Annotated in this window: 106 protein-coding genes, 2 tRNA genes and 2 pseudogenes (1 of these 110 only partly in view); 55 read left to right on the top strand and 55 right to left on the bottom strand. The window is 65.9% G+C overall.

All coding sequences use genetic code 11. From position 1 onward, the window contains the following. Window positions 1–9 precede the first annotated feature (9 nt). The 4 genes from pyrF to JN280_RS05395 all read left to right on the top strand — a co-directional run bounded on the left by pyrF (window position 10) and on the right by JN280_RS05395 (window position 3,606). On the top strand, window positions 10–708 hold the full coding sequence (gene pyrF, locus JN280_RS05410; RefSeq protein ID WP_202310541.1) for an orotidine-5'-phosphate decarboxylase: 699 nt from the start codon (window positions 10–12) through the stop codon (window positions 706–708). Between the two features lie 26 nt (window positions 709–734). Beyond that, window positions 735–1,028, top strand: a complete 294-nt coding sequence (locus tag JN280_RS05405) for a DUF1330 domain-containing protein (protein WP_202310538.1) — start codon at window positions 735–737, stop codon at window positions 1,026–1,028. Between the two features lie 307 nt (window positions 1,029–1,335). Next, window positions 1,336–2,616 carry a polyhydroxyalkanoate depolymerase gene (locus JN280_RS05400; RefSeq protein WP_202310536.1) on the top strand — a complete coding sequence of 427 codons (1,281 nt, stop codon included), beginning with the start codon at window positions 1,336–1,338 and terminating at the stop codon, window positions 2,614–2,616. A 372-nt stretch (window positions 2,617–2,988) separates the two neighbouring features. Next, the gene (locus JN280_RS05395) at window positions 2,989–3,606 is read left to right on the top strand and encodes a transglutaminase-like cysteine peptidase (protein ID WP_202310534.1); all 618 of its coding nucleotides are present in this window, start codon (window positions 2,989–2,991) and stop codon (window positions 3,604–3,606) included. Window positions 3,607–3,872: 266 nt separating this feature from the next. Here the strand turns inward: JN280_RS05395 and JN280_RS05390 are convergent, their stop codons facing one another. The 4 genes from JN280_RS05390 to JN280_RS40245 all read right to left on the bottom strand — a co-directional run bounded on the left by JN280_RS05390 (window position 3,873) and on the right by JN280_RS40245 (window position 7,449). After that, entirely contained in the window at window positions 3,873–4,370 is a 498-nt protein-coding gene (locus JN280_RS05390) for a type II toxin-antitoxin system VapC family toxin (RefSeq protein ID WP_202310533.1), read from the bottom strand. Next, window positions 4,367–5,089 carry a hypothetical protein gene (locus JN280_RS05385; protein ID WP_202310532.1) on the bottom strand — a complete coding sequence of 241 codons (723 nt, stop codon included), beginning with the start codon at window positions 5,087–5,089 and terminating at the stop codon, window positions 4,367–4,369. Before JN280_RS05385 ends, JN280_RS05390 begins: the two co-directional genes overlap by 4 nt. 499 nt (window positions 5,090–5,588) lie before the next feature. Next, window positions 5,589–7,121 (bottom strand): YifB family Mg chelatase-like AAA ATPase, encoded by a 1,533-nt coding sequence (locus JN280_RS05380; protein ID WP_202310531.1) that lies wholly within the window; start codon window positions 7,119–7,121, stop codon window positions 5,589–5,591. Continuing rightward, entirely contained in the window at window positions 7,009–7,449 is a 441-nt protein-coding gene (locus tag JN280_RS40245) for a magnesium chelatase domain-containing protein (protein ID WP_446720839.1), read from the bottom strand. Before JN280_RS40245 ends, JN280_RS05380 begins: the two co-directional genes overlap by 113 nt. Between JN280_RS40245 and JN280_RS40240 the strand changes: the two genes are divergently transcribed. After that, window positions 7,375–7,602, top strand: a complete 228-nt coding sequence (locus tag JN280_RS40240; protein WP_210387843.1) for a hypothetical protein — start codon at window positions 7,375–7,377, stop codon at window positions 7,600–7,602. The two genes, JN280_RS40245 and JN280_RS40240, sit on opposite strands and share 75 nt — an antisense overlap. 83 nt (window positions 7,603–7,685) lie before the next feature. On the opposite strand, the gene gshB is transcribed toward JN280_RS40240, so the two are convergent. The 4 genes from gshB to JN280_RS05355 form a co-directional block, all read right to left on the bottom strand. Beyond that, window positions 7,686–8,624, bottom strand: a complete 939-nt coding sequence (gene gshB / locus JN280_RS05370; protein ID WP_202310530.1) for a glutathione synthase — start codon at window positions 8,622–8,624, stop codon at window positions 7,686–7,688. Window positions 8,625–8,747: 123 nt separating this feature from the next. Beyond that, window positions 8,748–9,098, bottom strand: a complete 351-nt coding sequence (locus JN280_RS05365; RefSeq protein WP_202310529.1) for an EamA family transporter — start codon at window positions 9,096–9,098, stop codon at window positions 8,748–8,750. Window positions 9,099–9,102: 4 nt separating this feature from the next. After that, a complete protein-coding gene (locus JN280_RS05360; protein ID WP_202310528.1) occupies window positions 9,103–9,804 on the bottom strand; it encodes a class I SAM-dependent methyltransferase in 702 nt (233 codons plus the stop codon). Between the two features lie 24 nt (window positions 9,805–9,828). Next, complete coding sequence (locus JN280_RS05355) at window positions 9,829–10,815, bottom strand: glycosyltransferase (protein ID WP_202310527.1); 987 nt, start codon at window positions 10,813–10,815, stop codon at window positions 9,829–9,831. Window positions 10,816–11,003: 188 nt separating this feature from the next. Here JN280_RS05355 and JN280_RS05350 point away from each other — a divergent pair, with 188 nt between their 5' ends. The 6 genes from JN280_RS05350 to JN280_RS05325 all read left to right on the top strand — a co-directional run bounded on the left by JN280_RS05350 (window position 11,004) and on the right by JN280_RS05325 (window position 17,656). Beyond that, window positions 11,004–12,749, top strand: coding sequence for a GtrA family protein (locus JN280_RS05350; protein WP_202310526.1), 1,746 nt, complete (start codon window positions 11,004–11,006; stop codon window positions 12,747–12,749). 91 nt (window positions 12,750–12,840) lie between these two features. Continuing rightward, window positions 12,841–14,190, top strand: a complete 1,350-nt coding sequence (locus JN280_RS05345; protein WP_202310525.1) for a putative bifunctional diguanylate cyclase/phosphodiesterase — start codon at window positions 12,841–12,843, stop codon at window positions 14,188–14,190. A 123-nt stretch (window positions 14,191–14,313) separates the two neighbouring features. Then, the gene (locus tag JN280_RS05340; RefSeq protein ID WP_202310523.1) at window positions 14,314–15,081 is read left to right on the top strand and encodes an SDR family NAD(P)-dependent oxidoreductase; all 768 of its coding nucleotides are present in this window, start codon (window positions 14,314–14,316) and stop codon (window positions 15,079–15,081) included. Next, window positions 15,081–15,719, top strand: a complete 639-nt coding sequence (locus tag JN280_RS05335) for a 2-dehydro-3-deoxy-6-phosphogalactonate aldolase (protein WP_202310521.1) — start codon at window positions 15,081–15,083, stop codon at window positions 15,717–15,719. The genes JN280_RS05340 and JN280_RS05335 overlap by 1 nt, the downstream gene beginning before the upstream one ends. Continuing rightward, window positions 15,716–16,585 (top strand): SMP-30/gluconolactonase/LRE family protein, encoded by an 870-nt coding sequence (locus JN280_RS05330; RefSeq protein ID WP_202310519.1) that lies wholly within the window; start codon window positions 15,716–15,718, stop codon window positions 16,583–16,585. The genes JN280_RS05335 and JN280_RS05330 overlap by 4 nt, the downstream gene beginning before the upstream one ends. Window positions 16,586–16,666: 81 nt before the next feature. After that, the gene (locus JN280_RS05325) at window positions 16,667–17,656 is read left to right on the top strand and encodes a D-alanine:D-lactate ligase-like protein (RefSeq protein WP_446720838.1); all 990 of its coding nucleotides are present in this window, start codon (window positions 16,667–16,669) and stop codon (window positions 17,654–17,656) included. Window positions 17,657–17,836: 180 nt separating this feature from the next. Here the strand turns inward: JN280_RS05325 and JN280_RS05320 are convergent, their stop codons facing one another. Beyond that, window positions 17,837–18,193, bottom strand: coding sequence for a septal ring lytic transglycosylase RlpA family protein (locus JN280_RS05320; protein WP_202310517.1), 357 nt, complete (start codon window positions 18,191–18,193; stop codon window positions 17,837–17,839). A 685-nt stretch (window positions 18,194–18,878) separates the two neighbouring features. On the opposite strand from JN280_RS05320, the gene JN280_RS05315 reads away from it, so the two are divergent. Together JN280_RS05315 and JN280_RS05310 are read left to right on the top strand one after the other, a co-directional pair. Beyond that, on the top strand, window positions 18,879–19,136 hold the full coding sequence (locus tag JN280_RS05315) for a type II toxin-antitoxin system RelE family toxin (RefSeq protein ID WP_202310515.1): 258 nt from the start codon (window positions 18,879–18,881) through the stop codon (window positions 19,134–19,136). A 9-nt stretch (window positions 19,137–19,145) separates the two neighbouring features. Next, window positions 19,146–19,517 (top strand): helix-turn-helix domain-containing protein, encoded by a 372-nt coding sequence (locus JN280_RS05310; RefSeq protein ID WP_202310514.1) that lies wholly within the window; start codon window positions 19,146–19,148, stop codon window positions 19,515–19,517. 225 nt (window positions 19,518–19,742) lie between these two features. Here JN280_RS05310 and JN280_RS05305 read toward each other — a convergent pair whose 3' ends face one another. The 11 genes from JN280_RS05305 to JN280_RS05255 all read right to left on the bottom strand — a co-directional run bounded on the left by JN280_RS05305 (window position 19,743) and on the right by JN280_RS05255 (window position 31,511). Next, entirely contained in the window at window positions 19,743–21,044 is a 1,302-nt protein-coding gene (locus JN280_RS05305; RefSeq protein WP_202310513.1) for an ISNCY family transposase, read from the bottom strand. Between the two features lie 278 nt (window positions 21,045–21,322). Further along, window positions 21,323–21,407 (bottom strand) — tRNA-Leu (locus JN280_RS05300). A gap of 187 nt (window positions 21,408–21,594) precedes the next feature. Then, window positions 21,595–22,212 carry a 2,3-bisphosphoglycerate-dependent phosphoglycerate mutase gene (locus JN280_RS05295; RefSeq protein ID WP_202310512.1) on the bottom strand — a complete coding sequence of 206 codons (618 nt, stop codon included), beginning with the start codon at window positions 22,210–22,212 and terminating at the stop codon, window positions 21,595–21,597. A 36-nt stretch (window positions 22,213–22,248) separates the two neighbouring features. Then, the gene (dapB, locus tag JN280_RS05290; protein WP_202310511.1) at window positions 22,249–23,061 is read right to left on the bottom strand and encodes a 4-hydroxy-tetrahydrodipicolinate reductase; all 813 of its coding nucleotides are present in this window, start codon (window positions 23,059–23,061) and stop codon (window positions 22,249–22,251) included. 22 nt (window positions 23,062–23,083) lie between these two features. Further along, the gene (locus JN280_RS05285) at window positions 23,084–24,901 is read right to left on the bottom strand and encodes an ABC transporter ATP-binding protein (protein WP_202310509.1); all 1,818 of its coding nucleotides are present in this window, start codon (window positions 24,899–24,901) and stop codon (window positions 23,084–23,086) included. A gap of 430 nt (window positions 24,902–25,331) precedes the next feature. Next, complete coding sequence (locus tag JN280_RS05280; protein ID WP_202310507.1) at window positions 25,332–26,357, bottom strand: glucokinase; 1,026 nt, start codon at window positions 26,355–26,357, stop codon at window positions 25,332–25,334. Further along, window positions 26,344–26,751: a methylglyoxal synthase gene (locus tag JN280_RS05275; protein WP_202310505.1), complete on the bottom strand. Its 408-nt coding sequence runs from the start codon at window positions 26,749–26,751 to the stop codon at window positions 26,344–26,346. Before JN280_RS05275 ends, JN280_RS05280 begins: the two co-directional genes overlap by 14 nt. A 752-nt stretch (window positions 26,752–27,503) precedes the next feature. Then, complete coding sequence (gene mepA / locus JN280_RS05270; RefSeq protein ID WP_446720837.1) at window positions 27,504–28,517, bottom strand: penicillin-insensitive murein endopeptidase; 1,014 nt, start codon at window positions 28,515–28,517, stop codon at window positions 27,504–27,506. Window positions 28,518–28,742: 225 nt separating this feature from the next. After that, a complete protein-coding gene (locus JN280_RS05265; protein ID WP_202310501.1) occupies window positions 28,743–29,657 on the bottom strand; it encodes an SDR family oxidoreductase in 915 nt (304 codons plus the stop codon). Further along, on the bottom strand, window positions 29,654–30,838 hold the full coding sequence (gene queG / locus JN280_RS05260) for a tRNA epoxyqueuosine(34) reductase QueG (protein WP_202310499.1): 1,185 nt from the start codon (window positions 30,836–30,838) through the stop codon (window positions 29,654–29,656). The genes JN280_RS05265 and queG overlap by 4 nt, the downstream gene beginning before the upstream one ends. Then, a complete protein-coding gene (locus JN280_RS05255) occupies window positions 30,819–31,511 on the bottom strand; it encodes a glutathione S-transferase family protein (protein WP_202310497.1) in 693 nt (230 codons plus the stop codon). The genes queG and JN280_RS05255 overlap by 20 nt, the downstream gene beginning before the upstream one ends. A 377-nt stretch (window positions 31,512–31,888) precedes the next feature. On the opposite strand from JN280_RS05255, the gene JN280_RS05250 reads away from it, so the two are divergent. After that, entirely contained in the window at window positions 31,889–32,695 is an 807-nt protein-coding gene (locus JN280_RS05250) for an undecaprenyl-diphosphate phosphatase (protein ID WP_202310495.1), read from the top strand. Between the two features lie 317 nt (window positions 32,696–33,012). Here JN280_RS05250 and JN280_RS05245 read toward each other — a convergent pair whose 3' ends face one another. The 4 genes from JN280_RS05245 to JN280_RS05230 form a co-directional block, all read right to left on the bottom strand. Further along, a complete protein-coding gene (locus tag JN280_RS05245; protein WP_202310493.1) occupies window positions 33,013–33,435 on the bottom strand; it encodes a YciI family protein in 423 nt (140 codons plus the stop codon). Between the two features lie 337 nt (window positions 33,436–33,772). Next, window positions 33,773–34,750: a complex I NDUFA9 subunit family protein gene (locus JN280_RS05240; protein WP_202310491.1), complete on the bottom strand. Its 978-nt coding sequence runs from the start codon at window positions 34,748–34,750 to the stop codon at window positions 33,773–33,775. A 139-nt stretch (window positions 34,751–34,889) separates the two neighbouring features. After that, window positions 34,890–35,798, bottom strand: a complete 909-nt coding sequence (locus JN280_RS05235; RefSeq protein WP_244743009.1) for a fatty acid desaturase family protein — start codon at window positions 35,796–35,798, stop codon at window positions 34,890–34,892. 15 nt (window positions 35,799–35,813) lie between these two features. Continuing rightward, a complete protein-coding gene (locus JN280_RS05230; protein ID WP_202310489.1) occupies window positions 35,814–37,385 on the bottom strand; it encodes a 5-guanidino-2-oxopentanoate decarboxylase in 1,572 nt (523 codons plus the stop codon). 213 nt (window positions 37,386–37,598) lie between these two features. Here JN280_RS05230 and JN280_RS05225 point away from each other — a divergent pair, with 213 nt between their 5' ends. Beyond that, the gene (locus JN280_RS05225; RefSeq protein ID WP_202310487.1) at window positions 37,599–38,591 is read left to right on the top strand and encodes a sugar-binding transcriptional regulator; all 993 of its coding nucleotides are present in this window, start codon (window positions 37,599–37,601) and stop codon (window positions 38,589–38,591) included. Between the two features lie 187 nt (window positions 38,592–38,778). Here JN280_RS05225 and JN280_RS05220 read toward each other — a convergent pair whose 3' ends face one another. Continuing rightward, on the bottom strand, window positions 38,779–40,209 hold the full coding sequence (locus tag JN280_RS05220; RefSeq protein ID WP_202309432.1) for an IS1182 family transposase: 1,431 nt from the start codon (window positions 40,207–40,209) through the stop codon (window positions 38,779–38,781). Between the two features lie 332 nt (window positions 40,210–40,541). On the opposite strand from JN280_RS05220, the gene deoC reads away from it, so the two are divergent. The 3 genes from deoC to JN280_RS05205 all read left to right on the top strand — a co-directional run bounded on the left by deoC (window position 40,542) and on the right by JN280_RS05205 (window position 45,284). Continuing rightward, on the top strand, window positions 40,542–41,537 hold the full coding sequence (deoC, locus tag JN280_RS05215) for a deoxyribose-phosphate aldolase (RefSeq protein WP_202310485.1): 996 nt from the start codon (window positions 40,542–40,544) through the stop codon (window positions 41,535–41,537). 65 nt (window positions 41,538–41,602) lie between these two features. Further along, window positions 41,603–44,017, top strand: coding sequence for an aldehyde dehydrogenase family protein (locus JN280_RS05210; protein ID WP_202310483.1), 2,415 nt, complete (start codon window positions 41,603–41,605; stop codon window positions 44,015–44,017). 316 nt (window positions 44,018–44,333) lie between these two features. Then, entirely contained in the window at window positions 44,334–45,284 is a 951-nt protein-coding gene (locus JN280_RS05205; RefSeq protein WP_202304435.1) for an IS110 family transposase, read from the top strand. Between the two features lie 252 nt (window positions 45,285–45,536). On the opposite strand, the gene JN280_RS05200 is transcribed toward JN280_RS05205, so the two are convergent. After that, window positions 45,537–46,052, bottom strand: a complete 516-nt coding sequence (locus JN280_RS05200; RefSeq protein ID WP_244743005.1) for a MarR family winged helix-turn-helix transcriptional regulator — start codon at window positions 46,050–46,052, stop codon at window positions 45,537–45,539. A 291-nt stretch (window positions 46,053–46,343) separates the two neighbouring features. Between JN280_RS05200 and JN280_RS05195 the strand changes: the two genes are divergently transcribed. From JN280_RS05195 to JN280_RS05160, 8 genes are all read left to right on the top strand, one after another. Beyond that, complete coding sequence (locus tag JN280_RS05195; protein ID WP_202310482.1) at window positions 46,344–47,363, top strand: ABC transporter substrate-binding protein; 1,020 nt, start codon at window positions 46,344–46,346, stop codon at window positions 47,361–47,363. A 223-nt stretch (window positions 47,364–47,586) separates the two neighbouring features. Beyond that, window positions 47,587–48,669, top strand: coding sequence for an ABC transporter ATP-binding protein (locus JN280_RS05190; RefSeq protein WP_202310480.1), 1,083 nt, complete (start codon window positions 47,587–47,589; stop codon window positions 48,667–48,669). Beyond that, window positions 48,666–49,532 (top strand): ABC transporter permease, encoded by an 867-nt coding sequence (locus tag JN280_RS05185; RefSeq protein ID WP_202310478.1) that lies wholly within the window; start codon window positions 48,666–48,668, stop codon window positions 49,530–49,532. The genes JN280_RS05190 and JN280_RS05185 overlap by 4 nt, the downstream gene beginning before the upstream one ends. After that, window positions 49,529–50,317 (top strand): ABC transporter permease, encoded by a 789-nt coding sequence (locus JN280_RS05180; RefSeq protein WP_202310476.1) that lies wholly within the window; start codon window positions 49,529–49,531, stop codon window positions 50,315–50,317. The genes JN280_RS05185 and JN280_RS05180 overlap by 4 nt, the downstream gene beginning before the upstream one ends. Before the next feature lie 13 nt (window positions 50,318–50,330). Continuing rightward, complete coding sequence (locus tag JN280_RS05175; RefSeq protein WP_202310474.1) at window positions 50,331–51,149, top strand: polysaccharide deacetylase family protein; 819 nt, start codon at window positions 50,331–50,333, stop codon at window positions 51,147–51,149. Then, complete coding sequence (locus tag JN280_RS05170) at window positions 51,146–51,895, top strand: SDR family NAD(P)-dependent oxidoreductase (RefSeq protein ID WP_202310472.1); 750 nt, start codon at window positions 51,146–51,148, stop codon at window positions 51,893–51,895. The genes JN280_RS05175 and JN280_RS05170 overlap by 4 nt, the downstream gene beginning before the upstream one ends. A 460-nt stretch (window positions 51,896–52,355) precedes the next feature. Further along, complete coding sequence (locus JN280_RS05165) at window positions 52,356–53,111, top strand: SDR family NAD(P)-dependent oxidoreductase (RefSeq protein ID WP_202310470.1); 756 nt, start codon at window positions 52,356–52,358, stop codon at window positions 53,109–53,111. A gap of 823 nt (window positions 53,112–53,934) precedes the next feature. Then, window positions 53,935–55,329 carry an amidase gene (locus JN280_RS05160; RefSeq protein ID WP_202310468.1) on the top strand — a complete coding sequence of 465 codons (1,395 nt, stop codon included), beginning with the start codon at window positions 53,935–53,937 and terminating at the stop codon, window positions 55,327–55,329. Window positions 55,330–55,679: 350 nt separating this feature from the next. On the opposite strand, the gene JN280_RS05155 is transcribed toward JN280_RS05160, so the two are convergent. From JN280_RS05155 to dctP, 6 genes are read right to left on the bottom strand one after another with little or no spacing between them, the layout of a single operon-like run. Continuing rightward, window positions 55,680–56,552 carry a hypothetical protein gene (locus tag JN280_RS05155; RefSeq protein ID WP_244743002.1) on the bottom strand — a complete coding sequence of 291 codons (873 nt, stop codon included), beginning with the start codon at window positions 56,550–56,552 and terminating at the stop codon, window positions 55,680–55,682. Window positions 56,553–56,596: 44 nt separating this feature from the next. Beyond that, entirely contained in the window at window positions 56,597–57,313 is a 717-nt protein-coding gene (locus JN280_RS05150; RefSeq protein WP_202310466.1) for an SDR family oxidoreductase, read from the bottom strand. Beyond that, entirely contained in the window at window positions 57,310–58,230 is a 921-nt protein-coding gene (locus JN280_RS05145; RefSeq protein ID WP_202310464.1) for an NAD(P)-dependent oxidoreductase, read from the bottom strand. Before JN280_RS05145 ends, JN280_RS05150 begins: the two co-directional genes overlap by 4 nt. Window positions 58,231–58,247: 17 nt before the next feature. Further along, on the bottom strand, window positions 58,248–59,561 hold the full coding sequence (locus JN280_RS05140) for a TRAP transporter large permease (protein WP_202310462.1): 1,314 nt from the start codon (window positions 59,559–59,561) through the stop codon (window positions 58,248–58,250). Then, the gene (locus tag JN280_RS05135; RefSeq protein WP_202310460.1) at window positions 59,554–60,081 is read right to left on the bottom strand and encodes a TRAP transporter small permease subunit; all 528 of its coding nucleotides are present in this window, start codon (window positions 60,079–60,081) and stop codon (window positions 59,554–59,556) included. Before JN280_RS05135 ends, JN280_RS05140 begins: the two co-directional genes overlap by 8 nt. A 58-nt stretch (window positions 60,082–60,139) precedes the next feature. Then, window positions 60,140–61,156 carry a TRAP transporter substrate-binding protein DctP gene (dctP, locus tag JN280_RS05130; protein ID WP_202310458.1) on the bottom strand — a complete coding sequence of 339 codons (1,017 nt, stop codon included), beginning with the start codon at window positions 61,154–61,156 and terminating at the stop codon, window positions 60,140–60,142. A 140-nt stretch (window positions 61,157–61,296) separates the two neighbouring features. On the opposite strand from dctP, the gene JN280_RS05125 reads away from it, so the two are divergent. The 4 genes from JN280_RS05125 to JN280_RS05110 all read left to right on the top strand — a co-directional run bounded on the left by JN280_RS05125 (window position 61,297) and on the right by JN280_RS05110 (window position 64,921). Next, entirely contained in the window at window positions 61,297–62,097 is an 801-nt protein-coding gene (locus tag JN280_RS05125) for an N-acyl homoserine lactonase family protein (protein ID WP_202310456.1), read from the top strand. Between the two features lie 70 nt (window positions 62,098–62,167). Then, on the top strand, window positions 62,168–63,352 hold the full coding sequence (locus tag JN280_RS05120) for a serine hydrolase domain-containing protein (protein WP_202310454.1): 1,185 nt from the start codon (window positions 62,168–62,170) through the stop codon (window positions 63,350–63,352). A gap of 2 nt (window positions 63,353–63,354) precedes the next feature. Next, window positions 63,355–64,143 carry an SDR family NAD(P)-dependent oxidoreductase gene (locus JN280_RS05115; RefSeq protein WP_202310452.1) on the top strand — a complete coding sequence of 263 codons (789 nt, stop codon included), beginning with the start codon at window positions 63,355–63,357 and terminating at the stop codon, window positions 64,141–64,143. Window positions 64,144–64,165: 22 nt separating this feature from the next. Then, window positions 64,166–64,921 (top strand): SDR family NAD(P)-dependent oxidoreductase, encoded by a 756-nt coding sequence (locus JN280_RS05110; protein ID WP_202310450.1) that lies wholly within the window; start codon window positions 64,166–64,168, stop codon window positions 64,919–64,921. Window positions 64,922–64,957: 36 nt separating this feature from the next. Here JN280_RS05110 and JN280_RS05105 read toward each other — a convergent pair whose 3' ends face one another. Continuing rightward, a complete protein-coding gene (locus JN280_RS05105; protein WP_202310448.1) occupies window positions 64,958–65,653 on the bottom strand; it encodes a GntR family transcriptional regulator in 696 nt (231 codons plus the stop codon). A gap of 129 nt (window positions 65,654–65,782) precedes the next feature. On the opposite strand from JN280_RS05105, the gene JN280_RS05100 reads away from it, so the two are divergent. From JN280_RS05100 to JN280_RS05080, 6 genes are all read left to right on the top strand, one after another. Then, on the top strand, window positions 65,783–66,199 hold the full coding sequence (locus JN280_RS05100) for a carboxymuconolactone decarboxylase family protein (RefSeq protein WP_202310447.1): 417 nt from the start codon (window positions 65,783–65,785) through the stop codon (window positions 66,197–66,199). Between the two features lie 380 nt (window positions 66,200–66,579). Further along, the gene (locus JN280_RS40235; RefSeq protein ID WP_446720813.1) at window positions 66,580–66,738 is read left to right on the top strand and encodes a hypothetical protein; all 159 of its coding nucleotides are present in this window, start codon (window positions 66,580–66,582) and stop codon (window positions 66,736–66,738) included. Between the two features lie 258 nt (window positions 66,739–66,996). After that, entirely contained in the window at window positions 66,997–67,314 is a 318-nt protein-coding gene (locus JN280_RS40230; protein ID WP_446720812.1) for an SMP-30/gluconolactonase/LRE family protein, read from the top strand. Window positions 67,315–67,453: 139 nt separating this feature from the next. Continuing rightward, on the top strand, window positions 67,454–67,711 hold the full coding sequence (locus JN280_RS05090; protein WP_202310445.1) for a hypothetical protein: 258 nt from the start codon (window positions 67,454–67,456) through the stop codon (window positions 67,709–67,711). A gap of 582 nt (window positions 67,712–68,293) precedes the next feature. Continuing rightward, entirely contained in the window at window positions 68,294–68,488 is a 195-nt protein-coding gene (locus JN280_RS05085; RefSeq protein WP_202310443.1) for a type II toxin-antitoxin system VapB family antitoxin, read from the top strand. After that, the gene (locus JN280_RS05080) at window positions 68,485–68,868 is read left to right on the top strand and encodes a type II toxin-antitoxin system VapC family toxin (protein WP_202310441.1); all 384 of its coding nucleotides are present in this window, start codon (window positions 68,485–68,487) and stop codon (window positions 68,866–68,868) included. Before JN280_RS05085 ends, JN280_RS05080 begins: the two co-directional genes overlap by 4 nt. Before the next feature lie 4 nt (window positions 68,869–68,872). Here JN280_RS05080 and JN280_RS05075 read toward each other — a convergent pair whose 3' ends face one another. Next, window positions 68,873–69,721 carry a dimethylarginine dimethylaminohydrolase family protein gene (locus JN280_RS05075; protein ID WP_202314554.1) on the bottom strand — a complete coding sequence of 283 codons (849 nt, stop codon included), beginning with the start codon at window positions 69,719–69,721 and terminating at the stop codon, window positions 68,873–68,875. Between the two features lie 220 nt (window positions 69,722–69,941). Here JN280_RS05075 and JN280_RS05070 point away from each other — a divergent pair, with 220 nt between their 5' ends. The 5 genes from JN280_RS05070 (at window position 69,942) to JN280_RS05050 (ending at window position 75,388) form a co-directional block, all read left to right on the top strand. Then, window positions 69,942–70,754 carry an ABC transporter ATP-binding protein gene (locus JN280_RS05070; protein WP_202310439.1) on the top strand — a complete coding sequence of 271 codons (813 nt, stop codon included), beginning with the start codon at window positions 69,942–69,944 and terminating at the stop codon, window positions 70,752–70,754. Between the two features lie 30 nt (window positions 70,755–70,784). After that, a complete protein-coding gene (locus tag JN280_RS05065) occupies window positions 70,785–71,564 on the top strand; it encodes a transporter substrate-binding domain-containing protein (RefSeq protein WP_202310437.1) in 780 nt (259 codons plus the stop codon). Window positions 71,565–71,702: 138 nt separating this feature from the next. Further along, window positions 71,703–72,428 carry an ABC transporter permease gene (locus JN280_RS05060; protein WP_202310435.1) on the top strand — a complete coding sequence of 242 codons (726 nt, stop codon included), beginning with the start codon at window positions 71,703–71,705 and terminating at the stop codon, window positions 72,426–72,428. Between the two features lie 2 nt (window positions 72,429–72,430). Further along, the gene (locus JN280_RS05055; RefSeq protein WP_202310433.1) at window positions 72,431–73,237 is read left to right on the top strand and encodes an ABC transporter permease; all 807 of its coding nucleotides are present in this window, start codon (window positions 72,431–72,433) and stop codon (window positions 73,235–73,237) included. A gap of 1,137 nt (window positions 73,238–74,374) precedes the next feature. Further along, window positions 74,375–75,388: an Ldh family oxidoreductase gene (locus tag JN280_RS05050; protein WP_202310431.1), complete on the top strand. Its 1,014-nt coding sequence runs from the start codon at window positions 74,375–74,377 to the stop codon at window positions 75,386–75,388. A 5-nt stretch (window positions 75,389–75,393) separates the two neighbouring features. Here the strand turns inward: JN280_RS05050 and JN280_RS05045 are convergent, their stop codons facing one another. After that, a complete protein-coding gene (locus tag JN280_RS05045) occupies window positions 75,394–77,451 on the bottom strand; it encodes a putative bifunctional diguanylate cyclase/phosphodiesterase (protein WP_202310429.1) in 2,058 nt (685 codons plus the stop codon). 644 nt (window positions 77,452–78,095) lie between these two features. Here JN280_RS05045 and JN280_RS05040 point away from each other — a divergent pair. Then, the gene (locus tag JN280_RS05040) at window positions 78,096–78,551 is read left to right on the top strand and encodes a DoxX family protein (protein WP_202310427.1); all 456 of its coding nucleotides are present in this window, start codon (window positions 78,096–78,098) and stop codon (window positions 78,549–78,551) included. A 92-nt stretch (window positions 78,552–78,643) separates the two neighbouring features. Here JN280_RS05040 and JN280_RS05035 read toward each other — a convergent pair whose 3' ends face one another. From JN280_RS05035 to JN280_RS04985, 11 genes are all read right to left on the bottom strand, one after another. Then, a complete protein-coding gene (locus tag JN280_RS05035; protein ID WP_202310425.1) occupies window positions 78,644–79,738 on the bottom strand; it encodes a DUF2855 family protein in 1,095 nt (364 codons plus the stop codon). Window positions 79,739–79,829: 91 nt separating this feature from the next. After that, on the bottom strand, window positions 79,830–80,297 hold the full coding sequence (locus tag JN280_RS05030; protein WP_202310423.1) for a hypothetical protein: 468 nt from the start codon (window positions 80,295–80,297) through the stop codon (window positions 79,830–79,832). 7 nt (window positions 80,298–80,304) lie between these two features. Beyond that, window positions 80,305–81,903 carry a GMC family oxidoreductase gene (locus JN280_RS05025; protein WP_202310421.1) on the bottom strand — a complete coding sequence of 533 codons (1,599 nt, stop codon included), beginning with the start codon at window positions 81,901–81,903 and terminating at the stop codon, window positions 80,305–80,307. A gap of 38 nt (window positions 81,904–81,941) precedes the next feature. After that, window positions 81,942–83,168 carry a mandelate racemase/muconate lactonizing enzyme family protein gene (locus JN280_RS05020; RefSeq protein WP_202310419.1) on the bottom strand — a complete coding sequence of 409 codons (1,227 nt, stop codon included), beginning with the start codon at window positions 83,166–83,168 and terminating at the stop codon, window positions 81,942–81,944. A 105-nt stretch (window positions 83,169–83,273) separates the two neighbouring features. Further along, window positions 83,274–84,707: an aldehyde dehydrogenase family protein gene (locus JN280_RS05015; RefSeq protein WP_202310417.1), complete on the bottom strand. Its 1,434-nt coding sequence runs from the start codon at window positions 84,705–84,707 to the stop codon at window positions 83,274–83,276. Between the two features lie 31 nt (window positions 84,708–84,738). Continuing rightward, a complete protein-coding gene (locus JN280_RS05010; protein ID WP_202310415.1) occupies window positions 84,739–85,797 on the bottom strand; it encodes an ABC transporter ATP-binding protein in 1,059 nt (352 codons plus the stop codon). Window positions 85,798–85,849: 52 nt separating this feature from the next. Then, complete coding sequence (locus tag JN280_RS05005; RefSeq protein WP_202310413.1) at window positions 85,850–86,533, bottom strand: GntR family transcriptional regulator; 684 nt, start codon at window positions 86,531–86,533, stop codon at window positions 85,850–85,852. Between the two features lie 46 nt (window positions 86,534–86,579). Beyond that, complete coding sequence (locus JN280_RS05000) at window positions 86,580–87,434, bottom strand: carbohydrate ABC transporter permease (RefSeq protein ID WP_202310411.1); 855 nt, start codon at window positions 87,432–87,434, stop codon at window positions 86,580–86,582. Beyond that, window positions 87,431–88,357 carry a carbohydrate ABC transporter permease gene (locus tag JN280_RS04995; RefSeq protein ID WP_244742999.1) on the bottom strand — a complete coding sequence of 309 codons (927 nt, stop codon included), beginning with the start codon at window positions 88,355–88,357 and terminating at the stop codon, window positions 87,431–87,433. The genes JN280_RS05000 and JN280_RS04995 overlap by 4 nt, the downstream gene beginning before the upstream one ends. 23 nt (window positions 88,358–88,380) lie before the next feature. Beyond that, window positions 88,381–89,742, bottom strand: coding sequence for an ABC transporter substrate-binding protein (locus tag JN280_RS04990; protein WP_244742995.1), 1,362 nt, complete (start codon window positions 89,740–89,742; stop codon window positions 88,381–88,383). A gap of 359 nt (window positions 89,743–90,101) precedes the next feature. After that, complete coding sequence (locus JN280_RS04985; RefSeq protein WP_202310409.1) at window positions 90,102–91,046, bottom strand: LysR family transcriptional regulator; 945 nt, start codon at window positions 91,044–91,046, stop codon at window positions 90,102–90,104. A gap of 98 nt (window positions 91,047–91,144) precedes the next feature. Between JN280_RS04985 and JN280_RS04980 the strand changes: the two genes are divergently transcribed. From JN280_RS04980 to JN280_RS04970, 3 genes and pseudogenes are all read left to right on the top strand, one after another. Next, a complete protein-coding gene (locus tag JN280_RS04980) occupies window positions 91,145–92,032 on the top strand; it encodes an NmrA/HSCARG family protein (RefSeq protein WP_202310407.1) in 888 nt (295 codons plus the stop codon). 142 nt (window positions 92,033–92,174) lie between these two features. Next, window positions 92,175–92,555: pseudogene (locus JN280_RS39305) on the top strand (IS1634 family transposase); the annotation flags it as partial. A gap of 206 nt (window positions 92,556–92,761) precedes the next feature. Continuing rightward, the gene (locus tag JN280_RS04970; RefSeq protein ID WP_202310403.1) at window positions 92,762–93,352 is read left to right on the top strand and encodes an HXXEE domain-containing protein; all 591 of its coding nucleotides are present in this window, start codon (window positions 92,762–92,764) and stop codon (window positions 93,350–93,352) included. A 474-nt stretch (window positions 93,353–93,826) separates the two neighbouring features. On the opposite strand, the gene rpsA is transcribed toward JN280_RS04970, so the two are convergent. The 3 genes from rpsA to aroA form a co-directional block, all read right to left on the bottom strand. Continuing rightward, window positions 93,827–95,518, bottom strand: coding sequence for a 30S ribosomal protein S1 (rpsA, locus tag JN280_RS04965; RefSeq protein ID WP_202310401.1), 1,692 nt, complete (start codon window positions 95,516–95,518; stop codon window positions 93,827–93,829). A gap of 202 nt (window positions 95,519–95,720) precedes the next feature. Next, window positions 95,721–96,383 carry a (d)CMP kinase gene (gene cmk / locus JN280_RS04960; protein ID WP_202310399.1) on the bottom strand — a complete coding sequence of 221 codons (663 nt, stop codon included), beginning with the start codon at window positions 96,381–96,383 and terminating at the stop codon, window positions 95,721–95,723. Between the two features lie 5 nt (window positions 96,384–96,388). Beyond that, entirely contained in the window at window positions 96,389–97,747 is a 1,359-nt protein-coding gene (aroA, locus tag JN280_RS04955) for a 3-phosphoshikimate 1-carboxyvinyltransferase (RefSeq protein ID WP_202310397.1), read from the bottom strand. A gap of 216 nt (window positions 97,748–97,963) precedes the next feature. Here aroA and JN280_RS04950 point away from each other — a divergent pair, with 216 nt between their 5' ends. The 4 genes from JN280_RS04950 (at window position 97,964) to JN280_RS04935 (ending at window position 100,868) form a co-directional block, all read left to right on the top strand. Further along, window positions 97,964–98,347, top strand: a complete 384-nt coding sequence (locus tag JN280_RS04950; protein ID WP_202310395.1) for a TIGR02300 family protein — start codon at window positions 97,964–97,966, stop codon at window positions 98,345–98,347. 176 nt (window positions 98,348–98,523) lie between these two features. Next, window positions 98,524–98,599: transfer RNA gene (locus JN280_RS04945), tRNA-Ala, on the top strand. 643 nt (window positions 98,600–99,242) lie between these two features. Continuing rightward, complete coding sequence (locus JN280_RS04940; RefSeq protein ID WP_202310393.1) at window positions 99,243–99,464, top strand: hypothetical protein; 222 nt, start codon at window positions 99,243–99,245, stop codon at window positions 99,462–99,464. Between the two features lie 537 nt (window positions 99,465–100,001). Beyond that, window positions 100,002–100,868 carry a DUF2189 domain-containing protein gene (locus tag JN280_RS04935; protein ID WP_202310391.1) on the top strand — a complete coding sequence of 289 codons (867 nt, stop codon included), beginning with the start codon at window positions 100,002–100,004 and terminating at the stop codon, window positions 100,866–100,868. 198 nt (window positions 100,869–101,066) lie between these two features. On the opposite strand, the pseudogene JN280_RS39300 reads toward JN280_RS04935, so the two are convergent. Then, window positions 101,067–102,503 (bottom strand): annotated as a pseudogene (locus JN280_RS39300) (amidase). Next, window positions 102,500–103,141 (bottom strand): helix-turn-helix domain-containing protein, encoded by a 642-nt coding sequence (locus JN280_RS04920; RefSeq protein WP_202310387.1) that lies wholly within the window; start codon window positions 103,139–103,141, stop codon window positions 102,500–102,502. Before JN280_RS04920 ends, JN280_RS39300 begins: the two are co-directional and overlap by 4 nt. Window positions 103,142–103,243: 102 nt before the next feature. Here JN280_RS04920 and JN280_RS04915 point away from each other — a divergent pair, with 102 nt between their 5' ends. The 6 genes from JN280_RS04915 (at window position 103,244) to JN280_RS04890 (ending at window position 109,712) form a co-directional block, all read left to right on the top strand. Next, window positions 103,244–104,566, top strand: a complete 1,323-nt coding sequence (locus JN280_RS04915) for a TRAP transporter large permease (protein WP_202310385.1) — start codon at window positions 103,244–103,246, stop codon at window positions 104,564–104,566. A 38-nt stretch (window positions 104,567–104,604) separates the two neighbouring features. After that, the gene (locus tag JN280_RS04910; RefSeq protein WP_202310383.1) at window positions 104,605–105,600 is read left to right on the top strand and encodes a TRAP transporter substrate-binding protein; all 996 of its coding nucleotides are present in this window, start codon (window positions 104,605–104,607) and stop codon (window positions 105,598–105,600) included. Further along, entirely contained in the window at window positions 105,597–106,139 is a 543-nt protein-coding gene (locus tag JN280_RS04905) for a TRAP transporter small permease (protein WP_202310381.1), read from the top strand. The genes JN280_RS04910 and JN280_RS04905 overlap by 4 nt, the downstream gene beginning before the upstream one ends. Further along, window positions 106,120–107,061 carry an ornithine cyclodeaminase family protein gene (locus tag JN280_RS04900; protein ID WP_202310379.1) on the top strand — a complete coding sequence of 314 codons (942 nt, stop codon included), beginning with the start codon at window positions 106,120–106,122 and terminating at the stop codon, window positions 107,059–107,061. The genes JN280_RS04905 and JN280_RS04900 overlap by 20 nt, the downstream gene beginning before the upstream one ends. 357 nt (window positions 107,062–107,418) lie before the next feature. Continuing rightward, window positions 107,419–108,702 carry an aspartate aminotransferase family protein gene (locus JN280_RS04895; protein WP_202310377.1) on the top strand — a complete coding sequence of 428 codons (1,284 nt, stop codon included), beginning with the start codon at window positions 107,419–107,421 and terminating at the stop codon, window positions 108,700–108,702. Then, window positions 108,699–109,712: a phosphotransferase gene (locus JN280_RS04890; protein ID WP_244742991.1), complete on the top strand. Its 1,014-nt coding sequence runs from the start codon at window positions 108,699–108,701 to the stop codon at window positions 109,710–109,712. Before JN280_RS04895 ends, JN280_RS04890 begins: the two co-directional genes overlap by 4 nt. A 23-nt stretch (window positions 109,713–109,735) precedes the next feature. On the opposite strand, the gene JN280_RS04885 is transcribed toward JN280_RS04890, so the two are convergent. The 4 genes in view from JN280_RS04885 to ctaD are tightly spaced (at most 11 nt apart) and all read right to left on the bottom strand, a layout consistent with a single transcriptional unit that may run on beyond the window. Next, window positions 109,736–110,110 carry a cytochrome C oxidase subunit IV family protein gene (locus tag JN280_RS04885; RefSeq protein ID WP_202310375.1) on the bottom strand — a complete coding sequence of 125 codons (375 nt, stop codon included), beginning with the start codon at window positions 110,108–110,110 and terminating at the stop codon, window positions 109,736–109,738. Window positions 110,111–110,119: 9 nt separating this feature from the next. Further along, complete coding sequence (locus JN280_RS04880) at window positions 110,120–110,830, bottom strand: heme-copper oxidase subunit III family protein (RefSeq protein WP_202310373.1); 711 nt, start codon at window positions 110,828–110,830, stop codon at window positions 110,120–110,122. An 11-nt stretch (window positions 110,831–110,841) separates the two neighbouring features. Further along, window positions 110,842–111,540 carry a cytochrome c oxidase subunit 3 gene (locus JN280_RS04875; protein WP_202310371.1) on the bottom strand — a complete coding sequence of 233 codons (699 nt, stop codon included), beginning with the start codon at window positions 111,538–111,540 and terminating at the stop codon, window positions 110,842–110,844. Then, window positions 111,537–111,797 carry the end of a cytochrome c oxidase subunit I gene (ctaD, locus tag JN280_RS04870; protein WP_202310369.1) on the bottom strand. It continues 1,518 nt past the right edge of the window, so only the last 261 of its 1,779 coding nucleotides appear in the window; its start codon lies beyond the right edge, outside the window; its stop codon occupies window positions 111,537–111,539. Before ctaD ends, JN280_RS04875 begins: the two co-directional genes overlap by 4 nt.

The raw sequence follows: 111,797 nt of genomic DNA, 5'->3' as shown, positions 1-111,797 counted from the left end.
GAGTGGACGATGCAGCCAGACACCATGCGTGACCGTCTGATCGTGGGGCTCGACCTGCCGACCGTCGCCGAGGCGGAGAAGGTGGTGCGCGAGCTCGAGGGTGTCGTTTCCTTCTACAAGATCGGCTACCAGCTCGCTTTCGCCGGCGGGCTCGACTTCGCCCGCGAACTGGCGAGCGGCGGCACCAGGGTCTTTCTCGACATGAAACTGCTCGACATCGACAACACGGTGGCCAAGGGCGTGGAGAACATCGTGCGCATGGGCGTGTCGATGCTGACCCTGCATGCCTATCCCAAGGCGATGCGGGCCTCGGCCGAAGCGGCGAAGGGAAGCGGCCTCTGCCTGCTCGCCGTGACCGTGCTCACCTCGATGGACGAGCAGGACCTGAACGATGCCGGTTACGAATATGATCCGCACACGCTCGTGCTGAGAAGGTCCGAGCAGGCCGTCCTGGCCGGCATGGGCGGCGTCGTCTGTTCGGCCGGGGAGGCATCCGCTGTGCGTCGTATCGTCGGGCCCGACATGGCCGTCGTCACCCCCGGCATCCGTCCGGCCGGCAGCGCGGCCGGCGACCAGAAGCGGGTAATGACGCCGGCCGACGCGATCCGCGCCGGCGCCAGCCATCTGGTCGTCGCGCGGCCGATCATCGGCGCGGTTGACAGGAAGCAGGCGGCGCAGGCTATCCTCGCCGAAATGGCCGCTGCCTGAGCGCGGCCGACACAAGGGAGAAAGAGATGGCCAAGGCTTATTGGATCGCCCATGTCGATGTCCGCGATCCGGAGGGCTACAAAGACTATGTCGCAACCGCGAAACCTGCCTTCGAGAAATATGGGGCGAGGTTCCTGGCGCGCGGCGGTGCCTATGAGGCGATGGAAGGCCGCGGCCGGGGCCGCAACGTCGTGATCGAGTTTCCATCCTTCGAGGCGGCGAAGGAGTGTTACAACTCGCCCGAATACCAGGCCGCCAAGGCGATCCGCCAGCGGCATGCCGAAGCCGAGATGATCATCGTGGACGGCTACGAGAGCTAGGCCGGAGCAGGTCTCCCGAAAGCGCGAGCCGGTTTCGGGACAAATCCGATGTTCAAACTATGAGGCCGAGCGGCGGCACCGATGGCATCGGTGCAGCCGCCGCTCCAAAGGCCCTGCCGTTTCCAGGGCACCCGATTCTGCCGCCATTCAAGAATGCATTCAGGTCCAAGGGTGGTACGGCCTTGGACCAAAGCATGACGTGACATTTCTGTGACTGTGTATTGCGTCGCAGCAATTCGGTGATAATTTTGTTGCATAACAATATGGATCGTGGACGCGATGTGTCGCGCACGGCTACGGAAACGGAATGTTCTATCAGCTCTACGAACTGAACCATGCGGCGATCCAGCCCTTCCGGGCCTATGCGGACGCCGTCAAGCTGTTCTACTCCAACCCGCTCAACCCGTTCTCGCACACGCCCTGGGGGCGTTCCGTCGCGGCCATGGCGGAACTTTTCGAGCGGACGACGCGCCGCTACGGCAAGCCGAGCTTCGATCTTCCGACGACGGTCGTTGACTGGAAGACCGTGCCCGTCTCCGAACGCATCGTCTGGTCGCGGCCTTTCTGCAACCTCATCCATTTCGAGCGCGCCTTGCCGGCCCGCCGCGAGAAGAAGGATCCCAAGCTGCTGATCGTCGCGCCGATGTCCGGCCACTATGCGACGCTGCTGCGCGGCACGGTCGAGGCCATGATGCCTCATGCCGAGGTCTACATCACCGACTGGGTCGATGCCCGCATGGTGCCTGTCTCCGAGGGGCGTTTCGACCTCGACGACTATATCGACTACGTCATCGACATGCTGCACGCGCTGGGCACCGACACCCATGTGATGGCCGTCTGCCAGCCTTCCGTGCCCGTGCTCGCGGCAGTGTCGGTCATGGAAGCGCGCGGCGACCGCTACGCGCCGTCGAGCATGACGCTGATGGGCGGCCCGATCGACACGCGCCGGAACCCGACCGCCGTCAATCTGCTGGCCGAGGAGAAGGGCATCGACTGGTTCCGCGACAATGTGATCATGCAGGCGCCCTGGCCCGATCCGGGCTTCGGCCGCTCCGTCTATCCGGGCTTCCTGCAGCTTTCGGGCTTCATGAGCATGAATCTCGATCGCCACATCATCGCTCACAAGGAATTCTTCCTGCACCTGGTCAAGAACGACGGGGACAGCGCGGAGAAGCACCGCGATTTCTATGACGAATATCTGGCGGTCATGGATCTGACGGCCGAATTTTATCTCCAGACCGTGGAGACGGTCTTCGTTCGCCACGATCTGCCGAAAGGCCGCATGCGCCATCGCGGCGAGCTGGTCGATCCCGGCGCGATCCGCAACGTCGCGCTGTTCACGGTCGAAGGCGAGAACGACGATATTTCGGGCGTCGGCCAGACGCAGGCTTCGCATGACCTCTGCGTCAACATTCCGGCCGACATGCGGGCGCACTATCTGCAGCCTGCCGTCGGCCACTATGGCGTGTTCAACGGTTCGCGCTTCCGCTCCGAGATCGTGCCGCGCATCGTCGACTTCATCACCAGCCACGGCCGGGAAAACCGCCCCGCGGTCAAGCCGCGCATCGTGCGCGTGGCGAAAGGCTGACAGCCTTTCGGCCGGTGCATCCTCACAGAGGATGCGCCGGCCTTCAACCTAACGATGCTTTTGGCCCGGCTGTCCATGCCGCGTGGAAGCGGCCGGTGAAGCTTTTTCCCGGTCGGCTCCTGCTGAAGGCCAAGCCTGGGCATCGCGCTCGATCAAGACCGCCACCTCCCGGAGGCTATGTTCCCAGGCGAAGGGTTGGCGTCTCTGCACGCCACGCGGGCGAAGCCCAGCCTTGCCTGTTGCAGAATCGTCGCGGTCGCGCCGCTACGGTAACCATACCGGCAATCGGCCCGCATCTCGGAATTGACAGGCCTCCCGAAACCCTTTTAACGTTTTATTAACGAATGTAACAGGGGTCGACGGGGTCGGGGCATGTTCTCTTCACCGAAGGGCGGAAGCGCGCTTGCGCGCACCGGAGTTGCAATGGGGCTCGTGGCCGGCCTTCTTTCGGCCGCCGCAGCGGTCGCCGCGCCGATGGCGACCGGAGGCCTGACCTCGCAGCCGATCGGGCATTTCGAATTCTGCAAGGCCAATCCGGCGGAGTGCGACATCCGCTTCCGGGACATTGGGCCGGAGCAGATGACCAACGCGCTGTGGCAGGAGATCGGCGACATCAACCTGTCGGTCAACAAATCAGTCAAACCGATGAACGACGTCGACCTCTACGGCAAGGACGAGGTCTGGGCCTATCCCGACGGTGCCGGCGACTGCGAGGACTATGTGCTCGAAAAGCGCCGCGAGCTCAACGCCAAGGGCATCTCGCTGTCGAACCTGCTCATCACGGTCGTGCGCAAGCCCGACGGCGAAGGCCATGCGGTGCTGACCGTCAGGACCGACAAGGGCGACTTCATCCTCGACAACCTGACCAACAAGGTCCGCCCCTGGGACGACACCGGCTACCGCTATCTCAAGCGCCAGTCGAGCGAGCACACCGGCCGCTGGGTCTCGATCCGCGAGGGCCAGACCACGATGGTGGGGGCTGTTCAGTAGGGGCGCGGCGTTCCAATATGGCAGCGTAGCTGGCCGCCGCACGATGGCGGGCGCAATCGATACGAGAGGTCCAGATTCAGACGCGCGGTCGGTGCTGGCCGAAATCGAAGTTGTAGGCGCCACAGCAGGTACAGCATCGGCCCCAATATGTGGCAACGGGACCAAAACCAAACGCCAAAGGCTGTGGCATCGCCGATGGAATCGGTGATGCCGCTCTATCTATTTGTTTGAGCACCGGATTTTCCCAAAATAATCGCTGCCGCGTATCACAGATTCAGATGACCTTGGGGGTCCTCAGGTGGCAATGGCAAATCGTCTACCAGGTTGACCAGAACGGCAGTTCCTTGCAGGTATTTCTCGAAGCCCCTGTCTGTCGTGTAGATCGCTCGAGCCCCACGGACTATTGCGGTAGCCGCTATCATTGCGTCATACTTCATCGCGACCTTCCAACCTGGCACACGTTGATCCGCGGGGACTTGGCTTTGCGCCAAGGCGATTCGCTCGCCTGTCTCGATCGCAATTACGGTGTCGAATTGTTGGACTGAGAACACTTTCAAACTGCGGACGGCCTCAACAATCTCTTCGACTCTGTCAGCCCTTCCCGCAACCAATTCAGCCAGAGCCGGGGCAGGGATTGTTATTTCTTCTTTGCTTTTCGATACCGTTTCAACGAAGTGCCTGACGCGATCCGACCGCCGATTAGTATCTTGCGTGCTAGTAGGGTCGATCATTAAGACGAGGAAATTCGTGTCGACGACAATCATGCGCTGCGCAACTCATCGACTGCACGCACAATTTCTTCGCCTGAGCCCGGCGGCACTATTTCCCGAAGGCGAGCCAATGCTTCGTCCAGTGTGGCGTCCTCTAGCACCTCGAAAGACGTTGCAGCCAAATGCTCGAGGTTCCACCTGCCATCCCCCTCACGCCTCCATCTTCCTTCGCCACTCATGCGTACACTGCGATGAAAGTGTTTGGCGAGATCCTGGGCTAGCTGAGAACCTATTGAAATCCTAGCAGTCAAATCACCATCGATTTCAAGGCCAACTCGTACCTGTTCCCCTCCGCCCTCTATCCGGATAAGACGACCTTGAACTGACGTGGGCTGGCTTACCGCTCGCAGGATCGCGACAGTCTTTGACTTGCCCGGGAACGCAATGACCTCGCCGCTCTTTGGTAGGGGCATTTCCGCCGTCCAACCGTCTTCGGCAAGGAATTCGTTGAGCTTCCTCCAGGGCGCGGCAGCGTCAGCATTCACGTCGCCCGACGCCGCTGAGCGGATGCGGGGAGAGATCAGCGGTACTTCTTCCAACGAGGCAAAGGCTACAATACTAACGCTCTTGTCCTCGATCCGACTAAAATGCACCGCATCCTGCGAACCCATCAAACGGGCCAATTCCGCCATGTACGTTGCAAGGCGCGACATTGGGATAGTGTCAGGCGTGGGGCCTATGATCCGGAAGGGATATTCGAAGAATTCGCTCATCACTTTCTCCGGCGATCCAGGCTCGACTCCGGTAGCAATTTGCCACGCCAAGGATAACGCCTGATTAAGGTGTTCGATGCACTCTTGCGCTGCCTGCGTCAATTCAACTCTACGACGTTCTTGTTCCCGAAGAATCGAGCCACCTCGCCCCGGACCGGTTGGCTGAATCTAGCGCTGTCGTTCGATGGGACCGGAGGTGGAACTTTCGGCTTCATAGGAACCCACCCACCCCATATGGATGCTGTATCGACCTGCACGCCGAGCATGGGTTTGACCAATCGATGATCTCGGTGGCGCCGCGAATGGCTTGCTAACCGCGTGACCTCGAGTCCAGCCGCTTCAGCGCAACGCTTCACGGTTAGCGCGGCCGGCTGCGCAACAAGCACTTCAGCTATGACGTCGTCGCCCCGGATGATGCGACAGAGGACCGAGAGAGTGTCCCGAGGAAAGTGGTCGAGATTCGTATAGATCACGTCGACCCTCGCTGACGATACCCACCTCACGCAGCTTGGGCCATCCGGTCGCCGATCACGCGATAGGAGATCGCTTCGGCCAGATGCAGGCGCCCGACGCTGTCGGTGCCGTCGAGATCGGCAAGCGTGCGCGCCACTTTGAGCACCCGATGATAGGCGCGGGCGGAAAAGCCCATCTTTTCGCTGGCGTCGCGCAGCAGAGCAAGGCCCGCCGCGTCGAGCGCGGCGATCTCCTCCACGAATGCGGTCGGGCAATGCGCGTTGGTGAGCGTCGATCCCAGGCCGAGCCGCTCGAAACGTTCGCGCTGCATCGCCCGGGCCCGCGCGACGCGTTCGGCCACCGTCGCGCTCGGCTCGGCTCGCCCCGGCCGGATCAGGTCGCTCGCCGAAACCGCGGGCACGTCGATCCTGAGGTCGATGCGGTCGAGCAGCGGGCCGGAGATGCGCGCCTGGTAGTCGCTCTGGCAGCGTGGACCCCGGGCGCAACGGTAGCCGGGTTCGCCGGCCATGCCGCAGCGGCACGGATTCATGGCGGCGACGAGCTGGATGCGCGCCGGATAGGTGACGCGGTGATTGGCCCGCGCGATCATGCATTCGCCGGCCTCGAGCGGCTGACGGAGCGAATCGAGCACGGCCGGCGAAAACTCCGGCAGCTCGTCGAGAAACAGCACGCCGTGATGCGAGAGCGAGACCTCGCCCGGCCTCGCCCTGACGCCGCCGCCCACCATGGCCGCCATCGAGGCCGAGTGATGCGGCGCGCGGAACGGCCGGCGGTCCGTCAGCTTGCCGCCCGCGATCTCGCCGGCGATGGAGGCGATCATGGAGACTTCGAGCAGTTCCTTCGGAGCGAGCGGCGGCAGGATCGAGGCCAGCCGCTGCGCCAGCATCGACTTGCCCGAGCCGGGCGGCCCGACCATGAGCAGATTGTGGGATCCGGCCGCTGCCACTTCGAGCGCCCGTTTGGCGCTCTCCTGGCCCTTGATGTCGGCGAGGTCGGGCAGGTCGCCGGCGGCGGCCTGCACGCTCGGCTCCGGCCGGGCGAGCACCTGGGTGCCGCGGAAATGGTTGGCTATGGCGATCAGGCTGCGCGGCGCCAATATGTCGATCTCGGCGCCGGCCCAGGCGGCTTCGGCGCCGGACGCGGCGGGGCAGATCAGCCCCTTGCCCTGGGCGTTGGCGCCGATGGCCGCGGGCAGCGCTCCGTTGACGGGCGCGATCGTTCCGTCGAGCGACAGCTCGCCGAGCACGAGATAGTCCGCCAGGGCGTCGCCCGGTACCGCGCCGAGCGCGGCCATAAGGCCGAGCGCGATCGGCAGGTCGTAGTGGCTGCCCTCCTTGGGCAGGTCTGCCGGCGCCAGATTGACGGTGACCTTCTTGGCCGGCATCGACAGGCCGGAGGCATGCAGCGCCGCCTGCACGCGTTCCCGGCTTTCGGCGACCGCCTTGTCAGGAAGGCCGACGATATGGATGTTCATCTTGCCCGGGGCGATCATCACCTGCACGTCCACGGGCAGCGCTTCGATGCCCTGGAATGCAACCGTTCGTACGCGTGAAACCATGTTTGCCCCTCTGCCCCCGGCCGGAAGCCGAAGGGATCGGCCCGACAAGGGCCCTGTATTGGAAGCAAGCATAGATTGCAGGAAGAAGCAAGAACATTTGAGGAACATCTGCCGGTCGACCAAGCCACTGCCCGACTGGTCGGAGGGGCGGCGGCCGGCCGTCAGTATGAAGTGCCACATCGGTCTGCTTGCGCTGGCCGGCCGGCGTCGGATTGACGGTGACCTTCCTGGCCGGCATCGACAGGCCGGAGGCATGCAGCGCCGCCTGCACGCGTTCCGGGCTTTCGGCGACCGCCTTGTCCGCGAGGCCGATGATATGGATGCTCATCTTTCCCCGGACGACCATCACCTGCACGGGCACTGCTTCACCCGTGAAACCATGCTTTCCCGCTCTGTTTCCGGCCGGAAGCCGAACGATCAGCCCGACATGGGCCTTTTATTAGAAACAAGCATAGATTGCAGGATAAAGCAAGAACATTAGAAGAACATATACATCAAACGGTTGATGTCCCACCCCGAAGGAGGGGGAACATTTCCGGATCGAAGCAGGGCCTCCGGGGGCTCTCAGCGTTTGGCTTCGACCGCGTCCCAGAACAAAGCGGCGACATCGGCGCCGCCGAATTTCCGGATCTCGCGCACCCCGGTCGGCGACGTCACGTTGATCTCGGTCATGTAGTCGCCGATCACGTCGATGCCGACCAGGATGAAGCCGCGCTCCTTCAGCGACGGGCCGATGCGGGCGCAGATCTCGCGCTCGCGCTCGGTCAGCTCGGTCTTCTCCGCGCGGCCGCCGACATGCATGTTGGAACGCGAATCGTGTTCGGCCGGCACGCGGTTGATCGCACCGACCGGCTCGCCGTCGATCAGGATGATGCGCTTGTCGCCGGCCCGCACCTCCTTGAGGTAGCGCTGCACGATGAAGGGCTCGCGAAACATCTGCGCGAACATCTCGAGCAGCGAGGCGAGGTTGCGATCGGCCTCGTGCAGATGGAAGATGCCGGCGCCGCCGTTGCCGTAGAGCGGCTTGACGATGATGTCGCCATAGTCCCTGCGGAAGGCGTCGACCTCGCGCGGATCCTTGGTGATCAGCGTCTCCGGCATCAGTTCCGGAAACTCGGTGACGAAGATCTTCTCGGGGCTGTTGCGCACCCAGGCCGGGTCGTTGACGACCAGCGTCTCGGGATGGATCCGCTCCAATATGTGGGTCGTGGTGATGTAGTTCATGTCGAATGGCGGGTCCTGCCGGAGCAGGATCACATCCATTTCGCTCAGATCGGTGCGCACGGGCTCGCCCAGCGTGAAATGGTCGCCCTTCACGTCGCGCACGCCGAGTTCCTCGATCCGCGCGATCACCTTGCCGTCGCGCATCGTGAGCCGGTCGGGCGTGTAGTGATAGAGCCTGTGGCCGCGCCGCTGCGCCTCCAGCGCGAGCGCGAAGCTGGTATCGCCGGCGATGCTGATCGTCGACACATGGTCCATCTGGATGGCGATACTGAGCGGCATGGATCGGCTCCGGCTTTCCTGTGGCCGGAGCGGATGCCCCGGCGTCGCGGCGGCACATGACGCCTGCGCCCCTGAGCTGTCAAGCAGGGGAACGAGCCGGGGCTCCCGGATGGCTCCGCCGCGTCAGCCGTTGACGACGAGGAGGCCGGCGATGATCAGGGCGGTGCCGATCATGTAGCGCAGGCTCAGCGTTTCGCCGAGCAGCGCCCAGGCGAGCAGGGGCACGGCGCAGAAGGTGAGCGCCATGAAGGGATAGGCGACGGTCAGGGGCACCGATTTCAGCACATGCACCCAGACGATCGTGCCGAAGCCGTAGATCGCAAAGGCGGCAAGCAGATAGGGATCGAGAAGGATGGCGAACAGGCCGCCCGCCGCGGCCCGGCCGCTCGTCAGCTTGAACAGGATCTGCCCCGCCGAAATCAGAAGCGGCGTCAGCACCAGTCCGGCCAGCACCGGAAGCGGCAACGCATTCACCTCGTCAGGCTCCCGGCCGATCCTCGCGATAGAAAATGTCCCGGCCGATATCGATGCAGACATGGCCCTCCGGGACCGGATGCATCGCGCGCAGGAAAGAATGCGCATAGGGAAAGAAGTTGAAATGCGGATTGAAGCTGTAGCGATATTCGCGCTCGCGCGGCACCACGATGATCAGGCGCCTGCGTGCGATGCGGCGAAGCTCGGCGATCGCCCGCCTGTAGTCCAGCACATGCTCGATCACATGGGTGCAGACGACGGTGTCGAAGGCCGCATCCTCGAAAGGCAGGCTTTCGATCCTGGCTGCGACATAGCCGATGCCGGGAAGCGCGGCTGCGTCGTCGATGACGAAGTCCACGCCGGTGAATTGCCCCTTGCCCTGACGCGCGTCGCGAATGCGCGCCAGCAGGACGCCGGTGCCACAGCCGACGTCGCAGACGCTGTCTCCGCTGAGCTCCGTCATGATCCGCCGGACGCATGCCTCGGAATTGTCCGTCCCGGCATGCACGCGCGGATGGTCGCGATAGAGCGCCTCATATTCGGCCGATGTCAGGAACGGCGCCCTTTCGCGGAATGCCGCCAGGCGCGTGATGTGCTCGCCCCAGGCGAGCTTGGCGACGGAGCGGAACAGCGCGGAATCGCGCAGGACGGGCGGCAGCACGTCCTCGATCACGAAGCGTAGCCGATTGGTGGTTTCCCGGTTCAAGATCGTTTTCCCTCTTCGCGGTCGTCAAGCTGCCCGGCGTCGTTCGATGTGGCGCCCTTCCCGCGCCGTGCCCGCGCGCAGGCGCGGTATGGCGAGATAGAAGCTGCGTTTCTGCTCGGCCCGCGCGCGCGACACCGAATCCAGGATGAGACCGGTCACCGCCATCAGCATGGACAAGACCACCAGCGCCATCGAGAGCACCCAGGTGGGCAGTCGGGGCACCAGCCCGGTTTCGGCATATTCGACCAGCACCGGCATCGCCAACGACACGCCGGCCACGAGGAACATGGCCGCGAACGCGCCGAAGAAGCGCAGCGGCTGCGTCTCCTTCAAGAGCATCGCGAACATCCAGAGTATCCTGGCGCCGTCCTTCCAGGTCGAGAGCTTGGAGGCCGAACCTTCGGCGCGGCGGCCGTAGTCGAGCGCGATCTCGCTCACCGGCAGCTTGAGCTGCGAGGCATGGACCGACATCTCGGTTTCGATCTCGAAACCGCCGGATACCGCCGGGAAGCTCTTCACGAAACGCCGGGTGAATGCCCGATAGCCGGAGAATATGTCGCTGAAGTCGCGGCCGAAGAGCTGCTTGTAGAGCCCGTTGAACAGCCGGTTGCCGATGGCGTGGCCGGCGCGGCCGGCATCGGCCGTCACCCCGCGCCGCGTTCCCACCACCATGTCGGAGCGTTCCGTGAGCAGCGTGTTGACGAGTTGCGGCGCGTCCTCCGGCGCATAGGTGCCGTCGCCATCCGCCATCAGATAGATATCGGCCTCGACGTCGGCGAACATGCGTCGCACGACATGGCCCTTGCCCTGGCGCGGTTCGCGCACCACGACTGCGCCGGCGGCGCGTGCCGCCAGGGCGCTCAGGTCGCGCGAGTTGTTGTCGTAGACATAGACCGTTGCAGCCGGCAGTGCCTCGCGGAAGCGCCGGACGACGTCGCCGATGGTGCGTTCCTCGTTGCAGCATGGAATGAGCACGGCAATGGCAAGCTCGTCCTGGGCCGAATGAAGCATGCTGCTCTCCGATTGGCGGCCGGCAACGTTTCCCCGCAATCTGCCGCTGCCGCCGCTTTACTATTTATTGAAGCCGTTAAGGCTAGGTTTAGGCCTCGGGAAAAGGGTTGGGGTTGCCGGCGAACATGGCGAGCGACGCGATCATGGGCAGGGCCGGATCCGTCCGGGCCGCGCCCTGGAGGACCGACATGGGGGCCGCGCTCGTGGCCGGCTTCGTCGTTCTTCTGGTATCGGCCGTTTCCGGGCTGCCGACCCTGTCGGACGCCGGAGGCGACAATGACAGCCTGCTGCGCCTGGTCCAGGTCCGCGACCTCGTCGCCGGTCAGAGCTGGTTCGACCTGCACCAGTACCGGATGGGCCTGGCGGGCGGCTTCGAGATGCACTGGTCGCGTCTCGTCGACGTCCCGGTCGCCGCGATCGTTGTCGTCGGCGCCCTGACCGGCAGCACGGCCGCCGGCGAGACCGCGGCACTGGTCCTGTGGCCGCTGCTTTTGTTCACGGTGGCCGTGTTCCTGATCCTGCGCTGCGCCCGTGCGGTCGGCGGCGACGAGGCGATGCTGCCGGCCCTCGTGCTTGGGGCCGCCGCGCTCCATTTCGGCGGACTGTTCGCGCCCGGCGCGATCGACCACCACAATGTGCAGATCGTGCTTTCGCTCGGCATGATCGCCGCGTTGCTCGGCGCCGATGAACGTGGCGGAGCGGCGGCAGGCGCCTGCGCCGCGCTCATGGTCGCCGTGGGCATGGAGACGATGCCCTACCTTGTGGCGGCCGGGGTTTTCCTGGGCGCAGGAGCGATCCTCGGAGGCGAAAGCGAACGAAGGTCGGCGATCGGTTTCGGCCTCGCCTTCGCCGCCGTCTGCGCCGCCGCCTTCGTCGGAACCGTCTCGCCGGGGGCCTGGGGCGCGGTCCGTTGCGACGCTCTGTCGATCGCCCATCTCGCCATCGCCGCACTGTCGGGAGCCGGGCTTGCCGCGGCCGCCGCCTTCACCGGCGGGCGGGTCCGCCGTGCCGCCGCGCTGCTCGCCCTTGCGGCAGTGGTCGCGGCGGTCGTGGTGGTCTTCTTTCCGCAATGCCTGGGCAGTCCCTATGCCGGCCTCGATCCCGATCTCGAGGCCTATTGGATGAGCATGATCAGCGAGGCTCAGCCATTGTGGACACTGATCCGGGACCAACCCGGGAAGGCGGTCAATCATTACGTCACCCCGATGCTGGCTCTGGCCGTGGTGGCCCTCGACCTGGCGCGTCGGGGCATGAGGCGCGGTCCGATGCTCATCGGTCTCCTCCTGCTCACGGCCGTGCTGGTGAGCATCTGGCAGGTGAGGGGGGCCATGTTCTCCGTCCCCTTCGCGGCCATCCCTCTCGCCGCCTGGGTCGGCTCGTGGCGACGGCGAGCGTCGCACACAGGAAAGGCCACCGACGCCCTGCGCATGGCCGCGGCCTGGCTCATCTCGCTGAACGTGGCCTGGACGATGGCTGCGGTGCTCGTATCCCTCGTTCCGCCGTTCTCGGGCGAAGCCGCGGCGTCGGCAGAAAAGGCGCGCAAATGCCGGGCCGGGAAGGACTACGACATGTTGGCGGCGCTGCCGCCCGGCGGCGTCCTGTCGGTCGCCAATCTCGGCGCGCCGATCCTGCGCTACACGCCGCACCGGGTGCTCGCCGGTCTTTATCACCGCAATGTCGAGGCGAATCTCGTGACCCTTTCCGCCTTCACCGGGACGGCGGACGGCGCCGAGGCCCTGGTCCGCGAACAGGGTCTTGCCTATGTCGTGCTCTGCCCCGGCGACGATGAAACGGCAGGGCTGGCCGAAAAGGCGCCGACGGGTTTCATCGCTTCGCTGCTGAGGGACGACCTGCCGCCCTGGCTCGAGCCTGTCGCGCCAGGAGACGAGCCCCCGCTGCGCATCTATCGTGTGCTGCCGCGCCCGGCGCGCTGACGCCCGGTCCGCCGGATGCCCCGGCGATACTTTTCCTAAACAGTTTGGCTCCATACTGGCGGAAAAGAATCGATAATGATGAGGGGGTCCGATGTATGCGCTGTATGGCGCCGGTCAGCTCGGGAGAGACAATGCCGATCTCGCTTTCACCGATCCGCTGACTGGCCTGGGCAATCACCGGCGTTTCATCGACAAGGTCGACCGCCTCATCAGCGATCGTGCCGACGATCCCGCACCCTTCGCCATCGGCATCCTCGATCTCGACGGCTTCAAGCCGATCAACGACCTGTTCGGGCATCGGGCCGGCGACGACATCCTGCTCCAGGTCGCCATGCGCCTGCGCGCGGCGATGGACGGCTCGTCTGTGGTGACCCGCGTCGGCGCCGACGAATTCGCCTTCCTCTATCCGCTGGTATTCAGCGAAGAGGCTGCCGGCGAGAAGGCGCGCATGCTGATCGAGATCCTGTCCGCGCCTTATGATGTGGGCGAGCGCACCGCGCGGCTGTCGGCCTCGGTCGGCTGCTCGCTGTTCCATTCCGGCGACGAGACGACCGAGCTTCTGCTGCACAAGGCCGAGACGGCGCTCTATCACGCCAAGCGCTCGGGCCGCGGCCGCGTCATGGTCTATACGCGCGAGATGGAGGAGGCGGCCAAGCGCGTCACGCGCATCGAGCAGGCCCTGCGCCGCGCGGTTTCGGCCGGCGAGGTCGAGCCCTATTTCCAGCCGATCGTCGACCTGAAGACCCGCCGCACCGTCGGTTTCGAGACACTGGCGCGCTGGAGCGATCGCGACCTCGGCCAGGTCTCGCCCGTCGTCTTCATCCCCATCGCCGAGGAGCGCGGCATCATCGGGCCGCTGTCTCAACTCGTCCTGCGCAAGGCGACGGAAGCGGCGCGCAACTGGCCTTCGGACCTGTTCCTTTCCTTCAATCTGTCGCCGTCCCAACTCGTCGACCAGAACACCGGACTGCATATATTGTCGATCCTCGATCGCACGGGTTTCGACCCGCGCCGGCTCGAGATCGAGATCACCGAGACCGGCCTGATGAGCGACCCGGCTTCCGCCGAAAAGATCGTCAGCGACCTCAGGCGCTGCGGCATCCGGGTGTCCCTCGACGATTTCGGCACCGGCCAGTCGTCGCTCGGACGCCTGCGCGAATTCCATTTCGACAAGCTCAAGATCGATCGCAGCTTCGTGTCGTCGATCCTCCAGGACCGTCCTTCCGAGCACATCATCCGAGCCATCCTGGCCATGTGCGAGGGCCTCGGCATGGATGTGGTGGCCGAAGGCATAGAAGAGGAGGCGCAGGCGCAAAGGCTGATCGCCTTCGGCTGCGCCGGCGGCCAGGGTTATCTGTTCGGGAAGCCGGCCGACAGGGACGACACGCTGACCTATCTGCGCAGGAACATCCTGGGGACCGTGCCGGCCGAGCCCGTGTGACCCCCCGGCCCAGGGCGGCATGTCCAGCCCTTTCTCCTGGCTGGCTGTTGACGCAGGTGCCGTCATGGCGGACAAACCGCGCTGTCCTCACGCGACCCGAGGGGAATGGAAGGAGCGGCCACGATGATGCCTTCGGCGAGGTTCCCCGATCTCGACGGCGCTTCGGTGCTGATTACCGGCGGCGCTACAGGCATCGGCGCGGCGCTGACGGAAGGTTTTGTCCGGCAGGGCTCGAAGGTCGCCTTCATCGACATCGCGGAAGCCGCGAGCGTTTCGCTCTGCGACCGGATCGAACGGGAAACGGGTCGGCGTCCTTTGTTCCTGAAGGCCGACCTGCGTGACGTCGAGGCGCTGCGCGCCGCCGTCGCCCGGGCGGCCGAGGCGCACGGCCCGGTCACCGTGCTGGTCAACAATGCGGCGCTCGACGACCGCCATGCGATCGAAGACGTCACCGTCGAGTTCTGGGACGCCAACCAGTCGATCAACCTGCGCCCGCATTTCTTCACCGCCCAGGCGGTCGCCCCGGGCATGAAGGCGGCCGGCAGGGGCTCCATCATCAATTTCACCTCGACCTCCTTCCTCATCAATCACCCTGATATGCCGTCCTACACCGCCGCCAAGGCGGGCATCATCGGCCTCACCAAGGGGCTGGCCGGGCGGCTCGGCAAGGACGGCATCCGCGTCAACGCGATCGCGCCGGGCTGGGTGATCACCGAGCGCCAGCAGAAGCTCTGGGTGACGGATGAAACCCTTGCGGCCCATGTCGCCAAGCAATGCCTCAACGAGGTCATGAAACCCGAAGATGTCGTGGGGCCTTGCCTGTTCCTGGCCTCGGACGCATCGCGCATGCTGACGGCCCAGACGCTGATCGTCGATGGAGGTTTCCTGTAATGACCGCGTCGTTCCCTCCGCTTCGCCGCAGCCTCGTGGCGATCCTGCGCGGCGTGCGGCCCGAAATGGCCGTCGCGGTCGGCCGGGCGGTGTTCGAGGCCGGCATCGAGGCGATCGAGGTGCCGCTCAACTCGCCCGATCCCTTCACGTCCATCGAAAATCTCGTGTTGGCCCTGCCCGGCTCCACCCTGGTCGGCGCGGGCACGGTGCTGGAGGCGGACCAGGTCGACCGGCTCCATGCCGTCGGCGGACGCCTGCTGGTCAGCCCCAACATCGACGTGGCGGTGATGGAGCGGGCCGGCCATCACGGTATGGTCACGATGCCGGGCGTCTTCACGCCGACCGAGGCATTGCTCGCCTTGCGGCTCGGCGCATCGGCGCTGAAATTCTTTCCGGCTGCGGCGCTTGGCCCGAAGGGCATTGCGGCGATCCGGGCTGTGCTGCCTTCCGACACGGTGGTCGGCGCGGTCGGCGGCGTCTCCGAGACGGATTTCGCCGACTATGCCGCGGTCGGGGTGAGGACCTTCGGCCTCGGCTCCAGCCTGTTCGCGCCGGATATGAATGTCGAAACTGTGCGTGCCCGCGCGGACGCGGCTGTTACGGCGTGGGACGAGATCTTCGGGGACGGCCGGCCATGAGCGCTTCCATCTTCTCGGAGACCGTCTGCCATCTGGGCGAGGGACCGAGCTACGACCCCGCCACGGACAGCCTGTTCTGGTTCGACATTCTCGGCCGCAAGCTGCTCGAAAAGCCGGTCTCCGACGGCGCCGAGCGGGTCCACGACCTGCCCGAGCTGGCGAGCGCCGTCGCCGGCGTCGATGGCGGGCGCCAACTCCTCGTCACCGAAACCGGCCTCTATCTCCGCGACCGCAAGTCGGGCGCGCTGATGCTCCACACGCCGCTCGAAGCCGACAATGCCGGCACGCGGTCGAACGACGCGCGCACCCATCCGTCCGGCACCTTCTGGATCGGCACCATGGGCAAGAAGGCGGAACCTCGGGCCGGCGCCATCTACTGGTTCCGCAAGGGCGAACTAAGGAAGATCGTCTCCGACGTGACGATCCCCAACGCCATATGTTTCGCGCCCGACGGGCGAACCGCCTATTTCACCGGCACGGTGAAGGGCGTGCTGTTCCGCGTCGACTGCGATCCCGAGACTGGGCTGCCGCGGGGCGAGCCGAAGATCTTCGCCGATTGCCGTGGCAGGGAAGGTGGGCCCGACGGTGCGGTGGTCGACACCGAGGGTGTGGTGTGGAACGCGCGCTGGGGCGCCGGCGCTGTCGATGCCTATTCGCCTGACGGCGCGCTGATCCGCACCGTCGCCGTTCCGGCCAGGCAGAGCTCCTGTCCGGCCTTTGTCGGGCCGCGGGCCGATCGCCTTGTCGTCACCTCGGCATGGGAAGGCATGGACGAGGCCGCGCGGGCGGCGGATCCGCATGCCGGCAAGACTTTCCTGCTGGACATTCCGGTGAAGGGGCGTTTCGAGCCGCCAGTGCTTTTGTAGGTCCGGGGGATCGCAGTGGCCGTGCCCGAACTCGTCCTGATCCACGAACCGGAGGAGGCGTGCCGGACCCGATTGGCAGCCATGGGCTTCGAGCCGGATCGCGCCACGGAGATCAGCTCCTATCTCGCCCAGTCGACCGACCTTGCGCTGGAGTTCGAAGACCTCGCCGGGGCCTGCGCCCGCCGCGGCATCGCCTTCAGCCCGGTCGAACTCGACCATGCCGCCGCCGTCCTGGCCGAGCCTCACGCGGATCGCCGAAGGCTGGTCTGGACGCTCACCGACGGCATCGCCTATTTCCGCGGCGGCGCGGGCCCGGTTCTCGCCCGGCTCCAGGGCCTGCCGACGATCGGCTCGGACGACACGCTGTTCGCGCTCTGCCAGGACAAGTTCCGCTCGGGCGCGGTGCTGAAGGCGCTCGGCCTGCCGGTGCCGGCGGCGGGGCTTGCCCGCGACGGAACCTGGATCGTGCCGCCGCCCGAGGCCGCGCAGGGTTATTTCGTGAAGCCGAACCGGCTCGGCTCAAAGATCGGCATCTGGGAGGATTCGCAAGCCCGGTCCAAGGCCCGGGCGCTCGATCTCAGCCGCCGCGTGTTCTCGGCCTACCGGGACGATGTCGTCGTCCAGCCCTATGTCACGGGCCGCAATGTGCGGGCGAGTTTCCTGGCCGTAAGGCCGGATGCCGGGCCGGAGGCGCTCGGCGTCTATTTCGTCGATTCCGGCGGCGACTTCCAGACCATGGCCGACAGCATGGCGCTCTATGGCGGAACGGGCGCGGTCGCGAAGGCGGATGGGCTTTGTGTCGAACCACAGCTCGTTCCCGTGGCCGACCTCCAGCCCGCAGCCGACCAGGCAATCCGCGGGATAGCCGCCAGGCTGATGGCGGGTCTCGGCCTGCGCGACGTCTTCTCAATCGACTTCAGGGTCGAGGCCGACGACACGGTCCATCTTATCGAGTTCGAAGTCTGCCCGGGCCTGCCCTGTTTCGATTTCCGCGCCTATTGCCGGCGCGAATGGGGCATGAGCCTGCCCGAAGCCATGGCCACCACGGCTGCGGCCCGCCTCACGGCTTGATATCAAGGGCACTCCTTGCAGATTGGGCGGGCGGCTGCGGCCGTCTGTCTTCTCCCCGTCCTTCACGGGGGTGAGCAGCCGGTTCGCGAAGCGAATTTGTCGTGGCTGTGGCGCGATGAGAGGCCAGCAAAAGCCGGGACACTACATCCACGCGACCTCGATCGCGGCGCGGAAGCGACGTCAGATGCGCTCCATGCAGACCGCCGTATGGCCGGCGCCGATGAACCCCAGCTTGCCGGCGGCGCCCTTGGAAAGATCGAGAACGCGGCCCTTGATGAAGGGCCCCCTGTCGTTCACCCGCACGACCACGCTCTTGCCGTTGCGCTTATTGGTCACCTTCAGCTTGGTGCCGAAGGGCAGGCTGCGATGCGCGGCCGTCATGGCGGAGGGGTTCATGCGTTCGCCCGACGCGGTCTTGGAAGTCAGCGCATACCACGAGGCGCGGCCGCACTGGGCGGAAGCTGGCATGGTCGAGGCAACAAAAAACACTCCGGTCGCCAGCGTTGCGCCGGCGACCGCGGCAAAGGTTTTCGACATGGTGTGTCGTCGCTCCGTTGGTTAACTGTCCGGAGCGGTAGAAACGAATTGAGGCAGCAAATGCGGCTTGAATCCGGCCAGAAAGTGGCGAAGCAACACGAATGGAATCGCCTGGTAACAGTACGTCAGGTCGTCAGTATTGCAGCGTGCGGATTCTGGCGAACGATGCCTCTGCTGGTCGAGGTCAAAGGCTTGCGAACGTATACTACGAGTTACTTATTCGAGTGATTCTATTCTTCGCATGGTAAATTGCCCGCAGGCAACGCCAAGTGTAATGGCGCCTGTTGGGCCTCGTCCTGGTTGCGGCCGGGAACGTTCCGTCTTCGGTTCCGCCGTCGCGGACCGACGGTTGCCAAGAGCAGTTCTTAACAAACGGTTACAATTGATGATGGAACCGTGGCTGCTGCCGGCGGCGCCAAAAGGTGCCGTCGCTCTATCCATGCGCGCAGGCCCGATATCTGCAACCCTGATTTTCTGATGCGCGTGTCTACAGGATGAAGTCGCCTGGGTGAGGGCGATGTGGCTCCTTGCGCTCGACGCGGCAGTTGGTACTCAGGCTGGCCTGACATTGCCCTACAGGATCGTCTGGTGCCGCTCGGCCTCCTGCACGTAGTTGGGAGGGCGTGTGCTTTGCTACACGCAAATCATGTCTTACAAATAGTTAACTGATAGCTATGATATGGTCATGAAGCAGATCACCTATAGCCGCGACGCCATCAAGTCCCTAGGCCGGATGCCGGCCGACACGGCCAAGCGCATCCGAGACAAGATCAACCAATATGCGGCAAACCCGGCGAGCCTCGCCAACAACGTTGTCATCATGGCAGGCGCGGGAAATGAAATCCGCCGGATGAGGGTCGGCGACTGGCGGGTGATCTTTTCGGAAACAAGCGAGGTTATCGCCATCATGAAGGTCGCGCCGCGTGGCGGCGTCTACGAATAGGAGTTAGCGATGGGAGCACAGATCATTACCACCCCCAATGGTGACCGGATGGTCATCATTCCCGAGGAGGAATTCATTGCCTTGCAGGAGGCTGCCGAGGACCAGGAGGATATTCGGGCGGTCGAGACCTTCCGCGGGCGCCTGGCGCGTGGCGAGGAAGAGCTTGTTCCTTCCGATGTTGCCGATCGGATCATCGACGGCGAGAACAAGGTCCGCGTTTGGCGCGAATATCGCAAGCTTTCGGCCCGTGAACTTGCCGAGAAGGCCGAGATCAGCGCTGCCTATCTATCTCAGATCGAAAGCGGGGCTCGCGACGGCAGCTTTGAGACGATCAAAAAAGTCGCCGCTGCGCTCGACATCGGCGTGGATGACTTGGCATGACGCGCAGGCACGGCCCTTTCATGCACCTATTCAAGCGACGGAGCGCGACCGCCGATGTCTTCTAGAGGGAACTGTTACCCGTAGGCGCAACCGCGCCCTGAAAACGAATAAAGCCTGTCGGTAGCTTTTCAAGTTGTCCGGTTTTTGTAGCACGTCACTTGTCCGCTTTGGGTTGACGGCGGATCCGGGTGAAAGCGGACGGACACCCGGGGCCGGGTTGGCGGATCAGGGCAGGCCGGGTTCGGCGCTGATGGCCGTGGGTGCCCTGTCCGGTGCGGCGCCGACCCCGTGTCGAGACGCGGTCAAGGCTGGCCGCCGCGCTGACGGCGGTGTCGGCCGCGGCGTTTCCAGGCCACGCCTTGACGGCGTCGAGCACGGGGGCAGCATGGGTGCAATCGGCTCGCCGATCTCCCGGCCTTGTGCATCATAACGGCCGATGCAGCGCGGTCCGTGGAAGATGGCGAGCCGGCCGTCCGGATACTGCCGAACCTTGACGGCGGCCCTGACGTAGTGGTGGCGCACGCGGCTGTCGGGCAGCTGCAGCCGCAGCCCGCCCCACCCGACCGTGTTGTCGCGGCCGACCACGCGCGCCTCCTCCACGCACAGGATCTCGGCCAATTGCGAAGCATCGGCGGCGACGAAGGCGCTGTCGGCGAGCTCCGGCGGCCGGGCGAAGCGGGCGTTGTGGGCCGGCACATAGACCGCGGCGAGGAACCGGTTGGCGGCCTCGATGTCGGTGATCCCGGCCAGCGTCAGCTCCTTGGGCAGACGGCCCTGCAAGGTGCCGAACATCCGCTCCGAGCGGCCCCGCGCCTCCGGCGAATAGGCCGGGATGTGCTCGATGCCGAGCCGCGCCAGCGCCCGGCCGACCTGCGTCAGCCGCTCCTTGTCGACCTTCTCGCCGGCCTTGGGCGTGTGGAAGTAGTGGCTGCCGCGGTCGGTGTAGAGGCTGCAGCACAAGCCCTTGGCCGTGAACGTCTCCATCAGCCCGCGAAAGCTCGACGCGGTGCCTTCCTCCTCGACCAGGAAGGCCGAATAGATCGTGCTCGTCGCATCGTCCAGGGTGACGATCAGGTCCAGCATCGGCTGGCCGTCCAGCCAGGCGAAGCGGCTGCCGTCCTGATGCAGCATCATCCCCTCGCAGGGCTTGCGCGGCCGCTTGCGGCGGTGCGCGCCGCGCCGCTTCGCCCGTTCCACCAGCCCCGCCGCATGCAACTGCGTCTTCGTCCACGTGTAACCCCACCGGAAGCCGTGCCGCTCCTTCAGGTGCTCGTGGAAATGCCTCACGTTCCAGCCGCCATAGAACGTCGCGTAAAGCTCCAGCATCCGCTGCCGCTCCTCCGCCGGCACCCGCTTCCCCGACGCCTTGCCCAGCCGCCGGTCACGCAGCCCCTCCAGGCCTTCTTCCGCATAGCGATCCCGGTAGCGCCGGAACTGCCGCTCCGACATGCCCAGCAACTCCCCCGCCTCCAGCATCGACAACGCACCGCGCTCCCAGCGGCTCAATACGTCCCGGAACTTCTGCATCCGGCGCTCCTGTAGCCACGCTGTCCGTCCCATCCCCAGCCTCCCTGTCGCTGGAGATAAAACCGGACAACTCGTCTGCTACCTAACCCGGACAACTCGTGTGCTTACGACATGAAAACGAATAAAGCCTTGGACGCCCAAGGCTTTATGCCGATATTAAGTGTCGGAGAAATGGTGCGCCTTAGCGGAGAGTTCGAGCCCGAAGGGTTCGCAAGGGCGACAGCCCGTCGGCCGGTCAGGCCGCCCCATCGGAGCGAACTCGCGTGAGATATGGAAAATGGTGCCCAGGAGAGGACTCGAACCTCCACGCCTTGCGGCACACGGACCTGAACCGTGCGCGTCTACCAATTCCGCCACCTGGGCAGGTGCGCCGCTCATCTAAGCGGCCGGGCTTCCGGTGTCAACGCGCTTTTTGCCGTTTTCAACCGGTGCCCCTTTCCCTTGGGTCAGGGCCTTGCCGCATCGCCTGGAAATCAGGCGCGATTCCAGGCGATGCGTAGATTCAAGGCGTTAGCGGCGCGCCGGTGTGGATGCGCGGCGCGCCCGGAAATCAGCCGAGCACCTCTTTCGAGGCCACGGTCGAATCGGCATTCAGCCGGTAGACCACGGGCACGCCGGTGCCGAGCTCGAGCTTGACGATCTCCTCGCCGGTGAGCCCGTCGAGCGCCATGATCAGGGCGCGCAGCGAATTGCCGTGGGCGGCCACGAGCACGGTCTCGCCGCGCAGCACATGCGGCTGCATATCATGCAGATAATAGGGCCACACGCGTGCGCCCGTGTCCTTCAGGCTCTCGCCATTGGGGGGCGGGACGTCGTAGGAGCGGCGCCAGACATGCACCTGCTCCTCGCCCCATTTCGCCCGCGCGTCGTCCTTGTTGAGGCCCGAGAGGTCGCCATAGTCGCGCTCGTTGAGCGCCAGGTTCTTGACCGTCTTCAGATTGCTCTGGCCGACCGCGTCGAGAATGTGCTGGCAGGTCTTCTGGGCCCGGATCAGCGCCGAGGTGAAGGCGATGTCGAATTTCAGTCCCCTTGCCTTCAGCTTCTCGCCGGCGGCCTTGGCCTCGGCATGGCCCTTTTCTGTCAGGTCCACGTCCCGCCAGCCGGTAAAGAGGTTCTTCAGGTTCCAATCACTCTGGCCATGACGCACGAGCACGAGGGTTCCGGACATCGTCTTCCTTTCTGGGCTGTTGGGGGCAGGGAGGGTTCAAGACAGGCCGAGTACGTCGCGCATCGAATAGAGGCCGGGCTTCCGGCCCTTGCCCCAGAGCGCTGCCCTGACCGCGCCGCGCGCGAAAAGCGTCCGGTCCTCGGCATGATGCGACAGCACGATGCGCTCGCCGGCGCCGGCCAGGATGACGGAATGGTCGCCGACGACGCTGCCGCCGCGCAAGGTGGCGAAGCCGATCGCGCCTTCGGGCCGGGGGCCGGTGTGACCGTCTCTGACCCTGACGTCATGGCCTTCGAGCTCGATGCCGCGACCCGTCGCGGCGGCCTTGCCGAGCAGGATCGCCGTGCCGGAGGGCGCGTCGACCTTGTGCTTGTGGTGCATTTCAAGGACTTCGATGTCGAAATCCTCCGGTCCGAGCGCGCGCGCCGCCTGCTCGACCAGCACGGTCAGAAGGTTGACGCCGAGGCTCATATTGCCCGATTTGACGATCGTGGCGTGACGGGCGGCCGCGGCGATCCGGGCGTCGTCCTCGGCCGAGCATCCGGTGGTGCCGATGACATGCACGATACGGGCCTGCGCCGCATAGCCTGCGAACTCCACCGTCGCGGCGGGCGCGGTGAAATCCAGCACGCCGTCCGCCTTGGCGAAGACGGGCAGCGGGTCGTCGGAGATGGCGACGCCGAGCCGTCCCGCGCCGGCGAGTTCGCCCGCATCCTTGCCGAGATGCGCCGAGCCCGGGCGTTCGACGGCGCCTGCGAGGCGCGCGCCCGACGTCTCATGGATGGCGCGGATCAGCGCCTGGCCCATCCGGCCGGCCGCGCCCACGACCACAAGCCCCATCTCGCTCATGTGCTGACCCCTTGCTCAAATCTCATACAGGCTCGGCCTGCCCGATATCGTCGACCAGGCTTAGACCGGTATCTCCCTGCAGCCGGTGGAAGCGGGCATAGACCCCGTGCCTGTCGGCCAGCAGCGACCGGTGCGTGCCTTCTTCGACCAGTCGGCCATGTTCAAGCACCACGATATGGTCTGCATTGATGACCGTCGAGAGGCGGTGCGCGATCACGATCGTGGTGCGGCCTTTCATCACCCCGGCCAGGGCTTCCTGGACGCGGGCCTCCGATTCGTTGTCGAGCGCCGAGGTCGCCTCGTCGAGCAGCAGGATCGGCGCGTTGCGCACGATGGCACGGGCGATCGACAGGCGCTGGCGCTGGCCGCCGGAAAGCGTCACCCCGTTCTCGCCGACCAGCGTGGCATAGCCCTGCGGCTGCTTGCGGATGAAATCGTCGGCCTGGGCGAGCCTGGCGGCCGCCTCGATCTCGGCGTCGGTCGCATCGGCGCGGCCGTATCGGATATTGTCGGCGATGCTGCCTTCGAACAGATAGGGCTGCTGCGAGACATAGGCGATGTTGGCGCGCAGCGAGTTCTTGGTGACGGTGGCGATGTCCTGCCCGTCGATCGTGATGCGGCCGGCGTCGAGGTCGTAGAAGCGCTGCAGAAGCGCGATCAGCGTCGACTTGCCCGCGCCGGAGCCGCCGACGATGGCCGTGGTGGTGCCGGCCGCCGCGGTGAAGCTCACATTGTGCAGCACGGGCAGTTCCCTGCTATAGCCGAAGGAGATCTTCTCGAAACGGATGGCGCCCTTGTCGACGACGAGTTCGGTCGCGCCCGGCCTGTCGCGCTGGCGCGGCTCGAGATCGAGGATCTCGTAGATCATGCGGGCATTGACCAGCGACCGCTCGAGATTGACCTGCACGCGGGCCAGCCGGCGCGCCGGGTCGTAGGCGAGGAGAAGCGCGGTGATGAAGGCGAAGACGGCCCCCGGCGGCTGCTGCGCATAGGCGGCGCGGTAGCCGGCATAGGCGATGACCCCTGCGATGGCGAAGCCGGCCAGCACCTCCGCGATCGGGCTCACACGCTCCGACACCCGGGCGATCTTGTTGGCGCGCCCCTCGGCGCCTTCGACGAGAGCGGCAATCTTCTTCGAGAGTTGCTCCTCCATCGTGAAGGCTTTCACGATGGCGATGCCCTGGGTGGCCTCCTGCATGGCGCCCATCAGGCGCGAATTGATCTCGACCGATTCGCGCGTCACGCGCCGCAGCCGCCGCATGATGTAGTTGACGGCATAGATCAGCGGCGGCGCGATGATGAGCGCGGCGAGCGAGAGCACCGGGTCCTGCGTGACCATCACACCGACCAGACCGACCAGGGAGACGGCGTCGCGGGCGATCGCCGTGATTGTCATGCTGAGCAGGTCCCGTATCCCGTTGACGTTCTGATTGATCTGCGCGGCGAGATGGCCCGACCTCGTATCGTTGAAGAAGTCGATGCCGAGCTTCATCAGATGGTCGAAGAGACGGCGCTGATAGCGTGCGACGAGATTGTTGCCGATCTTGGCCAGGATCACGGCCTGGCCGTAGGTGGCGAGCCCGCGCAGCGTGAAGGCGACGACGATCGACCCGCAGATCAGGGCGATGAGGTCATAGCGCTGCTGGTAGAACACTTCGTCGACGATGTCGCGCATGATCCAGGCGCTGAAGGCGGTGGTGGCCGCGATCGTCAGCAGGCACAGGACGGCGAACGCATAATCCTTGATGTAGTCGCGGCCGTTCTCCGCGAGCACGCGACGGATCACCGCAACGATTTCGCCGGGGTCGGCTCGTTTGGCCTGTCTCTCTGTCGAACTCAAACTCTTGTCGTCGCTCCGCAGCCTGGCGGGGGACCGCCATTGTCGCGGCACCTCTTAGCGTTATCGGCGGCGCTTGCCTATGGCAGGACGACAACAATCGCCGCCCGAATGGAGTCGATAGACCAGCGGTCGATGATATCGGCCGCTGAGCGCACGACTGCGTGGCCCACGCCTGTCGGCGCGAAAGCCAAGCGGCCTGGATGGGCCGGGCCGGCTATTGAGGCCGCCTGATCCACCAGCGGTCGATGATGTCGGCCCGCTGAGCGCGGACTGCGTGGCCCCACCCCGTTAGGAGACATCGAAAAATAATCGCTTCGCTTTGCGCCGCCCCTCCTTCGCCAGATTTTTGGTCGAAGCGATTCGGTTAATCTTAGACGCCGCCTTAGCGCCCGAGGTCGCCTGGATGTCTCAACATCGAGGCCCATTGATACTAAATCTTCTGCCAGCGCCGGCCGGCCGTCTCGACGCCGAATCGCGACGGCGTCCGCGCATAGGCGGCGAGCCCGGCGAGTGCGGCCAGCGGATGGGTGATCACATAGACCGGCATGGACTTCAGCATCTCGCTATGCGGCGCCTTGTCCTCGAAGGCCTCGCGGAAATTCCCCGCCTTCAGGGCCGGCACGATCTTCTGGGCGATGCCGCCGGTGAGATAGACGCCGCCCCGGCTCATGAAGACGAGAGCGAGGTCGCCCGCCGTGCGGCCGAGACAGGTCACGAACATTTCCAGCGCCTGCTCGGCAATTCGGTCGGACTTGTCGAGCGCGGCGGCCGTGATCTCGGCCGGCGTCGTGAAGGTCGCCGTCTTGCCGTCGGCCTTGGCGATGGCCCGGTAGACATTGACGAGACCGCGCCCGCACAGGATCTGCTCGCCCGAGACACGGCCCTCGATGCGTTCGATATGCGGGAACACCTCGAAGTCGCGCGGGCTGCGCGGCCCGAGATCCATATGGCCGCCTTCTCCCGGCACGGGAATCCAGCGGTGGCAGGCATGGATCAGGCCTGCGACGCCGAGGCCGGTGCCGGGGCCGAGCACGACGCGGCTGCCAGAACGCTCCGGCTGGCCGGAGCCGATCTTCTCCATATGCTCCTCGCCGAGCGCGACGACGGCGAGCGCCTGCGCCTCGAAGTCGTTGAGCACCACGATGTCGCTGAGCCCCAAAGTCTCGAACATCGCCTTCGGACGCACGATCCAGTCGCAATTCGTCAGTTCGATCTCGTCCCCGTCCACGGGGCCGGCGACCGCGAGCACGGCCGTTCGCGGCTGCACCGAGGTGCGGTCGAGGATCGAGCTCTGGATGGCGTCGTCGATCGTCGCGAAGTCGGCGGTCCGCACGATCGGGAACTCCTTGGGCTCGGCCTGGGTGTCGACGAGAAGCGCGAAACGCGCATTGGTGCCGCCGATGTCGCCGATCAGGATCGGAAATTTCAGCACCGTCTCGTCGTCATAGCTCTGCATGTTCTGGTCCTTCCCTCCGGCCGATCTCTTCCAGCAGCAGTTCGGCCGTCGCCCGATTGAGCGCCATCGGTATGTCGTAGACGATCGCCAGACGCATCAGAGCCTTGACATCAACGTCGTGGGGCATCGGCGTCAAGGGATCGACGAAGAAAATAAGCGCATCGACCGCGCCTTCCGCGATCAGCGCGCCGATCTGCTGGTCGCCGCCGAGCGGCCCGCTCTTCAGCCGCCGCACGGCGAGCCGGGGACAGGCTTCGGCCACGCGCCCGCCCGTCGTTCCGGTGGCGACGATGTCGCATCCTGCCAGGAACGCCTCATGCGCGGCGGCGAAGGCCACCATCTCGTCCTTCTTCTCGTCATGCGCGATCAGCGCGAGGCGAAGTGTCCGGGTCACGGCGAAGCATTCTTCCCAGAGCAATTCCAGCAAGGGTGTGACGCGGTTTCGCGTCCGGAATTGCGTGAACCAAGTGCCAACCTAAATCGGTTGAACCCTATAGCCAACACGCTCCGGCAAGGAAAGTCCGGGATAGCGAAATCCCTGAAGGCGACGCCTACAGTGTGTAGCGTGGCCCGTTTTCCACAGTGCACGGCAGAGCTGTCGGCGGCGATTGGCGACAACGTCCCACCATCGTCATCCACGGGCGCGCAGGCGAGCGAAGCGAAGCCGGAGCTGACCCGTGGATCCATGCCGTGACAGAGCGGAAGACCGCCGGCGGTCGAGGAAGCGGGATGGCTCGCAACTCCACCCAGGCCCCTTCAGCATTCTACACCGGCATTTGCATCGAAGGAGTCGGCCGCGATCTCAACGCATGGATCCTCGGGTCACCTGCGGCTCGCTGCGCGCGCCTGCTGGCCCGAGAATGACGAGGATAGGGCGGCGCTGTCGGCTACTTCGGGCCGCGTGTCTCCGGCTCATCATGTGCACCGGTCGTCTTCGACACAGTGGTGCGAGAGCACCGTGATGGATGACGGCCAATCTCCAACCTTTGAGGGAGATGTCCGGCAGCACAGAGGCGCCGCCCCGACAAGGGCGCCCTCATTCACCCTGTGGTGTGCTGTGAAAGGATTCACGCGACATGCTGCATGTCATTGATTTGACGCATGTCCTTTCCCCGAAAACCGGTGACCACATTCGGGAGACATGCTTCAGGGATCGACCCGGGGCCGAGGCTGCGGGATCGGCGCCCGTCTGCCGAGGTCAGGCGCATAGGCGCTGGCCGCGACCGGCGGTGCGGCGGGCGCGATCGCCGCGGTGCCGGACTGCTCGAGTTCCCGGGACGGAGCGGCAGCCAGCGCGGTGCCGTCGCCGCCGACGGTCACCGCCGCCTCCGACACCGGCGACGGTGCCTCAAGCACGGCCCGGCATTCCCTGGGCAGGCTCGCCATCGTCATGATGTCGCGGGCCTTGGGCTTGTCCGGATTCTTGTTGGGGCGCCACGGCTCTTCCGTGAACCACCAGGCCAGAGACTTGTCGCAGCCGTCGCCGCGCGGCGTCGCTTCCTGCTCCTTGCAGCCGCTGGAGCCGGGCTGGCAGCCGATGCGGATGTGGAAATGGTAGTCGTGGCCCCAGAAGGGCCGGATCTTGCGCAGCCAGGAGCGGTCGCCGGTGACGGTGTCGCAGAGCTTCTTCTTGATGCCGGGATGGACGAGGATGCGCTCGACCTCGGGATAGCTCGCCGCGCGTTGCAGCAGCCTGGCATGGGCCGGTGTCCAGAGACGCTCGTCGACCGTCAGCCCGCCTTTCCTGATCACCGAGGTCGCGCTCATGTTCTCGCGCTCGCTCGCCGAGAGACGGCGGCTCGGCATGGGCGTGAGCCAGACGTCGGCGTCGAGCCCGATCTGGTGCGAGGCGTGGCCGGTCAGCATCGGCCCGCCGCGCGGCTGCGAGATGTCGCCCAGAAGCAGGCCCGGCCAGCCGTCCTTCCTGGCCTCGCGCGACAGCTTCTCGATCAGGTTGATCATCGTGGGGTGACCCCAGCGGCGGTTGCGCGACAGGCGCATGGCCTGCCAGGCAGGGCCGTCGGTGGCGATGGCGACGCCGCCCGAGAAGCAGCCCTTGCTGTAGAAGCCATAGGAGCGTGCGGCGGTGGCGGCCGGCAGCTTCTGGCTGCCGAATAGGTTTTTCGCAAGTTGCTCGGAGGAGGCGGGGGCCGGCAGCATGGCAAGCGCGGCAATGGCCGCCGAGCCGCCGATCGTGAGGCGCCGCAGTCGCTGCATTGGGGTCATCGTCCGCTCTCCGCCGGCTTTCGCTGCGGCATCGGCCGTGCGATGCGCAGCACTGACATCTGGGAGCGTTCCTTGCGTGCCCTTGGGACGCGTGGCGCTCCCTTCGACTCTCCGCCTGCCTGGTTACCAGAATGTAAACGAGCCGCCGCGACAGCTCCTTCAGTCGCTGCGCATCGGGCTTCTCGCGTCGGCATCCCCGGCACCTCTCCAGCTTCCGTCCGCCCACATCGCCCCGAGGGCGGCCCGATAGTCCGAAAAGCGGAGCTGGTAGCCCTCAGCCTTCAGCTTCGCATTCGAGACCCGCTTGTTCTCTCCGTAGAAAGACCGCGCCATGGGCGAAAGTTGGGCGGTCTCGAAAGGAATCTCGGGCGGCGGCGCCACGCCCATCAGCCGGGCGGCGTGGGCGACGACGTCCTGCGGCGGCGCCGGATCGTCGTCGGTGACGTTGAAGGCGCCGCCCGCGCCGCGGCCGGCGAGGTGCCAGAGCGCGCCGGCGATATCGGCGACATGGATGCGGTTGAAGACCTGCCCCGCCTTGATCAGGCGCTTGGCCGTGCCCTGTTCGAGATTGACGAAGGCGTTGCGGCCGGGCCCGTAGATGCCCGACAGGCGCAGCACCGCCACCGGCAGGCCGGTCTCGGCGCCGAGCGCCAGCCAGGCGGCTTCGGCTGCCACGCGCGCCCGGGAGCGTCCGGAAACCGGCCGGCACTCCGTGGTCTCGTCGACCCAGGCGCCCTGATAGTCGCCATAGACCCCGACGGTCGACAGATAGCCGATCCATTCGAGCCGCGGCATGGCGCTCCCGATGGTCTCCTGGGCGGCGGCGAGCACGGGGTCTCCGCCCTCGCCGGGCGCGGCCGAAACGACGAGATGGGTGGTGTCGGCAAGCGCCTCCGCCGTTTCGGAGGTGAGATGCGTGCCGTCGAACAGATGCGGCGCGATGCCCGCCCGGCGCAGGGATTCGAGCTTTTCCGGTGAGCGCGTTGTGCCCGAAACCGCGGTGCCGGCCGGCCGTGCCGCAGCGATTGCCTTGCCGGAATAGCCGGCGCCGAAGATGAAGACGTTCTGGGTCATGCCGGGACCGAGTGCCTTTCCGGTTTGGAGGATGCCGTCGCCAGATCCCATTCCGCGCGAACGTCGGGATCGGCCTCGATTGTCCTGGATTGCGCCGCGAGCTCAAGCAGCCGTTCGCGTGGGGCGAGCTTCGACAGGGCCCAGACGGCTGCGCCGCGCACCAGCGGCGAAGGATCGGCGGCGAGTTCCTCGCAGCGCTTGACGAGCCCGGCATCGCCGGAATTGCCCGCCGCGACGAGCACGTTGCGGATGAAGCGGTCGCGGCCGATCCGCTTGACCGGGGAGCCGGAGAACAGCGCGCGGAAGCCGGCGTCGTCGAGCTCGAGCAACCCGGCGATCGACGGCGCCTTGAGATCCTCGCGGGCGACGAGCTTGGCTTCGGAAGCCGCGCGGGCGAATTTGTTCCAGGGGCAGGCGGCCAGGCAATCGTCGCAGCCATAGACGCGGTTGCCGACCGCCTCGCGGAATTCGAGGGGGATCGGACCCTTGTTCTCGATGGTCAGATAGGAGATGCAGCGTCGCGCATCGAGCCGATAGGGGGCCGGGAAGGCATCCGTCGGGCAAACGTCGAGGCAGGCGCGGCAGGAGCCGCAATGGTCCGGCTCAGGCTCGTCCGGCTCGAGCACCGCCGTGGTGAAGATGGTACCGAGGAACAGCCAGGACCCGAGCTCGCGGCTCACCAGATTGGTGTGCTTGCCCTGCCAGCCCAGGCCGGCGGCCTCGGCCAGGGGCTTCTCCATGACCGGCGCGGTGTCGACGAAGACCTTCACGTCGCCGCCGGCGCGGGCCACGATCTTGCCGGCGATCTCCTTGAGCCTGCCCTTGATCACGTCGTGATAGTCGCGGTTGCGGGAATAGACCGAGATCGCCGCGCGGTCGCGTCTGGAGAGGATGTCGCGCGGGTCGGCGTCCGGGCCGTAATTCATGCCGAGCACCACGATCGAGCGGACCTGCGGCCACAGGGCCGACGGGCTCGCGCGCCGGTCGAGCGTTGCGGCGATCCAGTCCATCGAACCGTGCTGGCCGCTTTCCACAAAGGCGCGCAGTCGGGCCGCGGCCTGCGGGATGGCGTTGGGCGCGGTGACGGCGACGGCGTCGAAGCCGGCGCGGCGCGCCGCGCTTTCGATGAAATCGCGCAGCGTCGTGCGCGGTTTCTGTCCGTCAGAAGTCGAGATCCGCATAATGCGATACCGGGGACAGGCCGCGCACGCGGTCGGCGAGCAGCGGCCGGAAGGATGGGCGCGACTTCACCCGCGTATACCAGTCGCGCGCCGCGGGATGCTCCGTCCAGTCGATCTCGCCGAGATAGTCGAGCACGGAAAGCGAAGCCGCCGCGGCGAGATCGGCATAGGTGAGCCGGGCGCCGGCCAGCCAGTTGCGGGTCCCGGCCAGCCAGTTGGTGTATTTCATATGCTGGCGGATATTGGCGCGGGCGGCGCGGATCGCCCCCGAATCGGGCGAGCCGCCGCCCTGCCCGCTTGCCATCAGCGGCTTCAGCACGCGCTCGCGCACGAGATGGCGCGTCACCTCGCTCTCGGTCTTGGTGAGATACCAGTCGGCGAGCCGGCGGATTTCGGCGCGGTCCATCGGATCCTCCGCGAGCAGCCGCCTCTCGCGCTTGAGCACGCCGCGCGTTTCGTCGAGATATTCCGCGATCACGCTCGCGCCGATGATCGGCACATCGCCCTCGGCCAGCAGCACCGGCAGCGTGCCGGCCGGATTGAGCGTCAGGAACTCCTTGCGCCGGGTCCAGGGCTTCTCCTCGATCAGCGCCAGTTCCTCGCCATATTCGCCGAAGGACAGGCGGACGAAGCGGCAGGAGGCGAAAAGGGGATGATGAAAAAGCGTCAGCATGGTCCGTGATGTGGCGGGCCCCGGCCCGCATCTTCTGGCTTTGGCCGGCTCACGACCGGCGGGGCAGGAGATGTGCGTAGCGCGATGCGGGCGACGGGGCAAGCACGGACAATCGCCCATTTCGCCTCATCGGACCCGCAACCGCGCCGTCGAACGTCGCGGCCGTTCGCCCCTGAGCGGGACCGGTCCCATGCCGGGCGCGAGAAATGCGGGCTGGCCATTTCGTTTCGAGGGACGTAAGTCTTGGCCGCGATTCCAGCCGGCCGCCGGGCCGTGCCCGGACACGGGCGCGCCCCGGTGCCGGAACAATAGACCCTCAGGAAGACCGTTCCCCGACCTGGCCTCCGACCAGACCCCGACCAGACCAAGGTGAGCTCATGGAAAACCAGACGATCGTCGATGCCCTCATGCTCGGCCTGCTCGAGGGGCTGACCGAATTCATCCCCGTCTCCTCCACCGGGCATATCCTGCTGGCCGGTCATTTCCTGGGCTTCCAGTCGACCGGCAAGGCCTTCGAGGTGCTGATCCAGCTCGGCGCCATCCTGGCGATCCTCACCGTCTACGCCGCGCGGCTCCTCAGGATCGCGGCAGACCTGCCGACGAGCCGGACCACGCAGAGATTCGTGCTCGGCGTGCTGGTCGCCTTCCTGCCGGCCGCGGTCATCGGCGCGCTGGCGCATGATTTCATCAAGACGGTGCTGTTCGAGACGCCGAAGCTGATCTGCGTCATGCTGATCATCGGCGGCGTCGTGCTTCTGTGGGTCGACCGCTGGGCGCTGAAGCCGCGTTATCACGACGTGAAGGAATTTCCGCTTTCGGTCTGTTTCGGCATCGGCCTGATCCAGTGCCTGGCCATGATCCCCGGAACCTCGCGGTCGGGCTCGACCATCGTCGGCGGCCTGCTGCTCGGCGCCGACAAGCGCTCCGCGGCCGAATTCTCCTTCTATCTGGCCATGCCCACCATGGCCGGCGCCTTCGCCTACGACCTCTTCAAGAACCGCGACATTTTGTCGGCGGCCGACCTGCCCGTCATCGCCACCGGCTTCATCGCCGCCTTCGTCATGGCGGTGATCGTCGTGCGCTACCTGCTCGACTACGTCTCCCGCCACGGCTACGCGCTGTTCGGCTGGTGGCGCCTGATCGTCGGCGCGCTGGGCCTCGTCGCGCTTTACGTGTGGGGGTGAGCGTCGGGAATCCGGGACTGATCCCACCCCGCAGGCAGCCGATCCCGCTATCGTATCGCGAAAGAATCCCTCATCCGACCGCGCTTCGCGCGGCCACCTTCTCCCACAAGGGGAGAAGGGAACGCGCTGCAGCAGCGTCTCGGCCAATCTTCAACGCTGGTGATTTGCAGAGCCGGCCAAGCCAGGCTCCAGCCTTCTCCCCTTGTGGGAGAAGGTGGCCTCGCGAAGCGAGGTCGGATGAGGGGTAATTCAGCCGCACCGACTGCCGAATTTCGAGGCTTTCGTGCGCTACAAGCGCAGGGCGCGCCCCAACAAAACTACCGCCCCTCGGTCTGCTCGCGCATTCGTGCCTCGCGCTCGACGATCTCGGGTGTCAGGTTCTCGGCGAAATCCTCCATCTCGAAGAAGGGGCGGATCTCGATGTCGCTCTTACCGGGCATCGGATTGGGGCAACGCTTCACCCACTCGACCGCCTCGGCCATGTCCTTGACGTTCCACAGCCAGTAGCCCGCGATCAGCTCATGCGTTTCGGCGAAGGGGCCGTCGGTCACGGTACGGCTCGCGCCGTCGAAGGTGACACGCTTGCCGAAGGACGAGGGTTTCAGCCCGTCGCCGCCGACCATGATGCCGGCCCTCACCAGTTCCTCATTGTAGCTGGTCATTGCTGCGAGCAGTTCGGTCGAGGGCATCTCGCCCGCTTCACTCTGCTCGGTCGCCTTCACCAATACCATCACGCGCATCATCTTTTTCCTTTGAACTAAAGCATGTCTCCCGAAAGCGCGCCGCGGTTTCGGGATAAAAGACATGCTGTAGAGCAATTCCAGCAAAAGTGCGCAGCGGTTTTGCGTCCGGAATTGCGTGAAAACAGGGAGATAGAGCATTTCCGCGATTCGGAGAAAAGCGGAAATGCTCTAGCGAAGCGCCAGCCGCCTCGCATCAAGACGACGAACATAGACTTCAAAAATCGACACCGAAGCGAAAAAGTTCCGGGCCGCCGCCCCTATTGCTCGAACGGGCGTACATTTTCGAGCAGTGGATGCCGCCGTATCCGGTCCTCGCGCGATCGGCCGGGAGGAATCAGGTTTCGTTGTTTTTGCGGGTGAACTGCCCGGCGGGCCGGTAGGACCACAGATAGGTCGGCAGGATCGAGGCCGTCGACTGCGGCTGGATGCCGAGGGCGTCGAAGGTCCGGCCCTCCTCTTCCGCCGCCTTCGACACGACATTGTCGCTCTGGAGCAGCGTCACCTGGTCCGGCGTCAGCAGCGGATTGGGCAGCAGGCCGAGGATCGACGCCTGGATGCGCGCCGCCCACCAGGGAATGGTAAGCAGCACGCGGTCGCGCCCGATCACCTGCAGCATCTCTTCCATGCATTCGCGGAAGGTCTTCACCTGCGGACCGCCGAGCTCATAGATCGTGCCGCCCTTGACGGCCCCGTCGACGGAGCGCGCCACGGCCTCGGCCACGTCGCCGACGAAGACCGGCTGGAAGCGGGTGGTGCCGCCGCCGATCAGCGGCAGGAACGGCGAGAAGCGGCTCATGCCGGCGAAGCGGTTGAAGAAGGCGTCCTCGGGGCCGAAGATGACCGAGGGCCGATAGATGACGGCATCGGGCACCGTGTCGAGCACGGCCTTCTCGCCGGCCGCCTTGGTGCGGGCGTAGATCGAGGGCGAGCTGTGCGCGGCACCCAGCGCCGAGATATGGGTGAGGCCGGCGCCGGCGGCGCGGGCCGCCTCGGCGACGGCGCGGGCGCCGAATTCGTGCACGGTCGTGAAGCGCTGGCGGCCGCCCTCATGCAGGATGGCGACGAGGTTGACGATATGGTCGGCGCCTTCCACAGCGCGGTCGACCGACCAGCGCACGCGCACATTGGCCTGCACGGGCTGGATCTGGCCGACATTGCCGAGCGGCTGCACATGACCGGCAAGATCGGGCCTGCGGCAGGCGACGCGGATGCGGTAGCCGCGCTTGGCCAGGGCCCGCACCACATGTCGGCCGACGAATCCGGAACCGCCGAAAACCGTGATGAGTTTCGGGGTCTGGAGAATTTCCGTCATGGCTGGCTCCGGAATGGTTCGAGCGCGGGCTGTCTGCCGCTTCATAGTCGGTTTTCCGGGGAAGGCAAAGGTCAGTTTCGCCGCCGGCGCATCGGCCCGAAAATCGGGTTCGATTTCCGGGACGCACCACACGCACCCTTCAATCGAGCTCGGCCCAGAACTTGCGATTGAAGCTGATATAGCCCCGTTCGGTGACCCTGAGATGGGCCCGAACCACCTCGTGGAAGCGCGGCAGCTTGTGGAACGGCACCGCCGGATAGGCATGGTGCTCCGCATGATAGGGCATGTTCCACGCGACGAAGCGGACCAATGCGGTGGTGAAGGTGGTGCGCGTGTTCTCCAGCATGTTGGCGACATGCGGGCAGCGGGCATGTTCGGCGAGCAGATAGGCGCGCAGGAACGGCTGGCCGAGCAGGGCGGGCACGACCCAGACCCACAGCAGCGCGACCGAGCCTGCCGCCACCGAGCCCATCGCCAGCACGGCATAGAGCAGGAGGAAGAGCCGCGCCTCGCGTTTTACCTTGGCCCGGCCCTTTTCGGACACATAGGGCTCGGCGCTGCCGAAGAACGCGTTGCGCAGCATCGTCCTCGCCATGCCGATCCACAGCGGGATGCCTGAGAGATAGGTGAGATATTGCGCCGCCGTCTCCGGCTTGGGGCTCATCAGCTCCGGATCGTTGTCGGGATCATGGGTGTGCCGGTGGTGCGCGAAATGGAAATAGCGGAACCAGCTTGGAGGGATCAGCACCAGGAACCCGGCAATCGCCGCAACCGCTTGATTGAGACGGCCCGAGCGGAAGGCGGTCTCGTGGATCGCCTCATGCAGGGTAGTGAACAGGAAGACGATCAATATGCCTTGCGGCACCAGGACAAGCCACCAGAACGGGATGCCGGCGAGGATCAATGCCGCGCCGACCAGGATGCAGCCGAAATGCGCGGCGAAACGGAAGAGCCCCGGCGCGTCGCGGCGCCCGGTGAGCTCCGCGCGCTCGGCCGCCGAAAGCGATGCGATGATCGCCTTGTGGTCGATGTCCCGGCTTTCGTCCATGCTGGGCGGAGTCTGTCACAGAATCAGCAGTTCGATCAATGCCGGCTTGGCGGCGGCTCGGGCGCGGCCGAGCGCGGCCGGCAGTCCTTCGACGCCATGGAGCCGTTCGGCCGGCAGGCCGTAGGCGGCCGCGATCCTCGAAAAATCGGGTGGGACCGGTGACACGCCGACCGGTTCGACGCCGGCGTCGCGCATCGAGGTCTCGATCTCGCGATAGCCGCGATTGTTCCAGACGACGAAGATGACCCGTGCCTCGGCGTCGAGGGCTGCGCCGAGCTCCGGCAAAGTGAACTGGAAACCGCCGTCGCCGGAGAGGCACACGACGGGCGCATCGGGTGCCGCGATCGCGGCGCCGATCGCGGCCGGCGGGCCGAAGCCCAGCGCTCCATAACCGGTGGCGGCGTTGAACCAGCCGCCCGGCCGGTCATGGTCGTAATAGAGATTGCCGGCATAGACCGGCTGGGTGGAGTCGCCGACGATGAAGGCGCCGGGCAGCGCATCGCGGATCATCTCGACCGCCGCGACCTGTCCGCGCATCTCGGCGCCGATCTCGCCAAGGGCGGCCGCGCGCGCGGCCACCGCCCGCGCCGCCCCGTCGCCGGTGGCGGGCTGGACCGCCTCGGTCAGAGCGTCAAGGGCGAGCGCGCAATCCGCGCGGATCGCCAACGGGCCGGGCCGGCGGTCGAGCTGGGCCTGGTCGATGTCGATGCGCACGAGATTGGGCGGCAGCACGAAACCGCCATTTGCATACATGTCGTAATCCGTCGGTCCGAACTCGGTGCCGGCCGCGATCACGAAATCCGCCTCCGCCATCATGGCGCGCACGGCAAGGAGGCTGGGGCTGGCGGGGACGCCAAGCGCATGGCCGTGGAGCAGGCCCCGGGCATTGGCCGTGGTGACGACAGGCGCGTCGAGTTTTTCGGCGAGGCGCTTCAGCGCCGCCTCGGCGCGTTTTGCGCCGCCGCCGGCCAGGATGAGGGGGTGGCGGGAGGCGGCCGCCCGGCGCGCCGCCTCGTCGATCAGCCCGGCATCGGGCAGCGGCGGGGCGGCCGTCACGGCAAGCGCCTCCAGCGGCTCGCAGGGCCCGCCCATCACATCGAGCGGAACCTCGATATGGACCGGCCCGGGCCGTCCGGAGGCGAACAGCGAGAACGCCCGGTGAAGCACTTCGGGCAACTCGGCGGCCAGCTCGACCCGGTGGGAGAACAGCGCGACCTTCTCCATCATGCCGCGCTGGTCGGGCAGCTCATGCAGGAAGCCGAGCCCCTTGCCGAGTGTCGGCAGCGCGTTGACGGCTGAAATTACCAGCATCGGAACGGAGTCGGCACGCGCCTGGGCCATGGCCGTGATGGTGTTGGTGATACCGGGGCCGGTGATGACGAAAGCGACGCCCGGCCGGCCGGAGACCCGCGCATAGCCGTCGGCCATGAAGCCGGCGCCCTGTTCGTGGCGCGGCGTGACGTGGCGGATCCGCGAGCGCGCCAGTCCGCGATAGAGCTCGACCGTATGCACGCCCGGTATGCCGAAGACCGTGTCGACGTCGTGGGCTTCGAGCAGTGCGATAAGGGCCTCCCCCACCGTGGTCATGACAGCCTCCTCCCGGCCGTTTCCTCGGATGCGACGATGACCCATGGCCTGGCCGATCTCAAGAGTGACGGCCTGTCATCCGTTACGCCGGCCGGCAGGTCCGCCACGATTGACAGCAAAAGCTCTTTGCATTAGGCATTCATATCACTTGTGAGCAATAATCTCACATATGTGAGATTTGGGAGCGATCATGACCAAGCGTGGAGATCGGCGATGAGCGCGGAAGAGGCTGCTTCCGTTCGCCTCCCGTCGGACGAGCAGCGCGAGCAGCTCATGGTCCAGGCGGCCAAGCTGTTCTACGACCTGGAAAAGACGCGCACCGAGGTGGCGGCCGAACTCGGCCTGACGCGCTGGCAGGTTTCCCGGCTGCTCGAGGAGGCGCGGGCATCAGGCATCGTGCGCATCGAGATCGTGCCCCGCTCCAAGCGTCGTCCCGATCTGGAAACCGGGCTGCAGCGCGCCTTCGGCCTGCGCGAGGCGGTGGTCGTGCCTGGTCCCGGTTCCGGCGAAGACGACGCCACCGCGCTCGAATTCGTCGCCGAGGCCGCCGGCCGCTACATCGCCTCGATCCAGCCGCGCCTGCCGCTGATCGGCGTCTCCTGGGGCCGCACCATGGCCGCCGTGGCGCATTGGCTGCCGCCCAAATGGAACGACGGCGTCCATGTCGTGCTGGTCAACGGCGCCACGACCCTGCGCTCTTCCTCGCAGCGCAACAACATGGTTGCCGAGGCCTTCGCCCGGAGCGGCAACGGCGTCGCCTCGCTGCTGCCGGTCCCGGCGATCGTCGGCAAGGCCGGCACGCGCCAGGTGCTGGAAGAAGACCCGATCATCGCCCGCGTGCTCGATCTCGCCGGGCAGGCGCCGGTCGTCTGCTTCTCCATGGGCGCGCTGTCCCATGAGAACGTGCTGGTCGGCTCCGGATACATCGAGCCCGCCGACATCGACCGGCTGGCCGGCCAGGGCGCCGTCGGCGACCTTTTGGGCCGCTTTATCGATGCGCGCGGCAAGATCGCCGACCCCGAGCTCGACCAGCGCACCATCGGCCTGCGCCTCGAAGCCCTCCGCGCCAAAGAGCGCTCCATCGCGATCGCCGCCGGCAAGCCCAAGCACGCCCTGGTGCTCGCCTGCCTCAGGGCCCGCTACATGAACGTCCTCGTCACCGACGAGGCGACAGCCCGCTTTGCGCTGGAGAACGTCGATGGGTGAGAGCTCAACAAATTCGATTTCGACGCTGCCGCCACCTTCTCGCGCGAGATGTTTCTGCACTGCGGCACCCCTCATCCGACCTCGCCCTGTCAGGCGAGGCCACCTTCTCCCACCAGGCCGTGTGAGAACTGGACGGAGGCATAGCGTTGTGAGTGGTTTGGAAGCTGCGGCACGAGTTCACGCCCCCCTATGCTTGCGAGGACAGCAGGGTCTGGAGCAGCGCCGGCACACCCAGAATGTTCACCACCCGCTTCAGATTGTAGCCCAGGACGCTGAGCGCCAACTCGGACCTGGCCTTTTTCAGCCCGCGGACCAGGAACCGGGGATGGCCCATCATCCATTTGATGGTGCCGTAAGGGTGTTCGACCAGCATGCGCCGCTGCGCCATCCACTCGGGGTCGCTGATGGCGCGCCGGTGCATCGCCTCGCGCGCATCTTCATGGAAGTGGCGGATGATGGTGCGCTTGGCGGCCTGCGTGCACTTCGGCTTCAAGGCACAGTCCGCACAGGCCTTGGTCCCGTACTTCTTCTTCTGTTCCGTCCACGAGGTCTCCCGGTGGGTGAGCGTTTCGCCGGCCGGGCAGCGCCAGCTGTCGCTCTCGGCGTCGTAGCTGAACTGGTCGCGGGTGAAGTACTCTTTGCCTTCCGGGTTGACGGTTTCGGCCCGCGGCACGATGGCGGTGATGCCGTCGTCCTCGCAGCGCTGGCCGTGCTCGCCGTTCGAATAGCCGGCATCGGCCACCACCGCTACCTTGTCACCGTCCACGGCTTCGCGGCCGGCCACCGCCATCGGGTGGAGCTGGCACTGGTCGTTGCCGTCATTGGTCAGGTCGAAGGCAACCACCAGCTTGTGTTTTGCGTCGACCACGGTCTGCGCGTTGTAGGCCACCTGATGGCCGTGCCGAGCCGTGCGCATCAGCTTGGCCTCGGGCTCGGTGCGAACCCACTGGCTCAACCCGCGTCCGGTCAAAGCCTCGGCCTGCTGCTGGATCTGCTCGCGGCGCGCCCGCAAGGCCGCCACCGCCGCCGCAACGTCCACGCCATCCGTCTGCGCCGCGCGCTCGTCCCGGTCGGCTTCGTCCATCTGCGCAAGATAGGCGGCAATCTTGCGGTCCACGGCCGCCGTCGCCTTCTCCAGTTCCTTGGCCGTCACCACCTGCTTGCGGCTCGCCACCGCATCGATCTTGGTCCCGTCGATCGCAAGCAACGTGCCGCCGACCAGCGCCTGCTCCCGGCAGAAGCGCACGAAGGCCCGGCACACCCCAACGATCGCTTCCGGATGATCCTTGCGGAAATCCGCAATCGTCTTGAAGGCCGGCGCCGCGCGATGGGTGAGCCACATCACTTCAATGTTGCGCCGCGCTTCCGCCGCAAGCCGGCGGCTCGACCGCACCTGGTTCTGGTAGCCGTACACATAAAGCTTCAACAAATCGCCCGGATCGTAGGGTGGCCGGCCCGTGGCCTCGGGAACAACCTTGGAGAAACCGAGCTGCGCCAGATCGAGGCTGTCGACGAAGGCATCGATGACCCGCACCGGATGATCGGCACCGACCGCCTCGTCCAAGGTTTCCGGGAACAAGCTCGTTTGCTCCCGCGACTGGCCTGTCATATGCGCCATTTCGGCCTCGTCTCAAACTGCCAAAAATCCGGCAAATCACTGCTTTGGATCAACAATTTGAATCCGATCCAGGTTGATTTGGGAAGCCCAAGATGCTCCTCGACACATCCAAAAAACCAATGCCCGAGTTTTCACACGGCCTGCCTCAAGGGGAGAAGGGCTGGTGCCTGGCTTGGCCGGCTCTGCAAATTGTCAACGTTTGCGATTGGCCGAGACGCTGCTGCAGCGCGTTCCCTTCTCCCCTTGTGGGGCCCTTGTGGGAGAAGGTGGCCTCGCGAAGCGAGGTCGGATGAGGGGTCCTTTCGCGACGTGCATGCAAAGAGAGTTCGCACATGAAACATGAAACCCTGGGCGCCGCTGCGCCGGCACACCTCTCCAACACGCCCCGCAATCCCGGCACGGCGCTCCAGCGCGACTGGTTCGACGCGGCGGCGGTGAACCGCAGCGCTGCCGAAAGGCGCGCCGCGACGCTTCTTACGCGCCGCACGGTCAAGAAGGACCACCAGGCCGCCTGGCTGGTGAAGGCCATCACCTGCATCGATCTCACCACGCTCGCCGGCGACGACACCGAAGCGCGCGTGCGCCGGCTCTGCGCCAAGGCGCGCCGTCCGCTGCGCGAGGACCTGACCGAGGCGCTCGGCCTTTCCGACAACCCGCCGACGACAGGCGCGGTCTGCGTCTATCCGACCATGGTCCCGGCCGCCGTCAGGGCGCTCGACGGCTCGGGCATCCCCGTCGCCTCGGTGGCGACCGGTTTTCCCGCCGGTCTGATGCCGCTGAGGCTCAGGCTGGAGGAGATCCGCTATGCTGTCGCCGAGGGCGCTTGCGAGATCGACATCGTCATCACCCGCGAGCATGTTCTGACCGCCGATTGGGAAGCGCTGCACGATGAGGTGAGGCAGATGCGCGAGGCCTGCGGGCCGGCCCATCTCAAGGCCATCCTCGCCACCGGCGACCTGAAGACGCTGCGCAATGTCTACATGGCCTCGATGGTGGCGATGCAGGCCGGCGCCGATTTCATCAAGACCTCCACCGGCAAGGAGGATGTCAACGCCACGCTGCCCGTCAGCCTCGTCATGGTTCGTGCGCTGCGCGACTACTATGAGCGCACCGGCCATGCGGTCGGCTTCAAGCCGGCCGGCGGCATGCGCACGGCCAAGGACGCGCTGTCCTGGCTCATCCTGATGAAGGAGGAGCTCGGCGCGCGCTGGCTCGAACCAGACCTGTTCCGGCTCGGCGCGAGCTCCATGCTCGCCGATATCGAGCGCCAGCTCGAGCACCATGTCACCGGACGCTACGCCGCGTCCTCGCGCCACGCGCTTGCCTAGGTCGCGTCCATTGGGACGCGCAACGAGCGCTCACGCATATTGATTGATCGACCAGGAGTCTGCGGATGCCCGCCATCGCCAGCATCATGAAGTCAATGGAGTACGGCCCGGCGCCCGAGGCGAACGATCACGTTCTCGCCTGGCTCGCCCGCCACGAGACGGGCTTCGGCCATTTCATAGACGGCGCCTTTGCCGTGCCGGCCGACGCCGCCTTCATCGACGTCGCCAATCCGGCGAGCGACGCCGTGATCGCCCGCACCGTCGCCGGCTCGGCGGCGCATGTCGATGCCGCCGTCGCGGCGGGACGCGCCGCCTTCCCCGCCTGGTCGGGCCTCTCGGGCCATCACCGCGCGCGTTATCTCTATGCCATCGCCCGCACCATCCAGAAGCGCGAGCGTTTCTTCGCCGTCCTGGAATCGATGGACAACGGCAAGCCGATCCGCGAGAGCCGCGACATCGACGTGCCCTTGGCGGCGCGCCATTTCTATCACCATGCCGGCTGGGCCGAGCTCGTCGAGAGCGAGTTTGCCGGGGCGAAGGCGCTCGGCGTCTGCGGCCAGATCATCCCCTGGAATTTTCCGCTGCTGATGCTCGCCTGGAAGATCGCGCCGGCGCTGGCCGCTGGCAACACGGTGGTGCTGAAGCCGGCCGAATACACGCCGCTCACCGCGCTCGCCTTCGCGGAAGTCTGCCGCGAGGTCGGCCTGCCCAGGGGCGTGGTCAATGTGGTGACCGGCGACGGCACTGCCGGCGCGGCGCTTGTCGCCCATGGCGACGTCGACAAGATCGCCTTCACCGGCTCGACCGAGGTCGGCCGCCTGATCCGCGAGGCGACCGCCGGCACCGGCAAGAAGCTGACGCTGGAGCTCGGCGGCAAGTCGCCCTTCATCGTCTTTGCCGATGCCGATCTCGACGGCGCGGTCGAGGGGGTGGTGGATTCGATCTGGTTCAACCAGGGCCAGGTCTGCTGCGCCGGCTCGCGCATCCTGGTGCAGGAGGCGGTTGCAGGCCGCTTCACGGCCAAGCTCAAGGCGCGCATGGAGACGCTGCGGGTCGGCGATCCGCTCGACAAGTCGATCGATATCGGCGCCATCGTTCATCCCGTCCAGCTCGACCGCATCAAGATGCTGGTCGGCAAGGGCGAGGCGGAAGGCGCGCGGCTCCACCAGGCCGCCTGCGCCCTGCCCGAGAAGGGCAGCTTCCATGCGCCTGTCCTCCTCAGCGATGTCGAGCCGGCCTCGACGCTCGCGCAGGAGGAGATCTTTGGACCGGTCGCCACGCTGACGACCTTCCGCACGCCTGACGAGGCAGTCGCGCTCGCCAACAACACGCGCTACGGCCTCGCCGCCTCGATCTGGTCCGAAAACATCAACCTCGCGCTCGACATCGCCGCGTCGGTCAAGGCCGGCGTGGTCTGGCTCAACTCGACCAACATCTTCGACGCCGGGGCCGGTTTCGGCGGCTACCGCGAAAGCGGCTTCGGCCGCGAGGGCGGTCGCGAGGGCATGCTGGAATATCTTTCCGATCCCGCCGACAAGACGAGCGGGCAGGCGGCCGAGGAGAAAACGGCGTTTGCCGCGCACACCGACACGCTGCCCGCGCCTGAGCAGGCGAGCCCCATCGTCGACCGCCCAGTCATCGACCGCACCGCCAAGCTCTATGTCGGCGGCCGGCAGGCGCGTCCTGATTCCGGCTACAGCTATGTGGTGTCGGGCCGCGACGGCAAGCCGGCCGGCCTCGCCGGGCTCGGCAACCGCAAGGACATCCGCAACGCCGTCGAGGCGGCCGCCAAGGCGGGCGACTGGGGCAAGGTCACCGGCCACAACCGGGCGCAGGTGCTCTATTACGTCGCCGAAAACCTCTTCGCCCGTCAGGCCGAATTCGAGGCGAGGCTGCGCAGCCTCACCGGCGCTTCGAAGGACGCCGCAGCGCGCGAGGTCGAGACGAGCATCCGCCGCACTTTCTGGTATGCCGCGCAGGCCGACAAGACCGACGGCCTCGTCCACCAGACGAAGTCTGGCCATGTCACGCTCGCCATGAACGAGCCCTTCGGCATTATGGGCATCGCCTGCCCGCAGGCCATGCCGCTTCTTTCCTTCGTTTCACTGGTCATGCCTGCCATCGCCATGGGCAACCGGGTCGTCGTCGTGCCATCGGAAACCCACCCGCTGGTCGCGACCGACTTCTATCAGGTGCTGGATACGTCAGACGTGCCGGCCGGCGTCGTCAACATCGTCACCGGCGAACGCGACGTGCTGGCCCGCACGCTCGCCGAGCACGACGAGGTTGCCGCGCTATGGTATTTCGGCACGGCCTCCGGCAGCGCCATGGTCGAGAAGGCGTCTGCCGGCAACCTCAAGGTCACCTGGGTCAATGGCGGCCGCGCCCGCGACTGGCAAAACGACGCCGAAGGCCAGGGCCGCCTGTTCCTGCGCCGCGCCCTGCAGGTGAAGAATGTCTGGGTGCCCTACGGCGAGTGATGCCGCGGGGTTGACCGGTGGCGCCGCCCCTCATCCGCCTGCCCGTCCTCCGCAGCAGCTGCGGAGGGTGGACCGGCAGCTTCTCACGGCTGGCGGCCATCGTGGAAGTACCCCTTGTATGAGGAAATCCTGCTATGGATGAGGAGTTGGCTCTGCAGGGGTGGCCACCCCTGCAGAGCCGGTCGATTGTCGGATCGGAAACCCCTGAGCCGTTGCTGGCTGAGGATGAGCGTGATCGCAGTCGACTTTCTTCATCGGACCCGGATGGTTGCTTGAACACCCTGGTTCGCATTAACGCAAGGTTGGGTCGACGAAGATGAACGATACTAGCATGAAATGCGCCGGTGTGGATGTCTCCAAGGCCAAGCTCGACGTTGCCGTTTTCGACGGGCAGCGTTTTGTGGAGACCAACGACGCCGCCGGCCACCGCCGGCTGGCGGCGCGGCTGACGGCGGCCGGGGTCGAACGGGTCGGCATGGAGGCGAGCGGCAACTACGAAGCCGCCGTCAGAGCGGCGCTCGAAGTGGTGGGCTTCGCGGTCAAGGTCTTCGATCCGCGTCAGGTCCACGGCTATCGCATCTTTCGCGGTCGCCGTGCCAAGAATGATGCGATCGATGCCCATCTGATCCTCGCCGCCACGGCGGCGCTGGGCAGCGGCGGCGCGGCGGCCGATCCGCGGCTGGCGGCCTTTCAGGAGCACATGACGCTGATCGACGCCCTCACCGACGACATTGCCCGGCACGAGACCCGGCGTGACCGCTTCAGCGATCCGGCGCATCGGCGCTACCTCGAGGCCGAGATCCGGCGGTTGAGCAAGCGCAAGTCCAAGGAGCTCGCCAAGCTCATTGCAAAGGTGAAGGCCCATGCCGATCTGGCCAAGCGGTTCGCCCTGCTGCTGAGCATCCCCGGCCTGGGCGAGATCACCGCCCTGGTCTTCGTCGTGCGCATGCCTGAACTCGGCCGCTTGAGCCGAGCCGAGGCGGCGGCGCTCGTCGGCGTGGCCCCCTTCGACCACGACAGTGGAACCCATGCCGGACAGCGCCGCATCGCGGGTGGACGCCGGCGGCTGCGCAAGGCCGTCTACATGGCGGCCTTCTCGGCCGCCAACCACTGGAACCCGATCCTCGTGGCCTTCAGGAAACGCCTGGTCGACGCGGGCAAGACCTACAAACAGGCGATCGTCGCTTGCGCCAGAAAGCTGGTCCACATGGCCAACGCTGTCCTCGCCAGAGGAACGCCGTGGAACCCTCAAAATGCCAGCGCCTGAATCATGGTTGCTCATCCGACCGCGCTTCGCGCGGCCACCTTCTCCCACAGGGGGAGAAGGCAGGAGCATGGCCTTGCCCGCTCCGCAAATCGCCAACGTTGGCGACTGGCGGAAGCGCTGCCGCAGCGTTCCCTTCTCCCCTTGTGGGAGAAGGTGGCCGCGCGAAGCGCGGTCGGATGAGGGGTAGCTCCGATGCAAGGGTGAGGGGTAGCTCGGATGCAAGGGATCGCAGGCATGGCCAAGCGAGCCCCATCACCGCTCCGCGACGGTGATCATCAGCCCGAGCGCCTTGGCGACGGTGTCCTGCAGCTCCGGCGGCAGGCATTCGGCCAGCTCGCGTTCCACTGCGGCATGGTCGGCCATGCTGGCGTCGGCGACCGCGATGCCTTTTTCGGTCAGCTCGACGATGACGCCGCGGCCGTCCCGCTTGTCGGCCATGCGCCTGACATAGCCGTCTGCTTCCATGCGGCGAAGCAGGTTCGAGAGCCCGCCTGATGTCACCAGCAGCGTCGACAGCAGCTCCGTCGGCGACATGCGGTAGGGCGGGCCCGAAACGCGGATCGTGGCGAGCACCGCATAGACCGGATATTTGAGGCCGTGCCTGGCCAGCGTCCGGTCGACCGCCCGCAGGATGATGTCGTGGAGATGCAGGATCCGGCCGACGACGGCCTTGCCGCTGCAGTCGATATCGGGGCGCTCGCGGTTCCAGGCTGCCATGCCGCGGCCGACGCGATCGAGTTCCCAATACCGCAAAACGGGTTCGTCCAACGACCTTCCCCTCGAATTCAAAGCGTGCCTCCCGAAACTGAGCAGCGGTTTCGGGAAAAGACATGTGCCAAGTCAAGAACCTGCGGCGAGCCGCGAGAATCCTTCTCCACGCGGCGCGCTGCCTGCCGAAAGGCTTAGCCGCCGCCGGCCAGGCGAACAAGCGTCACGAAAAGATAGAATACCTTTTCGATTTCTTTCTTGAAAGATAAATCTGCCGGTGTTAACTTTTCCCGATCAACGGCGTCCGCAGAAGGTGCTGACGAGGAGGCTTGAACAATGGGAGAATTTTCGATGAAATTGCCTGCCAAGCTGCTTGCAACTGCCGCTGTCTTCACGGCCGTCTCGGCCGCCTCCGCGCAGGAACTCGTCCTGGGCGAGTTCGGCGGGTCCTTCGCCGACAATGTGAAGGCCTGCTACATCGACCCCTTCGAGAAGGCGACCGGCGCGACGGTCGTGACCAAGCTCGCCAATTCGGCGCAGCAGGCCGCCGCGATCCGCGCGACCGCGGGCGATTCCGACATGGATGTCGTGTTCGCCGACGACGCCTTCGCCGTCCAGGTGGCCAATGAGGGGCTGCTCGAGCCGCTCGAGCGCGCGAAGCTGACGAACGCGCCCGATATCATCGACGGCGCATGGGGCAAGGACGATGCCTATGTCGCGGCGATGCTGGGCGCCACCACCATCATCTACAACCGCGAGAAGATCACCACGCCGCCGACATCCTGGAACGACCTGTTCGACCCCAAATACAAGGGCCGCGTCACCATCGGCGACATATCGGGCACGACCGGCTGGCAGTTCCTCGCCGCCGTCAACCAGATGGCCGGCGGCACGCTCGACGACATCACCCCCGGCGTCGAGAAGATCAAGCCGCTGGCGAAGGATTCCGTGCTGCTCTACACCCAGGCCGACCAGGTGGTGTCGCTGTTCGAACGCGGCGAGATCGACATCGCCGTCTGGTATCCCGACCGTGCCGGCGTCGCGACGACGAAGGGTCTTCCGCTGGCCGCCGCCTATCCCAAAGAGGGCGCCGTCGGTATCCGCCCGGCGATCATGATCCCCAAGGGCACCGAGCAGAAGGAACTCGCGCTGAAGTTCATCGACACTGTGCTCGACGCGGCGAACCAGAAATGCTTCTCCGAGCGCCAGTTCATCGGCTCGGTGAACAAGAAGGTAGAGCTTTCCGACGAAGTCACCGCCATCGTGCCGAGCGGCGAGGCGCTGGACAAGATGCTCTTCCTCGATCCCAACGAGATGGCCGCCAGGCTGCCGGAATGGACGCGCCGCTGGCAGCGCGAAGTTCTGCGCTGACCGCTAGAGTGCCGGCCAAGCAGATTCCGGAAAAGCGTCCCACGGTTTTCCGACAAGAATCTGCGACAAGACAAAGGTCTGAGCAGACCATTCGTTGGCTTGCCGAGGAATGGTCTGCTTGGAGCATCGGACCCGAAAGTGGACCCGTTGTCGGGACAAAACCGATGCGTGGACAACAGATAGGGCGGGAGCCGGCGCTCGCGCCGGGCTCCCGGTTGATGCCATGAGCAACCTTACCCTCGATCACGTGGTGAAGCGTTACGGCGACGTCAGCGTCGTCAAGGACGTTTCGCTGGCGATCGCCGAAGGCGAATTCGTCTCCCTGCTGGGACCGTCCGGCTGCGGCAAGACCACGATCCTGCGCATGGTCGCGGGCCTGATCACGCCGAGCGGCGGCTCGATCCGCATCGGCGCCCGCGAGGTCACCGGCCTTCCGCCCAACAAGCGCAATATCGGCCTGGTCTTCCAGTCCTATGCGCTGTTCCCGCATCTGACCGTTTTCGAGAACGTCGCCTTCGGCCTGCGCCGCAAGGGCGAGGTCGGCGAGGCCCTGAAGGGCCGCGTGACCGAGGCGCTGGCGATGGTGCGGCTGGCCGGCTTCGGCGAGCGTTACCCGCGCCAGCTTTCGGGCGGGCAGCAGCAGCGCGTGGCGATGGCGCGCGCCATCGCGCCGCGCCCGAGCGTGCTGCTCTTCGACGAGCCGCTGTCCAATCTCGACGCCAAGCTGCGCGACGAGATGCAGATCGAATTGAAGCGGCTGCAGCGCGAACTCGGCATCACCACGCTCTTCGTCACCCACGACCAGGCCGAGGCGCTCAGCCTGTCGGATCGCGTCTGCGTCATGCATGACGGCGTCATCCAGCAATTCGCGCCGCCCGAGGAGATCTACCGCCGCCCGGCGACGGCCTTCGTGGCCAGCTTCATCGGCAAGCCCAACCGCATGAAGGGCACGGTCCGCGACGGCGCGGTTCTGCTGGGCGACGACCTCCGCCTCAGGACCGACGGCAAGGCCGGAGCCGAAGGCGCTGATGTCGACATCTTCATCCGCCAGGAGGCGGTCAGCCTCACCCCGTCGGGCGACCCCGATGCCAACCGCATTCCCGGATCGGTCGCGCTGCGCTCCTTCTCCGGCGCGCAGGTGCAATATGTCGTCCGCATCGCCGGCGGCCACGAGATCGTGGTCGAGGCCGCGTCCTCCGGCCCGGCGAGCCGACTCGCCCAGGGCGACCAGGTGACGCTCGAGGTCCATCCCGGGGATGTGCTGGTCCTGGCGGAGCCCCCGCAGTCAAGAGATACCCGGCCATGAAACGCGCGGCCATGACCCGGCTGCGCACCGGCCTGCTGCTCTTCTCGCCGCTGTTCCTCGTGCTGGCCGCCGCCTTCTTCATCCCGCTCGTCCTTCTGGCGCCGACGAGCTTCCGGGAATATCTGCCCGGCACCGGCGTCGTTGCCGGCAGCTGGACGGTCGGGAACTATGTCCGCATCCTCGCCGACGACTACTATCGCGAGGTCGTGCTGCGCACGCTGGGTCTCGGCATCGGCGTCACGCTGGCCTGCCTGCTGCTCGGCTATCCCGTCGCCTATCTCATCGTGCGCGGCCATCCGCGCTGGCGGCTGCCGCTCACGCTGCTCGTTATCTTCCCGCTGATGCTCAACCTCGTCGTGCGCTCCTTCGGCTGGATCGTGCTTCTGACCAATCGCGGGGTCGTCAACAACCTCCTGATGGATCTCGGCCTGATCGCTTCGCCGCTGAAGCTGATGTTCAACCTGACCGGCGTGATGATCGGGCTCACCCACATCTATCTGCCCTTCATGGTGCTGATGCTGGTGGCCGCACTGCAGAACGTGCCGCGCGACGTGGAATCGGCGGCCGCGACGCTGGGCTCCAGCCGCTTCCACGTCTTCCGCGCCGTGACGCTGCCCTTGACCGCGCCCGGCATCATCGCCGGATCGATCCTCGTCTTCGTGCTGACGATCAGCGCGCTGGTCACCCCGCGCATGCTGGGCGGGCCGACCTACCAGGTCATGGCGACGCTCATCTATGACGAATATATGCAGCTTCTCGACTGGCCGAGCGGATCCGCGCTTTCCTTCTCGCTGGCGCTGGTCACCATCCTCATCATCTGGGCTTCGAGCCGCATGACCAAACGTTGGGCGGGCCTGGCATGAACGAGCAGCGCCCCGGCTTCCCCGTCACGTCGATCGCGCTCCTGGTGGTGGTCTTCCTCCAGATCCCCGTCGTCGTCGTCATGCTCGCCTCCTTCAGCGAGACCTCCTACCTGACCATCCCGCCGCAGGGCTGGACGCTGAAATGGTTCTCGGCGGTGCTGACCGACAGCACCTATCTCTCGGCCATCCGCATCAGCCTCATCCTGGCGGTCGGGTCGACGATCGTCTCGCTGGCGCTCGGCGTCGCGGCGTCCTACGCCATCTTCCGCCGCATGATCCCGGGCTCGGAAGCGCTCACCTCGCTGCTGATGTCGCCGCTGATCATCCCCTCGGTCGTCATCGGCGTGGCGCTGCTGCAATATTTCACGCTTGTCGGGCTGCGCGGCAGCTTCCTGGTGCTGCTCGTCGCGCATGTCGTCATCACCGTGCCCTATATCGTGCGCTCCGCGCTGGCGAGCCTTTCCGGCATCGACCTGTCGGTCGAGGAGGCCGCCCGCGTGCTCGGCGCCGACGGCTTCACCGCGTTCCGGCTCGTCACTTTGCCGCTCATCAAACCCGGCCTCGTCGCCGGCGCGCTCTTTGCCTTCGTCACCTCGATGGAGAACGTGCCGGTCACCATCTTCCTCGCCGGGCCCAGGCAGACCACCTTGCCGATCCTCATCTTCACCTCCGTCGAGATGGGTGTCGATCCCAGCGTCGCGGCCGTCTCGACCCTGCTCATCATCGCCACCGCGGCGGTGCTCCTGATCGCCGAGCGCTGGACCGGCTTCCACCGCTTCGTTTGAACGGATCCTTGTCATGCATCTCACCAGCCGGGGCTTTCCCCTCTTCCTCACATTCGACCTCGATGCCGAAACCATGTGGACGGCGCGCGACCCCAATTACGCCTCCCGCCCCATCCTCATGTCGCAGGGCGCCTATGGCTGGAAGGTCGGCACCGACCGCGTGCTCAAGCTGCTCGCGCGCTACGGGCTGAAGACCACTTTCTTCATCCCCGGCCTCATCATCGACCAGCGCCCGGAGCTCATGGAGCGCATCCTGGAGGGCGGGCATGAGATCGCCCATCACAGCTACAGCCATGCCTGGATCCTCAACCTCACGCCCGAGCAGGAGCGCGAGGAGATGGAGAAGGGTTTCGAATCGATCAGGCGGGTGACGGGCCGGGCGCCGCGCGGCTGGCGCTCGCCGGCCGCCGAGATCAGCGCCGTCACCATGCCGATGCTGGTCGAATACGGTTTCGACTATTCCTCGAACTTCTTCGACGACGACTCGCCCTATATCCACACGGTCGAAGGCAAGCGCACCAAAATCGTCGAGCTGCCCTTCCGCTGGGTCCTCGATGACGCGCCCTTCTTCCAGTATTCGATCGTGCTGCCGGGCCGCACCATGCAGGCGCCGTCGGCCCTGCTCGAAGCCTGGAAGGCCGAGTTCGACGTGCTCTATGCCGAGAAGCGCATGATGATGGTCGGCATGCACCCCGAGATGATCGGCCAGCCCTCGCGCATCGGCGTGCTCGAAGGCCTGATCAAGCACGCGCTCGACCATGGCGGCGTCTGGATCGGCCGCTGCGACGAGATGGTGGAAGACATGCGCCCCGGCCTGGAGCGCGCGGCATGACGCAGGATTTCACAGGCCGCAGGATCCTCGTCACGGGCGGTGCGCGCGGCATCGGCCGGGCCAGCGTGTCGCGTTTCCTGGCCGGCGGCGCGAAGGTCGCCTGCCTCGACCGCGATGCGGCCGCGCTGGCCGCGCTCGACCGGCGCGCGGGGCTGTTTCCCCTCGTCGCCGATCTCTGCGATCCGGCCGGGCTCGCTGCTGCCGTCGATGAAGCCGCAAAGCTGCTCGACGGCCTCGACGGCGTCGTCAACTCGGCCGGCGTCGATCTCCTTGCGCCGCTCGAAGCCATGAGCAACGATGACTGGCAGCGCGTGATATCGGTCAATCTCACCGGCCCGATGCTGGTCTGCCGCGCCGCGCTGCCGTATTTGAGGCGCGCCGGCGGCGGCAGCGTCGTCAACGTCTCCTCCGGCGCCGGCCTGCAGCCGCTTCGGGACCGCACGGCCTATTGCGCCTCGAAGGCCGGGCTGCAGATGTTCTCCAAGGCGCTGGCCATGGAAGCGGCCGAATTCGGCGTCAGGGTCAATGTGGTCTGCCCCGGCGCCGTCGAGACCGATCTGTTCCGCTCCTCGCTGCCCGAGGCGGACGCGGAAGCCGCACTTGGCGCCGTGCGCGACCGCTACGCGCTGGCGCGCATCGCCGACCCCGACGAGATCGCGGCGGCAATCGCCTTCCTCACCGGCAACGACGCCTCCTACATCACCGGCGCCGCGCTGGCCGTCGATGGCGGCCGCACGTTTCATTAGAGGACCCGAAAGTGCTTACAGCGTGTCGCATGAATCCTGTCAGAGTGCATGACAGGTTGAATGAGGACATCCTGTCGAGAGCGGCGCACCCCCCTCTGTCCTGCCGGACATCTCCCCCTCAAAGGGGGAGATTGGCCGTCGTACGTCACGACGCCTGGTGCTGCGACGTAAATGATTGGCGAAACCCGGGCGGCCAGCCAATCTCCCCCCTTGAGGGGGAGATGTCCGGCAGGACAGAGGGGGGTGCAGACGCGTCGCGCTACGTGACTTCCACGACCATTCTGTCGCGCACTGTGGAAACCTGTTTCGCGCCACACGCGGCACAGCAATTCCAGCAAGAGCGCGCAGCGGTTTTGCGTCCGGAATTGCACGAAAACAAAGAGACAGAGCATCGGGCCCGAAAGCGGGTACCGGTCTCGGGGCAAATCCGATGCTCTAGCGAGCCATCAGGAAGACTGTCATGATCGTCGCCGACCGCTTCAACAATCGCACCGTGATCGTCAGCGGCGGCGGTGCCGGCATCGGCGCGGCCATCGCCAGGCGCTTCATGGCCGAGGGCGCGCGGGTCGGCGTCATCGACCTCGATACGTCGGGGCTTGTCGAAGGCCTCGACGAGGCCGTCGTCGAACGGCTGCTCGCGGTCGACGCCGACTGCACGGATGAACACGCGCTGACGGAGTTCCATGGCCGGGTCGTCTCTGGCTTCGGCCCGGTCGATATCCTCATCAACAATGTCGGCCAGAGCGGCCGCGAGCGCTCCGCCCCGTTCCACGAATCGAATGAGGAGGTCTGGCGCTTCGTGCTGGAAATCTCCCTCATCAGCGCCATGCGGCTCTCGCGCCTTGCCGCACCTGCCATGCGCGAGCGCGGCGGGCGCATCGTCAACATGGCGAGCGACGCCGCCTTCGCCGGCGATGCCGGGCTGGCCGACTATGCTGCCGCCAAGATGGGCCTCATCGGCTTCACCCGCTCGCTGGCGCGCGAGCTTGCCCCGCACGGCGTCACCGTCAACGCCGTCGCCCCCGGCGCCATCCGCACCCGCGCGCATGAGCGGGTGCCCGCCGCGGTCATCGAGCGCATCAAGGCCGAAACCCCCGCAGGCTTCGTCGGCGAGCCCGACGATGTCGCCGCCGCCGTCGCCTTCCTCGCCAGCGACGAAGCCCGCTTCATCACCGGCCAGAGCCTGCTGATCGACGGCGGCCGCTGGATGATCTGATGTTGGCTATCGCCATGTCACCAGGGAGAGGCGCGACGTGGGGGTGCCCTCATGCGCGTATCGCCAAAATACCCCTCATCCGACCGCGCGGAGCCTGTCCTCGGGCTTGCCGGAGGCAAGACCCGTGGGCGCGGCCACCTTCTCCCACAAGGGGAGAAGGGGACGCTGCCGCAGCGTCTCGGCCAATCGCAAACGCCGACGATTTGCAGAGCCGGCTAAACTGGGCTCCGGCCTTCTCCCCTTGTGGGAGAAGGTGGCCGCGCGAAGCGCGGTCGGATGAGGGGTATTGCGGGCACCGCGACCGCAGCCCGGTCAAGGGGCACGACCCGCTCCCCGCAAGCAAGTCATTGGCCTTCTCCCACAGGGGAAGAAGTGAAGGCCCTGCTGCACCACCTCCGCCAATCACAGACGCCGCCGATTTGCAGAGCCGCCCAAGCCAGTCTCCTGCCTTCTTCCCTGGTGGGAGAAGGTGGCCTCGCCCACGGGTCTTGCCTTCGGCAAGCCCGAGGACAGGCTTCGCGAGGTCGGATGAGGGATATCTCGCGCACAACGACCTCCGCCCGGTCAAGTCACACGACCCGCTCCCCTTGAGCAACTCATCGGCCTTCTCCCTGAAGGGAAGAACGGAAGACCGTACTGCAACGCTTCCCCCGGTCGCAAACGCTGACAATTTGCAGAGCCGGCTAAGCCAGGCTCCCGCCTTCTCCCCCTGTGGGAGAAGGTGGCCTCGCGAAGCGAGGTCGGATGAGGGGTACTTCGGGCGCCAATCGGCCCGGACGGACCGCGCCGGCGATTGAGGCGAAAACAGAGGACACAACTTCCCATGACCGACATCGCCGACCTCACAGCCATCGACCTCGCCGCCCGGATCCGGCGAAAATCCATCTCCCCGGTCGAGGCGACAAAGGCCGTGCTCGCCCGCATCGAGGCGCGGCGCGATCTCAACGCCTTCATCATGGTGACGGCCGATGAAGCGCTGGCCGAAGCCCGCGCCGCCGAACAAAAGGTCATGGCGGGCGAAGAACTGCCGCCGCTCCACGGCGTGCCCTATTCGGTCAAGGACCTCGTCAACACCGCAGGCGTGCGCACCACCATGGGCTCGCGGCTCTTCGAGAACAACGTACCGAAGGAAGACGGCGTCGCGGTGGCGCGCGCCCGTCGTGCGGGCGCCATCCTCGTCGGCAAGAACACGACGCCCGAATTCGGCCATGTCCAGTCGGCCACCTCGCCGCTCTTCGGCCGCACCTTGAACCCGATCGACCCGACGGTCACCCCCGGCGCGTCGAGCTCCGGGGCCGCCGTCGCCGTAGCGGCCGGCATGGGCCCGATCGCGCTCGGCACGGACGGCGGCGGATCGATCCGCATTCCGGCTGCCTGCTGCGGCGTCGTCGGCATGAAGCCGACCCTCGGCGCCGTCCCGCATCTCCAGCTCCCGGATCTCTTCGGCGCCAATTCCTTCGTCGGCCCGATGGCCCGTAACGTCGCCGATGCCGCCCTGCTGTTCGAGGCGATCGCCGGGCCGGATCGGCGCGATCCCTATGGCCAGGCGGCGGCGACGCTGCACCCGCCGCGCGATATCGCGCTCAGCGGCCTGCGTGTCGGCTGGATCGCGCGGGGCGGCGCCCGCGTCGAGACCGAGGTCGCTGATCTCACCGCGAAGGCGGTCGAGGCGATGGCCGCCGCCGGTGCCCTTGTCGAGCCCGTCGATGTCGATTTCAAGTCCTTCGAGCCGGTCTTCCTGACGCTGCTGCGCGTCGGCCTCGCCGCCCGCACCGGTCCCTCGGTCAAGGGACGGGAAGCGCTGGTGTCGAAATCCCTGCTCGACACGATCGCGCTGGGCGAGGCCTGCCCGGCGGTCGACTATGCCAACGCCACAGCCGCCCGCACGAAACTGTTCCAGACCTTCCAGTCCCTGTTCGAGCGCTTCGACGTCATCGTCTCGCCCACCCTCACTGCGCCGCCGCTGCCCATCGACGTCGACCCCACCGGCGACATCGAGATCGAAGGCCACAACGAAGGAACCGTGCGCGGTGCCTGGTACCCCTTCACCTACCCCCAGAACCTCACCGGCCACCCCGCCATCTCCCTGCCCTGCGGTTGGACGACAAAGGGGTTGCCCGTCGGCCTGCAGCTCTGCGCGCCCTGGTACGAGGACCGGAATTTGCTCAGGGTCGCGGCGCTGGTCGAGGATTTGCTGGCCGATACCACCGGTCGATAAGATCGACCTTTGGAGTACGCGACGGCGTGGCCCACGCCGATGCCACGAAAGCCAGGCGGTCTGGATGGGCTGCCCTTGCAGGGTGGATGAGAGGCCGTCTGCCTTTTCCCCGTCCTTCACGGGGGAAGATGCCGGTCCACCCTCCGCAACTGCTGCGGAGGACGGGCAGGCAGATGAGGGCGGCGCGAGGTTGCCGAAAAGTGCCCCTTTCCCTCTCCCCGTGAAGAACGGGGCGAACGGGACCTCCATGTCGCGCCTCTCCTTGAAAACCGCCTTATGTGCATGTCTTGGAGACCAGCCGGCATTGGCATCGGCAATGCCGGTTCACCACGGCCTTTCGGCCGCTTTGCTCACTGCGCCGGAACGGCCGCCTGCGCTTCGCGCTGCCGCACCCGGCGCGCCGCATGGGCCAGCACCAGGCACATCACGAGGCACCACGCGGCCATCCACAGCAACTGCGTCGGCAGGCCGATGCCGATGTCGATCAGCACGCCGGTGATGCCGGGGCCAGCCGCCGTCGCGAACACCATGGCGGAGACGGTGATGGCGCGGATGCCGCCGAGATTGGCGAGGCCGTAGACCTCCGGCCACAGCGCGCCGAGCAGCGTGAAGGTGAAGCCGTTGCTGATCCCCAGCAGCAGCATGAACACATAGATGCCCCACACCGGCGTGATCGCCGCGGCCGCGACCGAGGCGACAGCAAGCGGAAGCAGCACGAAGGGCAGCAGCCTCAGCGAGCCGAACCGGTCGATCACGTGGCCGCACACCAGGCCGAACACGATCGTCGCCACCGACATCACGGGAAAGGCGGCGGCGAAGGCCAGCGGGTCATAGCCGCGCAGCGCGACCAGATAGCCCTGGTGGAAGAAGATCACGGTTCCGATGAAGGCGGGCGCCAGCGTGCCGACCAGCAGCAGATAGAAGACGGGATCGCTTATGCCAACGGTCGATGATATCGACCGTTGGAGCGTGCGACCGCGCGCCGCGCCCGTTGGCGCGAAAGCCAAGCGGCCCGGAGGGGGCCGCGCCGGCGATTGAGGCGCACCGGATGCGTCAGCATCCGGTGCCGATGGTATAAGCACCTCCGCCCGGGTCCAGTTGCGCACGATGCCGCTGCGGGCGGCATGCGCCTCGCGCGATTGCGGCACGCGCTCGGTCCTCATCAGGGCCACCGTCACCGGCAGCGCGACGGTGAGCGGGCTGGGCTGACCTGAATAAAGCACTCGGCCTTGCCCTTGTTCTGGACGTTCGGGGCCTCGGACGCCAGCTACGCCACGCTGCCGCCGCCGTCCACCAGCACTACGGCGCCGGTCATGAAGCCGTTCTGCATCAGGTGGACGATCTGTGCCGCGATCTCCTCGGGGCGACCGATCCGTTTCAGGGGCAGGCCCGAGGCGGTGCGGTCGAACAGCGCTTGGCGCTCAGCCGCAGGCAGGAAGTCCCACCAAGGCGTTTCGATGCGTCCGGGGGAAACGCAGTTGACCCTGACCGGTGCCATCTCGGTCGCCAGCGCCTTCGACAGCGCGTCGATCGCGGCGTTGATGGCGCTGAGCACGGTGGCACCGCCGGTGGGCCGCACGCCGATCATCCCGGAGACGAGGGTGAGGCTACCCTCCGGGCGGATGCGCGCCGCATGCGCGACGTTCACCGCGCCCCAGAACTTGCTGTCAAATGCCGCCCGCTCCTCCGCAAGACTGCGCTTCCTCAACGGACCGACCCCGAGTTCAGCCGCCGACACGACGACATGGTTGAAAGGATCGCGCTGGTCGAAAAAGCGCCTGACGGCTTCCGCGTCGCGGATGTCAAGTGCGGCGGTCTCGGCCTCGCCGATCCGGGCCGCGGCCTCGCGCAGCCTTGCCTCGGTCCTCGATGCGATCGTCACTTCTGCGCCGAGCGCGCGGGCCGCCTCGGCTGTGGCGAGACCGATGCCGGACGAACCGCCGAAGACAGCGGCTGTCTGCCCCGAGAGCGGCGCCGGGTTCATTTCCCGTCCGCGTCGTCGCCGCCCAGTGTCGAGCCGGCGACGAGTTCGCTGAACTTCGCCACCGCGGTGTGGTCCTGTCCGGGACCGAGGTATTTCTGCGCAGCCGCCCAGATGTCCTTGCACAGCCCAGCGAAAGGAGCCGGCGTTGAGGTGGCGGTGGCGACGCCGAGCGCGATGCCGAGATCCTTGACCATCAGGTCGAGGCCGAAGCCGGCGTCGAACTTCCGCGACAGCACGAACTGCTTGAACTTCTTCTGGGTCGCGTTGTTCATCCCAGTCGAAACGTTGAGAACGTCGACCATCAGCGCCGGGTCGAGGCCGAAGCGCTGGCCGATCAACAGTGCCTCGATGCCGATCAGGAAGCAGCCGGCGCTGACGAGGTTGTTCAGCGCCTTCATCGCGTGCGCGCTGCCGATCGGACCGGTGCGGATGATCGAACTTCCCATCGCCTTCAGCACCGGCTCGGCGCGGTCGATCGCGCCGGCGTTGCCGCCAGCCATGATCGCGAGCTCGCCGTTAGTGGCCCGCGACACGCCGCCCGACACGGGTGCGTCGATCATTGCGACGCCCTGGCCGGCGATTTTCTCGGAGAGGGCGCGGGTGACGTCAGGCACGCCGCTCGACATCTCGACGATGAGGGTACCGGCGGCTAGGCCGGCGAGCGCGCCGTCCGGTCCTTCCAGCACCGCCGTGACGACGGCGCTGGAGGGCAGCATGGTGATGAGGATGTCGGACGCCGCTGCCGCGTCCTTGGGGGAAGTCCCGGCGCGAGCGCCGAGCGTCTTCGCGACGCTGGCAGTGCGGGCTGCGTCGGCATCGTGGACCGAAAGCGTGAACCCCGCCGCGACGAGCCGGGCGGTCATCGGTTTACCCATGGCTCCCAGTCCGATGAAACCAAGGCGTGTCGTGCTGTTCATGCGTTGGTCCTTGTAGGTCAGTTGAACATCTGGCGCGGTAGCCAGAGCGAGAGGTCCGGGATGGCGATGAGCAGCGCCAGCACGATCAGCTCGATCACGATGAAGGGAGCGATGCCGCGATAGATCTCCGGCAGCTTCACCTTGCCTTCCGAGGCCCCGATGACGGCGAAGAGGTTCATTCCGACGGGCGGGCTGAGAACGGCGAGCTCCACCAGCTTGACCATGATCACGCCGAACCAGACGCCATCATATCCGAGCGCGGTGACCATCGGATAGACGAAGGGCAGCGTCATCACCTGCATTGCAAGAGGATCCATGAACATGCCCAGCACGACGAACACTGCCACAAGCAGCAGCATGAACACGATCGGCGAGAGTTGGAAGGACTGGAGCAGTTCGGTGGCGGAGGTGACCGTGCCCGCCACGAGGAAGAACCGGGTGAACATCAGCCCGCCGATGATGACGATGAACAGCGCGGCTGTCACGCCGGCGGCGGAGCGCAGGCAGTTGGCTAGGTCGGCGCGCGAGAGGCGACGCCGCGCCAGCGCGATTGTAAGCGCGCCGATGGCGCCGAGTGCTCCGGCTCCCGACGGGGTCGTGAAGCCAAGATAGATGCCGCCAATGACGAGCCCAGCGAGCAGGAAGGTCGCCCACAGGCCAAATGCACTACGGCCGATCTCGGAGAACTTGGCGCTCGGCTGCGGGGGCGGTGCAAGGTCGGTCTTGACACGCACTAGAACGCCGGTGCCGATCATGTAGGCGGCGGCGGTAAGGACGCCCGGCACCACGCCCGCGATCAACAGCTCGGCCACCGATTCCCCCGTCAGCAGGCCGTAGATGACGAAGCTGATCGAGGGCGGGATGAGAGCTGCGATCGTGCCGGCGGCCGCGATACAGCCGGCGGAGAAGGCGCGATCGTAGCCGAGCTTCAGCATTTCGGTCAGCGCGATGCGGGTGAAGAGGGCCGCGTTGACGAGCGTCGAACCGGAAATCGCAGCGAAACCGGCCGAGGCCAGGATCGTCGCCTGGTAGAGCGCGCCGCGCGTTGAGCGCAACACCAGGTTGGAGAAGGAGAACAGTTCCTGAGTGATGCCCGAGGCGGACGCGATGGCTCCCATAAGCACGAACATCGGAATGACGACGAAGCTGTAGTCCGATGCCATCGCGAAGGGCAGGTTGGTCAACGTATTGAGCGCGAAGGCTGAGCCGCCGGCGGTCCATAGCCCCACGACGGCGACGGCGGCCATGGCGATGCCGACCGGCACGCCGATCAGCGACAGCGCCAGCATGGCGGCGATGGCGACGAAGCCGATGGTCAGCGGATCAAGCATCGCGGCCATCTCCTGGCTCGGCCGTCCCTTCCCGCCCCTCTATCAGCCGCAGGATCTGCCGCGCGAACTCGGCGGTGGCGAGCCAGGCCCCAAAGGCCGCCACGCTCTTGAACGGCGCGACCGGAAAGGCCTGCGCGCCGAGAGCGACCTCCCGGATGTTCCAGGAATTGATCGCGAGCCGCGTGGTCTGCCAGGCGATCAGCGCCATGACCACGCCCGCGATCGTCAGGGAGACGATGCTCGAGAACCGCTTCATGCGCGGCCCCATGTTCTGGGTCGCCACGTCGATGATGATGTTAGAACCGCGGGCCTGCGCTTCCGCGAGGCCGAGGAACACGATTACCGCCAGCAGCGCGCCGGACAGTTCGACCATTCCCGGGATCGGCTTGAAAAGGAGGTTCGTCGAGATCACGTCCGCCGCGCCCATCAGTCCGACGACGAGAAGCAGGGACGAGGCGGCGAGGAAGCCGAGATAGGAAACCTGCCGGAGGAGACGGTCAAGCCGGAAGAGCAGAGCCATGTGTCACCGGAAGCGTTGTCGCGCCGGCAATTGGCAGCCGGCGCGGAGAAGGATCGGATCAGCGGTTGGCGCGGATGTAGTCGGCGAGTTCCTTCGCCTCCGCGCCCTTGCCCATCTCGTCCATCTTCCTGGCCCAAACATCAAGCATGTCCGGCACCTTGGCCTTGAGCGCGTCCGGCTCCTCGAAGTGTATGACCTCCATGCCCGCTTCCTTCAGGCCTTCCACGGCCTTGGCCTCGTCGGCGGCGATCAGCTCGTTGCCGAACTTCTCCGCGTCGGCGGCGACTTCGTCAAACAACTTGCGCACGTTTTGCGGCCAACCCTCCCACTTGGTCTTCGAGATGAAGAGCGTGTGGGCGCTGATGACGCCGAAGGAAAGGTCGGTGCCGAATTTCGCGACCTGGTCGATCTTGAATGCCTTCACCGCCGAATTGAACATGTAGGTGCAGTTCATCGCGCCCGACTGCATCGCCTGGATCATGTCGACCGGCGGGATGTTGACCGGGATCGCTCCGATCGATTCGAACATCACCGGCACGAAGGAGCCGTAGGAACGGATCTTGGTGTTCTGCAGGTCGGCCATCTCCTTGATCGGCTTGGTACAGTAGATGCGGTAATCGGGCAGGTAGCGGTAGAGCAGCGGAAGCAGGTTCGCTGCGTCGAGTTCCGCCTTGATCGTTGCGTTGGTGGTGAAGATGTCGGCGGTCAGCCGGTTCAGCTTCGGTCCGTTGGTGTAGGTGAAGGGCAGGGCGTTGGTGACGGCGGTGAACGGCATGCGCGAAAACTGGTTGCCGGTCACGATCAGGCCGAGGTCCACCGCACCGGAGCCGACGAGATCGACCATTTCAGCCTCACCGCCCAGCGTGTTGGCCCAGAAATGCTGGATCTTGATCTTGCCGCCGCTGCGCTTCTCGATCTCGGAGGAGAAGTAGGTGTCTATCTTCGACGTGTTCACCACCTCCGGGATGTTGGAGGAATAGCGGAGCGACATTTCTGGATAGTCCTCCGCAAAGGCGGCGCTGGCGCCGAAGGCGCAGAATGCGGCGACTGGCGCCCGAAGGCGTGCAAACTTCATCGGAATCCTCCCGCGGATCGAACTGCGCATCGGCGCAGAGATGATATGACCGTTGCGGCGGCTTTGCCACAATGGCAGGCTGTCATACAACATGACGGTATGATAATTCAAGCTCGAATGCTGAAGACAGGGAGGAGCCTATGAAACCGACCTACGAGGTGCTGGCGCTACGATATGCGCGGACCGCGCCCGACCGCCCGAGACACGAGAACTTCATGCCGGGCATGGACCTCCATCACGGGCCGATGCCGCTCGATTACTACGTCTGGGTCATCCGGGGACTCGGTCGCCTGGTTGTGGTGGACACCGGATTCGGCGAGGAGGCCGCCCGGGAGCGGGGCCGCGAACTGATCCACACCCCCGCGGCGCTGCTCGCGCGCGCTGGGGTCGACAGCGCGACCGTGCGGGACGTGGTCCTCACCCACCTCCACTACGATCATGCCGGGTCGCTGGACGCCTTTCCCGCCGCCACCTTCCATCTCCAGGACGAGGAGATGCGCTATGCGACCGGGCGGCCGATGTGTCACGCCTGCCTGCGGGTACCCTTCAACGTGCAGGATGTTCTCGACGCAGTCGGGCTCGTCCACTCCGGGCGCGTCCGCTTCCATGACGGCGATTCGGAGATATTCCCGGGCATCACGCTTCACCGAGTCGGCGGGCACACCGGCGGACTCCAGGTCGTGCGGGTGGCGACGGAACGCGGGCCTCTGGTTCTCGCCTCCGACGCTTTCCATTTCAACGAAAACAGGATCCGCCGCGCGCCCTTCCCGCTCGTCCATCATGTAGGCGAGATGCTCGACGGCTACATCCGCTGCGAGGAACTGGCCGGCGGCGACGAGACCCTCCTGATCGCGGGGCACGATCCGCAGGTGCGCGAGCGCTGGCCGGAACTGATCCCGGGTTTCCCGGACATCGTCCGGCTCGATCTCGAGCCGGCTTAAGTCGACTGTAGTGTTGACATACTGTCATACAAACTGATATCCGCTTCGATCTGAGACCCAGGGAGGAAACATGCAACTCGACAAGACGGTATCCGCGGGTGGACACGAGTTCCCCCTGCACGGGACCTATGACGAGGCCTTCGCCAGGGTCGCGAACGCCTTCGCGGAGAATTTCGCCGTCGAGGAAGAGATCGGCGCCGCCACCACCGTCTACGTCGATGGGGACAAGGTCGTAGACCTGTGGGGCGGCTACCGCGACGCCGACATCTCGAAGCCTTGGGAAAAGGACACGATCGTCTGCATGATGTCGGTGGCCAAGGGCATTGCCGGCATGGCGTTCAACATCCTGATCGACCGCGGCCTGGTCGATCCCGACAAGCCGGTGGCGCATTACTGGCCCGAATTTGCCCAGAACGGCAAGGAAGGCGTGCTGGTGCGCCACGTTCTCGACCACACCGCCGGTCTACCGGTGGTGCTCGACCCGCTTTGGAAGGGTGCAGTGTTCGACTGCGACGCGATCGTGGCGGCGCTCGAGAAGCAGGCCCCGCTCTGGCAGCCAGGCACGGTCGCCGCTTATCACATTCACACCCAGGGCAACCTGCTCGGCGAGATCGTGCGGCGGGTAACGGGAAAGCGCTTCCCCCAATTCATCAGGGACGAGGTCACCGGACCCCTCGGCGCCGACTACCAGTACGGCAATCTCTCGGACGCCGATCTCGCCCGCTGCGCAACGCTCGTGCCGACGGTCGAGGGAACGCTGCTTGCCAAGCGCGACAGCGAGCCGGACACGCTGGTGGCCAAGGGCTTCACCCAGTTTCCCAACGAGCCTTTGCCGGTCACGCTCAACTCCACCGCATGGCGCCGCGCCGAGATCACGAGTGCCTCCAGCCACGGCAATCCGCGGGCGGTCGCGCGCATCTATTCCGCCTTCGCACGCGGTGGCGAACTGGACGGCGTCCGGCTCATGTCTGCCGGGACCGTCGAAGACATGCTCACCGAGCAGCACAACCAGACCGAAAGGATGCAGGAGCGGCCCTATCACCAGGCGCGCGGCGTCCTTCTCAATACCCCGGTCTCCGTGTGGATGGGTCCGAACATGCGCGCTTTCGGCCATCACGGCTTCGGCGGCTCCATCGGCATGGGCGATCCCGACGCGAAGATCGGCTTCTCCTACTGCTGCAACAAGATGCATGCGCGCGGCGACAACGGTCCGCGAGCCCGCCGCATCATCGAAGCTCTCTACGAGGCGCTCTGACCATGGCCGCATCCTCCCAGGAACGCGTCGCGGCCGTCACGGGCGGCGCCGGCGGCATCGGCGAAGCCTGTGTCGCCCGCTTGAGGCGCGACGGCCGGAAGGTCGTCGTGCTCGACCGCAACATGGGCCTCGCCCGACAAGTGGCGGCGCGCCACGGCGCGGTGGCCCGCGAGATCGACCTCGCCGACACGGGCTCGATCGACGACGCGGCGCGCTGGGTGGAGGAGGAGGTCGGACCGTGCTCGGCGCTTGCCGCCGTCGCCGCCCATCTGGAGAATCCGCATACGCCCGAGCAGCAGGACGAGGCGGAGTGGGACGCGATTCTGCGCGTCAACCTGACCGGCACGTTCCGCACGCTCACCGCCTTCGGCGCCGGCATGCTCGAGCGCGGTGAGGGCTCGATTGTCACGGTCGGCTCGATCACCGCCTTCAATTCCAGCCCGCTACAGGCCTACGGCCCCACCAAGGCGGCGATCGTCAACATGTCGCGCAACTTCGCGGTCGCCTGGGGCCGTCGCGGCGTGCGCGTCAACTGCGTCTGCCCGGGTCCGACGCGTACTCCTGCGGTCGAAGCGAGCTACGCCCGCGGCGACCGCAACCCCGACACGATGATCCGCCAGACAGCGCTCGGCCGCCTGGTGAAACCGGAGCAGGTGGCGAACGCGATCGCCTTCCTCCTGTCAGAAGATGCCGGCGCGATCACCGGCATCGAGCTTCCGGTCGATTCGGGCACGCTCGCCACGCAACTCTGGGGGCTTTACGGCGGCGTGCCGGGTCCCGCGCAGTCCTGATGACGGCGAGGGAGGAGAAACCATGTCCGAAGATCTGACGGGTCAGGTGGTCCTGGTCACGGGGGCGGGCCGCGGCATCGGCGGCGCGACCGCGCGCCTGCTCGCCGCCAGGGGCGCGGCGGTGGGCGTGTTCGACATCGCCGCGGATCTCGCCAACGATACCACCGAGGCGATCAAGGCCGCCGGGGGCAAGGCGCTGGCTATCGTCGCCGACGCGTCCGACCGCAAGGCGGTGTTCGACGCGGCCGCATCCCTGTCGCACGCCTTCGGGCCGCTGACGGGCATCGTCAACGACGCGATCTTCATCCGCTACGGGCCCGTGGAAGGTGTGGAGGAGGAGGTGCTGGACCGCATGTTCGCGGTCGGCATCAAGGGAGCCATTTGGGGGGTGCAGGCGCTGCTTGCGCACCGCGGCGACAGGCCCGCCTCCGTCGTCAATCTCGCCTCGCCGGTTGCTGATCTCGGCACGTCGAATACCTCGTCCTACACGGCGGTGAAGGGAGCGATCGTGGCGCTGACCCGGCAGCTCGCGGTGGAGCTCGGCCCAAAAGGGGTGCGCGTCAACGCGGTCGCGCCCGGAGCGGTGCCGACGCCCGGCGCCCGTGCGATCGTCGACGAAGCGGGTTACGCCAAGCGCCGGGCGCAGACACCGCTCGGCCGCCTCGGCGAAGAGGCCGAGATCGCCGCTGCGATCGCCTTTCTGATCGGACCCGACGCCAGTTTCATCACCGGCGAGGTGCTACACGCCGACGGCGGCATCACCGTCAAGTCGATGTAGGCGAGCATGTCGACCGCGCCATCCCCATCGACTGCCTCACGGCTTCGCGGCACCGATCGTCTTCAGCGCCGCCTTGGCCGCCGCCTCGACATGGGCGACGCAGACCTGCCATGCCCGCTCTTCATCCCGCCTCTCAAGAGCATCGAGGAACTCCCGCAGCTCCCGAATGGATTGCTGGGCGCGTTCCGAACTGGAGAGCGAAACCACGCGCAATTGCGAGACCCGCGTGTGGATGCGACGCAGCATCTCGGCGGCCACGGGATTGCCGGCACCCTCCAGCAGGATATCGTAGAACCTCGTCTTGGCCGCGATGAAGGCCTCGGAGGAGAAGTTGTCATAAACCTCGGCGAGACGGTCGACGCTGCGGCGAAGGTCGGCCATCTGTTCCCTGGTCGCATTGCGCGCGAACAGCCGAGCCGCGAGTCCTTCGAGCATCGCGCGCACCTCGTATATCGAGCGCGCGGTCCCCTCGGTCACGACGCTGACGCTCAAGCCCTTGTTGGGCTGGAGCGTGATCAGGCCGTCGGCCTGGAGCTCGCGCAGCGCCTCCCGCAGCGATGTGCGAGACACGCCCATCATCTCGCAGAGTTCGCGTTCGATGAGGCGGGTGCCGGGCGGAAACTTTCCGGTCGCTATGGCCATGCGAAGCCGATCTGCCACCTGCTCGCGCAAGCCAGGCAGGGTCTGCACCCGCATCGACATGTCTTCGTTGGCGCTTGTCGTCAGTGCCATCGCTGCACTCCCGTCGACGGTTCAACCAGTGTTTGTCCGTTCTGCCGAAGCCGTGCGACGACGGTAAACTCGGCGAATCCGAACTTCGCCATATTGTAATTTTGTATGTCAAAGAACAAGAGGCCACTTATGACGACGCAGGATAAGACGATCGGGAACCTGTTTGCCGAAGGGCTCGCCCTGCGCCGTCAGGTACTCGGCCACGAATATGTCGACCGGTCGGTGAACTCGGCCAACGACTTCATGATGGCCTTCCAGCACATCACCACAGAATGGTGCTGGGGCTACGCCTGGGGGCGCGACGCGCTCGACCTCAAGACCCGCAGCATGCTGAACCTTGCCATGCTCACCGCGCTGAACCGCGCGGCCGAGATCAAGCTCCATGTCCGAGGCGCGATCAACAACGGCGTCACGGTCGAGGAGATTAAGGAGGTGCTGCTGCACGCGACGGTCTATTGCGGCATCCCCGCAGGCCTCGACGCGTTCAAGGCCGCGAACGAGGTGCTGACCGAAATGAAGGCATTCGGCTCGAGTAGCGTGCCCTGACGGGCTCTGGCCGCTGCAGTCGACGACACCTCTCCTGTCGCCACACGGGGATCGTCTAAGCTCTCGTTTGTACGACTCCAGCGTGCAGGTCGAGGGGGAGAGGCTAATCCGCTTGCGGCGTCGCTGTCGGCGACGTCCGCGTAAAAGCACGGAAGAAGCGGCCGCGAACGACCGACATGCTGAAGGGTTTCGGATGCCGTCAAGCGTACGAAACCCTTCAGCATGCACGAACCCGCTTCGCGGGAGGGTGCGGTAGCAGCGATGCGTGTAATCTGATGTTTTGAGCCACGAGCGGCGGCCTGATCTGGAGCGACATCCCCGGCAACGAGACCCTGCCCTGGCTGGAGGAAGACTATCATGTCTCCCGGCGATTCCGCTCTATGTCGGAGTACGCGAACGGCAACACTTTCGACTATGAAGGCCGGCAGAGTGCCTGCCAGCACGAGGCCCGCAGGGTCGTTCGTTATGAGCATGGCGGCCAGGTCACCGTGCTTGCCGACACATTCGAGGCAAGGGGTTCAATGCGCCGAATGACGTGATCCGAACGACGGCTCGATCTGGTTCAGCGACGCAGGCGGCGGCTGGTTCGCAGCCTATGAGGGGAACAGATTGCCGGAGGCCGCAAATAACCCCCAGCCTCTTCGCGAGGAGGCGGTCTATCGGATCGACGCCGGCGGCAAGACCGCGATGGTCGCCGACCAGCCCTTCAAGGCCAACGGCCTCCGTTTCTCGAACGACTGCAAGCGGTTTCCGACACCGGCAACAGGCACTGTCCGGAGGCGAAGGACATCATCTGGATGTTCGACATCGATGGAGACAGGTTGAGGAACCCGCGAACTTTCGTCAGCATGGAGATGGACGGCAAGACCGGCGCCGCCGACGGCCTGCGTTGCGACGAGGAGGGAAATGTCTGGGTGGTCGCCGGATGGGTCGGCGACGGCTATGACGGCGTGCACATCTTCGCGCCTGACGGCAAGCGGATCGGCCAGATCCGGCTTCCCGAAGTCTGCGCCAACCTCTGCTTCGGAGGCACCAAACGCAACAGGCTCTTCATGGCTGCGAGCCAGTCGCTTTACGCCTGCTACGTGGCGACGCGCGGAGCGCACATCACCTGAGACAAGCGACAGACTATCGGGTGCGCATTCCCAGAATAACGCGCTGACCGCATGTCCATAGGCGAAAGTATTGTGTATTCCATTAGCCAGGAGTAATATAAAGCCCTGCGCATAGCGTGCCCGCTTTGAAAGGTGCCGTATGGATACCAGGGGCAGATCGCATGGGCTCTTCGAAGATTCGTCCGACCTGAATGCGGGCCTCGGAAACGCGCCGTCTTCCGCGTCCCGGCGCGTCTCGTTGCCGCTGCCGGTCTGCCTTGGCCTGGCTCCGTCCTACATAGCCGAATCCCTCCGCAGCGACGAGGACCTCAGGCAATATTGGCGGGGCTATGCGGTCGCGGCCGCGGCCTGCGCCGTCCTCCTGCTCCTGGAGGTCGTGATCATCATCCTTCTTTGAGCACTCGAAGCCTGCTTGACCGATCGATAGATCAATCTGTCCGCGCGGCGGCAGCACGGACATCGTTGCCACCCACCTGGCCGGCCTGGTGGAAGACGAGCGACACGCGCGTTCGGCCTTCACGTCTTGGCGACCCTCCTTGACTCCGGCGGTGGCAGAGCCGATTTTCTGACGCATCGTTTCACCTTCGAAGACCTGCGCCCGCACTGTCGGCGGATCGATTGTCTTCGGCCGCGAGGCCGGCCGATACGTGCAAGCCGGCTAAGAGTCCTGTGGCGCCCGAAAAACAGGCCGTCCTGTAAATCTCCAGTTGTTTACAGGACGGGACGGGTTCTCCGGGCCGGAATTTCGCGTCATTTTCGTGCGAAACGAAGGCCGTGGCGAACGACCGGATGACGCAAACGGCAACGCGCGCCCGCTTCGCGGCAGGCCGCTCCCACGGTGCTTCAAACTGCCGGGGTTGGCGGTCCCGCACCACATATGTCACGCGCTGACTCACCCGATTGTCCTGAGTCTACGGTATATGCGCATTGAGATTGGCACCAGTTGATGCCAGTTTTGGTGCAGGAACAGGAGGCGGCTATGCGATCGACGATCAACCTGGACGACCGGCTCCTGGAAGAAGCAAAGGCGCTGACCGGGACGAAGGAGACGGCCGCGGTAGTGCGCAAGGCGCTCGAGACATTGGTACGTGTCGAAGCGGGCAGGCGTCTCATCGCCTTGGGCGGAACAATGACCGATGCCGAGGCAGCACCGCGCCGGCGGCCTGATCGGTGAAGCTTGCCGACACGGGAATCTGGATCGACCACTTCCGTCACGCCGACGCCGAATTGTCGCGGACCCTCGCTGACGACATGATGCTGTGCCATCCGGTCGTCATCGGCGAACTTGCTTTGGGAAGCCTGCGCAATCGAGCGTCCACTCTCGCGTATCTGGAGGCTCTTCGTGAGATCGCCGTGGCCACCCATGCGGAGGTGATGGAAATGGTCGAGCGGCATCAACTCTGCAGCATGGGCATCGACTATTCCGGCGCGCATCTCCTTGCATCAACTCTGATTGACGGCCGGGCCGAGTTGTGGACCCGCGATAAGCGTCTGGGCGCTGCGGCCCGCAAGGCCGGCGTGAGGCTCGCAAGCGAAGGCGGCACAGCAGGGTGACCGCTCACCCCCGCAAGATCGGCCGCGTCAGGCAGGTCGGGCCGCCCTCGCAGGCGATGCAGAGCGCGTCGGCCTCGAAGGTCCGCACCGTGCAGCCTGCGGCCTCCATCGACGCTTTCGTCCTGGGAAAGCCGGCCACCGCGATGACGTCGCGGGGCGAGGTCGGCAGCACGTTGAGGCTGAGGCCGTGGGAGGCCGCGAACTCGTCCGGATCGCCTTCGACCAGCCGGATGCCGCGGGCTCCGAGCATCTGGTAGAAGGCGACCGGCAGCAGCGGCGCATGGACCAGGGCAAGATCGTCGGCCAGCGGGCTGATGACCGACATCAGATGCAGGCAGGCTTCTTCTCCATGCCACAAGGGCAGATCGAAGCCGTAGACGGCGATGCCGCGCGGTGAAAGCAGATTGGCGAGCTGCTGGATGCCGTCCTGGTTGGTGCGCACGCCGCGCCCCACCGCCAGCGTGGTCTTGTCCACCCACACGCAGTCGCCGCCCTCGACCTGGCCGGCGCCGCCGATGCGGCCGAGCACGGGGATGCCGAGGCGTCGATAGGCCACTTCGTGCAGGCCGGGCTCGTCCCGGCGGAGCCGCTTGCCCATGGACAGGATGACGGCGCCGTGGTCGGTCATCAGCGAGGGATCGTGGGTGAAGACCGAATCCGCCAGCCCGTCATCTTCGTCGGGCAGCCATTCGATCCGCGCGCCCGACGCCGCGACCAGTTCGGCCAGCGCGGCATGCTGGCGCGCCGCGTTTGCCGGATCGAAGCCCGGGCCGTAGTGCCATCGCTGCCGGTCGGCGCCGTGCATCGCGCTCGCGGCCGAACGCATCAGCACGCGTCGCAAGGGCGCGGCCATGGACTGCGCGCCGAATTCGGGTTCGCTGCTCAAGCTCAAATCCTCCACCAGCTTCTACTCCCGGTATGTCTACCCATGTTGGCCCAAGACCGGCAATGGGCCAAAACCGAGGTTGACGGCGGCTGACTGGCCGGTCCATCCTGTTCGCCGGCTCAGCGGCAAGACGAGGCCTCATGCGCAGAACATCCTGCAGGGACCGGCAGCGAGGGCGAGGCCGCGCATGACGGTTTCGAGCGCCCCGCGAGTGCCCATCCCCACGCGCGACGCGGCCGCCGAAGCCATCCATGTCGAGAACCTGCACAAGAAGTTCGGGCAGCTCCATGTGCTGAAGGGCGTGTCGCTCTCGGCGCGCGACGGCGACGTGGTGGCCATCATCGGGGGCTCGGGATCGGGCAAGTCGACGCTCTTACGCTGCATCAACTGCCTGGAGAACCCGACCAGCGGCATTATCCGCGTCAATGGCGAGGAGATCCGGCTGAAGGCCGACAGCCACGGCCACACCGTGCCGGCCGACCGCAGGCAGATCGAACGCATCCGCTCGCGGCTCGGCATGGTGTTCCAGAGCTTCAATCTGTGGAGCCACATGACGCTCATCGACAATGTGATCGAGGTGCCTGTGCATGTGCTCGGCGTGCCGCGCGACAAGGCCGTCGCCGAGGCCGAACGGCTGCTCGCCCGCGTCGGCCTCGCCGAGAAGCGCGACGTCTATCCGGCCTTCCTGTCCGGCGGGCAGCAGCAGCGCGGCGCGATCGCCCGGGCGCTCGCCATCCAGCCGCGCGTGATGCTGTTCGACGAGCCGACCTCGGCGCTCGACCCTGAACTGGTCGGCGAGGTGCTGAAAGTGATCGGCGACCTGGCGCGCGAGGGGCGCACCATGATCCTGGTCACCCATGAGATGAAGTTCGCCCGCGAGGTCGCGACCCATGTCGTCTATCTCTGCAACGGGCTGGTCGAGGAGGAGGGGCCGCCTGACAGGATCTTCGGCGCGCCTCAGTCGGAACGGCTCAGGCAATTCCTGCGCAACGTGGCCTGACAACAAGCAAGAAAGAGTGGGAGGAGACTTATGAGGAACTTTCTGAAAGCCGCCGCGGCCGCGGCCGTCATTTCCCTTGCCGGCGCGTTCGGTGCGAGCGCGGAAGCCATCAAGGTGGGCATGGCGCCCGAGCCCTATCCGCCCTTCGAATCGCCCGACGCGTCCGGCAAATGGGTGGGCTGGGAGATCGATTTCATCGAGGCGCTCTGCGCCGAGGCCAAGCTGGAATGCACGCTTGAATTCGTCGCCTGGGACGGCATCATCCCGGCGCTCACCTCCAGGAAGATCGATGTCATCATCAATTCCATGTCGATCACCGACGAGCGCAAGAAGACGATCGACTTCTCCGACAAATATTACAACACGCCGACGGCCATCATCGGCCCGAAGGACGTCGCCTTCGGCGCCACCCCGGAGGACCTGAAAGGCAAGGTGCTCGGCGTCCAGGTCTCCACCACCCATTCGGCCTATGCCAGGAAGCACTTCACGGAAGCCGCCGAGATCAAGGAATATCAGACACAGGACGAGGCCAACCAGGACCTGGCCGCCGGCCGCCTCGATGCCGTCCAGGCCGATGCCATCGCGCTCGACGGCTTCCTGAAAACCGATCAGGGCAAGCAGTGCTGCGATCTCAAGGGCGTGGTAGCCGAAGATTTGGAAATCCTCGGCCCGGGCGTCGGCGTCGGCCTGCGCAAGGAGGACACCGAGCTCAAGGAGAAGATCAACGCCGCCATCGCGGCCCTGCGCGCCAACGGCAAATATGACGAGATCACAAAGAAATATTTCGACTTCGACATCTACGGCGAATGACGGCGCCGCTTGCGGTGGGCGGCCGCGCGCGGCCGCCCGGCGGAAGTTCATCTGAGGAGGCGGGCGTGACCGGCGGCACAAGCCGGCACGCCGCCGATTTGGCGAGGAACGGCCCTGCCTGAATTTCTGCTTCTTCCCTTGTCGCAGACGGGCATTTTCGAACTCCTTGCCCCGACCCCGCCGGGCTGGGGCGGCGCGCTGCTGCGCGGGCTGATGAACTCCGTCCAGATCGCCGTGGGCGCCTATGCGCTTGGCCTCACCATCGGAACGGCCGGCGCCTATGGCAAGCTCTATGGCGGGCCGGTGCTGCGCGACCTGCTGGAGGTCTACACGACGGTCGTTCGCGCCGTGCCCGAACTGGTGCTGATCCTGCTGCTCTATTTTGCCGGCACCGCGCTGGTCAACGAGGTCCTGGCAGGGCTCGGCCGCGCCCCGATCGACATCAACGGTCTGGTTGCGGGCATTGCCGTGCTCGGCGTGGTGCAGGGCGCCTATGCCACCGAAGTGCTGCGCGGCGCGATCCTTGCCGTGCCGCAGGGCCAGATCGAGGCGGCGCGGGCCTTCGGCATGCCGCCGGGCCTCCTGCTGCGGCGCATCACCTTGCCGGCCATGCTGCCCTTCGCCATTCCCGGCCTCGCCAATCTCTGGCTGATCGCCACCAAGGACACCGCGCTGCTGGCCGTGGTCGGCTTCAACGAACTCACCCAGGAAACGAGGCAGGCGGCCGGCGCGACCAAGGCCTATTTCACCTTCTATGTCGCGGCCGGCGTGCTCTATCTCCTGATCACCTTGCTGTCGAACGTCGTGATCGGCCGCATCGAGCGTTGGTCCCGGCGCGGCGCGCCCTCGGTCGGAAGGGCCTGACCATGGCGGAGACCGGCCTCACTCTGTCCCTGGCGCGCGGCTCCGCCTGGCTGCAGCCGCATCGCATTGTGCTGATCGCGATCGCCGCCGCGGGCGTCGCCGCCGCGGCGATCTTCATGCGCTGGGACTGGCTGCCGCAATATTACGGCCTCGCGCTCGCCGGCCTCTGGCGCACCCTATGGCTTCTCGCCGCCACCTGCGCGCTCGGGCTCGCTCTCGCAATCCCGCTCGGTTTCGCCCAGGCGACCGGGCCGTGGTGGCTCGCGGCACCAGCCAATGCCTTCTGCACGGTCATCCGGGGCACGCCGCTGCTGTTGCAGCTCTGGCTGCTCTATTACGGGCTGGGCTCGCTCTTCCCGCAGTTCCCGTGGATCCGCCAGTCCGAGCTCTGGCCCTATCTGCGCCAGGCATGGCCCTATGCGGTGCTGGCGCTCACTTTGTCCTATGCCGGCTACGAGGGCGAGGTGATGCGCGGCGCCTTCGCCGGCGTGCCGCGCGGCCAGTTGGAGGCCGGCCGCGCCTTCGGCATGAGCCGCTGGAAGATCTTCCGCCGCATCTGGCTGCCCCAGGCGCTGCACCGCGCCTTGCCGACGCTCGCCGGCGAGACCGTGCTGCAACTGAAGGCGACCCCGCTCGTCGCCACCATCACCGTGGTCGACATCTACGCCGTCGCCTCGCGAGTCAGGCAGGACACCTTCATCATCTACGAGCCGCTGCTGCTCCTGGCGCTGGTCTATCTGGTCATAACGGGCATCCTGGTCTTCCTCTTCCGCAAACTCGAAGCCCGGATCCCGGCCCGGCTCGGGTGAAGCGTCTCATGGTGCTGCCGGTCCTGAAGCATGTCTCCCGAAAGTGCGCGGCGGTTTCGGGAGACATGTGTCAAATCAAGAACCTGAAGCGCGTCGCGTGAATCCTTCCACGGTACATGACAGGATGGTCGTGGGTGATCAGCGGCAACATCTCCGCTTCGTCATCCACGGACAAGCGCACGCAGCGAAGCGGAGGGCGCACCGATCCGTGGATCCATGCCGTGACCGATCCGAAGGCCGCAGACGGTCAAGGAAGAGGATGGCTCCCCTATCCACCTGCCCAAGCCCGCTCTGCACCGAAGCAGCCGTGCGCGATTTGCCTCTTCCTCGACCGCCTTCGCCTCGGTCACGGCATGGATTCTCGGGTCACTTCGCACGCCGCTCCGCGGCGTGCTTCGGCCCGAGAATGACGAAAGAGGGAAGGGCGATCCGACCAATCGCCGTGGTCGGGAGACACACATGCCGCCGAGCAGGCAAACTTCCACCTTTCGTCATTCTTGGGCCCGAAGGCGAGCGCAGCGAGCCGCAGGTGACCCGAGAATCCATGCCGTGAGATCGCGGACGACTGCTTCGGTGCAGAGCGGGCTTGGGCAGGTGGATAGGGGCCTCTTCCTCGACCACCTGCGGCCTTCGGCTCGGTCACGGCATGGATTCTCGGGTCACTTCGCACGCCGCTTCGCGACGCGCTCCGGCCCGAGAATGACGAAAGAGGGGAGGGCGATCCGACCAATCGCCGTGGCCGGGAGGCACGCATGCCGCCGAGCAGCAAGCTTCCACCTTCGTCATTCTCGGGCCCGAAGGCGAGCGCAGCGAGCCGCAGGTGACCCGAGAATCCGTGCCGTGACATCGCGGACGACTGCTCCGGTGCAGAATGCTCAAGGGCTTGGAGCCACGAGCCATTCACGGCATGGAATCCCGGTCGCCTCGCCTACGTTTCGCGTGGGCCCCGGCCGTGAATGACGAAGACGGGGCGGCACTGTTTCCGGGCAGCGTATCCTCGAAACATCATGCACCAGAGCATTTCCGCTTTTCTCCGAACAGAATCCTTCTTCACGCGACGTGCTGTAGGCAGCATGTCGTTCTGGCGAAAGCGAGCCCGCGCGTTTCGCGGGAAATTGGCGCAACGGAGGACGAGACATGGAAGAACGCACCACCCTCACCCTCGACGCCGCACTGGTCCTCTGCGAAGAGGCCTGCCTCGCGCTCGGCGCCTCTTCCGATGTCGCGCGCTCGCTCGCCACGTCGATCGTGGCCGCCGAGGCCGACGGCCAGCCCTCGGTGGGTTTCGCCCATTTCCTCGATTATCTCGACGCCATGGCCGCCGGCCGCATCGACGCCAAGGCCGAGCCCGCAATCACCAGGCCGGCCCCGGCGATCGTCTTTTCGGATGCCAGGGGCGGCATCGCCCATCTCGGCTTCGACCGCGTTTTCGACGACCTCGTGGGTGCGGCGCGTTCCTTCGGCCTCGCCGCCTTCGTACAGAAGAACGCCTTCACATGCGGGGCGCTTGGTTTCTTTGCAGGGCGATTGGCCGAAAAGGGTCTCGTCGCCTTCGCCGCCACCAACGGCCCGGCGATCGTCGCGCCGCAAGGCGCGACCAGGCCCGTCTACTGCACGAATCCGCTTGCCTTCGCGGCACCCCGCGCCGGGGCCGCACCGCTGCTTGTCGACCAGTCGTCGAGCGCCACGGCCTTCGTCAATGTCCGCGCCGCCGCCGATGCCGGCCGCCCGATCCCTGAGGGCTGGGCGATCGACGCCGAGGGGCAGCCGACGACGGATGCCCCGGCGGCCGTCAAGGGCGCGCTGCTCGCCTTCGGCGGCACGCGCGGCGCCAACATCGCCCTCATGGTGGAAGTGCTGGCGGCGGGCCTGTCGGGCGCCAACTGGTCCCTCGACGCGCCGCCCTTCGGCGTCGGCTCGGAAGGGCCCGGCACCGGCCTCTTCGTGCTGGCGCTCGACCCGAAGCTCATCGAGCCGGATTTCGAGACACGCCTGGCCGCGCACACGGCCCGTCTCGCCGCGGACTATCAGGTCCACATTCCCGGCCCGGTCAAGGTGGCGGCGCGCGATCGCGCCAGGCAGGAAGGCGTGAGCCTGCCTACGGCACTCCACCGGCGGATCGCCGCGGTCGCGAGGGACGCCGCCGGCTGAGCGCCTTATCGGCGCTGCGCCACCGCCCGCGCCGGCAGCACGTCGGCGACGCCAGCGGCTGCAGAGCGGCGCCCGACGAGCGGGGCGATCTCGCCAAGCGGCTGCGGGCGGCCGAACAGGAAACCCTGCACCTCCGTGCATCCTTCGGCGCGCAGGAAATCGAAATGCTCCTCGCGCTCGACCCCCTCGGCCAGCACCGGGATCTGCAGGCTTTCGGCGAGCAGGATCGTTGCCCGCACGATTGCCGCCGAGGCCTGGTTGGTCGTCAGCCCCTCGATGAAGGAACGATCGATCTTGATCTTGTCGAAGGGAAAAAGCTGCAGCGTCGAGAGCGAAGAATAGCCGGTGCCGTAATCGTCCATGGCGATGCTCACACCAAGCGCCTTGAGCCGTCTTACGACCAGGAGCGTGTGCCGGCTGTCTTCGATGATGCTCGCTTCGGTGATCTCCAGCTCCAGGCGGGATGGCGGCAGGCCGGTTTCCAGGAGGATCGCGTGGACGATGACAGGCAGGTCGGTCTGCGTGAGCTGCGCCGCCGCGATGTTCACCGAAAGCCGGCAAGGGCGCTCCCAGGTCGCCACTTCGGCGCAGGCGGTGCGCAGAACCCACTCGCCGATCGGCAGGATGAGGCCGGTCGCCTCGGCAATGGGGATGAATTCCAGGGGCGAGACGATGCCGCGCACAGGATGGTTCCAGCGCAGCAGCGCCTCGTAGCCGGCGACCTCGCCGCTTTCGACGTCGATCTGCGGCTGGTAGTAAAGTTCCAGTTCGTTGCGGGCGATGGCATGGCGCAGATCCATGGCCAGCGCGCTCTGCTTGCGGCCGGCCTCATCGAGCGCGCGGTCGAAGAAGCAGATCTTCTGGCTGGCCTGCCTCTTGGCGCGGTACATTGCGAGATCGGCAGTGCTGATCAGGTCGTCCTCGCGTCCGGCATCGTCGGGGCAGAGGCTGATGCCGATGCTCGACCCCACCGACAGCGACAGGCCCTCGAAGGCGACGGGCAGGCAGGCTGCAGCCGCCAGCCGCCGGGCGAAATCGAGCGCCTCCTCCACCGACGCCACTTCCTGCCTGACGGCGACGAACTCGTCGCCGCCGACGCGGGCCACGAATTCGCCCGGCCTGGCCGCCTGCCGCAGCTGTTGGGCGACGCCCGTCAGCAAGGCGTCGCCTGCCCTGTGGCCATGGACGTCGTTGATGTCCTTGAAGCGGTCGAGGTCCATGACGATGACCGCGGTCTTCGATCGGGTCCGGGCGCTGTTGCGCAGCATCACGGGCAGTTCCGCGGCGAGGTAGGCGCGGTTGGGCATGCCGGTCAGCGGATCGTGCAGCGCCGCCTGCTTCAGGCTGTTCATCATCTCGCGCTGCGAGCGCGCATCGATGACATAGAGCACCAGCCCGGTCAGGATCGACAGGAGGGCGACCACGCTTATGGCGATCGCCTCGCTCGAGAACGTCATGGGCGAAAGCGCAACGGAGGGATCCGGAATGAAGGTCGCCGCGCCCATCGCCGTGAAATGCATGCTGCATATGCCGAGGACGAACGAAGCGATGCCGAGTGCGGGACTGCCGCGCATCATGCGGTTGACGGCGGCGACAGCGAACAGCATGCCGAGAAGGAGCGAGGCGGCGGCGAGGCCGGCGTTCCAATCCACGCGCCCGGCGACCGCCAGGCCGGCCATGCCCGTGAAATGCATGGCCGCGATGCCGGCACCGACGACCGCGCCGCCCGCTTCCGGCGCGAAGGCGATCGTGGAACTCGTCGCCACCTTGAGGCCTGCCGTGGTGAACCCGATCGCCAGAAGCAGCGAGGCGAGTGTCAGCACCGGCTCATAGGCATAGCCGAGCGGAGGATTGAAGCCGATCATCGCCACAAAATGCGTGGTCCAGATGGCGATCCCGCCCGCGGCGCCCGCCAGGACGATCCAGTGATCCGCGCCGCAGAGCTGCTTCGCCCGCCCGAAGAGCTGCACCGTCATGGCGCATCCCGCTATGCAGACGATAAGGGCGACGAGCACGAAGGAATAGTCGTGCTCATAGATCAGGCACGAAGCCACTCTATACATAGTCAAGCCCCCGGCCCTGACGATCTATTGGTTGCCCTGTTGTCGATCGTGCCCGGAAAGCGGAAATAAATTGCTAAGAACAAGTCGAGTTGTTTTCGAAACCTTATGTGGTGCGCTGATGGGATTGCACAACAGTAATCTCGGCGGCATGACACGCTGAAAACATCGAAGGTCGAGGTCTTCGAACTCACCACATCATGGCGCCCTCGGCCACCTGTCTTCGTCATTCTCGGGCCCGAGCCCACGCGAAGTGTGGGCGCCCGAAAATCCGTGCCGTGAAATCGCGAACGACTGCTTCGGCGCAGAATGCGTGCGGGCTTGGGCGGAGGATCGGGGAGCCCGTCCTCGACCGACTGCGACCTTCGGATCGGTCACGGCATGGATCCACGGATCGGTGCGCCCTCCGCTTCGCTGCGTGCGCTCGTCCGTGGATGACGAAACGGATATGTTGCCGCTGATAACCCGTGACCGCTCGTCGTGTACGGTGCGGGATTCCTCAGGATGAGAGTATCCCGGACAAAGACATAGGCAATGAGGATGGCGTCGCCGGCCGATAACAATTCCCTCAAAACCAGTTGATTTGACGGTTACTTGCATCTCCGACGATGGGGCGACATTGACCCGTCGACAGGAGAGAACAGACGATGAGCGATGCCACCCATGCCGCGCCGAGCGGGCGCCTGATCGTCCCGGCCCTCGCCGGCACCTATGCCGGTCTTCATGATTTCGCCGAGACGCTGCTGCGTGTCGTGGCCGGCCTTGCGCTGGTGACCCATGGCGCGGGCAAGATCGTCGATCCCTTCGGCGCCGCCGGTATGGTGGAGGGGCTGGGCTTCTATCCCGGCGCCTTCTGGTCGTTCCTTCTTTCCTGTACCGAATTCTTCGGCGGCATCCTGATCGCGATCGGCTTCCTGACCAGGCCGGCCTCGCTTGCCGCGACCTTCGTGCTCCTGGTCACCGTCTGGTTCCACTGGGTCACGATGAGCCAGGGTTATTCGGGCGCGGAGAAATCGATCCTGTGGGCGGCGGTCTTCTTCTTCTTCCTGATCCGTGGCGGCAACCGCCATTCCGTCGACGCACGCCTGGGACGCGTCTTCTGAGGCGGGTCATGCCGGCGGCCGATATATCGACAGTTGGCGCGAAAGTCGGGCGGACCGGATGTGCCGTTATTCACACCCATCGATTCGAGCGTTCAAAGCCGTTCGTCGAGCCGGATGACGTGTCCCCGCCGCGGGTCGGTACGGCCCGCGGCGAAGATCGCGACGACTGACTGCGCGGCGGTCAAGCCCGCCGCCACGTCGATCTCCAGGAGGCGCCGCTCCGTCAGATACGCGACGAAGCGGGCCTGTGCCGCCTTGATGCGCCCGCTCAGCTCCGTCCCGCCCCAATCGGCATTGCGCTTCTTGATCTGATCGGGCGCGAAGAAGAACCGCGGCTGCGGGCCGGGCAGATCGGCCATCGCGATGAAATCGTAGTTCTGCGCCGAGCCGGCGAAGCAATCGTGGACGAGAGAGCCCGCGAAGTGGCGGTGGATCCGGGCACGCAACGCCGTGTCGCCGGAAAAGTCCACATAAAGCGTCGGCCCGCCGGCGTCGATCCGCTCGAAATCGTCATAGGAGAGGCTCCGCCGGTAGATACCGAGCTCCTCGGTGAAGCTGCGGTTCGGACCCGAGGTGAGTGCGACCGCCGCCGGCCCCTCTCCAATGCACCAGGCCGTGCCATAGGCAGTCTTCGACGAGGCGGAGGAAAACACCACCTGCTCCGCGCCGAAGAAACGGTTGTCGGCCAGGTAATCGGCGAGCATGAAAGATGTGATGAACAGCGGCCGCAGCAGCATCTGGTGGTTCTCCGCGTCCGGCGTCCAGGCCGGGTCGGCGCTGCAGCGCGTATATTGATTGTAGGCCGAGACCAGCTTTTCGCGATGCGGCGCCCCGTCGTAGAAGCCGCGTTCACTGATGCGGATGGGCGTCATGGCGATGTGGCTGGCCGCCGGGAAGTAGCCGTAGAAGCGTTCGCCTTGGCTGATCCCCTCGATATCGGATGCGACGACGTCGGCAAAACCCCAGACCGGCATATGACCCCAGGCGGGATCGCCGGTCGGGAAGAACTGCCAGTAGGACATGGCGTCGCCGAAGGCGGCATAGGTGATGTTGTTTGCCGTCAGCGCGAAACGATCGACGGCGAAGAGGACCTCGCCCTGCGCCAGCGGCTTGTGCTGCTCGCGTACAAGACGTGTCTCGCCGGGCGCGTTCTTGCGTGTCTGGAGCTTGGTCACGGTGACGGACATGGCTGCTCTCCGCGAGGCCGATCATGAAACAACCGTACCATGCCATGTCGTCGGGGCGTTCGAAACCCGTGAGCGCGATCCCGTCGCGCGGCTAACCGGCGTCGCGATAGATGACGCCGCGCTGCCTGACCGGCTCGAGCAGCGACCAGTCGCCGTCCGGCACCTCATAGCCCTTGGGGAAGGGCGGCCGCGCTTCCATGCCGATCGACTTCAGCACCCGGTCGTCGCGATAATAGGCGCGCGAGGCGACGGCCTCGACCACGCCGAACATGCCGGGGTCTTTGGCGCGCAATCGCGCGAGCAGCGCCGCCTGTTCCGCGAACGGCCTGTCGGCGAGCCTGCCGCCGGCGGCCGTGTCGACCGCGTCCAGCACCTTGCCGAGCGCCTCTCGGTCCCGCCTGACGGACGCCACCATGTAGGCCAGGATGGCGGGATCGTCCGCGCCGGGAACGCCATGCTTCTCGCTGGCGGGGATCATGTGCCCCACGATGCAGCGCAGGCAGTCCTGCTCTGCCACGGAGAGAGGCGCCGGTGGGTCGGTGTCCGATTGCGTCGTCATGGCTCGCTCAGTCGAAGAGGTCATGGATGCGGGACTTGATCCGGTCGCAGATATAGAGCGCGATGGCCTGGATCGTGGAGGTCGGGTTGACACCTCCTGACGTGACGAACACGCTGCCGTCGACGATGAACAGGTTCTTCACGTCGTGGCTGCGGCCCCATTCGTTGACCACCGAGGTCCTCGGATCGGTTCCCATGCGGGCTGTGCCGAGAAGATGCCATCCGGCATAGGGCAAAGGCGAGCGCGTGACGATGTCCTGCGCGCCGGCCGCACGCAGTATCTCGGTTCCGCGCGCGACCGAATGGTCGAGCATCTTCTGCGTGTTCCCGCCGATCCGATAGGTGATCTTCGGCGCCGGGATGCCGTTGCCGTCCTTCAGCACGGGATCGAGCGTGACGGTGTTGATCTCTTCGGGAAGATCCTCGCAGATCGACACCATGCCGGCCTGACGGTCGAAGAGCCGGCGGAACGCGTCATGATGTCCTTCGCCCCACGGCACGAGCCCGTCCGCCATGCCGTTGACGGCGGCCGTCACCGGTCCGAAGCCGCGCGTGAACTGGTAGCAATATCCCCTGGCGAAGCCGCGGGCGGGATCGGTCTCGTAGAACTCCATGCTCCACATGAAGACGCGCGAACCGCGATAGCCGTCCAGCGGCTCGTCGAAGCGGCCCCTCACCAGCGCATAAGGGTGGAACATCAGGTTGCGGCCGACCTGCCCGCTGGAGTTGGCGAGACCGTTGGGGAAACGCTCGGACGCCGAGTTGAGCAGGATGCGCGGGGTGCCGATGCCGTTGCACGCCATGACGACGATCTCGGCCGGCTGGAAAACCTCCTCGCCATTGGCGTCGAAATACCAGGCCCCGGTCGCCATCCGGTCTTCGTTGGTCTCGATCCGGCTCACCCGGCACCGGGTGCGGATCTCGACGCGGTTGCGGATCGCTTCCTGCCAGTAGGTGATGTCGGTCGAGGCCTTGGCGCCTTGCGCGCAGCCGTGCCCGCAATGGCCGAGATTGATGCAGGGCGCGCGCCCCTCATATTCGCGCGAGGTGATGGCGCTGTCGGAGGGCCACCAGTGCCAGCCGAGCTCGTTCATCGCGCGCCCCAGCCGCTCGCCGGTGCGGCCGAGCGGCAGCGGCGGCATCACCGCTTCCTTGGGCGGATAGGCCGGGTCGCCGGGAAGGCTCGCCACCCCCATCATCCTGTCGTTCAGGGCGTAGAACGGCTCGAGGGTGCGGTAGTCGATGGGCCAGTCATCGGCCACGCCGTCGAGAGAGCGGACCCGGAAGTCCGAAGGATGCATGCGCGGGAAATGGCCCGCATAGAGGATGGTGCCCCCGCCGACCCCGTTGAAATTCGCGATCTTGATCGGCGAATTGTCGTCGTTGATCGGATAGTCGGCGATCGCCCCGCGGCGGTTCGGGCTGATGGCATAGTCTTCCGACTGGCGGCTCTCCCAATCCCGTCCCGTGCTCGGATAGGCCGAGGACTGCGGCCAGTCCCCCTGCTCCAGGCACAGGATGCGCATCCTGGTGTCGGCGAGGCTCCAGGCGACCGCCGCGCCGGAGGCGCCGGCACCGATGATCAGGACGTCGACGGGGTCGTTCATTGGGCAGGGCCTTCGAACATGGAAACCGCCAGCCAGCCTCAGACCGCCAGCCTGGGGGTCGGGGTGCGGTGGATCATTCCGACCGATTTCAGGGGCGGATATTTCTCGAATGCCGCCTCGACCGGCTCCGTGCCCCAGCCCGGCCGATCGGGCAGGATCAGATAGCCGTCCTTGTATTCCGGCGCATGGGTGAAGACCTCGTCGTCCCAGGAAATCCGGTCGATGTCCGTTTCCATGATGCGCATGTTCGGCACCACGGCGCTGAAATGCGCGTTCATCATCGTGCACAGATGGCCGTAGAAGTTGTGCGGCGCGACGTTCACGTCATAGGCTTCGGCCGCCGCGGCGATCTTCAGCGACTGCCAGACGCCGTTCCATGGCGTGTCGATGATGGCGACGTCGACGGACTGGTTCTGGAAATAGGGCAGGAACTGCTGGACCCCGAGCAGCGTCTCGCATGACGAGATCGGATGCGGGCTGTTGGCGCGGATATAGGCCAGCGCCTGCGGATCGAGCGTATCGATCTCGACCCAGAACAGGTCGAGGTCGCTCGTCTCGCGCAGGATCTTCAGATAGCCTTCGGTGCGGGCGTTGAAGTTGAGGTCGAGCAGGATGTCGACATCGGGTCCGGTCTCCTCCCGCATCATCTCCAGATGCCTGCGCAGGTCCTTCAAGGTCTTGCGCTCGACATTGCGCGACGGCTCGTGCGGACGGCCGAAGCCCGGCGACCAGGCCTCGATCCGGTCGTTCTCGTTATAGTGGAAGATATTGGTCTTGAGCGCCGAATATCCGCCAGCCACGACATCGCGTGCGATCTGGCGCACGCCGCTGGAATCGACGATGCCGGGCGAGAAGTGTTCGGTGCGCATGCGGTAGGCGACGCAGTGCGACCAGTAGACCCGGATCTTGTCGCGGACCTTGCCGCCGAGCAGAACGTGGCAGGGTATGTCAAGCGTCTTGGCCTTGATGTCGAGAAGCGCGTTCTCGATCGCGCCCAGCGCCTGTCCCACGACCCCGCCGAAAGCCGGGCGCGTGACGTTGCGCAGGTCCTCGCGGATGTGCTCGTGCAGCATCGCGCTCTGGCCGACGAGCCGGTGGCTGAGCTGGTTGATGACGGCGGCCACGCCGGGCGAGCCGAAATTCTCGTCGAACTCGCTCCAGCCGACCGTGCCGTCCTCGGTCGTGATCTTCAGGAAGTGATAGTTGCGAAACGAGTTGCTGCAGGACAGCGTCTTCACGTCCGCGACGGTAGCTTTGTTTCTCATGGTCTTTCCTTAGCTGTCTGGCAGTTCTGTTCGGCGCTGCTGCACGCCGCCGGATGCGGCGCGCGCGGTGAATAAGTTTCGCGTCCTTTGCATCACGCTTCGGGCTCATCCCCATCCGGAGATCGACTTCACCTCCAGATATTCCTCGATGCCCCAGCGCCCGCCCTCGCGGGCGCGGCCTGATGCCTTCACGCCGCCGAAAGGCGAGCCGGCGCCGCGCGTCTGGCCGTTCATCTCCACCATGCCGGAGCGCAGCCGGCGTGCCACGCGGTTGCGGCGCTCGCCGTCCTGGCTCTGCACATAGTTGGTGAGGCCGTAGGGCGTGTCGTTGGCGATGGCGATCGCCTCGTCCTCGGTGTCGAACGGTATGATCGACAGCACCGGTCCGAAGATCTCCTCCCGGGCGACGGTCATGTCGTTCGACACGTCGGCAAAGACCGTCGGCTGCACGAAGTAACCGCGATTGAACCCAGCTGGACGGTCCGGGCCGCCGGCGACGAGGCGCGCGCCTTCGGCGATGCCCGTTTCGATCAGTCCCCGTATCCGGTCGAACTGTCGCGTCGAGACGACCGGACCGATATGCGGACCCGCGACGCCGGAGGGGCCGATGGCGATGGACTGCGCGACCCGGCCCGCCGTCTCGACCGAACGCTCGTAGATGGCGCGTTCGACCAGCATGCGCGACGGCGCGTTGCAGTTCTGGCCGCTGTTGACGAAACACTGGCGCACGCCGCGCTCGACGGCCATGTCGTCGGCGTCGGCGAAGACGAGATTGGCGCCCTTGCCGCCGAGCTCGAGCGAGACGCGCTTGAGGCTGTCGGCGGCCGCCTTGCTGATGGCGATGCCGGCCCGCGTCGAGCCGGTGAAGCTGACCATGTCGACGTCGGGATGCGTCGCGAGACGCTGGCCGACGCCCATGCCGTCGCCATGGACGAGATTGAAGACCCCTGGGGGAATGCCTGCTGCGTCGACGATCTCGGCGAAGAGGGTCGCCGACAGCGGCGCCATCTCCGAAGGCTTCAGCACCACCGTGCAGCCGGCGAGCAGGGCCGCCGCCACTTTCAGGGTGACCTGGCTGATCGGCCAGTTCCACGGCGTGATCAGCGCCGCGACGCCGATCGGCTCCAGTGCGATGCGGTCGCTCGGCGCGTGCGGACCGAGCGGCCTGATGAAATCGAAATCCTGCATCGCCGCGAGATAGTTGGCCATGTGGCGCGGACCGGCGCCGGCCTGGGCCTGACGCGCGAGATCGATGGGCGCTCCCATTTCGCGGGAGATCGCCTGCGCCATCTCCTCCGTCCGTTCGAGATGGATGATGCGCAACCGCTCGACAAGCGCGATCCGCCTCGCGGGATCGGTCATCGACCAGGCGGGGAAGGCACGCTTCGCGGCGGCGACGGCTGCGTCCGTATCGGCATCGCTGCCGAGCGCGACGACGCCGAACGGCTCTTCCGTCGAGGCGTCCACGAGAACATGCTCGCCCGCCTGATGTGCCGGCACCCAGTGGCCGTCGATATAGAACTGGCGCAGCTCCAGCATTGGCTGTCCCCCGTTTCCTGGTTCCGGTGGTTCAGGCGGCGTCGCGTCGCTTGCCGGTGTGGCTGTCGAAGACATGCAGGTCGGACGGCGCCGCGGTGAGATGGATGGTCTGGCCGGGCTTCACCGTGGTTCGTCCGCGCAGCAGCACACGGATGACATGATCGGAGATGCGGGCGGTGATCTGCGTTTCCGAACCGGTGGGCTCCACCACCGACACGACGGCCGGCCAGCCGGCTTCGCCGACCAGGAAATGCTCGGGACGGACGCCGACCGTCACTCGCCCTTTGCCGGCGACCGGGCGCGGCAGCGGGAGCAGGGAGCCGTCGTCGAGAACGAGGGTGTCACCCCGGTCGATCCGGCCTTCCAGGAAATTCATGGGCGGCGAGCCGATGAAGGCGGCGACGAAGAGGCTCCGCGGGCGGTCGTAGAGATCGAGCGGCGGGCCCATCTGCTCGACGACGCCGCCATTCATGACGACGACCCGGTCGGCCAGCGTCATGGCCTCGATCTGGTCATGGGTCACATAGACGGTTGTGACGCCGAGCCGCTGATGCAGCTCCTTGAGCTCGGAGCGCATCTGCACGCGCAGCTTGGCGTCGAGGTTCGACAGCGGCTCGTCGAACAGGAAGACGTTCGGATCGCGCACGATGGCCCGGCCCATGGCGACGCGCTGGCGCTGGCCGCCCGAGAGGGCCCGTGGCTTGCGCTCCAGCAACTGCTCGAGCCCGAGGATGCGCCCGGCTTCCCTGACCCGCTTGTCGATCTCCGCGCGCGGCGTGCCGCGCTGCCGCAGCGCGAAGCCCATGTTCTGATGCACGTTCATATGCGGATAGAGCGCGTAGTTCTGGAACACCATGGCGATGTCCCGATCCTTGGGCGCGACCTCGTTGACCACGCGCCCGCCGATCGCGATGTCTCCGCCCGTGATCTCCTCGAGGCCGGCGATCATGCGCAGCAGCGTCGATTTCCCGCATCCCGAAGGACCCACCAGCGCGACGAACTCCCCATCGGAAATGTCGATCGAGACACCGTGAATCACCTCGAGCGGCCCGTATGCCTTGCGGACCTCCCTGATCGCGACTGTACTCATCCCCTGCCGTTTCTCCCTGGGTCTCTTTTCGCTGCCGGTCTCGTTTGCCGGCTCAGGCTGCGCTCTCGGACGGCGTGCGGCGGTCGGCCGACTCCAGTTCCGCGGCAAGCGCGCTATAGGCGGACTGTTCGTGCCGGGTGACGAGTGCCGCCGCCTGATCGAGCCGGCCGGCGCGGATGGCGTCACGGATCGCCCTGTGCTCGGCGAGCGATTCCGCCATGCGCTGCGGCATGACGGAGAAGCCGTAATGGGCCGAGGTCAACGCGCTGAGGTTGACGAGCATGCGCAGGCACCATTGCGAATGCGGCGTGTCGTAGAGCAGGATGTGGAAGTCGTGGTTGCACTGCGTATAGGCCAGCACATCCTGTGTGGCGACGGCGGCGGCCGACGCTTCGATATTCGCGTCGATCTCTGCAAGCCGCTTCGCATCGTAGCTGGCGCCGCCCAGTTCGATGGCGAGGGACCCGATCCGTCCGCGCAGCGCGTAGATTTCTCGAAGCTGCTCGCTGCCGGCACTGGCGACCACCGCGCCGACATGGGTCTGGACCTCGAGCCAGCCTTCGGCGGCGAGGCTCCGGATCGCTTCGCGGATCGGCGTCTCGGAGATGCCGAGCGCCTCGGACACCTCGCGCGTGGTGATGCGGTCGCCGGGTTTGACCTTCCGGGAAATGATCAATCCCTCGATATGTCGCCGCGCCAGATCGGCCTTGGAAAGGAAGACGGGAGGCTGCGTCATCATATCCTCCGCCCGTGTCGCCGGTTGCTGTTATCAGCCATGATCGTCACCCCTTCGTTGCGCCGTCGGCCAAGCCCTGGATGAGCCATTTCTGGACCAGCAGGGCAAAGACCACCACAGGGATCACCGTGATCGTGCCGACCGCCGTCAGCGCGCCCCAGTTGGCGCCGTTGACGGTATCGCCGGCGATGCCGGCAATGGCGACCGGGATGGTCGACGCGTTGCGGTTGGTCAGAACCAGCGCGAAGAGCAGCTCTTCCCACGCCAGGATCATGCTGAAGATCAGCGTCGACAGAAGACCCGGCAGCGAGATCGGCACGATGATCTTGAAGAAGGCGCCGAAGCGGCTGCAGCCGTCGATCATGGCGGATTCTTCCAGTTCCTTCGGCAAAGCGAGGAAGAAGCCGCGCATCAGCCACATCACATAGGGGATCAGGAAGGTGCAGTAGGCGAGGATGAGCGTGATGTGCTTGTCGGTCACGCCGAGCGAGCGGGCCACGAGGAACATCGGCACGGCGAGCGCGATCGGCGGCACGCCGCGCGACAGAAGGATCAGCACGCCGATTGTCGCCGCGCCCTTCAGCCGGATGCGCGCCAGCGCGTAGCCCGCCATGGCGCCCGCCGCGATCGAGAGAAGGCCGGCGCCGGTCGCCACGATGATCGTGTTGATCAGCCGCCGGTTGATGTCGGCGCGCTGCATGTAGCTGAAATAGGTCTCCAGCGTCGGCGTGAAGAACAGCGTCGGCGGCGTCGTGAAGATGTCGCGCTGGTCCTTGAAGGAACTGAGCACCATCCAGAAGACCGGAAACAGGAAGACGAGGCAGGCGAACAGGCCGGCTGCGATGCGGATGCGCCGGCCGAGGCGTGACCTGCGGCGCGGCTGGAGAGCGAGCGCGGTCAATAGAGTCCCTCCAGCGTGCGGGTACCGCGCAGGAAGATGCCGGTGAGCACCATCGTCAGCACCAGGACGACGACGGCCATCGCTGCGGACTCTGCGAAGCGCAGCGACCGGAAAGCCTCCTCGTAGATGAAGAGATTGATGACGTTGGTGGCGCCGCCCGGACCGCCATAGGTGGCGGCGAGCGCGATGTCGAACATCTTCACGGCGCCCAGCCAGCGCACGACGAAGGTGGCGGCGATGATCGGCACGAGCAGCGGCAGCGTGATGGACCAGAGCATGGACCACCAGTTGGCGCCGTCGATCTCGGCCGCCTCGAACAGGTCCCGGGGCAGCGCCAGCAGGGCCGCGGTGGCGATCAGCACCACGAAGGGCGTCCAGCGCCAGGTGTCGATGATGACGATCGCGGCCATTGCGAGATTGGGATCGCCGAACCAGTCGAGCGGTCCGAACCCGACGAGGCCGATCAGCCAGTTCACGATGCCCCACAGCGGATCGAGCATCATGCGCCAGATGCCGCCGGCAACGACGGGGGCCACGACCATCGGAATGATGAACAGCGCGCGCACGACCCCGCGTCCGCGCCAGTCCGCATTGATCAGGAAGGCGATGCCGAAACCGAGAACGATCTGCAACGGCAGGGCGAAGACCAGATAGATGAGCGTGACCTTCATCGAGGACCAGAAGCGGTAGTCCTCGAGGACGTGCCGGTAGTTCTCCCACCCGACCCATTCGATCGCGCTGAAGGTCATCAGGTCGAAGCGGGAGAAGCTGATCTCGATCGTGTAGAAGATCGGGTAGGCGAGCATCGCGGCGAGGATGATCGCCGAAGGCGCCATGAAGGCCCAGCGCGAGACGATATCGGCCAGCTTCGTCCATGCGCGGGAGCGCGCGGGGCGCGCTCCTTTTGCCGTCGTCGAACTCATCGCGATGCTCCCAAGCCGTCGGGTCAGTCGAGGATCTTCTCGATCTTCTCGGCCGCGACCTGCAGGGCCACGGCCGCCGACACCTGTCCGGCAATGGCGCGCGATACCTCGTCGGCCAGGATCTGCTGGGCAGCGTCCGAACGCGGATCGCGGACGCGCCACATCTTGCCCTTCTCGGCGGCGTCATAGGCCTGCTGGAGGGAGGCGAAGACCGGGACCAGCCACGGCTCGGCCGGGGTCGCGGAAAGCGTCGACTTGCGCGCCGGGAAGACGCCGAGATTGGCCGAATGCCAGGTCTCGCCCTGCTTCGAGCTCAGCCATTGCAGCACCGCCCAGGCGGCCTGCTTGTTCTCGCTCTTCGACGACACGGTGCCGCTCCAGATGCCGCGATGCGCGCCGGGGCCGGCGGAGCCGACCGGCATGACCTGGATGCCGACCTGGTCGGGCTTCAGCGTCGTGGTCTTGGCGTCGATCGCCGACCCTTTGAACACGCTGCCCCAGTTGAACATCGTGGCGACGAGCCCCTGGCGGAAGGCCTGCAGCGACTCGGAGAAGCCGTGGCTGACCGCGCCGGTCGGGGCGAATTCGAGCAGCTTCTTGTGGGTTTCGAGCGCCGTGATGCCGACCTCGTTGTTGAAGGCCGGCTTGCCGTCCTCGTCGAGCAGCTGGCCGCCGTTCGAATTCATGATCGTCTGCCAGATGGTCGGCGTCAGCGGCTCACGGATGAAGTAGGTGTCGATCGCCCAGGCGTCGGCCTTGCCGTCACCGTCGGTGTCCTGCACCAGCTTCGGCGCCTGCTCCAGATATTGGTCCCAGGTCAGCTCCGCCGTCGGGACCGCCACCCCGGCCTTCTCGTAGAGCGCCTTGTTGACGAACATCATCAGCATGTTGGAGCGCAGCGGCACGCCGTACTGGACGTCCTTCCAGGCGCCCGCGGCAAGCGGCGCCGCGTTGAAGTCGTCCCAGTCGTAGCCGCCATCTGTCCAGGCCTGGACCTCGGGGCTCTTCAGATCGAGCAGCGCGCCGACTTCGGCGAGTTGAGGTACCCACGGGTCGTCGGCGATGATGATGTCGTAGGTCGGGCTCGGGCCGGTGGCGTCGAGCATGCTCTTGGCCAACAACTCGACATACGGCACGCCATCGATCGTGACCTTGATGTTTGGATAGTGCTTGTTGAACTCCGGCACCATCAGGGTCTGCCATTGGCTGGCAAACGCTTCGTTGGCGATCATGCGCACTTCGACCGGCTGATCGGCAGTGCCGAGGCCATTGTCCTGGGCCCTCGCGCCGGCTGCGCCCAGGCTCAGCGATGCAACCACAGAAGCTGCACCGGCCATGAGCGCGCGACGCGACACCAGGGTCGCAAACTTGCGAAACCGAATCATCAATTCCCTCCCTCGAACTTTGCCCGGCTTAACGAGTTTCCTCCCCGCTCCGGGCCAAATTGCTATATTCAACATTCTATAGAATCCAGAATGCCGAACACGCCTAGGGGAAGTCAAGCCTCCTGTCAACGCTCGAAAGAAAACGAAATCGAAACGCGCTTCAATCAATAGGAGCGAGCTAATGGGATGGTTCGGGTTGGAACGGTCCTGGCGAGGCGATCGTTGCGCTGTCGCGAGATGATAAACGTCGCGACGCTCGACGCCGCTTGCCTAGCCGATCCAGGCTCCTGCCTGGAGCATGCGTCCGCAAGCGAACAGGGCAGCCACCTGACTTTGGCTGCCTGGCGGTCCGTTCCCAGCTAACTGTCAGCCCAATACCTTCTTGACATAGCTACAACCCTTTCATTCTCGCTGGTCCCGGCGCCGTTCAGTCGCCCGACGGCAAGATCGATGAACGCCCTGACCAGGGGCGATAGATATCGGCTGCTCGGATACACGGCATAAAGACCGCCAACCGGGGTTGTGTAATCGTTGAGAACGCGGCGCAATTGCCCGTCCTTGATGGACGCCTCGGCGATCCCGTGGGGCACTTGGGCGATGCCGTAGCCGGCAATCGCAGCCGCAATCACCGCCTGCATTTCATTAGCCGCGAAGCGTCCAGCCACCTGGACCGTTTCTTGACCATGCGGCCCTTCCAACTCCCAGTCGGCGCTGGCTGTCGAAGCGCCCGCAATGACGCAATGATGGCGAGCGAGGTCCGTCGGCACCTCCGGTATGCCTTGGCGCGCGAGATAGTCCGGGCTGGCGCACAGGATTCTGTGCGTGGGGCCGAGCTTGCGGGCAACCAGCGTGGAGTCTTGAAGGATCCCGGTGCGGAATGCGAGATCTATGCCGCTCTCGACCAGATTGAGCTTGTCGTCGGTCAGGCGCAGTTCGACTCTGGTTTTCGGATACATCGCGAGAAAATCGAACACCGTGCTGGTCAGGAAATAACCGCCAAAGCCAACGGGAGCCGTAATGCGGATCGTTCCGGAAGGCTCCGCTCTCGCTTCCGCGAGACGCAGATTCGCGGCTTCGATCGCCCGCAGCGCTTGGCTGCTCTGCTCATAGTAGAGGCGTCCTGCGTCCGTCATGTTCAGGCTGCGTGTCGTGCGTTGAAGCAGCCGCACCCCGACTTCGCGCTCAAGCGCGGCAATGCGGCGGCTGACCGTCGTCTTGGGTATGCCGAGCAGGCGCGCGGCTGCCGTGAAACTGCCGGCCTCGATGACACGAGCGAATACCACGATATCGTTGAGATCGAGCATTGTATCCAGAATTGGGACGATGTTTTCCAATTATAGGCGATTATGGACCAATGCGGCAGCCCTAACTTTGCTCCAATGGAATGGCAAGGAGCAGACACATGACCACCAGACGAAGCGTTCTGGTTACCGGCGCTACCGGCCAGCAAGGGGGCGCGGTTGCGCGCGCACTGCTGTCCAGGGGACATCTCGTCAAGGCGCTGACACGCAAGCCGGACAGCGACGTTGCGCGGCGGCTGGCGTCGGCAGGCGCCGACATCGCGACCGGTGACCTCGGTGACGAGACCTCCGTTCGGAAGGCTGCAAGTAGCGTCGACACCATGTTTCTGATGGGCAACAGCTACGAGGCCGGGACCGAGGAGGAGACCCGTCAGGGGATCATCGCCGCCGATGCGGCGAAGGCTGCCGGCGTCGGGCATTTGATTTACTCGTCCGTTGCCGATGCCGACAAGAAGACAGGCATCCCGCATTTCGAAAGCAAGTATCTCGTCGAGGAGCATGTGGTCGGACTCGGTATCCCCTACACGATCAGCGCGCCGGCCGCCTTCATGGAGAATGTCGTCGCGCCGTGGTCGATCGGTGGGCTGCGCCAGGGGGCACACGCCTTCGCGATGCCTCCCAGACGGGCCCTCCAACTGGTAGCCTTGGCGGACATAGGAACCTTCGTCGCATCCCTGGTTGAGCGGCGCGAGCAGGTCTTCGGCAAGCGTTTCGATATCGCCGGGGACGAGTTGTCCGGCGAGGAGCAGGCGCAAATCCTGTCGCGGGCCATCGGCCGCCAGATCAACTATCAGGAAATCCCGATCGCCGCGGCCCGCCAGCAAAGTGAGGATGCGGCGCTGATGTTCGAATGGTTCGACCGCGTCGGCTATGATGTCGATATCGCCGCATTGCAGAGGGATTTTCCGGAGGTCCGCTGGCACAGTCTCGCCGACTGGGCGCGCGAGTTTGACTGGAGCGTTCTCGACCGGACATCTTCAGCCGGCTGAGACCAACGGTCGATAAGATCGACCGTTGGAGCGCGCGACTGCGCGCTGCGCCCGTTGGCGCGAAAGCAAGAGGCGCGGATGAGCCGTGCCGGCGATTGAGGTCGCGCTGATGCGTCAGCATCCACACCGCCCGGATGTGTCCGCCGGCGGCAAGGTCGTGCAGCGTCAGGTGCTTTATCTCGGCGAGATCAACGATAGCCAGCACGAGGCTTGATGTCGAACGATCGAAGCCTTTGACGAGGATGCCCAGCATGCCCGGCAACTGGCCCTGTTTCCGGCCGATCGGGCCATGCCCGGCCACGCCGCCGGCCATGGCGTGCAAGTGCGGCTCGGGGCCATGCAGTTGCACAGGCCGCGGCAATGGGGCGCCTGCTGGCTGGCCTGCCAGCTCTATGAGCAGCTCGAGCTCGACCGGTTCTGGGCGGCGCGCTTGCCCGACTCGCGCGAAGGCACCTGCTGGCGACATATCCTGCAGACCTTGGTGTGCTATCGGCTGATCGATGCGGGCAGCGAATGGCGGCTGCCCGGGCGCGAACCAGATCTCGCATGGCCTCGCGGCCTTCATCGGGAACGATACTACTACTACTACTACTACTTCTTCTTCTTCCCACCGGCGTGGGCAATGGCGAGTTGCGGCTGTTCCGGATTAAGCACCTTTTAAGGCGGCTTGCAGCATAACAACCACCTGAGGTGAGCCAAGGACTCACCCCCGTTACTGAGGTAGCGCCCGTGACCAAGGACTGGTTCTTTCACAATTGGATGTATGCCGGCTTCGTCACCGGCCTGTTTCTGCTAGCGGTTGCGCCGCTTTTCGCGGGAGTGTTAAGCCCGCCGCTGCTGCTCGTCTACTTGCAGCTGCCGATCTACATGATTCACCAGCTGGAGGAGCACCAACACGATCGCTTTCGTATATGGGTCAACAAGGTCATCGGCGGCGGATTGGAGGCGTTGACACCGCCGGCCGTGGTCTTCATCAACGTTGTCGGCGTGTGGGCCGTAAACCTGATCGCGCTCTATTTCGCGCGTTTTGTCGATGTCGGGCTCGGATTGATTGCTATCTATCTCACGCTGATCAACGCTGTCGTCCACATTCTCGGGGCGGGCGCTCTGCGCCGATACAATCCAGGGCTGGTTACGGCCGTGTTTTTGTTTGTGCCCTTCGGGCTCTATGCCCTTGTCTTGGTCTCGCACGCACCAGGGGTCACGGCGACGGATCACGTCATCGCCATCGCGATCGCGATTCTCCTCCACCTTGCCATCATTGTATCCGTGAAGCGGCGCTTAGCCGTCCTGTCCAGGTCTGAACCGACCGCCCGCTAGACCCATTGGAGCCAAGAACAAACGAGGACGCCGCCGGCAGGCCGAAAGTCCGCAGCAGCACTGGATCCTGGGTGGCATAAGGACGTTGGGCTGCGGCCTGCGCTTTCGTAAGCTAAATGCGGAACCTACCAATCTCCGGTTGAGAATTCGGGGCTTTCCGGGCCACCTGGTCCAGGCAACGAATTCATATCGCGGGGGATGTGATGGCGCACCGGTCTCATACCGACGGCCGATCGATTTCTGCACGGCCGTTCCGATCGAATGCGGAGGCGCGGACCGTGGCCTCCATCAACAACCTCGATCCCGGTACGGCAGGCCAGCGAATACATTACCGATGGAGCCGAGCGACGCGCGGCCTGCGAGTAGAGGCGGCCCAAAGTCGACATCCGTTCAATCTCTGCCGAATGCGGCCAACGAAAAAGCCCCGCCGGATCGCTCCGGCGGGGCTTTTGGTGAGCCGCGAGAGGCGGCCGATCAGTTGCCGCGGTTCTTGAGCGCAGCGCCCAGGATGTCGCCGAGCGAAGCGCCGGAATCGGTCGAGCCGTACTGGGCGACCGCTTCCTTCTCTTCCGCGATCTCCAGCGCCTTGATCGACACCTGGATCTTGCGGGTCTTCTTGTCGTAGACGATGACGCGCGCATCGACCTTCTGGCCGACGGTGAAGCGCTCGGGGCGCTGCTCGTCACGGTCGCGCGACAGGTCGGACCGCTTGATGAACGTCTCGACGCCGCTGTCGACCAGCCGCACCTCGATGCCGCCGTCCTTGACGCCGATCACCTCGGTGGTGACGACCGCGTTCTTGCGCAGCTCGCCCGACGCGGCCTCACCGCCGCCGCGCTGCAGCTGCTTGATGCCCAGCGAGATGCGCTCCTTGTCGATGTCGACGTCGAGCACCTGCGCCTGCACCACCTGGCCGCGCTGATACTCCTCGATCGCCTGCTCGCCCGGACGGTTCCAGTCGAGGTCGGAGAGGTGGACCATGCCGTCCACATCGCCGTCGAGGCCGATGAACAGGCCGAACTCGGTCTTGTTCTTGACCTCGCCCTCGACGACGGAGCCCGACGGATGGTTGCGGGCGAAGGCTTCCCACGGATTCTCGAGCGTCTGCTTGAGGCCGAGCGAGATGCGGCGCTTGGCCGGATCGACCTCGAGTACCACCACGTCGACTTCCTGCGAGGTCGACAGGATCTTGCCCGGATGCACGTTCTTCTTCGTCCACGACATTTCCGAGACGTGGATGAGGCCCTCGATGCCCGGCTCCAGCTCCACGAAGGCGCCGTAGTCGGTGATGTTGGTGACCGTGCCGCGGATCTTCTTGCCGATCGGGAACTTGGTGCCGATGTCGCTCCAGGGATCGCTCTCGAGCTGCTTCATGCCGAGCGAGATGCGGTGGGTTTCCTGGTTGATGCGGATGATCTGCACCTTGACCGTCTGACCGATGTTGAGGATCTCGGTCGGATGGTTGACGCGGCGCCATGCCATGTCGGTGACATGCAGCAGGCCGTCGATGCCGCCGAGGTCGACGAACGCACCGTAGTCGGTGATGTTCTTGACCACGCCCTCGACAACCTGGCCCTCTTCGAGGTTCTGCACGATCTCCGAGCGCTGCTCGGCGCGGCTCTCCTCGAGCACGGTGCGGCGAGACACGACGATGTTGCCGCGGCGGCGATCCATCTTGAGGATCTCGAAAGGCTGCGGGTTGTGCATGAGCGGGGTGACGTCGCGGATCGGCCGGATATCGACCTGGCTGCGCGGCAGGAAGGCCACGGCGCCGTCGAGGTCGACGGTGAAGCCGCCCTTGACCTGGTTGAAGATGACGCCCTCGACGCGCTCGCCCTTGTTGAACTTCTCCTCGAGGCGGACCCAGCTCTCTTCGCGGCGGGCCTTCTCACGGGAAAGCATGGCTTCGCCGAGCGCGTTCTCGATGCGCTCGACATAGACCTCGACGGTGTCGCCGACGTTCATCTGACCGTCCTTGGCCTTGGCGCCGAATTCCTTCAGCGGGACGCGGCCCTCGACCTTGAGGCCGACGTCGATGATGGCCATGTCCTTCTCGATCGCGGTGATCGTGCCGCGCACGACCTGACCTTCGCCCGAGTGACCATCGGAAAAGGATTCTTCCAGAAGCGCGGCGAAATCGTCGCGCGTGGGATTGGCTTGTGACATTGATGCTCCTGATAGTGCCCCGGACTTTCCGTGCGGGGCCTGCGCCGTGGGTTCGTGTTGCGTTGGCCTGCCGGCGTTCCGGGCTGAAAGCCCTGGTGCCGCTGTCGCGGCGGTTCGGCGCATGAAGAATGCTGGCAGGCTGGTTCGGGCCCGATATGGGTATTGCCGCTTGTTCTCGCAATGCGGGAGGCGGCAGCCCGGATCAGGCTACGTCTCTTTGGGCGATAACGTCGTCGATGATCGCCTTCGCCGCCAGAAACGCCGCTTCTATATCCATTTCGGACGTGTCGAGCAAGTGCGCGTCGGCGGCCGGCTTCAGCGGCGAATCCGCCCGGCCCATGTCGCGGGCGTCGCGTCGTTCGATATCGGCGAGGATCTGGGCGAAATCGGCGGTGCCGTGGCGGGATTCGATCTCCAGCAGCCGCCGCCGGGCGCGGACCTCCGCCGTTGCCGTGACATAGAGCTTCACGTCGGCGTCGGGGCAGACCACCGTGCCGATGTCGCGCCCGTCGAGCACGGCGCCGGGCGGGGTTTTCGCGAATTCGCGCTGTTTCTCGACCAGCGCGCGCCGCACCGCCGGGATGACCGCGACCTGCGAGGCGGCCTCGCCGACGGCATGCGCCGACAGCACCTCGCGGTCGAGGCGGGAAAGGTCGACGGCATAGGCGGCCTTCACCGCGTCCTCCTCGTCGTCGAGCGGCAGGCCTTGCTTCAGCATCTCATTGGCCACGGCGCGGTAGGTGAGGCCGGTGTCGAGCAGGTTCAGGCGGTAGTGGTCGGCGACGCGCCGGCCGAGCGTGCCTTTGCCCGCGCCCGCCGGCCCGTCGATAGCGATGGTGAATGGACAATGCGAGGTCCCGGTCATGGCGTTCACACGGCAGCCTTTTCGGCCTCGATCTCGGCGCCGAGGCCGCGCATCAGGCCCATGAATTCCGGGAAGCTGGTGGCGATCATCGTCTGGTCGTCGACCGTGACCGGCTTTTCCGAAGCGAGGCCCATGACGAGGAAGCTCATGGCGATGCGATGGTCGAGATGCGTCTCGACCCTGCCGCCGCCGAGACCCCTGCCGTCCGGCCGGCCGCGAACGACGAGCGAGGCCTCGCCCTCGGTGCAGTCGACGCCGTTGGCCTTCAGGCCGTTCGCGACGGCCGACAGCCGGTCGGATTCCTTCACGCGCAACTCTTCCAGGCCATCCATCACCGTCTCGCCTTCGGCGAAGCTGGCGGCTATCGCCAGCACCGGATATTCGTCGATCATGGAAGGCGCCCGTTCCGGCGGCACGCGCACGCCCTTCAGTTCCGAAGCGCGCACATGCAGATCCGCCACGTCCTCGCCGCCGGCATTGCGCGGGTTCACGAGTTCGATCGAGGCGCCCATCTCCTGCAGCGTCAGCACCAGCCCCGTGCGGGTAGGGTTCATCAGCACGTTCTCGATGACGATGTCGGAGCCCGGCACGATCAGCGCGGCGACCAGCGGGAAGCCGGCCGACGACGGGTCGCCCGGGACCGCGATGGTCTGGCCCGTCAGCCGGCCCTGGCCCTCGATGCGGATATGGCGGACCCCGTCCGGGTCGGTCTCGACCTCGATGTTGGCGCCAAAGCCTTTCAGCATCTTCTCGGTATGATCGCGCGTCATCACGGGCTCGACGACGGTGGTGATCCCCGGCGTGTTGAGGCCGGCCAGCAGCACGGCCGATTTCACCTGGGCCGAGGCCATCGGCACGCGGTAGGTGATGGGTGCCGCGACGCCTGGGCCGCGCAGCGTCAGCGGCATGCGGTCGCCGGGGGCGGATTTCAGCACCTGGGTGCCCATCAGGCGCAGCGGATCGAGCACGCGCCCCATCGGGCGCTTCGACAGCGAGGCGTCGCCGATGAAGGTCGTCTCCATGTCATAGGAACCGACAAGGCCCATGGTCAGCCGCGAGCCGGTGCCGGCATTGCCGAAATCGAGCGGCGCCTCGGGCTGCAGCAGCGCGCCGTTGCCGGTGCCCCGGATGATCCAGGTGTCGCCGGCCTTCCCGATATGGGCGCCCATGGCCTTCATGGCCTCGCCGGTGCGCATCACGTCCTCGCCTTCCAGCAGCCCGGTGATGCGGGTCTCGCCGGCCGCGAGGCCGCCGAACATGAAGGAGCGGTGCGAGATCGACTTGTCGCCCGGCACGCGGACCCGGCCGCTCAGCGCAGGCGATCTGCGGGCCGTCGCCGGCAGCGGGGAGGCGTGGTCGGACATGTCTGTTTCCCTGGGGTTCCCCGCTGGCGGGGCGGCGGCTGGCGCCTGGTCGTCCTGGTTGCGGCCGTGTCCTATCACGGCTTTCCGGCCCGGTCATCCCCCGTCGAAAGCCGCCCCGGGCGGGCTTTTTCGGGCCGGATTTGCCATGGTCTATTAGTCTTTGACAGGGCCGCAAACTGCCGCTAAGGGGACCAAAACCTTTCGACGAGGCTTGCAGTGGCAAAACCAGAGCTTGGTACAAAGCGCATCGACCCCGAGACGGGGCGCAAATTCTACGATCTGAACAAGGATCCGATCGTGTCGCCCTATACGGGCAAGAGCTATCCGCGTTCCTATTTCGACACCGGCAACGGCACCTCGATGAACGACGAGGACGAGGTCGAGGAGAAGGAACTGGATGCCGAGGACGATGCCCCCGAGGTCGTTTCCCTCGAGGATGCCGACGACGAGGCCAAGGGCGGCGACGACCTTCCCGATCTCGGCGACGACGATGTCGATCTCGGCGACGATGACGACGATACCTTCCTCGAGGACGAGGAAGAAGAGGACGACGACGTCAGCGGCATCATCGGCATCGGCGAGGACGACGACGAGATCTGACGTCGTGGCGGCACGTTTTCTGCGGGCCGCGAGAGCTGCCGGGGCTCTGTCACAAAAAGCTCCAAAGCGGGCTTGATCTTCACGCGAGGCGGCGCTAGAAGCCGCCTCGTACTGGCCGGGGCGTAAAGCCTTGGCCGACCTCTTCGCCGGAAACGGCGCCGGCCTCGGCCGGGTGTGGGGCCATAGCTCAGTTGGGAGAGCGCTTGAATGGCATTCAAGAGGTCAGGGGTTCGACTCCCCTTGGCTCCACCATTTTTCCTCTTGGGATTTCGATAGGCAACTCGACGCTGCCCGGGCTGTCGCCGCAACGTGTCGGAGGGGCGCGCCCCGAAACTCACGCGAAGTCCTCGGCGAAACGGCCAGGCTTCCAAAACCATGGTGCATAGCCTGGTGAGTTGCGGGACCGGACGCCAGCAACCGCATCGCACGAGATCGAGGCGGCGATCACCGGCGTATTGCGTGGCGCTCCTGCCGAGAGATTCCTGACAGGCGAGGCTGAGCGTTCTCTCCGCGACGCCGACGGCTCCGCAGACGGCGGACGGGAAAGCATCTCCTCCGGGCGCTCGCGCAGAGCGTCTTCGAAACGCGAGACGATCTGGCGGTGACGCCCCGCAGCTCTGGAGATCCAGGGCGTGTCCCGTGCTGCGCGCAACGCCCCTCGTCAGGTCGACAAGCGCGCCCTCGCGCCCTCGGACTCCAGGAACATCCTGTCGTCGTTGAGCGGCAGGCCGGGAGATGTGTGCATGCCCCGGTAGCGCAATGGTCGCAGCGTCGATGCCGTCAGGCCACTGTTGGTTGAAGCAGATACGCCTTTAGCACAGGCCGAAGGACGCCTTGGTCCGCGCTATGATGCTTAGCCAGGGTTTGGTCGTTCCAACAGTGATCGGGGGCCTCAATGACACATCTCAAAGCCTTGCTGTTCGCGGGTGCCGTGGCGCTTCTGGCGACGGCTCCGAGTTTTGCCCAGAACTTCCAGAGTGGCCATCAGGGCCAGCTCTACCAGGTCAGCCGCTCGGCGCCGGGCCCGGTTGCGGCCCTTGGCCTGCCGGCCGCAGCCTTGGTCGGCGGCTATGTCTGGTTGCGGCGCAGGTCCGGCAGAGGACAGAGCAAAACCTAGGCAGGTTGCGGGAGGGCGTCCCACGGCGTCGCCGGATCACGTCGCGTCCCATGACGGCCTGACGATATCGAATTTGCTCTCCTGGTAGTCGGCGCGCAGGCGTTTCTGGTCCAATGGACTCAGGCGCGCGGGCGCCTCGATGTCGTCCCCGTCGTCTTCGCCACGCGGTCAAGGTCGACACTGTGGCCGGCTTTCCGGTCCGCCTTCGAGGCCGCATTGCGACAGACCGGACCGTTCCTCGTCGAGGCAGTCATCTACTCTACAGCGGGTTGCGTGAAAACGGGTTCACGCAGCACGCTGCAGGTCTTTGATTTGACGCATGTCTTTGCTCCGAACCGGACCCACTTTCGGGAGACATGCTTTAGCCTGCCGATGCCGAGGAGGCGCTCTTGACCGGTGCGTTCTGCTCGACCGGGCACGGGGGCGACAAATTGTCACGACTGCGTTATGGTCGCTGTGGTGCAGGTCGCGGTTCGGCGTGGCCATTATGACGAACCCGGGCCGCGACCCACCCCAACCTGGTCAGGAGGAGTGGCAATGGCGAGCTTCCATGTGTACGCAGGCACCGGCAACACGCTCGAGCATCCCGCGATCCGGCGCATATCGGTCGCGGATGTGTTCGATGCCTTGCGACGAGGCTTCGACGATTTCTGGGACAAGCCCTCGCACTATGTGTTCCTGTGCCTGATCTACCCGATCGTCGGGGTGTTTCTGATCACATGGACGTCCGGCGGCAACGCGCTGCAGCTCATCTTCCCGCTGATGGCGGGCTTTGCATTGCTCGGCCCCTTCGCCGGCATCGGCCTCTACGAGATCAGCCGGCGCCGCGAGCAGAACCTCGACACCTCCTGGGCGCATGCCTTCGATGTGAGGCATTCTCCGGCCCTGCCGGCGATTGCGGCCATCGGCATCATGCTGGTGGCGTTGTTCGTCACCTGGTTGCTGGTCGCGCAGGGGCTCTACGCCTGGCTCTACGGGTCGGCTGCTCCGGAGTCGACGGCAGCGTTCCTAGGCGATCTCTTCACCACCCAGCGCGGCTGGACGCTGATCATCGTCGGCAATCTGATCGGCTTCCTGTTCGCCCTGGTCGTGCTCAGCACCACCGTCATCGCCTTTCCGCTGCTGCTCGACTGCGACGTCGGCGCCTATGCCGCGATCGAGACGTCGGCTCGCTCCGTGCTGGCCAATCCCGTGCCGATGCTCCTGTGGGGCCTGATCGTCGCCGTCGCGCTGCTCATCGGATCGATCCCGCTGCTCGCCGGGCTGGCGGTGGTCATTCCGGTGCTCGGCCACGCGACCTGGCACCTCTACCGCAAGGTCGTGGATATCCCGGCCGACAAGAGGACGCCGCTCACGCCATCCTCGCGCAATCGGGACGGGTTCCCCTATTGGCTGCGCTGGTGATTCCGGCTTGATCGCCGGCGGCGCCTTCTCCCCTCGACGGGAGAAGGCGTTGGCGGGCGATCACCCTGGCGCTCGCCCGCCCGGGCTTGGAGCTCTGTCGTGCAAGCCGATGAAAGCTGCGATCGACACCGAGCGGAAGCGTTGCGTCGCGCAGCGAAGTCGGCACGAGAGTCCGCGCCCGAGAAACGCCGGCTCCCTTCAGGCGAGTTTTGGGCGCCGTGAAGCCCAAGGCTGCGCTTCCTCTATCTGGGCGGCCAGTTGCAGCAAGGTGGCATCCTCGCCATAGCGGCCCGCGAACTGGACGCCGACCGGCAGTCCGCCCGCCGACCAGTGCAGGGGCAGGCTGATCGCGGGTTGGCCGGAGGCGTTGAAGGGCGCTGCGAAAGGGGCGAGGTCGAAGAGCCTGGCGAGGAAGCCGTCGACATCGCGGCCATCGGTCGGGAGGCAGCCGAGCTGCGGCGGCGGCGCGGTCATGGTCGGGGTCACCAGGATGTCGAAGGTCTCGAAGAAGGCCGCCATGCGGCGCACCTCGAGCTGCATCCGCATCAGGCTGTCCAGATAGCGCTCCAGGCTCTCCTGGCGAGCACGGGCGACGATGGCGAAGGTCAGCGGTTCGAGATCGCTTTCCGTGACCGGCTTGCCGTTCAGTCGTTCCATCGTGGCGACCATCGGGCCGAGGCCGCTCATCAATACGTTCATCTGCGCATCGATGAGAAGCTTCCAGTCGAACTCCGGCCTTGCCTCCTCGACATCGTGGCCGAGGTCTTCGAGCAGGGTGGCAGCGTGCTGCACGGCTGCCGAACATTCCGCGTCCACCGGCTCATCCCGCAGCGTCCGGGTCCAGCAGCCGACACGCAGCCGCTTCGGCGGGCGGGCGATCGCCGCGACGAACCCACCTTATGGAGGGCGCGCGAAGTAGGGTGCGCCGACATCGGGTCCGGCTGTGATGTCGAGGATGGCTGCGGTATCGCGAACCGTGCGGGATACGGCGTTCTCATGGCTGATGCCATGGGCCGCGTCGCCGCGATGCGGCCCATAGGGGTTGAGGCCGCGCGTCGGCTTCAGTCCGACGATCCCGTTGCAGGAGGCTGGAATCCGGATGGAGCCGGCGCTGTCGGTTGCATGTGTCGCCGGCAGCATGCCGCTTGCCACGGCCGCACCGGCGCCGCCGCTGGAGCCGCCGGCGATGCGATCGAGGTTCCACGGGTTGCGCGTCGCGCCATAGCGGTGCGGCTCGGTCGAGGCGCTGAGCCCGAATTCCGGCGAGTTCGTGCGGCCGAGCATGACGAAGCCGGCGGCGCGCAGCCGCGCGACCAGCGTCGAATCGAAGGGCGCCGGCGGATCGACGAACATACGGCTGCCATTGGTCAGCGGCAGGCCGCGTACGGGGGCGTGCAGGTCCTTGATGAGATAGGGCACGCCGAGGAAGGGTGGCCGATCAGTACGGGTGTCGAGTTCGGCCAGCGCCTGGTCGTAAGCTTTCAGTATCACCGCGTTGACCAGCGGGTTGAGCGCCTCGATGCGCGCGATCGCCGTCTGCGCGAGCTCGCGCGGGCTGATCTCCCCGCTGCGGACCAACGCCGCGAGGCCGGTCGCATCGCACGCCTCGTATTCCGCCGTGGTCAGTGTCGTCATAGCGCTCTCGGAAGTTCGACGGGCGGAACGCCGCCCGTACCGCAACAGATATTGAGAATGGTCGCGTCCTCGGGGCCGACCGAGACATAGGCGTGGCCCATGGTAGCGTCGAAATAGACGCTGTCGCCGGCCTCGAGCCGGATCGGCGCGTAGAATTCGGCATGCAGCTCGACGGTCCCCGAGATCACATAGACCAGTTCTTCGCCGGGATGACGGATCAGGCCGGGAAATTCGTTGATGCTGCGCGCGGTCACGGTCACGAAGGTCGGGTCCATGAGCTTGCGCCTCAGCCCCGTGGCGAAGGGCTCGTAGACATAGGTGCCCGTCGGATGCCGCCGGCGTTCCCCGGCGCGGGTGACGTTGAGACGGCCGAGCGGTTGGGATGCCGCGGGCGCGGGCCCTTCCAGCAGCGAGGTAAGGTCGATCGACAAGCCGCCCGCCAGCCGCAGCAGCACGTCGTAAGTCGGCGACATGCGGTCGTTCTCGATCTTGGAAATGGTCGACACGGCAAGACCTGCTCGTTCAGCCAACTCCTTGAGCGTCATTCCGGCCGATTGCCGCAGGCGCCGCAGGCGCAAGCCGAAAGCAGCGACCTCGCGCACGTCGTCTTCCGGTTCGGATCTCCCCGCCGACGCCATCATCGCCTCCATGGATCACCAGAAACAAGTAGCATCGGAAAATTAGTTTGACAAATTTTCCGATCGGAAAAAGAATGACTCGAACGCAGGTGCGATCCATCGATGGCTTGGCTACTGATCACCCTGTATGCCGCAGCGACTCTCGCGGGGGGCGTCGCCATCGCCTATGTGACGGGAGCGGTCGCCGTGCTGAGCTTCGTCGCTGCCGACGAGGCGCGCCATCTGGCAATTCTGCCGCAACGGGTTCTTTCCCAGCTCGATGTCTTCACCTTCCTGGCGATGCCGCTCTTCATCCTGGCGGGCGAACTGATGAGTCGCGGCGGCATCACCCGTGCTCTGATCGACCTCGCAGTTCTGATCGTCGGCCGTTTCAGGGGCGGCCTCGGCCACGTCAATGTGGCGACGGCGATATTCCTGTCCTCGATGTCCGGGTCGGCCGTCGCCGACGCCGCCGCCATCACAAGCGCGCTGGTGCCCGAGATGGAGAGGCGCGGCTACAAGCGCGAATACTCCGCCGCGCTGACGGTCGCCTCCTCGGTTCTCGGGCCGCTGATCCCGCCGTCGATCGTGATGATCTTCTACGGCGCCCTCATGAATGTCTCGGTGGCGGCGTTGTTCGCCGGCGGCGTCCTGCCCGGACTTCTTCTGGCGGGCGGCCTGTTCGCCTACAATGCCTGGGCGGCGCGGCGCCACAACCACCCCGGCGGGCGCGACGTCGACATGCCGCCTGTCGCGCAGACCCTGATCCGCTCGACGCCAGCGCTTCTGGTGCCGTCGATCCTGCTCGCCGGCATCATCTTCGGTGTGGTGACGCCGACCGAGGCGGCGGCGCTTGCGGTGGCGGCGGCGCTCGCCATCAGCTTCGTCTATTCGTGGATGGAACCCGGATCGACGCCGGCAAGCGCGCTGAAAAGCCTTGGCGGCCATCTCGGCGGCGCGCTGGAGCGCGCTGCGACGCTGACCGGCGCCATCTTCGTCATTCTCTTCTCGGCGGCGGTGTTCGGCTATCTGATAGCGATCGAGGGCGTGCCGGACGCCGTGCTGCGGCTGGTCGAGAGCGCCGGGTTATCCGGCCTCGAATATCTGCTGCTGATCGCGCTCGTCTTCCTGGTGGTCGGCATGGTGATGGACAATACGATGGCGCTCGTCCTTCTGGTGCCGCTGCTGATCCCGGCGGCGATCGCCGGCGGCGCCGATCCGGTCCATGTCGGCGTGGTCACGTGCCTTAACCTGACGATCGGGCTGATCTCGCCGCCGGTCGGCGGGTCGCTGATGGTCGTCTCGGCAATGAGCGGCGTGCCCTATCTCAGGCTGGCGCGCGCCATCATTCCGTTCTTCGTCCTGGAGATCATCGTGCTCGTCCTCCTGGTCGTCTTCCCGGAAATCACCCTCTACATTCCTCGGCAGGCCGGGCTGCTGCATTGAATTCGAGCATGAAACAATAGGAAGCAAAGGGGATTGGAATGCTGAGGAAATCCTTTCGCGGCCTGGCCGCGGCCCTCTTCGCCACCGCTGCCGCGCTCAGCGCGAAGGCGGCGTCGGCCGATGAGATACGTATTGCAGTCGGCTGCCCGGCCGTTCCGGTCTGTGCCGATTGGGTTTGGGCCGAGGACGTCGCCAAGCAACTGAACGAGGCTGGGCTCGAGGCCAAGGTCTATACCGGCGGAGCGCTCGGCAAGGATCCCGAGCTCGTCGATCAGCTCTCGCAAGGCCTGCTTCAGGTCGCGGTGACGAACTTCGTCATGATCAATCAGGTCGATCCGCGCGTGCAGGGTTTCATGGCTCCCTACATGTTCGACGACATGGCCCACATGTTCCGTGCGCTGGACGGGACCGATCTGCTCGCCCCCATCGCCGCCAGGATGGAGGAACAGGGGATCAAGATCGCCGGTCTGACCGGGCTTGGCGGCACGGTCGGCTTCTTCAACACCAGGAAGCCGATCGAGAAACCGGCCGATTTCGAGGGGCTGCGCATGCGTGCCATCGACGCCTCGCAAATGGAACTGCTGAAGAATTGGGGAGCGGCCGGCGTCGTCGTCGACATGCCCGAATTCACCACGAGCGTACAGCAAGGCATGGTCGACGGATATGTCAATCCGCCTGTCGTTGCCTTCATCTTCAAGCACACCGACTTCCTGAAATACTACACGGACGCCGGCGCGGGGACGCCCTTCCGCTCGGCGCTGATGTCCAAGGACTGGTATGACGGACTGTCGGACGAGGAACGGAGCAAGGTCGACACGGCCGTGCGCGAGGCCAATCTGCGCAACCGGGAATGGACCTACGAGGCGGCCGGGCAGGAACTGGCGCAGCTCGAGAAGCTCGGCGTTACGGTCACCAGGCTGACGCCCGAGGCGCGCGCCGATTTCGTCGAGCGGGCAAAGAAGACGTGGCCGCTGCTCATGCCGGCCGACTCGGTCGAGGCCTTCGTCGCGGCGGCGGAGAAGACAAGGCAGTGAACCGGGCCGCCCGTGCCCTCATAGCTGCCAGCGATCGGATCGACCGCGTCTGCCTCCTGTCCGCCAAGGCGGCGCTTGTCGCGATGGTCGCGGTGATCGGGGTGCAGATCGTTGCACGCTATGGATTGCGATCGCCGCCGGGATGGACCGAGGAACTCGCCCGCTACCTGATGGTGTGGGGCGGGCTGCTCGGCGCGACCGCCGCCTTTCGACGCGGTCTGGACCCCGCGGTCACGCGCCGCGACGAGACGGCGCGTGGCTGGTCGGGCCGCCTTGCACGCGTTGCGCTGGTCGTCGCCGTTGCGCTCTTGGTCGTGCCGATCTTGTATTTCTCCTTCTTCGGACCGGGCCTGGATCCCGGCCGCAGCTTCCTGATGCGCAATCTCGCCCGCACCTCGTCGGGCCTTGGAATCAACCTCATCTTCATAGCCGCCGCGATCCCGACCTTCTGCATCGTCATCCTCGCCCACCTGGCTGCGCGCATCGTGAGTGGCCCTCTCAAGACACAGGTTCCCGAACATGCGGCAGATATCGGCTGAAGAAGTCTATGCGGCGCTGCCCATCGGCGAGTGCATCGATGTGGTCGCCAAGGCAATGGTCGCCGTGTCGCGCGGCCAGGCGGTCCTGCCGCTCCGTTCGCTGATGCCGCTCGGATCGGGCAATGCCATGGGCATCATGCCGGGAGGCCTGTCGTCGCCGGCCGTGCATGGCATCAAGCTGGTCAGTCTCTACCCGCGGAATCCAGAGCGGGGCCTGTCCAGCCACCAGGGCGTCATCCTCCTGTTCGACACGGAAACTGGCCGGCCGATCGCTGCGGTGGACGGCGCGAGCGTGACGGCGCAGCGCACGGCCGCGGCGAGCGCCGCGGCGACGCGCGCGCTCGCGCGCAAGGATGCGCGCGTGCTGGCGATCCTCGGCGCCGGCGAGCAGGCCGAGCACCATCTGCCGGCCCATCTGGCGGTCAGGGCGTTTGAGGAAGTCAGGGTGTGGACCCGCACTTTCGCCAAAGCTCAGGCTTTCGCGGCGCGCCACGCCCACTCGGTCCTCTCCATTCGTGCCGTCGCTTCGGCACAGGAAGCGGTTGCCGGAGCCGATGTCGTCGTAACGGTGACCGCGTCGCCGACGGCGATCCTCAGGGGTGAGTGGCTGCAACCCGGCCAGCACGTGAACCTGGTCGGGGCGAGCGTCGCCTCGGCGCGTGAGATCGACGACGCCGGGGTCGCCCGCGGACGGTTCTTCGTCGACACGCTGGCTGGCGCCAAGGCGCAGGCGGGGGAGTATATCGACGCCCTGAATGCGGGCGTCGTCACAGAGGGACACATCCTCGGCGAGATCGGTCGCGTCTATGACCGGTCGTTGGCCGGCCGCCTGAGGGACGACGATGTGACGATCTACAAATCGCTCGGCGTTGCGGCGCAGGATCTGGCGGTAGCTTACGAGATCCTGTCGCGTCTTCCATAGCATCGGCTCGACACGGAACGGTCTCTCGCGTCGGCGAGGCTGAAATGGACCACGTCTGGCGGGCGAATGGCCGGACGCCGCCATCATGGCCGCCACGAAGATCTCATCGCGACCGGCGCGGTTCGCGGCGCCGTGACCGGGGTCCGCCTCATCGTTCCGGAACCGGCCCCATGATGGTACGATATTCAAGCCGCGAGTTTGCATATTGACTTCCGTGGCGTCGGCCTACAAACTAGTTTCTGTGTTAACTATCTGCCGTCCTGCCGATTCCGCCGTCGTTGCCGGCGCTCTTCCCGGACGACATGATTCCGATCCTGTCCGCCATGGCCCATGGCTCCGTCGAAACGGGAGATCGACATGTCCACGACATCGGACCTGCTGCTTCGCCGCGAGCGGCTGCTCGGCCGGAACATGGCCCTGTTCTACGAGGATCCCGTGCATATCGTGCGTGGGGAGGGTGTCTGGCTGTGGGATGCGGACGGCCGGCGCTACCTCGATTGCTACAACAACGTGCCGCATGTCGGCCATTGTCACCCGCGCGTCGTCGAAGCGATCGCGCGGCAGGCGGCGACGCTCAACACCCATACGCGCTACCTGCACGCGGGCATTCTCGATTATGTCGAGCGGCTGACGGCGACCTTCGACGCCAGCCTCGACACGGCGATCCTCACCTGCACCGGCAGCGAGGCCAACGACGTGGCCTTGCGCATGGCTGAGGCCGTCACCGGCCGGACGGGTGTGATCGCTACCGACCACACCTACCACGGCAACACGGCCGCGGTGTCGCAGCTCTCGACCCGCATGCCGCCGGTCGGCGGCTATGGCGGTCACGTCCGGCATGTGCCTGCGCCCGACAGCTATCGGCCGCTGGGCGGCATGCCGGGAGCACCTTTCGCCGAAGCCTTCGCGAATGAGGTCGAGAAAGCCATCGCCTCGCTGCAGGAGACGCCGCACGGCTTTTCGGCTCTCATCGTCGATCCTTTCTTTGCGAATGAAGGGTTTCCCGACCTGCCGTCCGGTTTCCTGGCTCCGGCGGTCGCCGCCGTGCGCAAGGCCGGCGGCCTTGTCATTTGCGACGAGGTCCAGCCGGGTTTCGGCCGCACAGGGTCACATTTCTGGGGACACCAGCGTGCCGGCATCGTCCCCGACATCGTCACGCTCGGCAAGCCGATGGGCAACGGCCATCCGATCGGCGGCGTCGTCGCCGGGGCTGACACGCTCAATGCCTTTCGAAGGGCCTTCCGCTATTTCAACACCTTTGGCGGCAACCCGGTTTCCTGCGCGGCGGCGATGGCCGTTCTGGACGTGCTGGAGGAGGAGAGGCTGCAGGAGAACGCGGTCGTCGTCGGCGACCATGCCCGCAAGGGCCTGGAAAGTCTGGCGCAGAAACACGGCGTCATCGGCAATGTGCGCGGCAGCGGTCTGTTCTTCGGCGCGGAGCTGGTGGCCGACTGCAAGGGCAGGGTGCCGGATGCGGAACTCGCGACCCGGGTCATCAACGACATGCGGCGGAACGGCATCCTGATGGGCAAGCTCGGCATCCACCAGAACGCCACCAAGATACGCCCGCCCATGCCGTTCACCATCGAGAATGCCGACATGATGCTGGCGGCGCTCGACGATGCGCTGAGCCGCCTTTGAGCGCCGCTGCCGGACTGCCGAAAAATCTTGCGCCGGCGCTCGCTGCGCGGGCGCGCGAGGCCCTTGCCCGCTGGTCGCCGTCCGAGCCCCGGCCGCAACTCCTCAAATATCGCGAGAACGCGGTCTTCAGGGTCGAGCTCGGCGGCCGGCCGGCGGCCTTGCGGCTTCATCGTCCGGGTTACCACGACGAGGCCGCGCTGCGCTCGGAACTCGCCTGGCTGGCCATGTTGCGCGCCGGCGGCATCAATGCCCCGTCTCCGCTCGCGACGGCGGACGGAAACCTGCTCGTCGAACTTCCGGCATGTGCCGAACTGGGCAGGCAGCACGCCGACGTCATGAGCTGGGTCGACGGCGAGCCGCTCGGCGAGACCGGCGTTCCGCTGGCGCATCCACCCGAGCGGCTCGCCGCGATCTTCGCGGCGGTTGGCGCGGGCATGGCCGATCTCCACTCTCTGTCGGACCGCTGGATGCTTCCCGCCGGTTTCCGCCGTCACGCCTGGAACCTCGACGGCCTGTTGGGCAATGCGCCCTTGTGGGGGCGTTTCTGGGATTGCGAAGGACTTTCAACCGCGCAGAGCCAGGCCTTGAGTGCGCTCAGGCACTCGCTTCGTCCCCACCTTCGTCGCCTCGCGGAGAACGGGCTCGATTACGGCCTGATCCACGCAGATCTGGTGCGCGAGAACATCTTCGTGAGAGGCGATGAGGTGGCGTTCATCGATTTCGACGATGCCGGTTTCGGCTGGCGTATGTTCGACATCGCCACCGCTCTGTCGAAGAACCTGAACGAGCCTGCCTGGGACGTCATCCGGGCATCGCTCGTCGCGGGCTATCGCAGCCGGCGCGCACTGTCCGACGACGATCTGGCCACCCTGCCGTTGTTCCTGGTCCTGAGGAGCCTCACCTACATAGGCTGGATCGCGCAGCGGCCCGAAGTCCCGCACGCCGAACGCCGCATGCGGCGTTTCGCGGAAGAAGCGCTGGATCTGGCTGCGGTGCACGCCCTGGCGTGACGAACGCTCGGCCTTTCCGTATCTCACTGGCCGAAATAGACCATGCGTGACAGCAGCGTGTGGTCCGATTCCACCACCATGATGGTCACGAAGACCAGCACAGCGATCGGCGGCAACAGGATGGCGTAAGCGAGAGCCAGCCGTTCCCAGGCCATATGCATGAACACCGCCACGATCAGCGCGGCCTTCAGCACCATGAAGATCAGGATCAGCGACCAGCGCAGATGGCCCTGGATGCCGATATAATCCACCAGGTAGGAGCAGGCGCTGAGCACGAACAGCCAGCCCCAGACGACGAAATAGACTTTCAGCGGATGCTGCTGGTGGCCTTCGGCTGCATGCGCCACCGGGGCGAGCGCCTCTTCCTGTGCCTGGCCGTGTGCGGCTGCCTGTGCCATGTCCTGCCCTCACCAGAGATAGAAGAACGCGAAGATGAACACCCAGACGAGATCGACGAAGTGCCAGTAGAGGCCCATGATCTCGACACTTTCATAATGTCCCCGGCGGCTCGTGAAGAAGCCGCGCGTTCCACGGTCGAAGTCGCCGCGCCAGACCTTGCGCGCGATGATGATGAGGAAGATCACGCCGATCGTGACATGGGTGCCGTGGAAGCCGGTGATCATGAAGAAGGACGAGCCGAACTGCGCCGCGCCCCACGGGTTGCCCCAGGGCCGCACACCCTCGCTGATCAGCTTGGTCCATTCGAAGGCCTGCATGCCGACGAAGGTCGCGCCGAGCGCCGCCGTAGCGAGCATCAGCCAGACTGTCTTCTTCCTGTCGCGGCGGTAGCCGTAGTTGACCGCCAGCGCCATGGTGCCGCTGCTCGAGATCAGCACGAAGGTCATGATGGCGATCAGGATCAGCGGTATGTCCTGCCCGAACATATGGAGCGCGAACACCTCGCTCGGGTTAGGCCACGGCACCGTCGTCGACATGCGCGCGGTCATGTAGGAGAGCAGAAAACAGCCGAAGATGAAGGTGTCCGAGAGCAGGAAGATCCACATCATGGCCTTCCCCCAGGACACGTTCTTGAAGGCCCGCTGGTCGGACGACCAATCGGCTGCGATACCGGACAGCCCGCCTGGCCTTTCCTGTGTCGTAATCGTGGTTTCGGCCATCGGCTCGTTCCTCAGCTGAGCAATTGGCGGCAGATGTCGATGAAGCTGGCGGCCCAGCCGGCAATGAGGACGAACAGCCCGAGCCAGACGAGCAGCAGGAAGTGCCAGTACATGGCGCAGAGCTCGACGGCGCTCTTCAGGCTTTCCGGCCTTTCGCCTTGCCACGCCCTGGCGGTGGTGGCGCTGAGCCCGACGAGACCGGCCACGATGTGCAGCCCGTGCATGCCGGTCAACAGATAGAAGAAGCTGTTGGCCGGATTGGCGGTGAGCGGGTAGCCGTCGGCGGCGAGTTCGCGCCATGCCACGAGCTGGCCCGCCAGGAAAGCCAGCGCGGTCAACCCGCCGGTCGCGAGGGCGAGCCGCGTGGTGCCGGCGTCGCCCTTGCGCACGGCCGAGACGGCGCCTTGCAGCGCCACGCTGCTCAGCACCAGGATGAGGCTGTTGAGCCACAGGATGCGCGGCAGCGGCGGCGCCTGCCAGTCGGAGACGGCCATGCGCATGAAGAAGGCGCTGGAGAACAGCGCGAACAGGCAGCCGATGACGGCCAGCAGTACGACCATGCCGAGCTTCGCCGTCGGTATCCCCGTCGATTCCAGCTCGGGCAGCACGTCGCCATGCTCGAGCCATGGCTTCGACATCAGGCGCTGCTGGGAAAGCCACCAGAAGGATACGCCGGCGATCACCAGCAGGAAGACGAGGATGACGCTCATGCGGCCGCCCCCGCTTTCATGCCGAGCGGCCTGGGGTCGTTCTGCGCGATGAAGTCTTCCGGCGCGCCCGGCACGCTGTAGTCATAGGCCCAGCGATAGACGACCGGCAGTTCCTTGCCCCAATTGCCGTGCGGCGGCGGGGTCGTCGGCGTTTGCCATTCCAGGCTGGTCGCCCGCCACGGATTTCCGCCGGCCTCCCGGCCGTGGCGCAGGCTCCAGAACAGGTTGAACAGGAACACCATCTGCGCGAAGCCGAC

Origin of the sequence: Mesorhizobium sp. L-8-10, from assembly GCF_016756635.1 — a bacterium.
Lineage (GTDB): Bacteria > Pseudomonadota > Alphaproteobacteria > Rhizobiales > Rhizobiaceae.
This window is presented reverse-complemented; position numbering and strand designations above follow the sequence as displayed.

Bases quoted from the DNA above. Each gene is read 5' to 3' on its own strand.
- queG (WP_202310499.1), bottom strand. From the start codon at position 30,838: ATGCGGATCTCGACTTCTGACGGACAGAAACCGCGCACGACGCTGCGC.
- JN280_RS05090 (WP_202310445.1), top strand. From the start codon at position 67,454: ATGGATACCAGGGGCAGATCGCATGGGCTCTTCGAAGATTCGTCCGAC.
- pyrF (WP_202310541.1), top strand. From the start codon at position 10: ATGCAGCCAGACACCATGCGTGACCGTCTGATCGTGGGGCTCGACCTG.
- gshB (WP_202310530.1), bottom strand. From the start codon at position 8,624: ATGCCGCTCAGTATCGCCATCCAGATGGACCATGTGTCGACGATCAGC.
- JN280_RS05310 (WP_202310514.1), top strand. From the start codon at position 19,146: ATGGGAGCACAGATCATTACCACCCCCAATGGTGACCGGATGGTCATC.
- JN280_RS05210 (WP_202310483.1), top strand. From the start codon at position 41,603: ATGCCCGCCATCGCCAGCATCATGAAGTCAATGGAGTACGGCCCGGCG.
- JN280_RS05400 (WP_202310536.1), top strand. From the start codon at position 1,336: ATGTTCTATCAGCTCTACGAACTGAACCATGCGGCGATCCAGCCCTTC.
- JN280_RS05330 (WP_202310519.1), top strand. From the start codon at position 15,716: ATGAGCGCTTCCATCTTCTCGGAGACCGTCTGCCATCTGGGCGAGGGA.
- JN280_RS04920 (WP_202310387.1), bottom strand. From the start codon at position 103,141: ATGGCGTCGGCGGGGAGATCCGAACCGGAAGACGACGTGCGCGAGGTC.
- JN280_RS05050 (WP_202310431.1), top strand. From the start codon at position 74,375: ATGGAAGAACGCACCACCCTCACCCTCGACGCCGCACTGGTCCTCTGC.
- JN280_RS05345 (WP_202310525.1), top strand. From the start codon at position 12,841: ATGTATGCGCTGTATGGCGCCGGTCAGCTCGGGAGAGACAATGCCGAT.
- JN280_RS04990 (WP_244742995.1), bottom strand. From the start codon at position 89,742: ATGATTCGGTTTCGCAAGTTTGCGACCCTGGTGTCGCGTCGCGCGCTC.
- deoC (WP_202310485.1), top strand. From the start codon at position 40,542: ATGAAACATGAAACCCTGGGCGCCGCTGCGCCGGCACACCTCTCCAAC.
- JN280_RS05295 (WP_202310512.1), bottom strand. From the start codon at position 22,212: ATGTCCGGAACCCTCGTGCTCGTGCGTCATGGCCAGAGTGATTGGAAC.
- rpsA (WP_202310401.1), bottom strand. From the start codon at position 95,518: ATGTCACAAGCCAATCCCACGCGCGACGATTTCGCCGCGCTTCTGGAA.
- JN280_RS05180 (WP_202310476.1), top strand. From the start codon at position 49,529: ATGAACGAGCAGCGCCCCGGCTTCCCCGTCACGTCGATCGCGCTCCTG.
- JN280_RS05120 (WP_202310454.1), top strand. From the start codon at position 62,168: ATGCAACTCGACAAGACGGTATCCGCGGGTGGACACGAGTTCCCCCTG.
- JN280_RS05385 (WP_202310532.1), bottom strand. From the start codon at position 5,089: ATGAGCGAATTCTTCGAATATCCCTTCCGGATCATAGGCCCCACGCCT.
- JN280_RS05065 (WP_202310437.1), top strand. From the start codon at position 70,785: ATGAGGAACTTTCTGAAAGCCGCCGCGGCCGCGGCCGTCATTTCCCTT.
- cmk (WP_202310399.1), bottom strand. From the start codon at position 96,383: ATGACCGGGACCTCGCATTGTCCATTCACCATCGCTATCGACGGGCCG.
- JN280_RS05150 (WP_202310466.1), bottom strand. From the start codon at position 57,313: ATGAACCCGGCGCCGCTCTCGGGGCAGACAGCCGCTGTCTTCGGCGGT.
- dctP (WP_202310458.1), bottom strand. From the start codon at position 61,156: ATGAAGTTTGCACGCCTTCGGGCGCCAGTCGCCGCATTCTGCGCCTTC.
- JN280_RS05405 (WP_202310538.1), top strand. From the start codon at position 735: ATGGCCAAGGCTTATTGGATCGCCCATGTCGATGTCCGCGATCCGGAG.
- JN280_RS05355 (WP_202310527.1), bottom strand. From the start codon at position 10,815: ATGCTTCATTCGGCCCAGGACGAGCTTGCCATTGCCGTGCTCATTCCA.
- JN280_RS05160 (WP_202310468.1), top strand. From the start codon at position 53,935: ATGACCGACATCGCCGACCTCACAGCCATCGACCTCGCCGCCCGGATC.
- JN280_RS05320 (WP_202310517.1), bottom strand. From the start codon at position 18,193: ATGTCGAAAACCTTTGCCGCGGTCGCCGGCGCAACGCTGGCGACCGGA.
- JN280_RS05255 (WP_202310497.1), bottom strand. From the start codon at position 31,511: ATGCTGACGCTTTTTCATCATCCCCTTTTCGCCTCCTGCCGCTTCGTC.
- JN280_RS05280 (WP_202310507.1), bottom strand. From the start codon at position 26,357: ATGCAGAGCTATGACGACGAGACGGTGCTGAAATTTCCGATCCTGATC.
- JN280_RS05005 (WP_202310413.1), bottom strand. From the start codon at position 86,533: ATGACGCAGCCTCCCGTCTTCCTTTCCAAGGCCGATCTGGCGCGGCGA.
- JN280_RS05110 (WP_202310450.1), top strand. From the start codon at position 64,166: ATGTCCGAAGATCTGACGGGTCAGGTGGTCCTGGTCACGGGGGCGGGC.
- JN280_RS05015 (WP_202310417.1), bottom strand. From the start codon at position 84,707: ATGCTGGAGCTGCGCCAGTTCTATATCGACGGCCACTGGGTGCCGGCA.
- JN280_RS04910 (WP_202310383.1), top strand. From the start codon at position 104,605: ATGCTGAGGAAATCCTTTCGCGGCCTGGCCGCGGCCCTCTTCGCCACC.
- JN280_RS05085 (WP_202310443.1), top strand. From the start codon at position 68,294: ATGCGATCGACGATCAACCTGGACGACCGGCTCCTGGAAGAAGCAAAG.
- JN280_RS05020 (WP_202310419.1), bottom strand. From the start codon at position 83,168: ATGAGAAACAAAGCTACCGTCGCGGACGTGAAGACGCTGTCCTGCAGC.
- mepA (WP_446720837.1), bottom strand. From the start codon at position 28,517: ATGCTGCCGGCCCCCGCCTCCTCCGAGCAACTTGCGAAAAACCTATTC.
- JN280_RS05010 (WP_202310415.1), bottom strand. From the start codon at position 85,797: ATGAGTACAGTCGCGATCAGGGAGGTCCGCAAGGCATACGGGCCGCTC.
- JN280_RS04940 (WP_202310393.1), top strand. From the start codon at position 99,243: ATGACACATCTCAAAGCCTTGCTGTTCGCGGGTGCCGTGGCGCTTCTG.
- JN280_RS05185 (WP_202310478.1), top strand. From the start codon at position 48,666: ATGAAACGCGCGGCCATGACCCGGCTGCGCACCGGCCTGCTGCTCTTC.
- JN280_RS05205 (WP_202304435.1), top strand. From the start codon at position 44,334: ATGAACGATACTAGCATGAAATGCGCCGGTGTGGATGTCTCCAAGGCC.
- JN280_RS05135 (WP_202310460.1), bottom strand. From the start codon at position 60,081: ATGGCTCTGCTCTTCCGGCTTGACCGTCTCCTCCGGCAGGTTTCCTAT.
- JN280_RS05305 (WP_202310513.1), bottom strand. From the start codon at position 21,044: ATGCAGAAGTTCCGGGACGTATTGAGCCGCTGGGAGCGCGGTGCGTTG.
- JN280_RS04935 (WP_202310391.1), top strand. From the start codon at position 100,002: ATGGCGAGCTTCCATGTGTACGCAGGCACCGGCAACACGCTCGAGCAT.
- JN280_RS05350 (WP_202310526.1), top strand. From the start codon at position 11,004: ATGGGGGCCGCGCTCGTGGCCGGCTTCGTCGTTCTTCTGGTATCGGCC.
- JN280_RS04915 (WP_202310385.1), top strand. From the start codon at position 103,244: ATGGCTTGGCTACTGATCACCCTGTATGCCGCAGCGACTCTCGCGGGG.
- JN280_RS05145 (WP_202310464.1), bottom strand. From the start codon at position 58,230: ATGAACAGCACGACACGCCTTGGTTTCATCGGACTGGGAGCCATGGGT.
- JN280_RS05030 (WP_202310423.1), bottom strand. From the start codon at position 80,297: ATGACGACGCAATCGGACACCGACCCACCGGCGCCTCTCTCCGTGGCA.
- JN280_RS05225 (WP_202310487.1), top strand. From the start codon at position 37,599: ATGAGCGCGGAAGAGGCTGCTTCCGTTCGCCTCCCGTCGGACGAGCAG.
- JN280_RS05100 (WP_202310447.1), top strand. From the start codon at position 65,783: ATGACGACGCAGGATAAGACGATCGGGAACCTGTTTGCCGAAGGGCTC.
- JN280_RS05140 (WP_202310462.1), bottom strand. From the start codon at position 59,561: ATGCTTGATCCGCTGACCATCGGCTTCGTCGCCATCGCCGCCATGCTG.
- JN280_RS05240 (WP_202310491.1), bottom strand. From the start codon at position 34,750: ATGACGGAAATTCTCCAGACCCCGAAACTCATCACGGTTTTCGGCGGT.
- JN280_RS05040 (WP_202310427.1), top strand. From the start codon at position 78,096: ATGAGCGATGCCACCCATGCCGCGCCGAGCGGGCGCCTGATCGTCCCG.
- JN280_RS05335 (WP_202310521.1), top strand. From the start codon at position 15,081: ATGACCGCGTCGTTCCCTCCGCTTCGCCGCAGCCTCGTGGCGATCCTG.
- JN280_RS05235 (WP_244743009.1), bottom strand. From the start codon at position 35,798: ATGGACGAAAGCCGGGACATCGACCACAAGGCGATCATCGCATCGCTT.
- JN280_RS05340 (WP_202310523.1), top strand. From the start codon at position 14,314: ATGATGCCTTCGGCGAGGTTCCCCGATCTCGACGGCGCTTCGGTGCTG.
- JN280_RS04900 (WP_202310379.1), top strand. From the start codon at position 106,120: ATGCGGCAGATATCGGCTGAAGAAGTCTATGCGGCGCTGCCCATCGGC.
- JN280_RS05025 (WP_202310421.1), bottom strand. From the start codon at position 81,903: ATGAACGACCCCGTCGACGTCCTGATCATCGGTGCCGGCGCCTCCGGC.
- dapB (WP_202310511.1), bottom strand. From the start codon at position 23,061: ATGAGCGAGATGGGGCTTGTGGTCGTGGGCGCGGCCGGCCGGATGGGC.
- JN280_RS40240 (WP_210387843.1), top strand. From the start codon at position 7,375: ATGCAGCGCCGCCTGCACGCGTTCCGGGCTTTCGGCGACCGCCTTGTC.
- JN280_RS05245 (WP_202310493.1), bottom strand. From the start codon at position 33,435: ATGCGCGTGATGGTATTGGTGAAGGCGACCGAGCAGAGTGAAGCGGGC.
- JN280_RS05045 (WP_202310429.1), bottom strand. From the start codon at position 77,451: ATGTATAGAGTGGCTTCGTGCCTGATCTATGAGCACGACTATTCCTTC.
- JN280_RS40230 (WP_446720812.1), top strand. From the start codon at position 66,997: ATGTTCGACATCGATGGAGACAGGTTGAGGAACCCGCGAACTTTCGTC.
- JN280_RS04895 (WP_202310377.1), top strand. From the start codon at position 107,419: ATGTCCACGACATCGGACCTGCTGCTTCGCCGCGAGCGGCTGCTCGGC.
- JN280_RS05175 (WP_202310474.1), top strand. From the start codon at position 50,331: ATGCATCTCACCAGCCGGGGCTTTCCCCTCTTCCTCACATTCGACCTC.
- JN280_RS40235 (WP_446720813.1), top strand. From the start codon at position 66,580: ATGTCGGAGTACGCGAACGGCAACACTTTCGACTATGAAGGCCGGCAG.
- JN280_RS05125 (WP_202310456.1), top strand. From the start codon at position 61,297: ATGAAACCGACCTACGAGGTGCTGGCGCTACGATATGCGCGGACCGCG.
- JN280_RS04875 (WP_202310371.1), bottom strand. From the start codon at position 111,540: ATGAGCGTCATCCTCGTCTTCCTGCTGGTGATCGCCGGCGTATCCTTC.
- JN280_RS04980 (WP_202310407.1), top strand. From the start codon at position 91,145: ATGACCACCAGACGAAGCGTTCTGGTTACCGGCGCTACCGGCCAGCAA.
- JN280_RS05395 (WP_202310534.1), top strand. From the start codon at position 2,989: ATGTTCTCTTCACCGAAGGGCGGAAGCGCGCTTGCGCGCACCGGAGTT.
- JN280_RS05265 (WP_202310501.1), bottom strand. From the start codon at position 29,657: ATGACCCAGAACGTCTTCATCTTCGGCGCCGGCTATTCCGGCAAGGCA.
- aroA (WP_202310397.1), bottom strand. From the start codon at position 97,747: ATGTCCGACCACGCCTCCCCGCTGCCGGCGACGGCCCGCAGATCGCCT.
- JN280_RS05105 (WP_202310448.1), bottom strand. From the start codon at position 65,653: ATGGCACTGACGACAAGCGCCAACGAAGACATGTCGATGCGGGTGCAG.
- JN280_RS05250 (WP_202310495.1), top strand. From the start codon at position 31,889: ATGGAAAACCAGACGATCGTCGATGCCCTCATGCTCGGCCTGCTCGAG.
- JN280_RS05070 (WP_202310439.1), top strand. From the start codon at position 69,942: ATGACGGTTTCGAGCGCCCCGCGAGTGCCCATCCCCACGCGCGACGCG.
- JN280_RS04885 (WP_202310375.1), bottom strand. From the start codon at position 110,110: ATGGCACAGGCAGCCGCACACGGCCAGGCACAGGAAGAGGCGCTCGCC.
- JN280_RS05075 (WP_202314554.1), bottom strand. From the start codon at position 69,721: ATGGCCGCGCCCTTGCGACGCGTGCTGATGCGTTCGGCCGCGAGCGCG.
- JN280_RS05195 (WP_202310482.1), top strand. From the start codon at position 46,344: ATGAAATTGCCTGCCAAGCTGCTTGCAACTGCCGCTGTCTTCACGGCC.
- JN280_RS05380 (WP_202310531.1), bottom strand. From the start codon at position 7,121: ATGGTTTCACGCGTACGAACGGTTGCATTCCAGGGCATCGAAGCGCTG.
- JN280_RS05325 (WP_446720838.1), top strand. From the start codon at position 16,667: ATGGGCTTCGAGCCGGATCGCGCCACGGAGATCAGCTCCTATCTCGCC.
- JN280_RS40245 (WP_446720839.1), bottom strand. From the start codon at position 7,449: ATGAGCATCCATATCATCGGCCTCGCGGACAAGGCGGTCGCCGAAAGC.
- JN280_RS05035 (WP_202310425.1), bottom strand. From the start codon at position 79,738: ATGTCCGTCACCGTGACCAAGCTCCAGACACGCAAGAACGCGCCCGGC.
- JN280_RS05170 (WP_202310472.1), top strand. From the start codon at position 51,146: ATGACGCAGGATTTCACAGGCCGCAGGATCCTCGTCACGGGCGGTGCG.
- JN280_RS05315 (WP_202310515.1), top strand. From the start codon at position 18,879: ATGAAGCAGATCACCTATAGCCGCGACGCCATCAAGTCCCTAGGCCGG.
- JN280_RS05390 (WP_202310533.1), bottom strand. From the start codon at position 4,370: ATGATTGTCGTCGACACGAATTTCCTCGTCTTAATGATCGACCCTACT.
- JN280_RS05055 (WP_202310433.1), top strand. From the start codon at position 72,431: ATGGCGGAGACCGGCCTCACTCTGTCCCTGGCGCGCGGCTCCGCCTGG.
- JN280_RS05115 (WP_202310452.1), top strand. From the start codon at position 63,355: ATGGCCGCATCCTCCCAGGAACGCGTCGCGGCCGTCACGGGCGGCGCC.
- JN280_RS04995 (WP_244742999.1), bottom strand. From the start codon at position 88,357: ATGAGTTCGACGACGGCAAAAGGAGCGCGCCCCGCGCGCTCCCGCGCA.
- JN280_RS05165 (WP_202310470.1), top strand. From the start codon at position 52,356: ATGATCGTCGCCGACCGCTTCAACAATCGCACCGTGATCGTCAGCGGC.
- JN280_RS05190 (WP_202310480.1), top strand. From the start codon at position 47,587: ATGAGCAACCTTACCCTCGATCACGTGGTGAAGCGTTACGGCGACGTC.
- JN280_RS05230 (WP_202310489.1), bottom strand. From the start codon at position 37,385: ATGACCACGGTGGGGGAGGCCCTTATCGCACTGCTCGAAGCCCACGAC.
- JN280_RS04985 (WP_202310409.1), bottom strand. From the start codon at position 91,046: ATGCTCGATCTCAACGATATCGTGGTATTCGCTCGTGTCATCGAGGCC.
- JN280_RS04880 (WP_202310373.1), bottom strand. From the start codon at position 110,830: ATGGCCGAAACCACGATTACGACACAGGAAAGGCCAGGCGGGCTGTCC.
- JN280_RS05220 (WP_202309432.1), bottom strand. From the start codon at position 40,209: ATGGCGCATATGACAGGCCAGTCGCGGGAGCAAACGAGCTTGTTCCCG.